At 38.4% G+C, this 115,343-nt stretch carries 115 protein-coding genes, 4 tRNA genes, 1 riboswitch and 2 other annotated features (2 of these 122 cut by a window edge); of the genes, 23 read left to right on the plus strand and 96 right to left on the minus strand.

All coding sequences use genetic code 11. The annotated features are described in order from the left end of the window. The 7 genes from prfB to OZ002_RS05940 all read right to left on the minus strand — a co-directional run. Positions 1-533 (minus strand): peptide chain release factor 2 gene (gene prfB / locus OZ002_RS05910; RefSeq protein WP_096948712.1). Its coding sequence is split into 2 segments (ribosomal slippage): positions 1-460 and positions 462-533, totalling 1,101 coding nucleotides (it extends 569 nt beyond the left edge of the window); the frame shifts between segments, so codons are not numbered across the junction. Positions 534-658: 125 nt separating this feature from the next. Further along, positions 659-3,193, minus strand: coding sequence for a preprotein translocase subunit SecA (gene secA, locus OZ002_RS05915; RefSeq protein WP_002289770.1), 2,535 nt, complete (start codon positions 3,191-3,193; stop codon positions 659-661). 222 nt (positions 3,194-3,415) lie between these two features. Further along, on the minus strand, positions 3,416-3,967 hold the full coding sequence (hpf, locus tag OZ002_RS05920; protein WP_002294985.1) for a ribosome hibernation-promoting factor, HPF/YfiA family: 552 nt from the start codon (positions 3,965-3,967) through the stop codon (positions 3,416-3,418). A gap of 127 nt (positions 3,968-4,094) precedes the next feature. Beyond that, complete coding sequence (locus tag OZ002_RS05925) at positions 4,095-4,814, minus strand: ComF family protein (protein WP_002299428.1); 720 nt, start codon at positions 4,812-4,814, stop codon at positions 4,095-4,097. Further along, positions 4,811-5,986 (minus strand): DEAD/DEAH box helicase family protein, encoded by a 1,176-nt coding sequence (locus OZ002_RS05930; protein WP_325082922.1) that lies wholly within the window; start codon positions 5,984-5,986, stop codon positions 4,811-4,813. Before OZ002_RS05930 ends, OZ002_RS05925 begins: the two co-directional genes overlap by 4 nt. Before the next feature lie 218 nt (positions 5,987-6,204). Continuing rightward, positions 6,205-6,525, minus strand: a complete 321-nt coding sequence (locus tag OZ002_RS05935; RefSeq protein ID WP_002292778.1) for a PTS sugar transporter subunit IIB — start codon at positions 6,523-6,525, stop codon at positions 6,205-6,207. A 107-nt stretch (positions 6,526-6,632) separates the two neighbouring features. Beyond that, positions 6,633-6,920, minus strand: coding sequence for a DUF7662 domain-containing protein (locus tag OZ002_RS05940; protein WP_002294988.1), 288 nt, complete (start codon positions 6,918-6,920; stop codon positions 6,633-6,635). 126 nt (positions 6,921-7,046) lie between these two features. On the opposite strand from OZ002_RS05940, the gene OZ002_RS05945 reads away from it, so the two are divergent. After that, on the plus strand, positions 7,047-7,691 hold the full coding sequence (locus OZ002_RS05945; protein ID WP_002296584.1) for a YigZ family protein: 645 nt from the start codon (positions 7,047-7,049) through the stop codon (positions 7,689-7,691). 58 nt (positions 7,692-7,749) lie between these two features. Here OZ002_RS05945 and OZ002_RS05950 read toward each other — a convergent pair whose 3' ends face one another. From OZ002_RS05950 to OZ002_RS06070, 25 genes are all read right to left on the minus strand, one after another. After that, positions 7,750-8,457 carry a GntR family transcriptional regulator gene (locus OZ002_RS05950; protein ID WP_002292782.1) on the minus strand — a complete coding sequence of 236 codons (708 nt, stop codon included), beginning with the start codon at positions 8,455-8,457 and terminating at the stop codon, positions 7,750-7,752. A gap of 219 nt (positions 8,458-8,676) precedes the next feature. Then, the gene (locus OZ002_RS05955) at positions 8,677-8,847 is read right to left on the minus strand and encodes a hypothetical protein (protein WP_002294990.1); all 171 of its coding nucleotides are present in this window, start codon (positions 8,845-8,847) and stop codon (positions 8,677-8,679) included. Positions 8,848-8,971: 124 nt separating this feature from the next. Next, a tRNA-Gln gene (locus OZ002_RS05960) sits at positions 8,972-9,043 on the minus strand. Between the two features lie 6 nt (positions 9,044-9,049). Beyond that, positions 9,050-9,130: transfer RNA gene (locus OZ002_RS05965), tRNA-Tyr, on the minus strand. Between the two features lie 87 nt (positions 9,131-9,217). Further along, the gene (locus OZ002_RS05970) at positions 9,218-9,454 is read right to left on the minus strand and encodes a DUF2969 domain-containing protein (protein WP_002316425.1); all 237 of its coding nucleotides are present in this window, start codon (positions 9,452-9,454) and stop codon (positions 9,218-9,220) included. 113 nt (positions 9,455-9,567) lie between these two features. Further along, on the minus strand, positions 9,568-10,452 hold the full coding sequence (locus OZ002_RS05975; protein WP_002299423.1) for an ROK family protein: 885 nt from the start codon (positions 10,450-10,452) through the stop codon (positions 9,568-9,570). 84 nt (positions 10,453-10,536) lie between these two features. Then, positions 10,537-11,004, minus strand: a complete 468-nt coding sequence (locus OZ002_RS05980) for a GNAT family N-acetyltransferase (protein WP_002296580.1) — start codon at positions 11,002-11,004, stop codon at positions 10,537-10,539. A 63-nt stretch (positions 11,005-11,067) separates the two neighbouring features. Further along, the gene (gene yidD, locus OZ002_RS05985; protein ID WP_002289000.1) at positions 11,068-11,364 is read right to left on the minus strand and encodes a membrane protein insertion efficiency factor YidD; all 297 of its coding nucleotides are present in this window, start codon (positions 11,362-11,364) and stop codon (positions 11,068-11,070) included. A 134-nt stretch (positions 11,365-11,498) separates the two neighbouring features. After that, entirely contained in the window at positions 11,499-11,675 is a 177-nt protein-coding gene (locus OZ002_RS05990; protein ID WP_002292789.1) for a DNA-directed RNA polymerase subunit beta, read from the minus strand. Between the two features lie 12 nt (positions 11,676-11,687). Continuing rightward, positions 11,688-12,989 carry a UDP-N-acetylglucosamine 1-carboxyvinyltransferase gene (gene murA / locus OZ002_RS05995; protein ID WP_002289003.1) on the minus strand — a complete coding sequence of 434 codons (1,302 nt, stop codon included), beginning with the start codon at positions 12,987-12,989 and terminating at the stop codon, positions 11,688-11,690. Positions 12,990-13,085: 96 nt separating this feature from the next. After that, the gene (locus tag OZ002_RS06000) at positions 13,086-13,316 is read right to left on the minus strand and encodes a DUF1146 family protein (RefSeq protein WP_002289004.1); all 231 of its coding nucleotides are present in this window, start codon (positions 13,314-13,316) and stop codon (positions 13,086-13,088) included. Positions 13,317-13,906: 590 nt separating this feature from the next. Further along, positions 13,907-14,329, minus strand: a complete 423-nt coding sequence (locus OZ002_RS06005; RefSeq protein WP_002289005.1) for a F0F1 ATP synthase subunit epsilon — start codon at positions 14,327-14,329, stop codon at positions 13,907-13,909. 13 nt (positions 14,330-14,342) lie between these two features. Further along, entirely contained in the window at positions 14,343-15,749 is a 1,407-nt protein-coding gene (gene atpD / locus OZ002_RS06010; RefSeq protein WP_002289006.1) for a F0F1 ATP synthase subunit beta, read from the minus strand. A 22-nt stretch (positions 15,750-15,771) separates the two neighbouring features. After that, positions 15,772-16,674 (minus strand): F0F1 ATP synthase subunit gamma, encoded by a 903-nt coding sequence (locus OZ002_RS06015; RefSeq protein ID WP_002292792.1) that lies wholly within the window; start codon positions 16,672-16,674, stop codon positions 15,772-15,774. A 13-nt stretch (positions 16,675-16,687) separates the two neighbouring features. Then, positions 16,688-18,244 carry a F0F1 ATP synthase subunit alpha gene (gene atpA, locus OZ002_RS06020; protein WP_002289008.1) on the minus strand — a complete coding sequence of 519 codons (1,557 nt, stop codon included), beginning with the start codon at positions 18,242-18,244 and terminating at the stop codon, positions 16,688-16,690. 22 nt (positions 18,245-18,266) lie between these two features. Further along, a complete protein-coding gene (locus tag OZ002_RS06025) occupies positions 18,267-18,809 on the minus strand; it encodes a F0F1 ATP synthase subunit delta (protein WP_002289009.1) in 543 nt (180 codons plus the stop codon). Beyond that, complete coding sequence (gene atpF / locus OZ002_RS06030) at positions 18,796-19,320, minus strand: F0F1 ATP synthase subunit B (RefSeq protein ID WP_002289010.1); 525 nt, start codon at positions 19,318-19,320, stop codon at positions 18,796-18,798. Before atpF ends, OZ002_RS06025 begins: the two co-directional genes overlap by 14 nt. 90 nt (positions 19,321-19,410) lie before the next feature. Beyond that, complete coding sequence (gene atpE, locus OZ002_RS06035) at positions 19,411-19,626, minus strand: ATP synthase F0 subunit C (protein WP_002289011.1); 216 nt, start codon at positions 19,624-19,626, stop codon at positions 19,411-19,413. A gap of 52 nt (positions 19,627-19,678) precedes the next feature. Next, entirely contained in the window at positions 19,679-20,398 is a 720-nt protein-coding gene (gene atpB, locus OZ002_RS06040; RefSeq protein WP_002289012.1) for a F0F1 ATP synthase subunit A, read from the minus strand. Positions 20,399-20,699: 301 nt separating this feature from the next. Further along, on the minus strand, positions 20,700-21,164 hold the full coding sequence (gene smpB, locus OZ002_RS06045; protein ID WP_002289013.1) for an SsrA-binding protein SmpB: 465 nt from the start codon (positions 21,162-21,164) through the stop codon (positions 20,700-20,702). Positions 21,165-21,185: 21 nt separating this feature from the next. Next, positions 21,186-23,543 carry a ribonuclease R gene (gene rnr / locus OZ002_RS06050; protein ID WP_002299412.1) on the minus strand — a complete coding sequence of 786 codons (2,358 nt, stop codon included), beginning with the start codon at positions 23,541-23,543 and terminating at the stop codon, positions 21,186-21,188. Between the two features lie 2 nt (positions 23,544-23,545). Continuing rightward, positions 23,546-24,301 (minus strand): alpha/beta hydrolase, encoded by a 756-nt coding sequence (locus OZ002_RS06055; protein ID WP_002304573.1) that lies wholly within the window; start codon positions 24,299-24,301, stop codon positions 23,546-23,548. A 102-nt stretch (positions 24,302-24,403) separates the two neighbouring features. After that, a complete protein-coding gene (secG, locus tag OZ002_RS06060; protein WP_002289017.1) occupies positions 24,404-24,640 on the minus strand; it encodes a preprotein translocase subunit SecG in 237 nt (78 codons plus the stop codon). A 117-nt stretch (positions 24,641-24,757) separates the two neighbouring features. After that, a complete protein-coding gene (locus tag OZ002_RS06065) occupies positions 24,758-25,036 on the minus strand; it encodes a GNAT family N-acetyltransferase (RefSeq protein WP_002296443.1) in 279 nt (92 codons plus the stop codon). Positions 25,037-25,148: 112 nt separating this feature from the next. After that, positions 25,149-26,117, minus strand: a complete 969-nt coding sequence (locus tag OZ002_RS06070) for an alpha/beta hydrolase (protein ID WP_002289477.1) — start codon at positions 26,115-26,117, stop codon at positions 25,149-25,151. 214 nt (positions 26,118-26,331) lie between these two features. After that, positions 26,332-26,376: riboswitch (PreQ1 riboswitch) on the plus strand. A 23-nt stretch (positions 26,377-26,399) separates the two neighbouring features. On the opposite strand from OZ002_RS06070, the gene OZ002_RS06075 reads away from it, so the two are divergent. Next, positions 26,400-27,374 carry a nucleoside hydrolase gene (locus tag OZ002_RS06075; RefSeq protein ID WP_002296444.1) on the plus strand — a complete coding sequence of 325 codons (975 nt, stop codon included), beginning with the start codon at positions 26,400-26,402 and terminating at the stop codon, positions 27,372-27,374. 4 nt (positions 27,375-27,378) lie between these two features. Then, the gene (locus OZ002_RS06080; RefSeq protein WP_002289479.1) at positions 27,379-27,954 is read left to right on the plus strand and encodes an ECF transporter S component; all 576 of its coding nucleotides are present in this window, start codon (positions 27,379-27,381) and stop codon (positions 27,952-27,954) included. A gap of 66 nt (positions 27,955-28,020) precedes the next feature. On the opposite strand, the gene OZ002_RS06085 is transcribed toward OZ002_RS06080, so the two are convergent. The 7 genes from OZ002_RS06085 to rpoN all read right to left on the minus strand — a co-directional run bounded on the left by OZ002_RS06085 (position 28,021) and on the right by rpoN (position 36,749). Next, a complete protein-coding gene (locus OZ002_RS06085) occupies positions 28,021-29,160 on the minus strand; it encodes an ArgE/DapE family deacylase (RefSeq protein ID WP_002295137.1) in 1,140 nt (379 codons plus the stop codon). 399 nt (positions 29,161-29,559) lie between these two features. Further along, entirely contained in the window at positions 29,560-30,858 is a 1,299-nt protein-coding gene (gene eno / locus OZ002_RS06090) for a phosphopyruvate hydratase (RefSeq protein WP_002292812.1), read from the minus strand. 115 nt (positions 30,859-30,973) lie between these two features. Continuing rightward, positions 30,974-31,729 carry a triose-phosphate isomerase gene (gene tpiA / locus OZ002_RS06095; RefSeq protein ID WP_002292815.1) on the minus strand — a complete coding sequence of 252 codons (756 nt, stop codon included), beginning with the start codon at positions 31,727-31,729 and terminating at the stop codon, positions 30,974-30,976. A 103-nt stretch (positions 31,730-31,832) separates the two neighbouring features. Further along, entirely contained in the window at positions 31,833-33,023 is a 1,191-nt protein-coding gene (locus OZ002_RS06100) for a phosphoglycerate kinase (protein WP_002295135.1), read from the minus strand. A gap of 109 nt (positions 33,024-33,132) precedes the next feature. Further along, complete coding sequence (gene gap, locus OZ002_RS06105) at positions 33,133-34,134, minus strand: type I glyceraldehyde-3-phosphate dehydrogenase (protein ID WP_002292818.1); 1,002 nt, start codon at positions 34,132-34,134, stop codon at positions 33,133-33,135. A gap of 40 nt (positions 34,135-34,174) precedes the next feature. Next, positions 34,175-35,266 carry a sugar-binding transcriptional regulator gene (locus tag OZ002_RS06110; protein WP_002321448.1) on the minus strand — a complete coding sequence of 364 codons (1,092 nt, stop codon included), beginning with the start codon at positions 35,264-35,266 and terminating at the stop codon, positions 34,175-34,177. 148 nt (positions 35,267-35,414) lie between these two features. After that, entirely contained in the window at positions 35,415-36,749 is a 1,335-nt protein-coding gene (gene rpoN / locus OZ002_RS06115; protein WP_002295132.1) for an RNA polymerase factor sigma-54, read from the minus strand. 59 nt (positions 36,750-36,808) lie between these two features. Between rpoN and OZ002_RS06120 the strand changes: the two genes are divergently transcribed. Further along, positions 36,809-36,880 (plus strand) — tRNA-Arg (locus OZ002_RS06120). 191 nt (positions 36,881-37,071) lie between these two features. On the opposite strand, the gene OZ002_RS06125 is transcribed toward OZ002_RS06120, so the two are convergent. The 5 genes from OZ002_RS06125 to OZ002_RS06145 form a co-directional block, all read right to left on the minus strand. Further along, positions 37,072-37,956: a polysaccharide deacetylase family protein gene (locus OZ002_RS06125; protein WP_002295129.1), complete on the minus strand. Its 885-nt coding sequence runs from the start codon at positions 37,954-37,956 to the stop codon at positions 37,072-37,074. A gap of 86 nt (positions 37,957-38,042) precedes the next feature. Beyond that, positions 38,043-38,942 (minus strand): RsiV family protein, encoded by a 900-nt coding sequence (locus OZ002_RS06130; protein ID WP_002296447.1) that lies wholly within the window; start codon positions 38,940-38,942, stop codon positions 38,043-38,045. A 16-nt stretch (positions 38,943-38,958) separates the two neighbouring features. Continuing rightward, positions 38,959-39,465: an RNA polymerase sigma factor gene (locus OZ002_RS06135; RefSeq protein ID WP_002295126.1), complete on the minus strand. Its 507-nt coding sequence runs from the start codon at positions 39,463-39,465 to the stop codon at positions 38,959-38,961. Positions 39,466-39,653: 188 nt separating this feature from the next. Continuing rightward, positions 39,654-40,274 carry a DNA-directed RNA polymerase subunit delta gene (gene rpoE, locus OZ002_RS06140; RefSeq protein WP_002292825.1) on the minus strand — a complete coding sequence of 207 codons (621 nt, stop codon included), beginning with the start codon at positions 40,272-40,274 and terminating at the stop codon, positions 39,654-39,656. A 75-nt stretch (positions 40,275-40,349) separates the two neighbouring features. After that, entirely contained in the window at positions 40,350-40,787 is a 438-nt protein-coding gene (locus OZ002_RS06145; RefSeq protein WP_002295125.1) for a DUF1934 domain-containing protein, read from the minus strand. 162 nt (positions 40,788-40,949) lie between these two features. Between OZ002_RS06145 and OZ002_RS06150 the strand changes: the two genes are divergently transcribed. Genes OZ002_RS06150 through yidA form a run of 3 tightly spaced genes read left to right on the plus strand, consistent with a single transcriptional unit; the run spans position 40,950 to position 43,959 of the window. Beyond that, positions 40,950-41,780, plus strand: a complete 831-nt coding sequence (locus tag OZ002_RS06150) for a lipoate--protein ligase family protein (RefSeq protein ID WP_002295123.1) — start codon at positions 40,950-40,952, stop codon at positions 41,778-41,780. Then, positions 41,764-43,131: an HD domain-containing protein gene (locus OZ002_RS06155; protein WP_002295121.1), complete on the plus strand. Its 1,368-nt coding sequence runs from the start codon at positions 41,764-41,766 to the stop codon at positions 43,129-43,131. The genes OZ002_RS06150 and OZ002_RS06155 overlap by 17 nt, the downstream gene beginning before the upstream one ends. An 18-nt stretch (positions 43,132-43,149) precedes the next feature. Continuing rightward, on the plus strand, positions 43,150-43,959 hold the full coding sequence (gene yidA / locus OZ002_RS06160; protein ID WP_002295119.1) for a sugar-phosphatase: 810 nt from the start codon (positions 43,150-43,152) through the stop codon (positions 43,957-43,959). Positions 43,960-44,001: 42 nt separating this feature from the next. Here the strand turns inward: yidA and OZ002_RS06165 are convergent, their stop codons facing one another. Further along, the gene (locus tag OZ002_RS06165; RefSeq protein ID WP_002295117.1) at positions 44,002-44,445 is read right to left on the minus strand and encodes an NUDIX domain-containing protein; all 444 of its coding nucleotides are present in this window, start codon (positions 44,443-44,445) and stop codon (positions 44,002-44,004) included. A gap of 133 nt (positions 44,446-44,578) precedes the next feature. Here OZ002_RS06165 and gloA point away from each other — a divergent pair, with 133 nt between their 5' ends. Further along, complete coding sequence (gene gloA, locus OZ002_RS06170) at positions 44,579-44,950, plus strand: lactoylglutathione lyase (RefSeq protein ID WP_002295115.1); 372 nt, start codon at positions 44,579-44,581, stop codon at positions 44,948-44,950. Positions 44,951-45,118: 168 nt separating this feature from the next. Here gloA and OZ002_RS06175 read toward each other — a convergent pair whose 3' ends face one another. Continuing rightward, positions 45,119-45,901 carry a PhzF family phenazine biosynthesis protein gene (locus OZ002_RS06175; protein ID WP_002295114.1) on the minus strand — a complete coding sequence of 261 codons (783 nt, stop codon included), beginning with the start codon at positions 45,899-45,901 and terminating at the stop codon, positions 45,119-45,121. Beyond that, positions 45,898-46,869 carry an ornithine cyclodeaminase family protein gene (locus OZ002_RS06180; RefSeq protein WP_002296449.1) on the minus strand — a complete coding sequence of 324 codons (972 nt, stop codon included), beginning with the start codon at positions 46,867-46,869 and terminating at the stop codon, positions 45,898-45,900. The genes OZ002_RS06175 and OZ002_RS06180 overlap by 4 nt, the downstream gene beginning before the upstream one ends. A gap of 91 nt (positions 46,870-46,960) precedes the next feature. Here OZ002_RS06180 and OZ002_RS06185 point away from each other — a divergent pair, with 91 nt between their 5' ends. Next, a complete protein-coding gene (locus OZ002_RS06185; RefSeq protein WP_002296450.1) occupies positions 46,961-48,355 on the plus strand; it encodes an aminotransferase-like domain-containing protein in 1,395 nt (464 codons plus the stop codon). Positions 48,356-48,546: 191 nt separating this feature from the next. Here OZ002_RS06185 and OZ002_RS06190 read toward each other — a convergent pair whose 3' ends face one another. From OZ002_RS06190 to OZ002_RS06235, 10 genes are read right to left on the minus strand one after another with little or no spacing between them, the layout of a single operon-like run. Continuing rightward, positions 48,547-49,902: a TrkH family potassium uptake protein gene (locus tag OZ002_RS06190; protein ID WP_002295106.1), complete on the minus strand. Its 1,356-nt coding sequence runs from the start codon at positions 49,900-49,902 to the stop codon at positions 48,547-48,549. A 29-nt stretch (positions 49,903-49,931) separates the two neighbouring features. Further along, positions 49,932-50,567 carry a V-type ATP synthase subunit D gene (locus OZ002_RS06195; RefSeq protein ID WP_002295103.1) on the minus strand — a complete coding sequence of 212 codons (636 nt, stop codon included), beginning with the start codon at positions 50,565-50,567 and terminating at the stop codon, positions 49,932-49,934. 6 nt (positions 50,568-50,573) lie between these two features. Further along, positions 50,574-51,950: a V-type ATP synthase subunit B gene (locus OZ002_RS06200; protein ID WP_002292842.1), complete on the minus strand. Its 1,377-nt coding sequence runs from the start codon at positions 51,948-51,950 to the stop codon at positions 50,574-50,576. Then, complete coding sequence (locus OZ002_RS06205) at positions 51,943-53,724, minus strand: V-type ATP synthase subunit A (RefSeq protein WP_002295101.1); 1,782 nt, start codon at positions 53,722-53,724, stop codon at positions 51,943-51,945. Before OZ002_RS06205 ends, OZ002_RS06200 begins: the two co-directional genes overlap by 8 nt. 21 nt (positions 53,725-53,745) lie before the next feature. Next, the gene (locus OZ002_RS06210; RefSeq protein ID WP_002292844.1) at positions 53,746-54,057 is read right to left on the minus strand and encodes a V-type ATP synthase subunit F; all 312 of its coding nucleotides are present in this window, start codon (positions 54,055-54,057) and stop codon (positions 53,746-53,748) included. Beyond that, a complete protein-coding gene (locus OZ002_RS06215; protein WP_002295099.1) occupies positions 54,047-55,033 on the minus strand; it encodes a V-type ATPase subunit in 987 nt (328 codons plus the stop codon). The genes OZ002_RS06210 and OZ002_RS06215 overlap by 11 nt, the downstream gene beginning before the upstream one ends. Before the next feature lie 14 nt (positions 55,034-55,047). Continuing rightward, on the minus strand, positions 55,048-55,632 hold the full coding sequence (locus OZ002_RS06220; RefSeq protein WP_002295097.1) for a V-type sodium ATP synthase subunit E: 585 nt from the start codon (positions 55,630-55,632) through the stop codon (positions 55,048-55,050). Between the two features lie 20 nt (positions 55,633-55,652). Further along, the gene (locus OZ002_RS06225) at positions 55,653-56,123 is read right to left on the minus strand and encodes a V-type ATP synthase subunit K (RefSeq protein ID WP_002292848.1); all 471 of its coding nucleotides are present in this window, start codon (positions 56,121-56,123) and stop codon (positions 55,653-55,655) included. Positions 56,124-56,141: 18 nt separating this feature from the next. Next, complete coding sequence (locus OZ002_RS06230) at positions 56,142-58,145, minus strand: V-type ATP synthase subunit I (protein WP_002295096.1); 2,004 nt, start codon at positions 58,143-58,145, stop codon at positions 56,142-56,144. Then, positions 58,132-58,464, minus strand: coding sequence for a hypothetical protein (locus tag OZ002_RS06235; protein ID WP_002349065.1), 333 nt, complete (start codon positions 58,462-58,464; stop codon positions 58,132-58,134). Before OZ002_RS06235 ends, OZ002_RS06230 begins: the two co-directional genes overlap by 14 nt. Before the next feature lie 99 nt (positions 58,465-58,563). After that, positions 58,564-58,611, minus strand: a sequence feature (sodium ion sensor (DUF1646 type); this cis-regulatory element may regulate processes involved in with the transportation of sodium ions). Positions 58,612-58,800: 189 nt separating this feature from the next. Here OZ002_RS06235 and OZ002_RS06240 point away from each other — a divergent pair. Further along, positions 58,801-59,520 (plus strand): gamma-glutamyl-gamma-aminobutyrate hydrolase family protein, encoded by a 720-nt coding sequence (locus OZ002_RS06240; RefSeq protein WP_325082929.1) that lies wholly within the window; start codon positions 58,801-58,803, stop codon positions 59,518-59,520. 329 nt (positions 59,521-59,849) lie between these two features. Here OZ002_RS06240 and OZ002_RS06245 read toward each other — a convergent pair whose 3' ends face one another. The 8 genes from OZ002_RS06245 to zapA form a co-directional block, all read right to left on the minus strand. Continuing rightward, entirely contained in the window at positions 59,850-61,748 is a 1,899-nt protein-coding gene (locus tag OZ002_RS06245; RefSeq protein WP_002295093.1) for a fructose-bisphosphatase class III, read from the minus strand. Positions 61,749-61,908: 160 nt separating this feature from the next. Further along, positions 61,909-63,171, minus strand: a complete 1,263-nt coding sequence (locus tag OZ002_RS06250; RefSeq protein ID WP_002296456.1) for an ABC transporter permease — start codon at positions 63,169-63,171, stop codon at positions 61,909-61,911. After that, positions 63,164-64,063, minus strand: coding sequence for an ABC transporter ATP-binding protein (locus OZ002_RS06255; protein WP_002295091.1), 900 nt, complete (start codon positions 64,061-64,063; stop codon positions 63,164-63,166). The genes OZ002_RS06250 and OZ002_RS06255 overlap by 8 nt, the downstream gene beginning before the upstream one ends. Positions 64,064-64,207: 144 nt before the next feature. Then, on the minus strand, positions 64,208-65,986 hold the full coding sequence (uvrC, locus tag OZ002_RS06260; RefSeq protein ID WP_002295090.1) for an excinuclease ABC subunit UvrC: 1,779 nt from the start codon (positions 65,984-65,986) through the stop codon (positions 64,208-64,210). A gap of 181 nt (positions 65,987-66,167) precedes the next feature. Then, positions 66,168-66,482, minus strand: a complete 315-nt coding sequence (gene trxA / locus OZ002_RS06265; RefSeq protein ID WP_002290803.1) for a thioredoxin — start codon at positions 66,480-66,482, stop codon at positions 66,168-66,170. An 86-nt stretch (positions 66,483-66,568) separates the two neighbouring features. Then, positions 66,569-68,929, minus strand: coding sequence for an endonuclease MutS2 (locus tag OZ002_RS06270; protein ID WP_325082930.1), 2,361 nt, complete (start codon positions 68,927-68,929; stop codon positions 66,569-66,571). Between the two features lie 114 nt (positions 68,930-69,043). Next, positions 69,044-69,592, minus strand: a complete 549-nt coding sequence (locus OZ002_RS06275; protein ID WP_002295088.1) for a CvpA family protein — start codon at positions 69,590-69,592, stop codon at positions 69,044-69,046. 58 nt (positions 69,593-69,650) lie between these two features. Next, a complete protein-coding gene (gene zapA / locus OZ002_RS06280; protein ID WP_002295087.1) occupies positions 69,651-70,088 on the minus strand; it encodes a cell division protein ZapA in 438 nt (145 codons plus the stop codon). Between the two features lie 201 nt (positions 70,089-70,289). Here zapA and rnhC point away from each other — a divergent pair, with 201 nt between their 5' ends. Then, positions 70,290-71,207 carry a ribonuclease HIII gene (gene rnhC, locus OZ002_RS06285; RefSeq protein WP_002296459.1) on the plus strand — a complete coding sequence of 306 codons (918 nt, stop codon included), beginning with the start codon at positions 70,290-70,292 and terminating at the stop codon, positions 71,205-71,207. Between the two features lie 87 nt (positions 71,208-71,294). On the opposite strand, the gene OZ002_RS06290 is transcribed toward rnhC, so the two are convergent. From OZ002_RS06290 to OZ002_RS06345, 12 genes are all read right to left on the minus strand, one after another. Next, complete coding sequence (locus OZ002_RS06290) at positions 71,295-72,206, minus strand: N-acetylmuramoyl-L-alanine amidase family protein (protein ID WP_002300433.1); 912 nt, start codon at positions 72,204-72,206, stop codon at positions 71,295-71,297. 401 nt (positions 72,207-72,607) lie between these two features. Further along, positions 72,608-73,186 (minus strand): TetR/AcrR family transcriptional regulator, encoded by a 579-nt coding sequence (locus OZ002_RS06295; protein ID WP_325082933.1) that lies wholly within the window; start codon positions 73,184-73,186, stop codon positions 72,608-72,610. A 19-nt stretch (positions 73,187-73,205) separates the two neighbouring features. After that, complete coding sequence (locus OZ002_RS06300) at positions 73,206-73,874, minus strand: ABC transporter ATP-binding protein (RefSeq protein ID WP_002295078.1); 669 nt, start codon at positions 73,872-73,874, stop codon at positions 73,206-73,208. Between the two features lie 14 nt (positions 73,875-73,888). Then, a complete protein-coding gene (locus OZ002_RS06305) occupies positions 73,889-74,959 on the minus strand; it encodes an ABC transporter permease (protein ID WP_002296464.1) in 1,071 nt (356 codons plus the stop codon). A 171-nt stretch (positions 74,960-75,130) separates the two neighbouring features. Then, a complete protein-coding gene (locus OZ002_RS06310; protein ID WP_002331581.1) occupies positions 75,131-76,495 on the minus strand; it encodes an NAD(P)/FAD-dependent oxidoreductase in 1,365 nt (454 codons plus the stop codon). Beyond that, the gene (locus OZ002_RS06315) at positions 76,492-78,051 is read right to left on the minus strand and encodes a helix-turn-helix domain-containing protein (RefSeq protein WP_325082938.1); all 1,560 of its coding nucleotides are present in this window, start codon (positions 78,049-78,051) and stop codon (positions 76,492-76,494) included. The genes OZ002_RS06310 and OZ002_RS06315 overlap by 4 nt, the downstream gene beginning before the upstream one ends. A 55-nt stretch (positions 78,052-78,106) precedes the next feature. Beyond that, the gene (locus tag OZ002_RS06320; RefSeq protein WP_325082939.1) at positions 78,107-80,587 is read right to left on the minus strand and encodes a hypothetical protein; all 2,481 of its coding nucleotides are present in this window, start codon (positions 80,585-80,587) and stop codon (positions 78,107-78,109) included. Then, positions 80,571-80,906 (minus strand): hypothetical protein, encoded by a 336-nt coding sequence (locus OZ002_RS06325; protein ID WP_002306162.1) that lies wholly within the window; start codon positions 80,904-80,906, stop codon positions 80,571-80,573. The genes OZ002_RS06320 and OZ002_RS06325 overlap by 17 nt, the downstream gene beginning before the upstream one ends. A gap of 13 nt (positions 80,907-80,919) precedes the next feature. After that, entirely contained in the window at positions 80,920-81,954 is a 1,035-nt protein-coding gene (locus OZ002_RS06330) for a DUF916 and DUF3324 domain-containing protein (protein WP_325082942.1), read from the minus strand. An 89-nt stretch (positions 81,955-82,043) separates the two neighbouring features. Continuing rightward, a complete protein-coding gene (locus OZ002_RS06335) occupies positions 82,044-82,724 on the minus strand; it encodes a WxL domain-containing protein (protein WP_086295026.1) in 681 nt (226 codons plus the stop codon). 283 nt (positions 82,725-83,007) lie between these two features. Then, the gene (locus tag OZ002_RS06340; protein WP_325082944.1) at positions 83,008-84,111 is read right to left on the minus strand and encodes an alpha-hydroxy-acid oxidizing protein; all 1,104 of its coding nucleotides are present in this window, start codon (positions 84,109-84,111) and stop codon (positions 83,008-83,010) included. A 751-nt stretch (positions 84,112-84,862) separates the two neighbouring features. Next, complete coding sequence (locus OZ002_RS06345; RefSeq protein WP_002339022.1) at positions 84,863-85,333, minus strand: DUF4809 family protein; 471 nt, start codon at positions 85,331-85,333, stop codon at positions 84,863-84,865. Between the two features lie 329 nt (positions 85,334-85,662). Here OZ002_RS06345 and OZ002_RS06350 point away from each other — a divergent pair, with 329 nt between their 5' ends. After that, complete coding sequence (locus OZ002_RS06350; protein ID WP_325082945.1) at positions 85,663-87,303, plus strand: malolactic enzyme; 1,641 nt, start codon at positions 85,663-85,665, stop codon at positions 87,301-87,303. A gap of 153 nt (positions 87,304-87,456) precedes the next feature. Further along, positions 87,457-88,779, plus strand: coding sequence for a 2-hydroxycarboxylate transporter family protein (locus tag OZ002_RS06355; protein ID WP_325082946.1), 1,323 nt, complete (start codon positions 87,457-87,459; stop codon positions 88,777-88,779). Positions 88,780-88,846: 67 nt separating this feature from the next. Here the strand turns inward: OZ002_RS06355 and OZ002_RS06360 are convergent, their stop codons facing one another. The 7 genes from OZ002_RS06360 to OZ002_RS06390 all read right to left on the minus strand — a co-directional run bounded on the left by OZ002_RS06360 (position 88,847) and on the right by OZ002_RS06390 (position 93,189). Then, positions 88,847-89,281: a GNAT family N-acetyltransferase gene (locus tag OZ002_RS06360; RefSeq protein WP_002306155.1), complete on the minus strand. Its 435-nt coding sequence runs from the start codon at positions 89,279-89,281 to the stop codon at positions 88,847-88,849. Positions 89,282-89,345: 64 nt separating this feature from the next. After that, positions 89,346-90,182: a sulfite exporter TauE/SafE family protein gene (locus OZ002_RS06365; RefSeq protein ID WP_086295030.1), complete on the minus strand. Its 837-nt coding sequence runs from the start codon at positions 90,180-90,182 to the stop codon at positions 89,346-89,348. A 573-nt stretch (positions 90,183-90,755) separates the two neighbouring features. Further along, complete coding sequence (locus tag OZ002_RS06370; protein WP_002354441.1) at positions 90,756-91,058, minus strand: DUF1292 domain-containing protein; 303 nt, start codon at positions 91,056-91,058, stop codon at positions 90,756-90,758. 24 nt (positions 91,059-91,082) lie between these two features. Then, the gene (gene ruvX, locus OZ002_RS06375) at positions 91,083-91,514 is read right to left on the minus strand and encodes a Holliday junction resolvase RuvX (protein WP_002296503.1); all 432 of its coding nucleotides are present in this window, start codon (positions 91,512-91,514) and stop codon (positions 91,083-91,085) included. Next, on the minus strand, positions 91,511-91,777 hold the full coding sequence (locus tag OZ002_RS06380; RefSeq protein WP_002290885.1) for an IreB family regulatory phosphoprotein: 267 nt from the start codon (positions 91,775-91,777) through the stop codon (positions 91,511-91,513). Before OZ002_RS06380 ends, ruvX begins: the two co-directional genes overlap by 4 nt. Positions 91,778-92,031: 254 nt before the next feature. Next, the gene (locus tag OZ002_RS06385) at positions 92,032-92,757 is read right to left on the minus strand and encodes a DNA/RNA non-specific endonuclease (RefSeq protein WP_086295032.1); all 726 of its coding nucleotides are present in this window, start codon (positions 92,755-92,757) and stop codon (positions 92,032-92,034) included. Between the two features lie 361 nt (positions 92,758-93,118). Beyond that, positions 93,119-93,189 (minus strand) — tRNA-Gly (locus OZ002_RS06390). A gap of 116 nt (positions 93,190-93,305) precedes the next feature. On the opposite strand from OZ002_RS06390, the gene OZ002_RS06395 reads away from it, so the two are divergent. Both OZ002_RS06395 and OZ002_RS06400 read left to right on the plus strand, forming a co-directional pair. Further along, positions 93,306-94,058 (plus strand): threonine/serine exporter family protein, encoded by a 753-nt coding sequence (locus tag OZ002_RS06395; protein WP_086295034.1) that lies wholly within the window; start codon positions 93,306-93,308, stop codon positions 94,056-94,058. Positions 94,059-94,073: 15 nt separating this feature from the next. After that, a complete protein-coding gene (locus OZ002_RS06400) occupies positions 94,074-94,553 on the plus strand; it encodes a threonine/serine exporter family protein (protein ID WP_002289868.1) in 480 nt (159 codons plus the stop codon). 250 nt (positions 94,554-94,803) lie between these two features. Here OZ002_RS06400 and OZ002_RS06405 read toward each other — a convergent pair whose 3' ends face one another. The 5 genes from OZ002_RS06405 to OZ002_RS06425 all read right to left on the minus strand — a co-directional run bounded on the left by OZ002_RS06405 (position 94,804) and on the right by OZ002_RS06425 (position 100,098). Continuing rightward, the gene (locus OZ002_RS06405; protein ID WP_086295036.1) at positions 94,804-96,387 is read right to left on the minus strand and encodes an ABC transporter; all 1,584 of its coding nucleotides are present in this window, start codon (positions 96,385-96,387) and stop codon (positions 94,804-94,806) included. After that, on the minus strand, positions 96,380-97,123 hold the full coding sequence (locus OZ002_RS06410; RefSeq protein WP_002287741.1) for an ABC transporter ATP-binding protein: 744 nt from the start codon (positions 97,121-97,123) through the stop codon (positions 96,380-96,382). The genes OZ002_RS06405 and OZ002_RS06410 overlap by 8 nt, the downstream gene beginning before the upstream one ends. Positions 97,124-97,297: 174 nt before the next feature. Beyond that, the gene (locus OZ002_RS06415) at positions 97,298-98,074 is read right to left on the minus strand and encodes a LytR/AlgR family response regulator transcription factor (protein WP_002287742.1); all 777 of its coding nucleotides are present in this window, start codon (positions 98,072-98,074) and stop codon (positions 97,298-97,300) included. A gap of 247 nt (positions 98,075-98,321) precedes the next feature. Continuing rightward, complete coding sequence (locus OZ002_RS06420; protein WP_002287743.1) at positions 98,322-99,158, minus strand: TIGR03943 family putative permease subunit; 837 nt, start codon at positions 99,156-99,158, stop codon at positions 98,322-98,324. 10 nt (positions 99,159-99,168) lie between these two features. Then, a complete protein-coding gene (locus OZ002_RS06425) occupies positions 99,169-100,098 on the minus strand; it encodes a permease (protein WP_325082947.1) in 930 nt (309 codons plus the stop codon). 192 nt (positions 100,099-100,290) lie between these two features. Between OZ002_RS06425 and OZ002_RS06430 the strand changes: the two genes are divergently transcribed. Beyond that, on the plus strand, positions 100,291-100,644 hold the full coding sequence (locus OZ002_RS06430) for a thioredoxin family protein (RefSeq protein ID WP_002287745.1): 354 nt from the start codon (positions 100,291-100,293) through the stop codon (positions 100,642-100,644). Between the two features lie 73 nt (positions 100,645-100,717). Here the strand turns inward: OZ002_RS06430 and OZ002_RS06435 are convergent, their stop codons facing one another. Further along, positions 100,718-101,374 (minus strand): redox-sensing transcriptional repressor Rex, encoded by a 657-nt coding sequence (locus OZ002_RS06435; protein WP_002287746.1) that lies wholly within the window; start codon positions 101,372-101,374, stop codon positions 100,718-100,720. 225 nt (positions 101,375-101,599) lie between these two features. Here OZ002_RS06435 and OZ002_RS06440 point away from each other — a divergent pair, with 225 nt between their 5' ends. Both OZ002_RS06440 and OZ002_RS06445 read left to right on the plus strand, forming a co-directional pair. Then, complete coding sequence (locus tag OZ002_RS06440) at positions 101,600-103,534, plus strand: ABC-F family ATP-binding cassette domain-containing protein (RefSeq protein WP_086295039.1); 1,935 nt, start codon at positions 101,600-101,602, stop codon at positions 103,532-103,534. 193 nt (positions 103,535-103,727) lie between these two features. Further along, positions 103,728-105,341 carry an FAD-dependent oxidoreductase gene (locus OZ002_RS06445; protein ID WP_086324606.1) on the plus strand — a complete coding sequence of 538 codons (1,614 nt, stop codon included), beginning with the start codon at positions 103,728-103,730 and terminating at the stop codon, positions 105,339-105,341. Positions 105,342-105,990: 649 nt separating this feature from the next. Here OZ002_RS06445 and OZ002_RS06450 read toward each other — a convergent pair. The 6 genes from OZ002_RS06450 to OZ002_RS06475 all read right to left on the minus strand — a co-directional run bounded on the left by OZ002_RS06450 (position 105,991) and on the right by OZ002_RS06475 (position 112,040). Next, on the minus strand, positions 105,991-107,121 hold the full coding sequence (locus OZ002_RS06450; RefSeq protein WP_325082950.1) for a 5-methyltetrahydropteroyltriglutamate--homocysteine S-methyltransferase: 1,131 nt from the start codon (positions 107,119-107,121) through the stop codon (positions 105,991-105,993). Between the two features lie 59 nt (positions 107,122-107,180). Further along, positions 107,181-107,408, minus strand: a binding site (T-box leader). A 271-nt stretch (positions 107,409-107,679) separates the two neighbouring features. Next, entirely contained in the window at positions 107,680-108,753 is a 1,074-nt protein-coding gene (locus OZ002_RS06455) for an ABC transporter substrate-binding protein (RefSeq protein ID WP_002293464.1), read from the minus strand. Then, positions 108,750-109,577, minus strand: a complete 828-nt coding sequence (locus OZ002_RS06460; RefSeq protein WP_002287036.1) for an ABC transporter permease — start codon at positions 109,575-109,577, stop codon at positions 108,750-108,752. The genes OZ002_RS06455 and OZ002_RS06460 overlap by 4 nt, the downstream gene beginning before the upstream one ends. After that, complete coding sequence (locus OZ002_RS06465; protein WP_002287038.1) at positions 109,578-110,384, minus strand: ABC transporter permease; 807 nt, start codon at positions 110,382-110,384, stop codon at positions 109,578-109,580. Positions 110,385-110,395: 11 nt separating this feature from the next. Further along, positions 110,396-111,481 (minus strand): ABC transporter ATP-binding protein, encoded by a 1,086-nt coding sequence (locus tag OZ002_RS06470; protein ID WP_002287039.1) that lies wholly within the window; start codon positions 111,479-111,481, stop codon positions 110,396-110,398. Positions 111,482-111,497: 16 nt separating this feature from the next. Beyond that, entirely contained in the window at positions 111,498-112,040 is a 543-nt protein-coding gene (locus OZ002_RS06475) for a helix-turn-helix domain-containing protein (protein WP_002287040.1), read from the minus strand. A 257-nt stretch (positions 112,041-112,297) separates the two neighbouring features. On the opposite strand from OZ002_RS06475, the gene OZ002_RS06480 reads away from it, so the two are divergent. The 5 genes from OZ002_RS06480 to OZ002_RS06500 all read left to right on the plus strand — a co-directional run. Continuing rightward, positions 112,298-113,287 (plus strand): oxidoreductase, encoded by a 990-nt coding sequence (locus tag OZ002_RS06480; protein ID WP_043952274.1) that lies wholly within the window; start codon positions 112,298-112,300, stop codon positions 113,285-113,287. Next, a complete protein-coding gene (locus OZ002_RS06485) occupies positions 113,284-114,021 on the plus strand; it encodes a phosphopantothenate--cysteine ligase (protein ID WP_002293460.1) in 738 nt (245 codons plus the stop codon). Before OZ002_RS06480 ends, OZ002_RS06485 begins: the two co-directional genes overlap by 4 nt. Then, positions 114,018-114,569 carry a phosphopantothenoylcysteine decarboxylase gene (gene coaC, locus OZ002_RS06490; protein ID WP_002287045.1) on the plus strand — a complete coding sequence of 184 codons (552 nt, stop codon included), beginning with the start codon at positions 114,018-114,020 and terminating at the stop codon, positions 114,567-114,569. The genes OZ002_RS06485 and coaC overlap by 4 nt, the downstream gene beginning before the upstream one ends. Positions 114,570-114,584: 15 nt before the next feature. After that, entirely contained in the window at positions 114,585-115,217 is a 633-nt protein-coding gene (locus OZ002_RS06495) for an ECF transporter S component (RefSeq protein ID WP_086324602.1), read from the plus strand. Between the two features lie 84 nt (positions 115,218-115,301). Further along, on the plus strand, positions 115,302-115,343 hold the 5' end (the start) of the coding sequence (locus OZ002_RS06500) for an NAD(P)-binding oxidoreductase (protein ID WP_043952289.1). The gene runs 606 nt beyond the window's last position; 42 of the gene's 648 nt are visible here — the first part of the coding sequence; the start codon lies at positions 115,302-115,304; its stop codon lies beyond the right edge, outside the window.

Here is a 115,343-nt window from a genome sequence, read left to right on the forward strand (position 1 = left end):
CACTCTTGATCCCTGCTTCATCACCTGCTTGATAATCTAGTGTTTCTACTTGATAGCCATGCTGCTCTGCCCAACGTGTATACATACGTAAAAGCATGCTGCCCCAGTCTTGGGACTCCGTTCCGCCAGCCCCTGGATGCAATTCGACGATCGCATTGTTTCGATCATAAGGTCCGTCTAACAGCATAGATAATTCATACGTCTTCATTTTTTCATCTAATGCATTGATACGTGTTTCTGCTTCTTCTTGCATTGCTGCATCAGGTTCTTCTTGCAGCATCTCCACCATCAATTCGATTTCTTCTAGTTCTTCGGCAAGAGAATGGAATTGGTCATAGGTTTCTTTATTAGCGTTATTTTCGCTGATCACTTTTTGTGCGGCTTCGCTGTCATCCCAAAAACCAGGTTCAGCCATTTTTGCTTCTGCTTCCGCGATGTCTTCTTCCAGCTGATCTAAGTCAAAGAGACCTCCTGAAACTTGTGACCTTTTCCTGCATTTCTGTCAGGAGATTTCGAATTTCGGATATTTCCATGTTTTTTCCTTCTTTCACTATACTTTTTTCATTATATCTAGTCTAACAGAATCAGCAAATAACAGAAAGAAGGTGAGACGAATTCTTAAAAAAAGAATTTGTCTCACCAATCCTGCTGTCAGAAATTAGTTTGCATTTTTTCCATGACAGTTCTTATATTTTTTCCCGCTTCCACAAGGACAAGGATCATTTCTTCCGACCTTGTTCACATGGATTGGCTGTTTTTTCGCGCTAGTATTACTATTTTCTTTGGCATCTCCGTCTTCTGAGTGAGAAGCTGTTCCTTGAGAAACCTGTTCACGCTGTACGTTTTGACGGATCTCAGCTTTCATAAAGATTCGAGTGACTTCATACTCGATGGCGCCTACCATATCTTCAAACATCTTATAGCCTTCTGTTTGATATTCGACTAATGGATTGTTCTGTCCATAAGCACGTAAGCCGATTGACTGACGTAATTGATCCATTGCATCAATATGGTCTGTCCATTTAGAGTCCACAACACGCAAGATCACGACTTTTTCAAATTCCAACAGTTGCTCTGGACCATTTAGTTGAGCCGCTTTGGTATTAAATACTTCTTGTGCTCGTTCGTTTAGATACTCTTTGATCTCCTGAGCTGTTTTTCCTTCGATATCTGCAAGAGTAATGCTATCTTCATGGACAAGAGTACTGCCGGCAAAATCGATGATACTTTCCAAATTCCAATTTTCTTTCTCTAATTGTGTATGCGCATCTACTACACGACTGATTGTCCGTTTGACCATGTTCATTAGTGGCTTGGATAAGCTTTTTTCTTCCATGATTACTTCTTGTCGCTGTTTATAGATTACTTCACGTTGTTCACGCATCACATCATCGTATTGTAAGACGTTTTTACGTGTGTCATAGTTATTTCCTTCTACACGTTTTTGTGCAGATTCTACTTGTTTCGTCAGCATCTTGCTTTGGATAACAGCATCTTCCTCACCGATCTTCATCCGATCTAAGAAAGCTTTGATTCGTTCTGAACCGAATCGTTTCATCAAATCATCTTCCAATGACAAGTAGAACTGTGACATACCTGGGTCTCCTTGACGTCCTGCACGTCCTCGAAGCTGGTTATCGATACGACGAGATTCATGTCGTTCTGTCCCGATAACTGCTAGACCACCAAGTTCTCTTACCCCAAGTCCTAACTTGATATCTGTTCCCCGACCAGCCATGTTGGTAGCAATCGTCACAGCACCTTTTTGACCAGCATTCATGATGATCTCTGCTTCTTTAAAGTGATTTTTCGCATTCAGCACTTCATGAGGAATACGTTCTTGATTCAGCATATCTGATAATAACTCAGATGTTTCAACCGCAACAGTTCCGACTAACACAGGTTGACCTTTGCGGTAGCGATCTTTGATATCTTGCACGACAGCGTGGAACTTGCTTTGTAATGTTGGGTAAAGTAAATCTGGACGATCATCACGGATAACCGGACGATTTGTCGGAATCTGGTATACTTGGATGTTATAAATTTCTCTGAATTCTTCTTCTTCTGTTTTAGCTGTACCAGTCATTCCCGCAAGTTTCTTATACATACGGAAATAGTTCTGGAAAGTGATCGTCGCCATGGTTTTCGTTTCGTCTTCGATCTCTACGCCTTCTTTAGCTTCGATTGCTTGGTGAAGTCCATCTGAATAACGGCGTCCATCCATGATCCGACCAGTGAACTGGTCAACAATCAGTACTTTTCCGTCTTGGACAACATAATCGATATCTAAAAGCATGATATAGTTGGCTCTCAATGCTTGATCCAAGTGATGGGTCAATGCAGTATTTTCAATGTCGTATAAGTTATCCAAGCCGAATGTTTCTTCTGCTTTTTCGATCCCTGCTTCGGTTAAACTGATTGTTTTTGATTGTACATCGATTTTATAATCTTCTTCTTCTTTCAAACGTTTCACGAAGTTGTCTGCTCTTGTATATAAAGCTGTGGATTTTTCTGCTTGCCCTGAAATGATCAGCGGCGTTCTCGCTTCATCAATCAAGATTGAGTCAACTTCATCGACAATGGCATAATTCAGCGGACGTTGTACCATTTGATGGCGGTAAACGACCATATTGTCTCTCAAGTAGTCAAATCCTAATTCATTATTCGTACTATAAGTGATATCACAATTATAAGCCTCGCGTTTTTCATCCGAAGATTTTGAGTTGATATTCAACCCCACTGTTAATCCTAAGAAATTATAAAGTTCGCCCATTTCCGTTGAGTCACGGGTTGCTAAATATTCATTGACGGTAACTACGTGGACCCCTTCGCCAGTCAGAGCATTTAGATATACTGGCATCGTCGCAGTCAAGGTTTTACCTTCACCAGTACGCATTTCAGGGATATTTCCATCGTGAAGCACGATTCCACCCATCAATTGTACGTGGTATGGATATAACCCCAATACACGTTTTGCTGCTTCTCGGACGACTGCAAAAGCTTCCGGAAGTAATTGATCTAATGTTTCTCCTTTTTGGTATCTGCCCTTGAATTCAGCAGTTTTTGCCTGTAATTGTTCATCAGTTAATGCTGCCATTTGGTCAGCGTATGCTTCAACTTTTTTTGCAATGCTATCTAAACGTTTTAGTTCTTTCTTATCGTTTTCGATAAGTGAACGAATCAAATTGGCCATGCGTTGTGTAATCTCCTTTTCCTTCTGTTTATTATCCAGACTATGTAGACTTTACTTTTCATTTTATCATTAGTTATAGATAATTGAAATATCTTAAGCGTATTAAAGTAAGAACTTCATAATTTATTCATATTTCATCTAAAAGAGGAGGGAAACTCAAAAAAACTTGCGGCAGCTGTCAGTAGCTGCTGCAAGTTTTCGTTGTTATTTAAGTAAGGCTGATCAGTCTGTTTCAATCAGTCCGTATTTTCCATCTTTACGGCGGTAAACGATACTTGTACCATTTGTTTCTGCATCTTCAAAAATAAAGAAGTTATGTCCCAGCATGTTCATTTGTAAGACTGCTTCTTCACTATCCATTGGTTTCAATGAAAGGCGTTTCGTACGTACGATATCTAATTCAGAATCATTTTCGTTTTCGTCCTCTTCATTGAATAAAGCAGCAGCATCTGCAGTATTCATGCCCGTTTCACGGGATTTACGATTAATTTTTGTTTTGAATTTGCGGATTTGGCGTTCCAATTTGTCAACAACCAAATCGATACTTGCGTATAAATCTGGAGAAGTTTCTTCGGCACGTAATACAAGATAAGGTAATGGGATCGTTACTTCCACTTTTGCTGTTTTTTCTGTATAAACTTTTAAGTTCACATGCGCCGTTGCATCGGGTGCGTCACTGAAATAGCGTTCTAGTTTGCCTACTTTTTTCTCAACGTAGTCGCGAATCGCTTCAGTTACTTCGATATTTTCGCCGCGTACATTATATCTAAACATAAAAATTACCCCTTTCGTCTACCACAATCAAGAAGGAGAAGGACCACTCTTTCCCTCTTCTTAATTCTATTATATCGAACTCTAGGTTATTTGCAAATTAAATCGCTATCAAATTTCCACATCTAATTCATCTCGCCAAAGAAATAGTTCGGATGATTTTCGGCTGTGCGACCTGCAAACAATCTGCTGCGTGGAAAAGAGTCTGTCCTGTTGTATAGACATCATCAATAATCAATATTTTTTTATTTTGTATCTTAGAAAAGGTGACTGCAAGTTCAAAAGGTTGAGGCATCTCCAATCTTTCCTTTCGCGTGTTTTTTGCTTGAGCCAGCAGATGCTTCTCTCTTTTGAGTAGCATCTGAAAAGGAATTCTTGCTGCTTTCAACATCTCGCTTACTTGATTGAATCCTCTTTCTGTTCGCCTTTTTTCAGATAAAGGTATTGGACAATAGATGTATGTCGGGTATTCTTTTTTTATCTGCGTCCATTTATATGCAAAGGTGCCTGCTAGTCGGATATCTCCCATAAACTTGTATTGATTGAGCCAGGCCTTCATATTTTCATCGTACACAAAAAAGGCACGGTGCTGAAAATCATAGGTCGGATATTTCTTCTTCCATTCTTGACAGTCACTGCAGTAAACGGGAATAGACTTTACTTTCTTTTTCGTACTCTCTAGATTGAAATGGATTGGTTTTTGACAGCCAGAACAGCCTCTTGTTTCCAATAAATGAAATTGTGCGCGACAAACTGAACAAGTCTGAGGTAATCTGTATTTCGAAACACCAATAATCTCGCTGAATGTTAAATTTTGGACGATATCTTTACTGCAGCAACTGCACCTCACAGCATCTTCTTCCCTTCTTCATTCATTTCTTTGATTTCCTGACAAGCTTTTCGAATAGCTGCAGTTTTTTCTTCATAGAAAAAGTATACTTGACTGTTCGTATAAGGCCCTTTACGATCGGCTCTTCCTGCGATTTGTACCAAAGAAGATTTAGTAAAAACCGGATGATCCGCTCCTAAAACGATAACGGATATTCTTTCAAATGTGACTCCACGTTCAAGGATCATCGTGGTTAACAGTATGTCATATTTTGCTTCTCGCATTTTCTGGACTTTTTCCGCCCGCTGATTGTCTCTTGAAGAAACATCTGTGATCTCATATCTCGGAAGAGCCTCTTGAAGTGTGGCTTTCAAACGATGCATCATCGTGATACTTGGACAAAATAAAAGGATATGGTTTTCTTTAATTAATTGATGAATGATCCGCACCAAAGATTTTATCTTCTTCTTGTTCTTGCATTTTTGTCGCCAATTATTCATGAAAACCAAGACGGGTTCAGGAAGTAAACGCCGATGAAAGCGTAAAGCAAGTTTGTGGATGTCAAACGTCTGCTTGATTTCCTTTAGTAACTTTTTATCAGGTGTGGCACTTAAGTAGATGAATCGTCCGTCTGGTTTAATCGCTGTTTGCACAGCATGAGCTAATCCTGCATCCCCGTTATAAGGAAACGCATCGATCTCATCGATCACTATTAAATCAAAGGACCGATAAAAACGGTATAGCTGATGAATCGTACAGATAACAAAAGAAGTAAAGGTATAAGCCGTTGCTGTATTCCCATGGAGCAACGTGATTTTTTCTTCTGGAAAAACATAACGATAGCGTAAAAACAATTCATTACAAACATCGACTCGCGGTGTACAAATCGCTACTCTTCCTCCAGCTTTTAAAGTTTCCACTAAAATAGGATAAAGCATCTCTGTTTTCCCTGCACCTGTTACAGCCCAAATAAGATGATGTCTTTTTTCTGAATGGCAAAGTATTCTCTTTGAGATTTCCGTTTGTTTTTCAGTAAGCTGTCCTGTCCAAAAAAAGACGACTTCTCGAGGTTTTGCTTCAGGCTGATCAAACAAATATAAATCTTGTTGAGTGTCGCATCGCCCTAAATATAGACAATGTGTACAAAAATAACCGTAATCTGCAAGCTGTCCATCAATGACGGACGTCCTCATTCCACAGCGATGACAAAGAATCCAGTTGCCCTAACGTTCCACTGCTGCGATCTTCTCATAATTTGGTAAATTTACCTCCTCACAGTCTATTGCTTTAATATCTCTCGTCAGAAGCCTTCTACCCCAAAAATGATTCATATTATTCGCCCTAAAAAAATATACGAAAAAACAAGCGATCTATTTTTTGGATCGCTTGTTCGATAGTTATACTGTTCTATTTATTCACCTATGAGCGTGATTGCTTGATCTAACACTTTTTCGCCATTCATCATACCATAATCAGCCATATTGATGACATCTAAAGGAATGCCTTTTGGTTCCAGACGTTTTTCAAAATCAGCTTTCATAAAGCGAACTTGAGGTCCTAATAACAGTACATCTACATCTTTATTTGCAAGATTGTTATCTGCGTCAGAAGCGGACACAGCGAAAATATCCGAGTCGATTCCTTTTGCTTCAGCAGCTTTTTGCATTTTTGTTACTAGTAAACTTGTGCTCATACCAGCCGAACATACAAGCATGATTGTTTTTTTAGCCATACTTTTCTCTCCTTTTTAAAACAAACTACGCAAACGTTTTCTTCGCGTCTGTTACTCTATTATATAAAAAGAAAGAAATTTGTCAACGTTTTCTAAACGCGGTTTATTTAATCAAATAGCCAACTAGATTTCACTAATTTATTGAACACGACATATTCTTTGTCCAAATTGATGACAACTACTTCATAGCCTGCATTTATCCAGCCATAGGCACCTTTTTCAGGGTGTTTATAATCATTTGCCCACCAATCTGTACTTTCCCTTGCTGTTTTGGGAAGTCCGTTACTGGGAAACAGCAGTTCGTCAAATTGGGTAAAGGTCAACGTTACTTGAGAGCCGCCATTGTTCTTCAAATAATGCGTAATTGCATCGTACTTTTTCATTCGTTCCTGCATCCCAAGATCCACCTACCTTTGTCTTTATTATCGCATACTACAGCGATTGCGCAACCGTTACAGTGTTGAAACAACCTAGAACTTTATTTATACTGAATAAAGAAAATGAAAAAAAGAGGTGACAAGATGATCGAGCGCTATCGTACAATAAAAGAAAATGGACAAAGTGAGATTGAGATCAAAAAATCACGCTTTATCTGTTCTCTTAGACGAATAGAATCAGAGGACCAAGCAAAAAGTTTCATTCAAGAAATAAAAAAAGAACATTGGAAAGCGAACCATAACTGCAGCGCCTTCATCATTGGAGAAAAAAATGAAATCCAGCGAAGCAGCGATGATGGAGAACCAAGTGGAACGGCGGGCGTACCGATGTTGGAAGTCCTCAAAAAAAATCAACTGATCAATGTAGCTGCAGTAGTCACTCGATATTTTGGAGGAACGAAACTCGGCACAGGCGGATTAATACGAGCATACACTCATGCTGTCTCTCAAGCATTGTCTGACATTGGAATCGTAGAAGGTACCTTGCAACAGGAGATCTCTGTGATGATCACGTATCCGCAACTAGGAAAATTACAGAATTATCTTGAACTCCAACATTTTTTTATAAAAGAAATCCAATATACTGATCAAGTTAGCGTCATCTGTGCTGTAGATGAAAAAAGTGCTGACCACTTTAAAGAATCCATCATTGAGCTGCTGAACGGACAAGTCCAATTTGAAGAGGGTCCTGTTTCTTATCACGAGCAACTGGTAACTGATCATATATAAAAACAGGTGATTCTGATTCTCTTTTATTTCTAATAAGGAATCAGGGATCACCTGTTTTTTATTTTTCCAAATAAAACTCAAAACGATTTCCTACGTATTGCGTACGCACATACTCAAACGGCGTACCGTCTTCAAAATAAGAAATCTGGCGCAAACGAAGAACTGCATCTCCTCGTTTTACCTCTAAATAGTCAGCAATTTTCTCAGAAGCCAACACAGCAGTAATCGTTTGATTCGCTGGACCGATCTTTTTCCCGCCTTTTTCTTCTAGCGTGCGATACAACGATTCAGTAATCTCTGCTTTGCTGTAGCCATCGATCAGCTTTTGTGGCACACTGGCAACTTCAAAACAAATAGGGACATCATCTGCGAAACGAATACGTTCCATTCGCAAGATCGTGTCATCTTTACTCAAGTTTAGTTTTTCCATTTCACTTGAGCTTGGCGAAGTCAAGAAATAAGAGATTGTCCGACTAGATGGTACTCGATTTTGCGATTCCATAATTTCTGTAAAACTTGTTGCACCAGACATTTTTTCTTGTACTTTTTCTCGCGCAACATATGTACCCGAACCGATCTTTCTTTCTAAGATTCCTTCATCTGCCAAGTTTTGAATTGCTTGTCTCAACGTCATACGGCTGACATTGAATTTCACTGCTAATTCTCTTTCTGAAGGAAGACGGTCTCCGACTTTCCATATACCTTGTTCGATTTCATTTTTTAATTGGTCATGAATCTGTATATATACAGGTAATTGATTCGACATAACGTACACCCGTCCTTTCGTTTCTTCTATTATAACTGGTATATACCTGATTCACAACTGAAAAAGATAAAGGTTTCTATCCATCAACAGAGGATTTAGACACACATCGTTCTTCCTACTCCTATTGTCAGAAACAATTTTTTAGATATGTCCAACCTAGAAAATAACAAAAGACCCTAAAATCGATGAAAATGCCGACTTATGGATCTTTTGTTATTATTAGCGGTTTTTAGCCATCCATTTTTTTGTATGATTCGTTGGGCGTTTTGATTTTACCTGGACCGCTTTTCCGCCTTTTTTCGGAATATTCACTTCAATATTGTATTTTTCTGATTTGACCAAATCATATAACTTTTCAGCTGCTTCGTCTACTTTTTCTTTCCATTTCATGTGGATCCCTCCAATTCTTGTAGTTAACTTAACTCTATCTTAAATCAGCAGAATCTTCAAGGAACAAGGTAGCAAAGCAAAAAAAAGAGCTCTCGAACTAACGAGAGCTTACGATTGTGGTATACTGGGGTAGCTGGATTCGAACCAACGCATGAGGGAGTCAAAGTCCCTTGCCTTACCGCTTGGCTATACCCCAATGAAATGGAGGAGAGTGGATTCGAACCACTGAACCCTAAGGAACGGATTTACAGTCCGTCGCGTTTAGCCACTTCGCTACTCCTCCGAAAGGTTTGTATCAACCTGACTTAGTTATAATACCTAATTTTCCAGATTTTTGCAACCCTTTATTGAAAGTTTTTTTGATATTTTTTTATTCGTGCAGATTCCAGTGTCGAATCACTGTTTCTATCGCATTTTCAAGACTTTTTTCTTTTCCAAAATCTTCTTCACCAAAGAAAATTTCATATTCTTTTGGTCCATAGGCTAAGATCTCACCAATCATTTTTTTCCCTATAAATAACTGAGTGACTTCATAATTCTTACCTTTGATATCTTTTTTCACTTCTTCTATACGCACTTCAATATCTTTATTTTTTTTTGACATCATTTTCACCTCTCAGATATTTTATCATACTGCAGCAAATAAAACATTCCTTAGGTAAAAATCTCCTATTCATTTCATTCACTTCTTTTATGCAAGCTGCACCTTCTCTAAAGCTCTTAATTCTCTCCTTGACGTACAGCGAGATAGTTTGCTGCTGCACCTACAAGATTAGCATCGTTTCTGTATTCACATAATAAAATCTGCGGTTCGAAATCATGCAAATCGAATTGTTCTGTCAGCTTCTTCATTCGGCTTTTGATCTCATCAATGAGCCCTTCTTTTGCAGAAACCCCGCCGCCTAATACGATCACTTCTGGATCAAACGAAAATTGAATACTGAATAATCCCTTTGTAAGATACGTATAAAAACTCTCAACTTCTTCTTTTGCTATTGCATCTCCAGTTTCTGCTAATTCAAAGACATCTTTTCCGGTATAAGCATTTTTATCGAGACCTTTTCGTTCACAATAACGCCAAGCCATCTGTACCGCTGTACCAATTTTACTGAATGTCTTATCGCCATCTAAGAACATCAACCCAAACTCTCCACCGTAAAGATGTGCCCCTTTATTGATTTGTCCTTTCGTGAACAACGCCCCGCCAATCCCAGTTCCTGCTACAACAAAAGCAACATCTTGATAATCGCGGGCAGCACCTTCATAAAATTCAGCCATTCCGGCACAGTTGGCGTCATTTTCAATCGTTACTGGAAGTTGAAACAGAGTTTCCAAATCTCGGAAAATATTAAATCCATGAATATAAGGAATCGCACTGATTCCCTCAATCACCTGTTTCTCATTATTCACTACTCCAGGAGAGCTGATTCCAATTCCTTCGACTTCAAAAGAAACGAGTATTTTTTTATAAACTTGAAATAATTGCGCTTTCATTTCTTCCCAAGATTCAGGCGTTGCAAATTGTCCCTTGCCTTTAATCTCTTTGCCATCCCAACAACCATATTTGACAGCCGATCCACCAAAATCAAAAACTAATATTCCCATAAAAATATTCTCCTTTTTGTTTGCTAAAGCTATTGTAATGTATCTATTTAGCATTTGAAAGCATTTTCTTGAATTGAAATTTTATTAGTTAAAGCTATTTTTAGGTAAGTGAATTGCTAAAATCACTTGATCCCTTAATTGATCTCCATTTTCAAAAATGGGCTCAGAGTAATGATGGATAAAATAGTCTTTGACTCGACCAATCTCCACATAGCCCATTTTTTGATAGAGATGTAACGCCGCACTGCTAGTACTGCCGGTTCGTATGATGATCTGAGTTTGACTGGAAGCGAGTTGTGAAAGCTTCTGAAAAGCTGTCTCAAGTAATTTTCCGCCAATCCCCTTTCCTTGATACGTTGGGGCTACTGCTACATTGACGATTTCGTATTCTTTTTCCCTTGCCACATAGATCAGTACACCTATTGTTTTTTCTTTTTCTTTCCATATCCAGCCACTCCCTCTGGAAACATATACTTGAACTTTTTCTTTATCAGGATCTGCATCTAATAACAAGGACCATGGTAAATCTTTCTTGTTTAGTTCTTCGATCATTTTTTGTCCCCCATATAAGTAGTTGCGGAGTTGTTACTTTGACAATAATTTTCCTCTTTTTCTTTATCGCTCAGTGCTACCCGTATTTTTCACAACCTTTTTATAATCTGGTTCTTTTTTATCTTTCTTATTTCGCGTTAATCGGAATGTCAATGGTACATAATCGATACCGCCTTTGACAAAAGGATGACAGCGTAAGATCCGTGCAGTCCCCATTACCGTCCCTTTTAGCGCACCATGGGTTTGAATTGCTTTTATCATATAATTGGAACAGGTTGGGTAATAACGGCAGCTAGGTGGAAATGCAGGCGAAATAAAGCGCTGATATCCTCTAACTAAATAAATCAATATCTTCTTCATCAATTAGATTCCTTCTTTTCTTTTACTAAAAAAAGGGATCGCGACTAACGTCAACGTTCCCTTCTGTTTTCTTTTATCATGTTCTGCTTCATGGCTCACTTCATATCGACTAGAACCACTGTGATTCTTATTTATCAATGAAAAAAGTCTCGAATATGAATCCACAAACTTGGCTGGAATACTTTAAATGGATTGCCGCCACCGATGACACCATATCCGATCATCGTTCCGGCCACAAAAAGAAGGATAAGCAATAAGATCACCACTAAAATCTTTATCAAAGTTAATAAGATATATCGTTGGTTACTCATTCAGCCACTTCCTTAAGCAATCGTTTGTGCTGTTTTTTCAGCAGAAGTTTGATCCATGTCTACACGTTCGACGTCTGCACCTAATTGCTGTAGTTTGATATGGAAATTATAATATCCACGGTCTAGATAATTCAAGTTACGCACACGTGTGATTCCATTTGCTTTCAAGCCAGCTAAAACTAATGCTGCTGCTGCCCGCAAGTCTGTTGCATATACTTCTGCACCTTGCAATTCATGGTTTCCATCCATGATTGCTACATTTCCGTCGATTTTGACATGAGCGTTCATACGGCGCATCTCTTCTAAATGTTGGAAACGATTTTCAAACACTGTTTCAGTCACCACACTTGTACCTTCTGCAACTAATTGGATAGCTGTCATTTGAGCTTGCATATCTGTAGGGAAACCAGGATGAGGCATCGTTTTTACATCTGTAGGTAAGATATGTTTTGGTCCGATGACACGGACTCCGCCTTCTTCTTCAATGATTTCTGCACCCATTTCGATCAATTTAGAAATCAATGGGCGGTTATGTTCAGAGATAGCATCTGCAATCAGCACATTGCCTTGTGTCATTGCAGCAGCAACCATAAAGGTACCTGCTTCGATACGATCTTGCACGATTGAGTGGTTGACTGCATGTAAATGATCCACGCCTTCAATACGCATTGTTTCAGTACCAGCTCCATAGACTTGAGCGCCCATTTTATTCAAAATGTTTGCTAAGTCAACGATTTCTGGTTCGCGAGCTACGTTTTCAATGATGGTTGTTCCTTTTGCTTTTACAGCAGCCATCATGATATTTTGAGTAGCACCTACACTAGGGAAATCTAAATAAATCGTGTTACCGATCAATTCATCCGCAATTGCTTCGATATAGCCGTTTTTTTGAATAATTTTTGCTCCTAAAGCTTGAAATCCTTTTAAATGCAAATCGATTGGTCGTTTACCAATCGCACATCCACCAGGCATAGCTACTTTTGCATGTCCATTTCTGGCAAGTAGCGGACCCATCACAACGATTGAAGCACGCATTTGACTAACATACTCATAAGGCGCTTCGATTTCTAATTGTCTTGAAGCGTCGATTGTTACTTGATTCTTTTGTTCATCAAAATCTACATCTACGTTTAAGTGACGAATCACTTGATTCATAGTGAAGACATCAGAAAGAATCGGAACGTTGTCTAATGTCGTAATACCTTCTTCTGCTAACAAACTAGCAGCTAAAATAGGCAAAACAGCATTTTTAGCTCCTTCAATTCTTACTGTTCCATTTAATTGATTGCCACCTCTTACGATGATCTCTTCCATGTTGTTCCCTCCAAAAAATTCCAATGAGCATACACTTACTCAAAATCTTTTCTATTATAACATCCTTGCTTTTAAAATAGTACCTTTTTTTAAAATTTACAGGCTAACGAAAAGATTTCGGCATAAAGCGATAACTTCTAAGAAAAAATTACTTGCAGTGTACCCTAAAAAAATTGAAAAAAGTACGATTGCCATTCTAATTTGCGTATTATGCATTGGTCTGAAAAAAGTTTCAATGCGTAACGAACGTAAAGACCAGAAGGCTAAGTAGATAAACGCCAAATGACTCACGATTCGAAGCACCGCATCAATTCCGTATACTTGCATAATGACGTCCTTTCTAACGATTGTTTTATAATAACTAATAAAATGATAATACCATAAAATGTATAAAAGGAAAAACAAGTATACTTAAAAATATAGGAATCCCCTTACATTTTTTAGGAAATAAATGCTAAAAATATGCAAAAAAAGGGACTGAGACAAAAGTCTTGTCGCAGTCCCTTATTCCAAATAAACGGTGTTCAATCATCTGACCCTCGGTATTAGCTCAAAAAACGGCAAAATATGAGGAACTATTTTCCATTTGTTTCTCTAATACTCAGGACAAAACGCTGATTTTACAACCTCTGATATACGGTGTTCAAAAGCTTGCATCTGCGGTAATAAGTCCAACCAAACGAAAAATATAAGGAGCTATTTTTGTTTAGCTGTTCTTATTACTTGATGCAAGGCAGCTTTTTCACAACCTCTGATATACGGTGTTCCAGAAGTAGCTTCTTCGAAAAATAAGCTGAGATTTCACAAAAATTTGAGAAGCAATTTTCGTAAATTCCTTCTTATGTCTTGAAGCTGACCACTTCTGTCATAACCTCTTTTTACTGTTCTTAAACACGGATAAACATCCGCATCTCATTTTATGAGTGCTTAGATACTTTGATACGATTGATTGCTCGGTGCAACGCAACAGTTGCCCGTTTCAATTCGTTCGTATCTTGTTTTGCTTTTGCTTCTTCGATTTGGCGTTCTGCGCGTTGTTTTGCACGTTCCGCACGAGATACATCGATATCACGTTCACGTTCCGCACTATCAGCAACGATTGAAACAACATTATCACGAACTTCCATGATTCCGCCATTAACAGCGATCCAATCGACGTGGGTATCTGAATCTGTTCGTTTTACACGAACTTCATCAATAGTCAATGGAACGATGATTGGTGCATGTTTAGGCAAAATCCCAAGCTCACCAGCTGTCGTACGTGCAACGACGATAGCTGCATGGTGATCATAGACCAAACCGGCAGGAGTTACCACATTTACTGTTAAATATTGATCCATGGGGCACCCCTTTCTAGTAGCCTAGTGTTTTCGCTTTTTCTACGACGTCTTCGATTCGGCCAACACTTCGGAAAGCTTCTTCAGGAAGATCATCGTATTTGCCTTCCAAGATTTCGCGGAATCCTTTCACTGTTTCTTCTACAGGGACATATGAACCTGGAAGACCAGTAAATTGTTCAGCCACGTTAAAGTTTTGTGACAAGAAGAATTGGACTCTGCGGGCACGAGAAACTAACACTTTTTCTTGATCGGATAATTCATCCATACCTAAGATAGCAATGATATCTTGTAATTCACGATATCGTTGCAATACGTGTTGAACTTCTGTTGCTACTTTATAATGTTCTTCTCCCACGATTTCAGGTGCTAAAGCACTTGAAGAAGAAGCCAATGGATCTACCGCTGGATAAATCCCTTGTTCTGTTAATTTACGTTCCAAGTTGGTTGTCGCATCCAAATGGGCGAATGCTGTTGCCGGCGCCGGGTCAGTGTAGTCATCGGCTGGCACATAGATTGCTTGGATCGATGTGATCGAACCTTTTTTCGTAGATGTGATACGTTCTTGCAATTGACCCATTTCTGTTGCCAATGTTGGTTGATAACCAACCGCAGAAGGCATCCGTCCTAACAAGGCTGATACTTCAGATCCAGCTTGAGTGAAACGGAAAATGTTGTCGATAAACAACAGTACATCTTGACCTTCTACATCACGGAAATATTCCGCAATCGTCAAACCAGTCAAAGCAACACGCATACGTGCACCTGGTGGTTCGTTCATTTGTCCGAACACCATGGCTGTTTTTTCGATAACTCCTGAATCTTTCATTTCATAATACAAGTCATTACCTTCACGAGTACGTTCACCTACACCGGTAAATACAGAAATACCACCATGTTCTTGGGCGATATTATGGATCAGTTCTTGGATCAGTACGGTTTTACCAACACCGGCACCACCGAATAGTCCGACTTTCCCACCTTTTAAATATGGGGCAAGCAAATCGATAACTTTGATCCCTGTTTCCAAAATTTCTGTACTTGTACTTAATTCGTCAAAGGCTGGTGCTTTTTTATGAATTTCGCTTCTTTCCGCATCTTCTGGGAAAGGTGTTTCTAAATCGATCGTATCTCCTAGTACGTTGAATACGCGACCTAATGTTTCTTTACCTACAGGAACAGAGATTGCTTTGCCTGTATCAATGACTTCCATTCCTCTTTGTAAACCATCTGTTGATTCCATCGCAATGGTCCGGATCACTCCGTCCCCTAATTCTAACGCTGCTTCAAGAACAACTTTTGATTTATTTTCGTCATTTTTATAAACAACTAATGCGTTGTTGATATCTGGTAAGGATTGGTCTAAAGAAAATTCCACGTCGACAACGGGACCGATTACTTGAACAATCTTGCCTGAACTCATCTTTTTTCCTCCAATCTCAATACTATTCTAGTGCCGAAGCTCCGGCAACAATTTCGGTAATTTCTTGGGTAATAGCCCCTTGTCTTGCACGGTTATAAGAAACCGTCAGCTCATCAATGATATTAGCAGCATTATCAGTTGCTGTTTTCATTGCTGTCATACCAGCAGCATGTTCTGCTGTTTTGGCGTCAACGATCGCACCGTAGATCAAACTTTCAGCATACTGAGGCAATAACTGAGACAAGATTTCTTCTTTTGAAGGTTCAAAAATATATTCTTGTTCGAAAGTAGTTGCTTCTTCTGGATCTAAGTCTGAGATTGGCAGCATTTTTTCTACACGAAACTGACTAGTTAGCGAATTGATATGATGGTTATAACATACGTATAATTCATCGAATACTTCGTTTTGGTACATAGTTGTTGCCATATTTACGATTTTGCGGACTTCATCAAAGCTTGGCTGATCAGATAGATTGCGCAGCTCATATGCTAGATTGATACCGCGTGCTTTAAAGAAGTCTGCACCAGTTCCGCCAATTGCGATCATCACGTAATCATCGGGTGATTGGTGGTCTTCTTCTAAAATAGACATCGTTTGTTTCAATATCGAGCTGTTATATCCACCGACTAAACCGCCATCTGCAGTGATGACGATATAACCAGTTTTCTTAACAGGACGGCTGAGCAGCATGCTGTTGTAATTGATATCCCCTCTAGGATTTTCTGAGGCAATATCATTTAACTGAGTAGCAGTCAAATGCGTAACGATTTCTCTTACTTTTGTTGCATAAACCTGAAACTTCTGTGAAGAAGCTTCAGATTTTGTCAACTTAGAAGCAGACACCATCTGCATTGCCCGCGTGATTTGGCTCGTTTTTTTCGTTGAAGCGATACGTGTCTTGATTTCATTTAATGAAGCACCCATTCATCTCACCTCACTATGCATTTTGAATGGATTTCAATTTATCTTCTGTAGAGGAATTATTTCCTTTTGTAGCTAAGAACATGTCTTTATATTCCTGAATCGCACTGTTCAACGCTTCTTCTTCTGGAAGATCTTTTGTTGTACGGATTGTTTCAAAGATATCTGAATGATTGGTATCCAGATATTCGAATAATTCATGTTCGAAGTCTAAAATACTGTCTACAGGGATACTATCTAAGAATCCATGTGTCAAAGCATACAAAATCACTACTTGTTTTTCAACAGCTAGCGGTGCATGCAATTTTTGTTTCAAGATTTCTACTGTACGGCGTCCACGATTTAGTTTTGCTTGTGTTGCTGCATCCAAGTCAGAACCGAATTGTGTAAATGCTTCTAATTCACGGTAACTTGCTAAGTCTAGACGTAAAGTCCCAGCAACTTTTTTCATTGCTTTGATTTGCGCAGAACCCCCTACACGAGATACAGATAGTCCGGCATCAACCGCTGGACGAGTCCCTGCGTAGAACAAGTCGCTTTCTAAGAAGATTTGTCCATCAGTGATCGAAATAACGTTTGTTGGGATATAAGCAGAGATATCTCCAGCTTGTGTTTCAACAAATGGTAAGGCAGTCATTGAACCGCCACCTAAATCATCACTTAATTTTGCTGCACGTTCCAATAAGCGTGAGTGTAAGTAGAAAACATCCCCTGGATAAGCTTCACGACCTGGTGGACGGCGAAGTAGCAAGGAAAGTTCACGATAAGCAACAGCTTGTTTTGAAAGATCATCAAAAATGATCAAGACATGTTTCCCGTTGTACATGAACTCTTCACCCATTGCAGTACCAGCATATGGTGCGATATAAAGCAACGGCGCTGGTTGAGACGCACCGGCATTCACAACGATTGTGTAATCCATTGCGCCATATTTTTTCAATGTTTCAACTTGTGTACGAACTGTAGAATCTTTTTGTCCGATTGCTACATAGATACAGATCATATCTTGACCTTTTTGGTTGATGATCGTATCGATCGCAATGGAAGTTTTCCCTGTTTTACGGTCACCGATAACTAATTCACGTTGGCCGCGTCCGATTGGTACAAGAGCGTCGATTGCTTTTAGACCTGTTTGCATTGGTTCGTTAACAGATTTACGTTGCATAACGCCTGGTGCCATTGCTTCTACTGGACGAGCTTTGTCAGTAACGATTTCACCTAGTCCGTCGATTGGCTGACCTAGCGGATTAACTACCCGTCCGATCAAGGCCTCTCCAACTGGAACTTCCATGATCTTTCCTGTTCGTTTTACTTTATCTCCTTCACGAATGGACTCGAAATCGCCAAGGATAATGATACCTACATCATTTGATTCTAAGTTTTGCGCCATTCCGTATGAGCCATTTGAAAATTCAAGCAACTCACCACTCATCGCGTTTTCTAAACCATGTGCACGAGCGATCCCGTCACCTACATAAGTTACGGTACCGATTTCTTCGACTGAAAGCACGTTTTGATAATTTTCAATTTGTTCTTTAATCAAGGCACTAATTTCTTCTGCTTTGATGGCCATTCGATTCACCTACCTCTTTGTACTATCTATTTAATTGATTACGCATATTTTCTAATTGCGTGCGAATGCTTCCGTCGATTACTCGATGGTTAGCTTCAACAATCGCGCCACCAATAATAGAAGAATCAACGATTTGTTTTAATTCGACTGATTGATAGTTCATTGTTTTTGCAACATTCTTTTCTAATTGTATTCGTTGTTCGTCTGAAAGTGGAACTGCTGTTGTGACACTTCCCAACAGCAAACCTTGATGTTCATCATATCGACGTTCATATTCTTCGATCATGAACAAAAGATCATCCATTCGGTTATACGCATAAACAACTTCTAAAAAGTTTTTAACGATTCCATCATAGCCACTAACAAGCTTGTCCATGATTTCTCGTTTTTCATGAGGTTCTAGACGAACATCACTTAACATATTACCTAATCCAGGTACTTGTTCATAGATTTGACGTAAGCTTACGAGATCTTGATAGATTTCTTCTGCTTGATTTGAATCGATCGCCAGTTCAAATAAAGCTTTCCCGTAACGTCTTCCTACTGTATATTTATCTAGTTTCATTTGAAGAACCTAGACCTTCGATATATTGATTGATTAATGATTCGTGCATTTCTGGAGATAATTCTTTGTTCAAGATTTTTTCCGCGATTTGAAGAGATAGTTCTGCAACATCGTCTTTTACAGAGTTCAGCGCTGAATCACGTTCTACAGTGATATCAGCTTGGGCTTTACTTTTTAGACGAGCTGCTTCTTCTTGAGCATCCTTCAAAATATTTTGGCGGCTTAATTCTCCACTTTCTTTCGCATTTTTGATGATATCAGCTGCATCAGAACGAGAGGCTAACAATTGTTGTTCGCGTTCTTGTTCCATTTTCGCTGAGTTGATGCGAGATTGTTCTGCAGAATCCAAATCATTGGCGATCTTGTCTTCACGTTTTTTCAAAATATCGCTGATTGGTCCCCAAGCAAAATGCTTCAAGAGAGCCAGTAGTATCAAAAATGAGCCGCTGACAACGATGACATTTCCTAACATCGCATTGCCAACTTCTGCAATTGCCAATTGATTCAGCATAGGCGAGCCTTCCTTTCTTTGAAGTACTTCTAGTTTTCATGTAAAAAAGCAGTAACAAACCAAATTGTTTCTGCCTTAATACTGATTCAATTAAACACCAAAAACTAGAATCAAGGCGACAACTACCCCTAAGATAGGAACAGCTTCGACTAGAGCTACCCCGATAAACATTGTTGTACGGAATTGACCAGACATTTCAGGTTGGCGAGCCATTGATTCGATTGTTTTAGAGATAACTTGACCGTTACCATAACCGGCTCCGATTGCTGCTCCCATGATTGCGATTGCTGCTGCGATATAATTCATAATTGTTTTCCTCCTAAATTAGATAAATAGTAGTTTGTTTTTAAAACGAATATTATTCTTCCACTTCAATCTTATGGCTCATATAAACCATAGATAAAGTAACGAAGACAAATGCTTGGATGCTTCCGATAAACAAGGAGAATGCGATCCAGACCATCTCTAATGGAATTGCTAACGGCAATGAGAACCAGCCTAAGCTTATTACCATTTTTGCAATCAAGGTTAGCAAAACTTCCCCCGCATAAATATTCCCATAAAGACGTAAAGCAAGTGTTAATAAGTTTGTAAATTCTTCAATCAGTTTCATCGGAAACATAAAACTATATGGTTTCAAGAACGAATTTACGAAATATCCTTTGAAGCCTAACTTTTTCACCCCAAATAAGTGAGTAAGTAAGATCATTATAAATGCCAAAGTTAAAGTAACAAACGGGTCTGCTGTCGGGCTTTTCCAAAGTGTTGTTTCGTTAGGTAAAACGATTTTTGTTACTAAACCGATGTTGTTTGCAACAAAAACAAATAAAAACAATGTAAATGCCAACAAATGGAAATTGCTCAATTCTTTTCTAGGCAGATTATCTGTTACGATTCCTCGACTAAAATCAATGACCCATTCTATCGCATTTTGTTTGCCTGTTGGTTTCAACTTAAGATTTCTTGTAAAAAAGTAAGCTAAGAAGAAAACAATCAAACAGGTCAGTAACACCATTATACAAACTGTACCATCAAACCAAATTGGTCCAATGTGGAACGTTAGCGAGCGTTCATCCAATCCATTTCACCTCTTTTCCCCGAAATTCACATAAAATCAATTCATGTGCGTATCTGGTTTTTTCCAATCGGTTTCTAACCACACGGTATCATACCACCATGAAACAGAAAATTCAAAACATTTTCATGAAAATTAGACACTTTTTTATTTCAGTCAAAAACGAAGCGAATTTTTCTTTATACACGGTGCTCCTGATCTAAGAAAAAACCTATGATAATCATGTTTTATCAGATTAAATGCTAACAAATTTTATCATTAAGTAAAAGCAAAAGCACCGAATATGCGAAAAAGGATAATGAAATTATCTAGAGAAATTTTTTAATGTTCGATCAATTTGTCGATCGATATCTTTTCGTTTCAAATCTTCCCGTTTATCATACGATTTTTTCCCTTTTGCCAGACCAATCAATACCTTGGCATAGCCGTTACGAATATAGACTTTTAAAGGAACAACAGTGATCCCAGTATTTTTCAATTCATTTTCAAGACGGATGATTTGTTTTTTGTGTAATAATAACTTTCTCGTGCGCAACGGATCATGATTAAAAATATTTCCTTGTTCATAAGGACTGATATGAACATTATGCAAGAAAGCTTCTCCGTTGCGGACGCGAATAAATCCATCTTTTAGATTGATCCGGCTGTTTCGTATCGACTTGATCTCGGTTCCTTGCAAGACCATCCCTGCTTCCATCGTGTCGATGATCGAATAATCATGGCGAGCTTTCTTGTTTTGTGCAATTAATTTTCCCTCGCCTTTTGGCATAGCTGTTTCCTCCAACTCATTTTATTTTTTCTTTTTCTTCTTTTTAACACCTTTGTAAAATGGCTTCTTCCCTTTTTTCTTACCGAACGTTTGCTTACTATCGCTATATCGTTTGTTCTTCTTGCCATTTCTTTCTGGGCGTTTTCCTGCTTGTTTTCCTTCGCGTTTTCCTGATTTTCCATTTCGTATTTTTGGCCGTTCCAACGCTGTAACCTCTTCTGCGGAAACAAGTTCAAAATCTACTGCCCGTTCATCTGGATCAGCTTTGACTACTTTTACTCGCACTTTCTGTCCGATTTTAAAAGTCAGACCAGTTCTTTCACCTACAAGAGCTAAATGATTTTCAACAAAATGGAAGTAGTCCTGTTTCAATTCATTGATATGGATCAATCCTTCTACTGTATTCGGCAGTTCGATAAACAGGCCGAATTTCACAACAGAGCTGATGATCCCATCGAATTCTTCTCCCACTTTGTCCATCATGAATTCTGCTTTCTTCATGGAATCTACTTCACGTTCTGTTTCTACTGCACGACGTTCCATCTTAGAACTATGATCTGCAATTTCAGGAAGTTCCGCAGCCCACGAACTTTGATTGCTTTCACTTTTATCTTCACTGTAAGAACGGATCAGACGATGGACGATTAGATCGGGATAGCGTCGAATAGGAGATGTAAAGTGTGTGTAGTAATCTGCCGCTAAGCCATAATGCCCAAAATTGTCTTCTGAATAGCGTGCTTGTTGCATGCTTCTTAGCAACATAGTATTGATAACTGCAGCTTCTGGTTTGTCTTCTACTCCTTCGATCACATGCTGTAAATCTTTTGGTGTGATCGTTCCTTTCGTTCCTCGGACCAGAATGCCCAAAGCTGAAGCAAAATCAAAGAAGCGCTGCATTTTTTCTTCTTTTGGCTGTTCATGGATTCGGTAAATAAACGGCAGATTTAATTTATTATAATGTTCAGCTACCGTTTCATTGGCCGCAAGCATGAAAGATTCGATCAAGCGTTCACCAATTCCTCTGCTTCTTAGCTGGATGTCATTTGGGTGTCCTTCAGCATCAACAAGGATTTTCGCTTCGCGATCCTCAAAAGAAATCGCGCCACGTTTGATTCGCATCGTTTCAAGGATTCGATGCAATTCACCCATTTCTTGGAACATAGGTACGAGCTGAGCATAGCGTTGCATCGTTTCTTCGTCTTGATCTTCTAAGATTTGATTGACAGCTGTGTAGGTCATCCGTTCTGTTGTTTGGATCACACTTGGGAAAATATCATGAGAGACTACTTGTCCATTTGGATCAATCTCCATTTCGCAACTCATGGTCAGCCTTGGAACATGGGGATTCAGTGAACAGATACCATTCGATAAACGTTGCGGGATCATCGGAATCACTCGATCAGTCAAATATACACTTGTCCCTCTTTCATATGCTTCTCTGTCCAATTGACTGCCTTGTGTCACATAGTAAGAAACATCTGCAATGTGTACTCCAAGAAAATAATTACCGTTATCTAATTTTTTAACCGTAACTGCATCATCTAGATCTTTTGCATCTTCTCCATCAATCGTAACAATGAGCTGATTTCTTAAATCTCTACGTCCAGTTATATCCTTTTCGCTGATTTGATCTGGAACTTCATCTGCTTCAGACAATACATCATCAGGAAATTTCGTAGGGATACCATTAGCCACGACAATTGAGAGGATATCCATGCCAGGGTCATTCTTATGACCAATCACTTGCTTGATTATCCCTTCTAAACTAGTCGCATACCCTTTTTCAGGGTAATGGGTCAGTTCGATCAGCACAATACTTCCGTCAACTGGACGAACTCCCTCTGCTGCTGCATATACTTTAAATTGGTTGAGCTTTCTATCTTTCGGGATAACAACGCCGTAAAGATCCGTTTCTTGTATTTCTTCTTCTGAATAAGCAACGAATTCCCCTGCTAACTGAGTAGTCGCCCGGTCTCGAATCTCGACTACTTTCCCCTCTGCTCCGCGATCCATATCTGTATTTGCTCGCTTCATGATATCGATTGCTACGGTGTCTCCATCCATTGCAAAACCAGTCGCTTCTTTTGGGATATAGATGTCATCTTCTTCGGGATCAATCGTTACAAATCCAAATCCTCGTTCATTTGCTCGAAATGTTCCTTCGATCAAGATTGGTTTTAAAGGAAGTTTCACTTTTCCTTTTTTATTGAAAACTATACTCTGTTCTCTTTCCATTTGAGCAATCGTTTGTACTAGTAATTTAAAATCATCGCTTTTTTGGAACCCTAAACCTTCAGCGATTTCTTCCATAGAAAAACTGCGTTTGCGACTGCTTTCCATGAAAAAGAGAATTTTCTCTTTTATCGTTTCTTTTGTCATATTTATTCCTCATTCCAAGGTAATTTTTCTAAAAATTCCAAGACGTCTTTTTCTAATTCGCGTCTTGCTGTACCAACTGTAATCACATGACCACTTTCAGGATACCATTGAAGTGTCACTCGCTGACGGCTCAACTTGCGTGCAGTTTCAAATACGCCATTAGGGTCGATCATTTCATCTTTCCCAGCTTGAGCTAAAAATATCGGCTGTTGGATATCTGACAACCTACTTTCTACGATTGCTGCCTGATCTTGTATATCCATTAATTGTTGTTCAGCTAACGAGCGGTAAGCAACTGCTTTTTCATTGATTTCTTTCTCTGATTTACCTGCTGTCTTCAGCACTTGACGTACGTATTTTTCAAAGTTTTCAGGCACGTTTGTTTTTACAGGAGACAAAGGCGAACAGAAAAAACCGCCGCCAATCACTGATTCTTCTTCTAGTGCTCGTACAGCAAAGATGCCGCCCATTGATAATCCTAATACGGCAATATCAGAAAACTGCTCAGACTGTAAAAAATGGATGGCTTTTTTAGTGTCTGCCCACCAGCTTTCTGCTTTTTCTTGCAAAATATCATATGGCTCCATTGTTCCGTGTCCTTTAAAAAGCGGCGCATAAACTGTATAATCTGCTTTTTCCAAAAATCGTGCGAGCATTCGAACATCGTTTGGACTTCCTGAGTAAGCGTGAAGCAGCAAAACCGCTCGCTTTCCATGTTTTGCATAAAGGGGTTTTGGTAATTGTCTCACTCGTCTCACCTCTTTCGCCTCATTTTACCATAGTTTCTTTCATAACTTCTTCTTAAGCGTTCTCTTTGCAATAAAAAAAGCCGCCCGCCGTTTTGCGAGAGGCTTATTCAACTACTTCGAAGATAAATATGCTAGGACAAATAATAAGATCATCCAGATAGCTCCCATAACTGCAGTTGATCGCTGCATGACAGCTTCAAAGCCGCGAGCTTTTTGTTTGCCGAATAGTTGATCCGCACCGCCGGTAAATGCACTCGCTGCACTATTTTGCTTGCTTGGCTGCATCATAATCGCAATGACCATAACAATCGATAAAACGATCACGATTCCCAAAATTAAATTATACATATCGCAGCCTCCTTCCCAAAAGATATCGTCTCTTTAACTTTATCATAGATAAAAGTCCGTGACAACTCTATATAAATGGAATAACAGCTGAAAGTTCAAAACTTTCAGCTGTTATTCTTATGACTGACGTAAGACGTCTTGATATTCTGGTTTCTTTTCAAACTCTTTTTTTGCATAAGGGCATAAAGGAATGATCTTTTTCCCGTCTCGTCTTGCTAATTCTACTCCAGTATACACTAGCTTTTCAGCTAACTTTTGACCACGATATGCTGGATCTACAAATGTATGGTCAATGATCATGATGTCTGGGCCCGCATCTGACCATGTCATTTCTCCGATCTCTTGTTGTTCATCATTGAATAAAGCAAGACGATTTTTTTCTTCTTTGATTTCCATATGCCGCACTCCTCAAATAACTGATATTTTTTTATTCCTACCTTATTTTAGCAGTCTCCTGATCTATAAACAATTATTTATCCTCGAATTACTTACAAAAAAGAAGAGAAAATTAATTCATCGTTATTCTTTGTTCAATAAATGAAAAAATCACTGTCCAATAGGTTTTCGGATCTTTCATCGATGCTTCCAAGTGTTCTGCTTCTGGAACAAGCAGCAGTGCTTTATCCCCTGCCGTAGCATTTTGAATCGTGTACGCTGCTTCTGTAGGGACAAAATGATCTCTTTCACCATGAATGACCAATAAAGGCAGATGGTTGCTGCCAAGCTGTCTCGTAGCTGATGCTTGCTTTAAGGAGTAACCGGCGTATTTCTGGGCATAATGATTCGCATATCTCATGACCATTTTTTTAGGAAAGACAGTGATTTTACTTAACATATATCGGAATTCTGCATAAACAGAAACATATCCGCTGTCTAAAATAAATCCTTTGACCGCTGATGGAAGTTTTTCACCACTTGCCATCATGATCGTAGAAGCTCCCATTGATCCGCCGTGTAAAATAATGGACGCATTCGGCTGTTCATCTAAGATGAGTTGGATCCAGGCAATTAAATCTAGCCGATCTAGCCATCCCATTCCGATGATTTCTCCTTCACTTTCTCCGTGCGCACGTAAATCAGGTACAAGAACGTTGAATCCTTTCTCTGCATATCTTTTACCTATATGAGACATGTCTCTTTTCCCTGTGCTTCGGTAATCATGTACGCAAATGACCCATTTATTCTGCTTATTTGGATGGATGAACATCTGACCAGCTAGTTTCAACCCGTCATAACTTTTGATTGTTTTGGGTGTTCCCTGCTCCCAAAAGCTTTCACACTCTTCTTCTAATTTTTGTCGTTTTTTTTCTACTGACGTGACTGCAGCAGGGTCCATCAAACGATGACCAGTGTCTTCATACCAGTCATATCCTCTCTGTACTCCCGCTCTTACTAATTTCTTTGCATAAAAATAAGAAAGAAAATGGTAACTGATCCCTATAATTATCAGAATAAGAATGAAATAAAAAATAACCATTGTACACCCGCCGCTTTCTGCCAAACTATAATCTAACTATTATCCAATGTACCGATCCATAGGATTCTTTATTTTCGGCACACGTAAATTCCATTTTTTTTTCATTGTATCATTTACTTAAAGTTCTCCTCAATAGATTTACTTGTAAGAGAGCATTTACATTCGCAATAAAAGCCAGTATACTAATTTCGTGCATTATAATCAAGACGCTCGTCTTGGACTGGTTCGGAAACTTCCCAGAATAAAAAACTAAGTATCTCTAAAGAAAGGAGATTGGAAATAATGCGAAAAGTAATTATTGATTGCGATCCAGGGATCGACGACACTTTAGCTTTATCATTAGCTGTCAAATCCCCTGATATCGAAGTAGTTGCTATTACCGTAGTTTGTGGGAATGTCCCTGCAGATATAGGTACGCAGAATGTGCTGAAATGCCTGGAACGCTGTGATCGTTTAGACATTCCTGTTTATCAAGGAATGGAAAAACCTTTGAAGCAACCTTTCATCAGTGCACAAGACACTCATGGTATGGATGGTTTAGGGGAAACAAATTTCCCGATGATCTTGAGAAAACAGGCAGAACCTCTCCATGCCGTTGATTTTTTGGCTGATTATTTCAAAGAAAAGACAAATACATCAGTCATTGCTTTGGGTCCTTTGACCAATATCGCTTTTGCTTTGAAAGTCAACCCAAATATTGGGAAACATATGGATCGTTTTGTCTCGATGGGTGGAACTTACAAAAGCCATGGTAACTGTTCGCCAGTTGCTGAATACAATTACTGGTGTGATCCTGAAGCAGCTTCTTATGTATTCGAGAATCTCAAACAAACGATAGAAATGGTTGGGTTAGATGTGACAAGAGAAATCGTCTTGACACCGACTATCCTCGAATACTGCTGTCAAATGAATCCTGAAGAGGGAGAGTATCTAAAAGCGATCACTCGTTTTTATTTTGACTTCCACTGGAAACAAGAAAGAATTTTAGGATGTGTCATCAATGATCCGTTAGCTGTTGCTTATTTTATCGAGGGGGCCATCTGTGAAGGTTTCAAAAGCTTCACTGCTGTGGAAACTCAAGGAATAAGTCGTGGACAAACATTGGTTGATCGTTATGAATTTTGGCAGAAACCTGCTAACAGTAAAATTATGACAAAAGTAGATACTCGTCTTTTTTTCCGAAAGTTTTTAACCGTTCTTTTAAATGCACAAGAAGAAACGATTATGAAAGATTTGGAAAGGTTAAAGATGGGCTAACAAAATGAATAAAAACAAAATGGCAACTCGCGTACTTACAGTGATGGCTTTGTGTATTGGGATCAATTATATTGGAGGAACGATTGCTTTATGGCTTCGTTTGCCAATCTATCTCGATTCTATCGGAACGATTTTTGCTGGTGCATTGCTTGGGCCTGTACCTGGAATGCTGACAGGATTGTCCAGCGGTATTTTAAGTGGAGTGACTACAGATATTTTTTCTCTGTATTATTCGCCAATCCAAATTCTCACAGGCTTGCTTGCTGGATTGATTTTGCCAAGATATCTCGGCAAAGATAAAAACAGCTTGAAACTGTTATTACTCGCTTTGATTTTGTCGGTACCTGGAACGATCGTTTCTTCGATCATTACCGTTCAGTTATTTGGCGGGATCACCTCCTCAGGATCCAGTATGATCGTTCAGCTATTACATGGGTTAGGTTTAAGTCAGACAACAAGTGTGATCTTGGTACAGGCAGGTACAGACTACCTTGATCGTTTGTTGTCTATCGTCGTTGTTTCATTAGTCATCACTATGTTGCCACAACGCTTGATATATTCAAAAAGAAAAATAGGCTGAATAAACAGAGCTGGATTAGCAAAATAATGCTAATCTGGCTCTGTTTTTTCATTTATTAAAAAAATCTTACGCTAAGTAGGATAAAATAATTCCTTGATATTTTTCAATCATATCCAAATAATTATCGATTTCAACATACTCATCTACTTGATGAGGCAAAGTAACGACACCAGGCCCAAAGACGACAAAGTCGAAGGAATGGTTAGCTTTCGTAAATTCGGCTGCATCCGTTGTTGCTGCCGCTCCAACTAAAGGTAATGGCTGGCTGAATTGTTGCTGAATGCAATGAATCAAAGGAGAATCTGGATCAGCTTTGACAGGTATTTTGTTGTAATCGATCATCAATTCCAAATGATAGTCTGTCTCTTGATTCAATTCATTGACGATTGATTGCAGCAATGCAATGATTTTATCATTTGGGTATTCTGGAATCGATCGAATGTTCCCTTGGAGCTGCGCATGGCTTGGGATGCTGTTGACTTGATTCCCGCCACTGATCAATGTAACATTATGGATTGTTTTTCCTAGGACAGGATTCTCGATTGTTTCAGCGAGGTGATTCATTTCAGCATTTGCTTTCGTAATGAATTCATTTAGGTGATTGATTGCATTATAACCTTGGTCTGGCATAGAGCTATGCGCTTCTTTTCCGTGCGAGGTGACTGTATAGTTGATTGATCCCATGTGCGTATACATCAAACTGTAATTGGTTGGCTCTCCGATGATCAAGGCATCTAAGTCATCTACATAGCCTGCTTTCGTGAGCTGTTCCCCACCTAGTTCACCCACTTCTTCTCCGACAGTGGCTAATAATTTGACTGTTCCGTTAAATGGTTTTCCTGACTCTTTCAGTTCGATCATGGCAATCACCATTGCTGCCAAGCCACTCTTCATATCTGTAGCACCACGTCCGTACAAACGGTTCCCATGGATTTCTGCTGCAAAGGGTGCATAGGTCCAAGACGATTCATCACCAGCCGCCACGACATCCATATGCCCAGATAGGCCTAACACTTTTCCTGATTGGCCCTTTTGGTAACGAGCAATCAAATTATCTCTACCATCTCTGTAAGAAACAATCTCTCCTGTTATGTCATGCTTTGCCAAAAGCTTATTCAAATAGGCTGCTACTTCACCTTCGTTTCCATTCACTGATTTAATTCGGATGATCTCTTGTAAAATCGCGATTTTTTCTTCTTTTTTCATCTAATCCTCTCCCTTGCCATTTCTTTTTATTGTATTTGAGTGTGCTCGAATTTTCAAATAGGAGCAACCAAAGTAAAAATGAAGAAAGAGAGCCACTTTATGAAAAATATGCTGCTACTTCCCTCCTATTTTATTTATACGAGAGGACTTGCTCATAGATTCCTATTCTACTGTTCTATCCTTAAAAGCTCTTATATGATGCTAGTTATTGTTAGCTTTCCTTTTTCAAGGATGATCTTTTCTTGTACCATTCTTTGTAAACATCATATACAGAAGCTAGTTGCAAAAAAAACTCTCTACCTGCTGATATTTCAGCAAGTAGAGAGTTCGATTACTTAACTAAGTGATCATACTCGACTATCTTTCAATAGTCGATCATGTATCTTCATTAGAAAAGAATTATTTGTTTTTTAAGTTGTAGAAAGATTTCAAACCTTTGTATTCTGCAACTTCACCAAGTTGGTCTTCGATACGTAGTAATTGGTTGTATTTAGCAATACGGTCAGTACGTGATAGAGAACCAGTTTTGATTTGGCCAGCGTTTGTTGCAACAGCGATATCAGAGATTGTTGAATCTTCTGTTTCACCAGAACGGTGAGATACAACTGCTGTGTAGCCAGCTTCTTTAGCCATTTCGATAGCTTCGAAAGTTTCTGTTAATGTACCGATTTGGTTCACTTTGATAAGGATTGAGTTAGCAATTCCTTTTTCGATACCTTCAGATAATTTTTGGGTGTTTGTTACGAACAAGTCGTCACCAACTAATTGAACTTTGTCGCCTAATACGTCAGTTAATTTCTTGAATCCGTCCCAGTCGTTTTCGTCTAATCCGTCTTCGATTGAGATGATTGGATATTTAGAAACTAATTCTTCGTAGAATTTGATCATTTCGTCAGTTGTTTTTTCGCCTTCGCCTGAATCAGCTAGTACGTAAACACCTTTTTCTTTGTCGTAGAATTCTGAAGAAGCAGCATCCATAGCAAGAACAACGTCTTTACCAGGTACATAGCCAGCTTTTTCGATTGCTTCGATGATTACTTCAAAACCTTCTTCGTTTGAACCAAGGTTTGGAGCAAATCCACCTTCGTCACCAACAGAAGTTGCTAATCCGCGAGCTTTCAAGATTGAAGCTAATGCGTGGAATACTTCAGCACCCATACGTAGAGCTTCTTTGAATGTTGGAGCGCCAACAGGCATGATCATGAATTCTTGGAAGTCGATTGAGTTATCAGCATGTGATCCGCCGTTGATGATGTTCATCATTGGTGTTGGCAATACTTTTGTGTTGAATCCGCCTAGGTAGTGGTATAAAGGTACTTCTAGGTAGTCAGCAGCTGCACGTGCAACAGCGATAGAAACACCTAAAATAGCGTTCGCACCTAATTTACCTTTGTTAGGAGTTCCGTCTAAAGCGATCATAGCTTTGTCGATAGCCATTTGGTCACGAACATCGTAGCCAATGATTGCTTCAGCAATGATGTTGTTTACGTTGTCGACAGCTTTAGTTACACCTTTACCGCCATAACGAGCTTTGTCTCCGTCACGTAATTCAACTGCTTCGTATTCACCAGTTGAAGCACCTGAAGGAACCATTCCGCGGCCAAAAGCTCCGCTTTCTGTGTATACTTCTACTTCGATTGTTGGGTTACCACGTGAGTCTAAGATCTCGCGAGCGTAAACATCAGTAATAATTGACATGTTTTGTCTCTCCTTTGAGTTTGTTTTTTCCTAAGGGATTTCCCTCATATACGATTTTAGTTAATTTTGCTCATTAGTGCAAACATTTCTTGCATTTTTCGCAAATTTTCAACAATTATTTTACAGCGTCTAACAATGACAAGAATGAATCTGCTTGCAAGCTTGCGCCACCGACTAAAGCACCGTCAACATTTTCTTTTGCCATGTATTCAGCAATATTTTCTGGTTTTACAGAACCGCCGTATTGGATACGAACTGCTTCTGATACTTCTTTTCCATAAAGTTTTTCAACTGTTTGACGTACAACTCCACAAATTTCGTCAGCGATTTGTGCGTCAGCTGATTTACCAGTACCGATTGCCCAGATTGGTTCATAAGCAATAACCATGTTTGACACTTGTTCAGCTGAAAGATCAGCTAAACCAGCTGTAATTTGTCCTTCGATCCATTCAGCAGTTTTGCCTGCTTCATAGGTTTCTAAAGATTCGCCACAGCATAGGATTGGTGTCATACCATTTGCAAAGATAGCTTTCGCTTTTTTATTGATGTCTTCGTCTGTTTCATGGAAATATTCACGACGTTCTGAATGTCCGATGATCACATAATGAACACCTAGATCAGCAAGAGCTGCTGGTGAAGTTTCACCAGTGAACGCACCTGAGTTTTCCCAGTAGCAGTTTTGTGCTGAGATTTTTAGTTCTGTACCTTCAGCTGATGTCATTAATTCTTGTAAGAATAATGCAGGAGATCCGATGACTGAATCAACTTTGTCATTTGAAGGGATTTTGTTTTTTACTGCTTCAGCAAATTCTTTTGCTTCTGATGCAGTTTTGTTCATTTTCCAGTTACCTGCGATAATAGGTTTACGCATTGAGGAACACACTCCTTAATTTATTGAAAAATGGCTAGGGAGTCATGAAAACTCCCTTCACCTTTTGATCGATTACTCGTCAGAATTGAGCAAACTTGGTCGTTTATTTATCGTTGATTGCTGCTAGTCCTGGTAATTCTTTACCTTCAAGCAATTCCAAGCTTGCGCCGCCACCTGTTGAGATGTGTGTGAATTTGTCAGCAAATCCTAATTGTTCTGCTGCTGCGGCTGAGTCTCCGCCACCGATGATTGTTGTTGCGCCTTCTAAGTTAGCGATTGCTTCACAAACACCGATTGTACCTTTAGCAAAGTTACTCATTTCAAATACACCCATAGGTCCGTTCCAAACAACTGTTTTTGCACCTTGTAATGTATCAGCAAATAATTTTACTGATGCTGGGCCGATGTCTAAAGCCATCAAACCATCAGGAATGTCTCCTTCGATTACTTGTGTTTCAACATCATTTGAAAATTCTGGTGCACAGACATTGTCGATTGGCAAGACAAGTTTGTCGCCTGCTTTTTCGATTAATTCTTTTGCTAGTTCCACTTTATCAGCTTCTACTAGAGAGTTACCGATCTTGATTCCTTTTGCTTCGTAGAATGTGTAAGTCATTCCGCCACCGATCAAGATTTTATCTGCTTTAGGAATCAAGTTTTCGATTACGCCGATTTTATCAGAAACTTTTGCGCCACCAAGGATTGCAATCATTGGTCGTTTTGGTTCTTCTACTGCTTCACCGATGAACTTGATTTCTTTTTCCATCAAGAATCCAGCAACTGTTGGGATACCAGTTGAAGCGATACCTACGTTAGAAGCATGTGCACGGTGAGCTGTACCGAAAGCATCGTTAACAAATACATCGCCTAATGAAGCCCAGTATTTACCTAGTTCTGTATCATTTTTGCTTTCTTTTTTACCGTCAATATCTTCAAATCGTGTATTTTCGAATACGACAACGTCGCCGTCATTCATGTTGCGGATTGCTTCTTCTAATTGTTCTCCGCGAGTTTCAGGTACGAATGTTACTTCTTTACCTAATAATTCGCCTAGACGTTTTGCAACTGGAGCTAAAGATTTTCCTTCTTTATCTTCTTCTGTTTTTACACGTCCAAGGTGAGAGAAAAGGATTGCTTTTCCGCCTTGTTCTAGAACGTAGTTGATTGTTGGCAATGCTGCTTTGATACGAGTGTCGTCAGTGATCACGCCGTCTTTCAAAGGAACGTTGAAGTCAACACGGACAAGAACTTTTTTGTCTTTTAAATCGATATCTTTCACTGTTTTCTTAGCCATTTTATTTCCTCCTGAATAAACTTATTATCAAAAAAAGCGGAAGAAGCGCGATTGCTTCCCCGCTTTTAAATGTACATGTCTATAATTTACACTTGTACGTTTGTCTATCTTATAAGTTAGCGAAGTATTCTAAAGTACGTACTAATTGTGCAGTGTATGACATTTCGTTGTCGTACCAAGCAACAGTTTTAACTAATTGTTTGTCGCCAACTGTCATTACTTTAGTTTGTGTAGCATCAAATAATGAACCGTAAGTCATACCAACGATATCTGAAGAAACGATTTCGTCTGTGTTGTATCCGTAAGATTCGTTTGAAGCTTCTTTCATTGCTGCATTGATTTCGTCAACAGTTACTTCTTTTTCAAGAACTGTTACTAATTCTGTTAATGAACCTGTTGGTACAGGAACACGTTGAGCAGCTCCGTCTAATTTACCGTTCAATTCAGGAATTACTAAACCGATAGCTTTAGCAGCACCTGTTGAGTTAGGAACGATGTTTGCAGCAGCAGCGCGTGCACGGCGGAAGTCACCTTTAGGATGAGGTCCGTCTAGAGTCATTTGGTCACCTGTGTAAGCGTGGATAGTTGTCATTAATCCTTCAACAACACCAAATTTGTCGTTCAATGTTTTAGCCATAGGAGCTAAACAGTTAGTAGTACATGAAGCACCTGAGATAACTGTTTCTTTACCAGTTAATGTTTCGTGGTTTGTGTTATAAACGATTGTTGGAACATCGTTTCCGCCAGGAGCAGAGATAACAACGCGTTTAGCACCAGCTGTTAAATGTTTTTCAGCTGCTGATTTAGAAGTGAAGAAACCAGTACATTCTAGAACGATATCTACGCCTAGTTCGCCCCATGGTAATTCTTCTGGGTTGCGGTTAGCTAATACTTTAACTTCTTTTCCGTTTACGTTGAATGAACCTTCATGAACTTCAACTGTTCCGTTGAAACGTCCTTGAGTTGTGTCGTATTTTAACAAGTGTGCCAACATTTTAGCATCTGTCAAGTCGTTGATTGCTACTACTTCGATTCCATCTACATCTTGGATACGACGGAATGCTAGACGTCCAATACGTCCAAAACCATTAATACCTACTTTAACTGTCATTTAAGATTTCCTCCTTATGAAAATCAAAAAAATATTTATTTTAAAGGGTTACCCCTTTTAAAATCTCATTTGCAGCAGCTTCATCAGTGATGAGCCACGTTTGTTTTGGTGCATTTTTCATATAAGCTCGAATTGCTTTGGCTTTTGATTTTCCGCCCGCGATTGCCATGATGATCGGGACTTTTTCCAAATCTTGCAATTCTATGCCGATTCTAGGGACCTTATAAACGACTTCACCTTTTTCATTGAAAAAGTAGCCAAAAGATTCCGCAACAGCATTTGCTTGTTTCAGCATGACTAATTCTTTTTCAGTCATCTTACGACGTGCTGCCATGTGTAATGCACGCCCAATACTATGAATAACACAATTCGCTTCACTAATCAAGTTTAAGACTTCTTGGATAGATGGCTCATTGAGTAAAGAATTGTAAGTTGCCAGACTTAATTGTTCCGGAACATAAAGTGCACGGTGGTTACCGTTTGCTTTAGCAGCCATTCTTGCACTGACAGAATTTGCCTGTACAGTTATCGCTTCACCAATCCCGCCTCTTGCAGGGACAAACAGGTTATGCCGTTTCTTATTTTCCAGATTAGACAATTGTTCGGCTACCACAGCCATAGTAGTTCCTCCCATCACAGCGATGATATTCTCGCCTTCTGGAAGTAGTCGGTCTAGGGCTTCGCTCAGCGCTTCGCCGAATGCATCAGCCACTTTGGTCTGCTCTTCGCTGTTTCCTGAAACAACGATACAGCGTTGGTTACCAAAATATTCTGCCAACTGTTGTTCGGTTTGATGCGTACCTAAAAGCTGATCCATGAAGTTTTCAAGGCTTTGATAAACTTCTTCGCCCTTAGTTGTCAGCGTCATACCGCTTTTTGAGGTGTCGATCAAATTCAGATTTTTCAAAAGATCTGTTTCTGTTCGCAATACTCGTTCTGTGATCCCCATACTTTCCGATAAACTTCGACGTCCAATCGGCTGCATCCAATAGATATTTCGTAAAATTTTATAGCGTTCTTGCAACACTTCGATAATATCTGGTGCAACAGATTCAATCATTTTTATTTCATCCAGCATAGCGATCTCCTTAGTTGGACACTTTACGTCCAATGTAGACTTAAAACGACCCATATACGATAAAAAAAGAAATTAACTATTCGAATTTCACATCAATAAAGGGAAATCTCAACCTCACGACTGTAAGTCTAACAGTTTTGCTCTCGTTTTTCAACTAAAAAGACTAGAAAAAGTGAAATACTTTTTCTAGTCTTTTGACTGATTAGTTATCATAACGTTTTCTTTTTGATGAACTCGGGATTCCTAATAAATCACGATATTTTGCTACTGTTCGTCTTGAGATCGCTATCTCATCTTTTTTCAGCAATTCAACCAATTTCTGGTCAGACAACGGCTTGTTTTTGTCTTCTTGATCGACTAATTCCTGCAGCTTTTTCTTCGCTGTATCTGCTGAAAGGTCTTCTGTCTGTTCTGTACTATTCGTAGGAATTCGTGTAGTGAAAAATTTTTTTAATTCAAATACACCGAAGTCTGTTTCCAAATATTTCCCGTTGACTGCACGACTGACCGTGGATTCATGCACATCTATCTCAGTTGCAACTTCCTTTAACGTAAGAGGCTTGATTGGACGTTCCTTGTCGATAAAGAAAGCTTTTTGCCGGGAAACAATGACTTGAGCAACCCGCAAAATTGTATCCCCACGTTGTAGGATCGTTTTCTTCAACCATTCGAATTCCTGTTTCCGTTCTTTTAAATAATTTTCAGTTTCTTTATCTGCTTGTTGTGACATTTGTTTGAAGTAACTCTCTTGAAAGCGTATATTTGGCTGATTTTTTCGGTTTGAGATAACTTGTACATTTTTATCGTCGTCCACTAATACCCGGACATCAGGAATAATGTACAATTCGCTGCTACGGTCGAAAATCCGGCCAGGGCTTGGACTCAACGTTTGTAAATAGTCGAATATCTGCTGAACAGCATGTAGATCAACAGAAAAACGTTGTGCGATTTCTTTCCATTTTCGCTCCACCAGTTCCTCAAAACATTCTTCCAACACGATATAAGCTAATTCCGGCGCATAATCATCTCGTTCTGTTTGAAGCATGAGACATTCTTGCAAACTACGTGCACCTACTCCAGCTGGTTCTAATTGCTGAATCAGAGTCAACGCATCGAGCATTTGGATAGGCGTAGCTCCAATCTCTTTTCCGGCTTCTTCTAAACTAATCGTCAAAAATCCGTTCAAATCGATGTATTCTACAAGATAAAGAACGATTTTCCTCAAAAAAGTATCTCGGTAATTCAAATGGACTTGTTCGATCAATGAATCAAATAAAGACCCTTTTGTATCAGGAATCTGATTTAGGTAATTTGTCTCTTCTCCTTCATAAGAAGATGAAGAAGCTTTTATGTAATCTGGCTGCCATTCCGGCTCAACAACTTCCACCAATGGATTTTCCATTGCTTGATTCTCAACGAATGCCAACAGCTCCTCACTGTTATATTGTAAAACTTGGATGGACTGTTGCAACTGTTGCGTCATGGCTAGTTTCTGTGTCTGCTGCTGTTTTTGTGAAAAATTTTGCTCAAATTTCATTTTTTTGTCCAATCCCCTTGTAATTTTTTATCTGTTTAGTTACAATTATCCCAGTGCTTGCGTCCTTAGTGTAGTGGATATCACGTAAGATTCCGGTTCTTGAGACGGGGGTTCGATTCCCTCAGGACGCGTTCTACTGCTATTTTAGCATAATTTACGAATAGTTGCTTCTTTATTTTTAAGTGAAAACTGTCCGCCAAAGAAAATTGGTGGACAGTTTTTTGTTGTACCTGTATAGATATTGTTAAGCCTTTGCAAGTAAGGTAGTTATGTGTTCAACTACTTATTAAAATGTGTTATTTATTAAAGATACTTGTCTCACTTACTGAACTGGCCGATGATCGTTTCTGCCATAATAGTTCTCGACAGCCGTTGGATGCCCTAATAAATCCCCAACTGTCGTGATGCGATACCCTTGCTCTTTCAGATAATCGATCACTTGAGGAACGGCACGAATCGTTTCAGGATAGATATCATGGAATAAAATAATTGCCCCATCGTATACTGTTGCTTGGATCTTCTGCAAAATCAAATCAGGATTTCTTGTCTTCCAATCTTCTGAATCAACAGACCATTCGATGATCGGTCGCTGGATGATCGTTGCTCCTACATTCGTGACAGAACCATAGGGCGGACGAACAAAAGTGGGGGTTTTGCCAGTGACTTTTTTGATCTCAGTGTCTGCTTTCGTCACTTCCTCCGTCATCGACTGGGCAGAAAGAGTGGCCAGATTCTGATGATCGTATGTGTGATTGCCAATCTCGTGCCCTGCTTCAGCTGTCTGCTTCACGATTTCAGGATGCTGCGCCGTATTTTCTCCTAAGACGAAAAAAGTGGCATGCACGTTTTTTTCTTTTAAGATTCGCAGAAGCTGCGGTGTTGTGGTCGCTCCTGGTCCATCATCAAAGCTGATTGCGACGCTTTTGACAGCCGGATCTCGGCTCGTTTTTGTACTGTCTTGTGTTGATTGTGATGACTGACTTTGTACCTTTTCCGCTGATTCTTGAATGGCTTCTTTGACGTTAGCTGTTTCAGTTGATTGGCTTTTAATGGTTGATTGTTCTGATTGTTTGAAAGATTGTGACGAATGCTCCGAAGAGTGTGTTTGTCCTTTTACTTCGGTGATCAAGGAGGCCACCGAAGTAATTTCGAAAAACAAAAGCACGGATAAAGCAATAATACTGATAACTAAATAATTTCTTTTCACTATATCTCTTCTTTCTCTTTTTCTCTTCTTATTATTTACTTGTACTTACTTGAAAATTGAAACTGCTAGTCGCAACTACTTCTCGTCTAATGATCCAAATAATCTTCCGATGCCAAAATCGTTTTTGTCACGGACTTAGGAATGACAAATTCTGGTGTACCCATATAACCAGGAGCAATTTCGTATTGAGAAAAAGTCAAAACTAATTGATGCTCTTTGTTCAAATAAAAACTTCGTGTAGGCGTAACAAGTGTTGGTTTTTCTATCGTCCCTTCTTGAATATCTTGCTCAGTCCAATAGTACTTAGATGGATCTTCCTTGACTTGTTCGGCCATCTGCCGTTTGACTTCTTTTGTCAAAACAGATAGATAGGTGTCATCTTTGAATAAAAGTGGAAGTGAGAGCTGGACACTGTTTTTCTTGTCGATTGTGTCGTATCTTTTTTCAACATGGCTATCTGCTGCTGTTTGGGTGATCTGCCTTTCAATCACGAGAAACCGGTTATCGTCTACGATTTTCTGATAATCTCCCAAAACTTGGTAATGATCCGTTTCAAAATTTCCATATTCTTTTTCAGCTTTTTCAAAATCTGCTTGTCCTTCGCGAAAGTATTTTTGATTTAATCCATGAATTGTTTTATTTTCTTTCTCATTTTGTGTATTGATCTTCGGTACCTGAATATCGATTTTTTCAGATCGATCAGTAAAGCGTTCGCCTAAGATCAATTCAATGACTGATCCTAAGATGGGTAAATCTTCTGCAAAGCTTCGAACTTGACTATTAAAAAGAAGGCTACTTGTTGTAATCATTACGATAGCCAAAGATACTCCGAACCCTTGGAGACGTCTCTTTCTCCGCTTTGCTTTTATAAATGATTGCTCTTCGATAATAAAACGCTGGCGGATCTCCTCTTTAAGCCCTTTGGGAATTGCTTGTTCTTTATAAGTTTTCTTTAGTTTTTTTAAATTTTCTTTTTGGGAATACATGGCACTCTTCTCTCCTTCATTCTAGGATTTGACGTAAAGCATTCAATGAGCGGTACATTTTCGTTTTAACTGTGTTTTCATTCATATCCAAGATAGTCGCAATTTCTTTCAAACGAAATCCTTCAAAAAAGTAGAGGATCAGAATCTCTTTTTCCGGACTGTCTATTTTATCTAAAATCATATGGAGCTCTGCAACGGAAGTTTCTAAAGGTAACTGTTGGGGGATATCTTGAATTTCAAATAAGTCCACAGGCGTCCTTTTTTGTCTGCGCCAACTATCTAATGCCGTGCGGATCAATATCCGATAAAACCATGCACTAAAATGCTCGATCTCTTTTTCTTTTTCAAAATAGTTCAGGGCTTTATGAAAACTATCTTGCATCACATCTAAGGCCTCTTCTTTATCATGTACGTAATTCATCGTGATACGGAACATTTTTTGATAATCAGTTTCGATGAGTCCATTCAGCAGGTGACGGTATTTTTCGATCTGCCGTTTTTTCTTATATCCAGTAAAAATCATTCTCCACTCCTTTCTGCCTCACTTAATATGACGTACAAGGTGCGCTAAAAGTTTCAATTTTTTTATTTTTTATGTATTTACTTGGGATTTTTATATACAAAAAAGAAGGTGTGACAAAAATCGTGTCACACCTCCTTATTCTGATAGGCTGATCGTCTCTGTCACAACCTCTCGTAAGAAAATAATGTTTATTCTTTTTCAGAGTCAGAAAATTCTTCCTCTTCATAATCTTCATCATCATCGTCTTCGTCTATGATACTTAAATCTTCTTCGATATTTCCTGGCAAGTCTTCTTCATCATCTGTCGGGTCATCTGCTCCGATTTCTTGCAAGTCAGAATTATAAGCAGCGATTTCTTCATCTTCATCATCATCGTCATCAAACAGATCATCGTCATCTTCTTCTGTCAGATCTGTATCTTCTGGGTCATCGTCATTGTAATCGATCGCGTCTTCATCATCATTGATAAAGGCGTTGACTTTCTTGCGTTTACGGCGACGTGGAGTATCTTCATCCTCTTCGTCCATTCCATGGTTTACTTCTTCATCGATCGAATCGATAGCATACCATGAACGCAAGCCCCAACGATTATCCCCTAATGAGATAAAGCTGCCGTCAATATTCAAGTCAGTATAAAATTGTGCGAGTGAATCACGAATTTCACTGTCTGATTTCCCAAGATAGTTTTGGATCTGGTTAGCTAAATCAGAAAAATCCATGACATCGCCACGTTGTTCTAAGATCGCGTGTGCTACTTCGATCATTGATAATTCGCTTTTGTTTGCACCTTCAAATACACTAATTTCCAATCAGGACACGTCCTTTCACAGTCTACTCCTTATCATACAAAATCAGACACAAAAAATCAAACTTTTCTTTTATATTTACGCTGTAAAATCCAAGGTCAAATAATATTCGCCGATTTTTTCCGGTCCCATGAACAGATCATAATCGATTCGAACCTTCCCTGCTGTGGGACGGTCTTTCAAACTAACATGCAGTTCTTTCGTAAAAGTAGCAATCTGGATCATACCGTATGGTGTTCGATAGGATGTTTCTAACCGTTCTTTATAGCCAAATTTCAAACGCATCCGCATTTCTCCTGCACGGATCAGCTGTACATGACCATCTGGAACTAATTTGATCGTTACAGGAATCTCATCGCCCGTCTCCTCCTGAATCTCTTTATAACGTATGTACAGCGTATCGCCAATTGTCACCATTTGCCCTTTCAAATCAAAATAAAAATCTTGCACTTCCCCTTGCTGTTTTACTTTTGTACGCAATTTGATTGAAATCGGTGTTCCTTGTGATAATTCCATTATTCATTCTCCTTTACTTCTCATAGCTACATTGTTCCTAGTTTCTTTTGTTTTGTCAACCAACTTGTCCATTTTTACAGAAAACCTTTTTTCCAAAACAACTCTTTGATTTTAGAGTATAATATTGTAGAAAATATGAATTTATACAAAGGAGCCGGTTGAATGAACCCTGCGATTCGACTAGATCAGCACATTTATCAAAAAAACGACTTTTCCCCTTTTGCATTAACAGATATATTAACGGAATATTCTAAAGAACACCAGCAAATCTTTTTACATTTCTGGCAATATGACTGCACAGTCATCTTAGGTATGAAGGATGTTCGAACTCCTTTTCTAAGTGACGGGATCCAAACACTGAAAGATGCAGGTTACGCTCCAGTGATCAGAAATTCAGGTGGATTAGGGATCGTATCAGATGAAGGAATTTTGAATATTTCTTTGATTTTCCCCCAAAGTGACACAAAAAAAATAACCATAGATGACGCTTACGAGCAAATGCTCCTATTGACTAAATACGCTTTTCCAAAGGCACCGATACAAGCATTCGAAATCACCCATTCTTATTGTCCTGGAACTTATGATTTAAGCATCCATGGCAAAAAATTTGCCGGTATCGCTCAGCGTCGGATCAAAAATGGGATTTCTGTTATGATGTACTTAAGTGTCAACGGTAATCAGGAAAAACGCGGGCAAGTCATGAAGCGATTTTATCAATCTGCTTTAAAAGAAGACTTTGGTACAAATGGCTATCCTGCAGTGGATCCTGCTACAATGGCAACACTTGAAGAACTGCTTGACCAACCCCTTTTTGTAAAAGAAGTCAAAGAAGCATTTGCAAAAGCTTTTGAAAAGCTGTATTCTGCAAGTGATTTACAGGATTCTACCGACTGGCTAAAAAAAGAAATCCAGCTGGAGCAATGGAACAACCAAATCCAGAGAATGGAACAACGTAATAACATAAAGGAGCTACATTATGACAACCCCTTATAAATATCAAATGCTGCCTATGGAAAAAGTTTTTCGTGATCCAGTCCATAACTATATCCATGTCCAGCATCAAGTAATCTTAGATTTGATCAATTCGAAAGAAGTCCAACGTCTACGACGCATTAAACAATTAGGCACTTCTTCTTTCACTTTTCACGGAGCAGAACATAGCCGTTTTACTCATTCATTAGGCGTTTATGAGATTTCAAGACGAATCTGCGATATCTTTTCTCGAAATTTTTCAAAAGAAAAAATAGGCAACGGAGGCTGGGATGATCAGGAACGGCTGGTGACTTTATGTGCGGCACTGTTGCATGATGTCGGTCATGGTCCTTACTCTCATACATTTGAACATATCTTCCATACGAATCATGAAGCCATCACTGTAGAGATCATCACTTCTCCAGAAACAGAAGTGTATCAGATTCTTAACCGAGTAGAAGAAGGTTTTCCTGAAAAGGTAGCTAGTGTGATCCAAAAAACTTACCCCAACCCACAAGTTGTCCAAATGATTTCTAGTCAGATCGATGCAGATCGAATGGACTATTTGCTTCGGGATGCTTATTTCACTGGAACAGAATATGGAACATTTGATCTTACCCGAATATTACGTGTGATTCGTCCTTATGAAGGCGGGATCGCTTTTTCCATGAGTGGCATGCATGCAGTGGAAGATTATATCGTTAGCCGATATCAAATGTATGTGCAAGTGTACTTCCATCCTGTTTCCCGTGGTATGGAAGTAATTTTGGAGCATCTGCTTCATCGCGCACACGAGTTGTATCAAGAAGATGCCAGCAGTTTTGAACTCCATTCTCAATTACTTCTGCCATTTCTTGACGGAAGCTTTACTTTAGAAGAATACCTCAAACTTGATGATGGGGTCTTGGGCACTTACTTTACTCAATGGTCTGAATCTGCTGATCCTATTTTAAATGATTTAGCTAAACGTTTTTTGAATCGTAAACCACTGAAATCTGCTACTTTTTCTGGCAACCGGGATTCAAAATTAGTCCAAGAACTCACTTTGTTAGTAGAAAAGGTCGGATATAATCCTGTTTATTACACTGCTGTGAATTCTAGCTACGATCTACCTTATGATTTTTATCGCCCAGAACAAGGCAGACATCGCACACAAATCGAGATTTTGCGAAATGACGGAACTTTGATAGAATTATCACAGGTTAGTCAGCTTGTTGCTGCATTAGCGGGACAAGAACAAGGAGATGAGCGATTTTTCTTTCCAAAAGAAATGGTTGATCCGTCCTTGCGTGATCATTATGATTTATTTGACGAAACTTATCAAGAATTTGCCAGCCATATCCGTAATGGCGCATTGATTGAAATAAATTAAAATATATTGGAGGAAATTATGTCTATCAAACTAGTCGCTATCGACATCGATGGTACTTTATTAAATGAGAAAAGAGAAGTAACAAAAGAAGTAAAAGAAGCGATTGCCGCTGCTGTTGCAAAAGGTGTTTCGATCGTTTTATGCACTGGCCGTCCCTTACCAGGTGTCCAGGAACAGTTAAACGAGTTGAACCTTTTTCAAGATAATGATTACGTTATTACTTATAACGGGGCACTCGTACAACAAACGAAATCAGGTAAAATCATCGCCCGTCACGGACTGACACATGAAGATTTCCTAGAGATCGAAGTGATGGCACGCCGTGTCGGCAGTCATCTCCATTCGATCGATGACAAAGCGATCTACACGCCTAATCGAGATATCAGCGCTTATACGATCCACGAAGCAAGTTTAGTCAAGATGCCGCTAAAATATCGAACACCTGAAGAAATGACACCAGACATGAACATCGTCAAAATGATGATGATCGACGAACCAGAAATTTTAGATGCAGCAATTGCGCGTTTACCGCAAACTTTCCGTGATAAATACACAACGGTCAAAAGTGCGCCCTATTACTTCGAAGTACTAAATAAAGAAGCAAGTAAAGGTGCGGCAGTTGCGAATCTCGCACAGCACCTTGGTATTGATCAAGATGAAATCATGGCTATCGGAGATAACGAGAACGACTTATCCATGATTGAATATGCTGGTCTAGGAGTAGCAATGGGAAATGCCGTTTCTCTTGTCAAAGAAGCAGCAAATGTCATCACTTCATCAAACGACGAGCACGGTGTAGCTGAAGCAATCAAAAAATATGTACTGTAATAAATAAAAAAACTGAGAGAAAGCTGATCTACTCGCTTTCTTTCAGTTTTTATTTTTTTCGATCCATCTCTCGACTGCCCATCGGTGGCTACCACGTTTCAATTTCACAAGCGCTTCTTGAGGGCTCACCCACCAAATTTTATTGGTCTTTTCAGTTGGTTCTCCTATACGCTTCCAAGAATCAGCAACAAAGAAATATCCTGGATTATAATAATAAGTTGCACGATAATTCGAGTAAAAATACTCATCAGCTTCTCCCAGATAAGAAGAAATTTCTGCCACAATTCCCATTTCTTCTATCAGCTCACGGACAATCGCTTCTTCTTTCGTCTCTTCTCCTTCAATTTCCCCGCCAGGAAGAAAAAAAGCACCATTTGGAGCCTCGATTACTGCAATCTGCTGATCTCTTTCTATGACAATATATGCTGCATAACGGGTTTGATAATCAGCAAATTGCTTTTTTTCACCAAAAATTGGTTTATCCATGAATAGTTTCCACCTTAACAGTTTTATTTTCTATCCATTTTACATGAGAAATTTCTCATGAACAAGCACAAATCAACTATTTCCTTACTTCTTTTTGTTATGATTGAGTAAAAGGAAAAGGAGAGATGAATCTATGAAAATGGCTCACACATGTGTTCGAGTGAAAGATCTTGAAGCATCAATCGAATTTTATCAAAAGGCATTTGGTTTTGAAGAAAGCCGCCGCCGTGATTTTCCAGAAAACAAATTTACACTTGTTTATTTGACACTTCCTGGGGATGACTATGAATTAGAGTTGACTTACAACTATGATCATGGTGCGTATGATCTAGGAGACGGCTATGGTCATATCGCTATAGCAGCTGATGATCTAGAAAAATTACACGAGCAACATAAAGCTGCTGGTCTTGAGATTACTGACTTAAAAGGATTACCTGGCACTGCGCCTTCTTACTACTTTGTCATTGACCCTGATGGTTATAAAATCGAAGTCATCCGAGGATAGTTAGTATGGGGCATTTTACTCTTGATTGAATAAAAAACAAACACCAATAATTAAAATGAGACGCAAACTTTTCATTAAATTGAAAAAGTTTGCGTCTTTTTTTAACAACCATTGTAGCTATAAGGTTGCCACTCTCCACCAATTTATTTTTAATTCATTTGAAAGAAATCAAATAAACGAGGTACCTTTAGAAAACAAAACTGCTTTTCCTCCTATTATCACACGATCTTCTTTTAATTCACATTCTAGATCCCCGCCCCTTGATGACATTTGATAAGCTGACAATTTTGTTTTATTCATTCTTTCTGCCCAATAAGGAATAAGATTAGAATGTGCTGATCCACATACTGGATCTTCATTGATTGTTAATTTTGGAAAGAAGGTTCTAGAAACAAAGTCTTTTTGCACACTTTCTGCTGTCACGATGACTCCTATTCCTAATTCAAAATTTTTGATAGCTGTAAAATCTGGCTGCAATTTAGCCACCGTTTTTTCATCTTCTAATACGAAAAATAAATCACGTGCTAAGTAGGCTTCTTTAATCTTAGCCCCAATCGCTTCTTCATATTCAGACAATATCGGCACTTTTTTCGGCATAATACTAGGAAAATCCATGTAATAATAATCTTTAATTCTTGTCACAAATAGATTACCGCTTTGAGTAGAAAATTTAATCGTTTCATCAGGTATTTTGTAATAGTTAAATAAAACAAATGCTGTTGCTAATGTCGCGTGACCACAAAGATCGATTTCTCGATCTGGCGTAAACCATCTAAGCTCAAATTCTTGGTTTTTCTTCACTGTAAATGCTGTTTCAGATAAATTGTTTTCAATGGCAATTTTTTGCATCGTACCTTCTGGCAGCCATTCTTCTAGCACATAAACCGCTGCTGGATTTCCTTTGAACACCTCATCTGCAAATGCATCAACTACGTAATAATCTAAGTTCATTTTAAAGCCCCTTTCTCTAATTTGTTATAAATATATTCTGCACAACAAAGATCTTCAATAGCTAGACCAACTGCGTCGAAAATCGTCGGCCTCGATTCTCCTTTATAAAATGTTTTTTTCTCAGAAACTAATTCGCCTAATGTACCAACAATACAAGATTCCTCTAAATCTCCTTCTGCCATGGCTATAAGCAGGTCCCCGCTTTCTGTTAAGGCAGCTGAGTAATCATCTACATAGATTTGAGAAGTTTCCATCAACGATGTACTTATCTCTCTTGTATCAGGAGTAAATGTGCCCACAGCATTGATATGTGCGTCTTCCCTTACCCACTCTTTTTGAAGAAATGCCTCTTTACTAGAGGTCAACGTACAAATGATTTCCGCTGGACGTACTGCATCTTCTACTGATATTGCATTTATAAACGTTATTTTAGGATACTGTTTTTTAGCTTTAGCGATAAAAGTATTTCGTCTTTCTTCTAAAATATCGTAAACAAACACTGTAGTGATGGGACGAATGGTAGAAATCGCAGTCAAATGCGACAATGCTTGTTGACCAGCTCCAATTAAAGCAAGTGTTTCTGCATGCGGATTTGCTAAGTAATCTGTTGCCAGCGCAGATACAGCAGCTGTTCGAATCCAGGTGACTGCATTTGCGTTTATCAATGCTTTGGGTAGTCCGTTTTGAGCATCAAACAAGAAAATCTCTCCTAAATGAGAAGGTAAATGATACTGATGATTATCCGGAAAAGCGGTAATGACTTTTGTGCCAAAATATCTGTTCTCCCCCAAATAAGCAGGCATCATCGCAAACATATTTTTGCCTTTTCCGTCAGGTAAAATTTCCACCAATCGAGGATTTTGGCTGATTTTACCACTTTCATAATCAAAAAAACATTTTTTCATTACTTGAATCGCTTCTTCAAAACTAAAAGAAGCTACTACTTCCTCAAAATTAATAATTTTCATAGACAATTCCCTCCTCACAAAAGATTAACTTCTAAAATCAATACAATCAATGGTAAAATTGTATGGTATACAATTTTAAGGAGTGGAGAAAATGCCTATTAATTCTTATGACAATTACCCGTTAACTTGGCGACCAGACAAACAAAAATTGAAGCGTCCTTATTATCGATCGTTGATTCAACAATTAGAACAAGATATTTTAAAGAATAAATTACAGAAAAACACTCAGTTACCCTCCCAAAGAGAGCTAGCTGATTATTTAGATTTAAATTTTACTACCGTTGGCAAGGCTTATAAATATGGAATTGAGAAAGGTTTGCTGTATACGAATATTGGAAGTGGCACATTTATTTCTCCCAATGTCTTTGAGTCCATCACCATCTCTACCAATGAAGTAACCGAACATATCATTGATTTTGGTCTGGTTAGTTCTTTTGAAGAATGTAATAAATTCGTTGTCCCGTTTATTCAATCAACTAGTAATAACCCAAATCTTGTTGGTTTGCTTAATTACCAAGATCCCAAAGGCACAAATTTTCAATTGACTACTGCAGCAAATTGGTTAAAAACTCAAGGAGTCATTCCGTCCTTAGAATCTCTATCTATTGTTTCCGGTGTTCAAAATGGATTGGCTATCACACTTTCTGCACTTTTCTCTCCAGGTGATAGAATAGCAACAGACCGATATACATACGCTAATTTCATTGAATTGGCTCAGTTATATCATTTAGAGATCGTTCCAATTGATTTTGACGAGCAAGGAATGCGACCTGATATATTGATTCAGGAATGTAGAAAAAAGAAGATTCATGGTGTCTTTCTTATGCCTTCTTGTAATAATCCTATAGGGTTTCAAATCTCTCACAAAAGACGAGAGCAATTAGCCGAAGTGATTGAAAAAGAAGGTCTATGGGTTATTGAAGATGATATCCATTCATTTTTAACAACTTACTATCAACATACGATCATTCCTCCTTTCCAAAATTTATTACCTAACCAAACAATCTACTTAGCTGGAATGACAAAATTTATTTGTTCTGGATTGCGAGTTGCTTATCTTGTAGTTCCAGTACATGTCCAAAGCAAGATAGAACAAGCAATTTTTAATATAAATGTGAAAACTTCTGGATTAGATGTGGAAGTCATCACTCAAATCCTCCATTCAAATGAAGCAAATAGGATCTTAGAAACTAAATTAAGTCTTACAAAAAGAGCCAATCAGCTTTTTGATTCTCTTTTCAAAGTAGAAAAACCAACGAATCGTGTCCCTTACTATCGAATTCTTCCAGTTGATCCTGAGATTGACCCTAAGATAATTGAGAATGACTTTCTTGCTAACGGTATCCGACTTTATCATTCCAGACGCTTTACTACACGTGCGCAACCAGATGCATTCGTTCGAATTTCCCTATCCTCTAATAACCTTGAAATTTTAGCTTCTGGACTAAGTATCGTAAAAGAAAAAATAAAAAAATATGAATTATAACCTATTGATAAATAAAGGAATCAAATCTTATTGATTCCTTTCAATAAAAAAGAGGCACTACCCGAGGTTCAACAACGGGTAGTGCCTCAAAAAATAAACGAACATTTTGCACTTAAAGTATCCAAGAAGCAAGAAAAATTATTTTATTTTCTTATTTTACTAAATCACTAGGTTTCTGTCAGAAGATGAAATTATCCAATCATGACACTTTCTTCTGGATATTTGTATTTTGATTGTGTTCTTTGTGCTTTTGTCATCAGAGAGAAGACCACAGTCAATACACCAACTCGTCCAATGTACATAAGCGCTATAATGATCAATTTCCCTATTGCAGTCAAGTCTGGCGTCAATCCCATCGTAAGACCTACTGTACCAAACGCAGAGAAGACCTCAAAAGCAATATATTCGATGCCAGAAGTTTTAGGTATCGTTTCAGTCACCGATAAAATCATGATGGCGACTACACACAACGTCAACGTAACAAAAAATAAAGTAAGTGCCCGCAACACTGCGCCTTGTCGGATGGTACGGCCAAATGCTTCCGCTCTCGTACGTCCTTTCAACATCGAACGCATCTGGATCAGCAACACACCTAACGTAGTTGTTTTCAATCCGCCGGCCGTCGACCCAGATGTTCCGCCGATGTACATCAAAAACATCGTTAAAATCAGACCTGCATGGCTCATATGGAGGTAATCAACTGAATAATATCCAGCCGTTCTAGGTGTCACACTCATAAAAAAGGTGTTTGCCAATCGTTGAAACATATTCCCTTCCACTAGCGTTGCCCCATTGCGCTCTGTGAAAAAGAACACAACGAATCCGCCTAATAAAAGGGTACCTGTAACGGTTAATGCGATTTTTGAATGAATCGTCATCTTCTTTTTCTGATGATATTCCAGTAAATCACGCCATACGATGAAGCCTAACCCACCAGAAATGATCAAAGCAGATACCACCATGATCAAATAAACATTTTGCTGGTGATTGGCTAAACTGTCTCCTAACAAATCAAACCCTGCATTACAAAAACTAGAGATTGCATGGAACAAACTGTACCAGATACCTTTCAACCAGCCAAATTCAGGCACAAATACAAAAGATAAAGCAACCGTACCAATCAATTGGATCACAAAGGCCAATTTTAGGATGTAAAGCATGAGCTTCATCACACCTGATACTTCTTCTAGATTCAGCGCTTCTTTTAATATAATACGTGTGCTGAGACTGACTTTCTTCTTTATCAATGCAAAGCATAGAATCGGAACCATCATAAAACCAAGACCGCCGATCTCAATCAAAAGCATGATCAAAAATTGACCAGCACTGTTCCAATGCTCTGCTGTATTCAATGTTGTCAATCCCGTTACACAGACAGCAGAAGTTGCAGTGAAAAGCGCATCGATAAAATTTGTCCCATGCCCACTATTACTAAAAAATGGTAGGGTAAGTAGGCCGCCGCCAACTAAAATCAGGAGAAAAAATCCTAATGCGAGAAGCTGAACAGCCGGCAAACGTTTCTTTATTTGTTTGCTTTGTTTAATCATCGTTTTCCTCTTTTAAAAAAAGATACCACTTAGTCAGTGGTACCCATATTTTTTACTTTGATCAACCTTGTTACTTCTGCGCGCTCGTTTTCTTCCAGCTTCATACGAATATAATAGATCGTTTCTTCTAATTGAGGGATCGTCATATATTCTAATGCATTGACTCGCCGACGTGTCTTTTCGATTTCACTCGCCATCAGTTGACAAGTTTTTTCGATTTCTGTCAGTTCCAAAAGTTTTGGAAGCAGGGTAGTAAACCGATCGATTGACCGATCCAGTTCGGCACTGGAATTCAAATACCCGTATTCCAAAGGTGTGTCTGTCAGCTGTTCATCATATTCAAAATTCATCACAGGTACTTTTACACTCATGATATTTTTGTCTACGATAGACAAATCAACGTTTTCCGCCGGCAAAACAAATAATTCTTCGATGAAAGGTTCCGTGATCGAAGCATTTGCCAATACAAAATCAGACATTGCTTCTGTCATAGACTCTTCCATTTCTTGACGCAGCTGGTTGTTCTTTCGAATCAACAGGATGAATTGACGCATCAGTTCATCTTGCTTATCTTTTAATAATTTATGCCCTCTTGTGGCAGTTGTCAACTGTTTTTTCAATCGAGTCAATTCCATGCGGGTCGGATTCACATTCAATCGTGCCATCAGAACTCACTTCCCTTCTGGCAGATATTTGTCCAGCATGTCGTCTTTGATTCGTTTTAATTCGGTTCTTGGCAACATCGATAGCAGTTCCCACCCTAGATCAAGTGTTTCAGTAATCGAACGGTTCGTGTAGAATCCTTGATTGACATATTCTTTTTCAAACCGCTCAGCAAACTTCGCATAGATCTTGTCTACATCAGATAAAGCAGATTCACCTAAAACTACGGCTAATTCTTTTGCCTGTTTTCCTTGTGCATAGGCTGCAAAAAGCTGATTCATCGTAGCTGCATGGTCTTCTCTTGTCTTTCCGGGTCCAGTTCCCTTATCTTTTAACCGCGAAAGAGACGGGAGTACATCAATTGGTGGCTGAATCCCACTCTTGTAAAGCTCTCTAGTCAAGATGATCTGTCCTTCTGTAATATAACCAGTCAAGTCAGGGATTGGATGAGTTTTATCGTCTTCTGGCATTGTTAGAATCGGAATTTGAGTAACCGATCCTTTTAGTCCGCGGATTCTTCCTGCTCGTTCGAATAAAGTAGCTAAGTTCGTGTAAAGATACCCAGGATATCCTCTTCTTCCTGGAACTTCTCGCCGTGCTGCAGAAATCTCTCGCAATGCCTCTGCATAGTTGGTCATGTCTGTCATGATAACCAAAACATGCATTCCCTTTTCATAAGCAAGATATTCTGCAGCAGTCAAAGCCATACGAGGAGTAGCGATACGTTCGATTGCAGGGTCGTTTGCTAAATTCATAAACATGACAGAACGGTCGATTGCGCCCGTTTGACGAAAATCTTCCATGAAAAATTCAGCTTCTTCAAAAGTGATTCCAATAGCAGCAAAGACTACGGCGAAATCATCTGATGAATCGAGTACCGTTGCTTGTCGCGCGATCTGAGCAGCTAATTCTTTATGAGGAAGACCAGAGCCAGAAAATACTGGTAATTTTTGCCCACGAACTAATGTATTCAAATGATCGATTGCAGAGATACCTGTTTGGATAAACTCATCTGGATAATCCCGAGCTACTGGATTGATTACTTCTCCGTTAATATCCAAATGCTTTTCAGGCAGGATCTCTGGTCCGTTATCTTTCGGTCGTCCCAAACCATCGAATACTCGACCGATCATGTCTTCCGATACACCTAGTTCTAAAGGATGGCCTAAAAATCGTACAGAAGAGTCACGTAAATTGATACCACTTGTTCCTTCGAATATTTGGACCATTGCTTTATCTTCTTGGACTTCCAATACTTGTCCACGACGAATCTCGCCATTTTGCATACGGACTTCGATTAATTCTTCATATTTGACACCAGCAACTTTTTCAACCGCCATCAATGGACCGACGACTTCACCGATCGTACGATATTCTTTAATCATTGCTCATGCCTCCTTCTGAAACGATCGTTTGCATCGTTTGCTTGATTTCACCAATAATTTGATCTAGTTTTTCTAATTCTGTTTCCGGGATATATTTGCTTCGTCCGATCCTTTCACGAATCGATACGGTACCGTCCATGATCTCACTTAAATAAGCACCTAACGACAACGCACGGCGTCCTTCTTCACCAAAGGTCAAGATCATCTTCAACATTTTGAATTGTTTCTCTCTTGAAGTGAATGTATCGACATCATCAAAAGCATTTTGCTGCAAATAATCTTCACGAATGGATTTTGCCACTTCTAATGTCAGACGGTCATTATCTGAAAGGGAATCAATCCCTACCAAACGCACGATTTCATTCAGCTGCTGTTCTTCCTGCAAAATACGCATGCCCTCGGTGACCATGGATGCCCAGTCAGCTTGAAGGATATGATCCATATACTTCCCTACTTCTGTTGAATAAAGAGAATAGCTTTGTATCCAATCGATCGAAGGAAAATGTCTTTTTTGGGCTAAACTGGAATCAAGACCCCAGAATACTTTTACGACCCGCAATGTATTTTGTGTGACTGGTTCCGAAATATCCCCTCCAGACGGGGATACAGCACTGATTGCGGTTATACTTCCTTCGCGACCTTCTGATCCTAATGCAATGACTCTTCCAGATCGTTCATAGTATTCCGCAAGCCGTGAACCAAGATAAGCTGGATAACCTTCATCACCAGGCATTTCTTCCAAACGTCCGCTCATCTCACGAAGTGCTTCTGCCCATCGTGAAGTGGAGTCTGCCATGATAGCAACGTCATAACCCATGTCACGGAAATATTCCGCAATTGTGATTCCCGTATAGATAGAAGCTTCTCGAGCTGCTACTGGCATGTTTGATGTATTAGCAATCAATACCGTACGTTCCATCAACGATTCTCCTGTATTAGGGTCAATCAATTCAGGGAATTCATTTAAAACATCCGTCATCTCATTTCCACGCTCGCCACATCCCACATAGACAACCATGTCCACATCGGCCCATTTTGCAATTTGATGCTGAACGACTGTTTTCCCTGCACCAAAAGGACCAGGTACAGCTGCTGCTCCTCCTTTTGTCACTGGGAAGAATGTATCAATCACTCGCTGTCCAGTGATCATGGGTGCATCCGGGTTTAATTTTTCTTTGATTGGCCGACTACGTCTTACTGGCCATTTTTGAAGCATCGTCAAATTTTTGTCACCATTTTCGGTTTCAATGACACATACTGTTTCATCAATAGTGAATGAACCTTTTTCGATTGTTTTGATCGTTCCTTTTATCCCATTTGGCACCATGATTTTATGTTTTATAACTTTTGTTTCTTCTACGATCCCGATAACATCTCCAGCACTCACCGTTTCTCCGGCTTCTACTGTTGGTTCGAACCACCATTTTTTCTCATGGTCCAATGCGGGCAATTGAACTCCGCGCCCTAAGAAATTACTTTGTGTGATTTCCATAAAGGTATCTAATGGCCGTTGGATTCCGTCAAACATTTGTGAAATGATCCCTGGTCCTAATTCAACAGATAAAGCTTCACCAGTAGAGCGAACCGGTTCGCCTGGACCAATTCCAGAAGTCTCTTCATATACTTGAATAGACGCCACATCGCCACGCATCTCGATAATTTCTCCGATAACTCCTAGATCTCCCACTAGACACATGTCTTGGATACTGGCATCAGACATGTTCTCAGCCATTACAAGAGGTCCGGAGACTTTTATGATTTTTCCAATTTGCAAAATTTCTATCTCCTTTTCATACTATAAGATATTTTGACCTACTGCTTTTTCTACGTTTTTTTGAATTTCTTCCAGCCCTATCCCTAATGATCCTTGATGATTGGGAATCAATACGATAGCAGGTATCATTTGTTCCTTGTAACGTTCGATCGTTTCTGGGCTCAATGCTGCACATTGCTCTGTGACATAAATCACGCCATACTCATTCTTTGCCATTTCTTCAATTGCCTGACGAACGGTTTGCTTGGTTGTACCATAACGAACATCAAAGCCAAACAATTTGAATGGCAAAACAGAATCTTTGTCGCCAACTACACCGATCTTATGCGTCATAGACTTGTCTCACCCGCTTTCTGATTGTTTCTGATTCGAAATGGCTTCTTTTGCCGATAACCAGTAAACGAAGGTTTTTGCTTTCTACCTCTTTTGCGTTCAAAAAGGCTAGTAGTGGCAGTGGTCCGAAAGCCTGGGTTTGTGCTTCTTGATACAATGAACTTAGATAATCATCTTTCAACTGTTCAAGCTTTACGAGATCAATATTTCCCTCACGGATGACAGGGCGCAGAAAATCAGCATAATCTGTCTCTAATAGAAAATTCGTGTAATCTTCCATATCTTTATCTACAAAGTTCAAAAATACTTCTTTTTCGATACTTCCCGAGCTGGAAAGTACCGTCGTCATGAACCCATATGTTCTTTTCTGCAATATTCCTCGAGCCATCGTTGTGATATTGGTCAAGTCAATAAAAGCAATGACTTCTGTCAGCAATTCTTGATATCCTAGCTTATCGGCAAGCCGTCGCTGCTCTGTCAAAAACTGTCGATCATAAATCACGTCAATTCCCTGAAGAATGGTAGACTCTTCAAAATAATCACGTACTTCTCGTATACTGTCCATAATGCTTTCAGGAAGTTCATTTGAAACTTGCGTATGAATGGCATCCTTCAAGGTTTCTAATGAATAAAATCCATCGTCGATATACAAATGGTCCAGATTTTGATTTGTCATCTCAGCTTTTGTCAAAACCTTCAGATTATGGAAAGTATAACGCATCGTATAGATCCAAACGATTTCAGGCTCCGGTGCTGATTCCTTTAACCAGCGAAATAGACGGCTCTGCTCCTTTAAAAGATTCTGTTCGAAGTCATATTCATATCCGTCATAAATATATGGACTGTAAATCGTGGATTTCAATATTTCACCAAGTGCTTCGACAGAATTTGTTTGAATCATCCGTTCAAATGTCTCATTGGACAAAAGTTCAAGCTCTCTTCCGCGAATCAAGGGATTTAGTTCGTGGTATTCCATACACTGATCCCTCCTTATTCGAATAATTGATTGGCAATCTCAAAACTCATCGTTCCTTGGATATCTTGTACAAGGCTGCTGAAAAGAAAATTATACTGAACTCCTTGATCGTTTATCAGAAAACCCGCTTGATCAGCAACAGTTTCATCACTTAAAACCATCATAAAGGGAAGTTCATTGTTCCATTCATCCAACAACGTCTGAGAAAGATAGGCTGCTGATTTTTCTCCAGCAATGAATGCTACTTTTCCTGTCAAAGGTAATGAATACAATGCATTTTTGATAAACTGGATTTGTTCAGATTCATCCCAATTTTCCATTTCAGTTACCGCATCTGCAAACAATCGTCTTAAAAATTCCTGCTTCGCATTCAAATTTTCTTGTCGTACTTCTACTTGCTGGCGATTCCTTAGCTGACGGTATTTTTTTTCGAGTAATTCGATTTGTTTTTCTTTTTGTTTTTGATGTTCTGTTTCAACTTGCGTACGTTTTTGTTCAAAGTTTTGATCGATCTTCATTCGCTCTTCTTGTTCTAACGCCGCTCTTTCCTGCTCTGCTGCTTCGTTCATCTGAGAGATGATTTTTTCAATGGCGTTCATCTGCTTTTCCTCCTTTATGCTTAGGCATTCAACACTAATAGGAAGGAAATAACGAAACCTAAAATCGCGTATGTTTCAACCATCGCAGCAAAAATGATTCCTTTTGTAGCATGTTCAGGTTTTTTCGCTAAAATTTGAATACCTGCCGCTGCGACTTTTCCTTGGGCAATACCTGAAAACAAGCCTGTAAAAGCAATCGGCAGAGAAGCACCTAGAAAGTTCAGTCCTTGTACAACTGACATGTCATTTCCTAAGTTGATAAAAATCAAAAAGGCAATAACGAATCCATACAAACCTTGCGTACCTGGAAGCAATTGCAGAATCAGAGCCTGCCCGAATTTTTCGGGTTGACTTGTTGTCAATGCTGCTGCTGCCTCACCTGTCATTCCAACACCTTTAGCTGAACCGATCCCTGAAAAAATCGTCGCTGTTGCCATCGCTAATACCGCAAATACCATTCCACCATTTTGACTAATTAAGTAATCCATCATTATATAAAAATCCTCCAATTATTTATTGTTTTTTTTCTTGTGATTGATGTTGACGTATTTTTCCGCCGTTTTCAGCGGATCAAAGGCACGTCCGCCTCCTGTATAAAACTTCCCAAAAAATTCGACATACTGCAATCGTGCGCCATGGACATAGGCACTTAGCAGTGTCAAAAACATATTCAGTGCGTGTAAAGCGATGATCAAAAGGATCCCTACACTGAATCGAGCAGCTGGCGGCATGAAAGCAACTAGCATATTGAATGCCGCTCCAATACTTCCGCCTGAAATACCCAATGCCATCAAACGTGTATAACTGACTAAATCACCGATATAGCCGGTCAGTCCGTAAAGATTATACGCACCTTTGGCAGCACCTTTGACTTTAGACGGCGTTTGGATAATCGGAACGATCAAGATACATAAGGCAGCAATGATCGATAGCCCAGCGCCAAGGTAAACAAATGCTGTATTTTTTATCAACATGGCACCAACCAACGCAATAACGATCCCAATTAGGATCCCTTGCCAGGCAAATCCATCACTGACAGCACTCAAGTAATCTTTTCTCCTGATATTTTCCTTTGCTGCCACAAATAATCCAACCAAAATCTGTATCAGACCGAAAATCACGGATAAAATCAAAATCGTATTGACGTCATCCGTCGTAGATAGGATTGGGAAAGGCAAGCGGATGCCAAACAGTTCTTTTGGTAATGACTGTCCGAAAAATGAACTGTAGATCAATCCCCAGATGATCGATGGTATCGAGAGAATCTCAAAGAATTTTACGAAACGTTTCATCCCGCGTGGTAGAACAAGTAGTTTTTGAGCTAGTATTGTCCCAATGAGCATCAGCAAACCATAACCAACATCTGCGACCATCATCCCGAAGAAGACAAGATAAAATGGTGTCATCCAAGGTGTTGGATCTACTTCTTCATATTTTGGCAGACTGTACATTTCAGTCAGCAATTCAAAAGGTTCGACAAGCGGATGGTTTTTCAATTTAGTAGGGACTTCCTGCTGAATCTCTTCTGAGTTTGGTGTTTCGAAACTGACGTATATATCTTCTTCTGATACGGTTTCGTTTAACACATGCAGCAAATTCTGTTTTTCTTCTGCATCTACCCAACCTTGCAAAACGATCAGATAAGTCGCATGGATAAACCGTTCTTTTATTTTTTCTCGTTCTGCAACGGCAAGTGTGACTTCTTCTACCCATTCAAATTCTTGGATATAGCCACTGCACTGACCTAACGCTGTCGTTATCTTCTTTTGCTGCTCGTGAACAATGGATAATTGCTGCTTGGTCTCTTGCAGTTTTTCTTTAGGATTTTGTTCATAAGGATACGTTTCTTTATTGAACCCGTATTTCCCAGCAATTTCTTCTATAACAGCAACTGATTTTTTTAAAGCAACATACGAAAGATAAACTTGTTTTGGCGTATAATCTATTTCTTCCATATAAACGTCATCAAGCTTACTCAGTTCTTCCTTGAAACTTTCAAAATTTGCTGCACTCACAGTCCCCATCTCAAAAATGGTCGTCTTACTTGCATACATACTTGGAGCAATATCCAGCTGTTGCCAATGAAGAAGCCATTCTTCCTCTTCTTCTAAACGATCACGTTCTTCAGTTAGTTGTTCCCACTTTTCTTTTAAATCAAGGACTTCTTTCAATTTATTTATGAAATTTTCTTCGGAATAATTGGCTTCCAAATCTTGTAAGGAAAGTTCTTGACGTTTCAAATGGAGTTTCTTTTGACGGCTATCGCCGTGGTGTTGTATGAATTGGATAGCTTCTTGGATGTCTTTCAACCGATTACCTAAAGCGCTTAATTTTGCTTCTTTATCAATAATCGTGGTATCTGGAAAATACTTCTCCACCCACTGGTTGTTTGTTCTATTTTGATACAGATCCCGGATTTCAACGTTTTGGATTCCTTGTACTGCTTGTAAAATCCTCTCCTGATTTCTTTTATCTGAAATGAGGGTCACTTTTTCCATCTTAGTGACGGCCATAAGTTTCTTTCACCCTTTCAATGATCGCACCGATCGCTTGACTCTGATGCTTTTGATATTGATCTTTCAAAGTTGCTTGCACCTTGTCTGCTTCTGCTTTCAATTTCATTTTTTCTTTTTCTAATTCTTGTATTTCAAATTGTTCTTTTTCTTCCACCAACTGTTTTAGTTGTTGTCGATAGTTTGTTTGGATCGTTTCCAATTCCTGCTCTTTTTCTGTTGCATAGATCTTCAGCTGCTGCCGCAGTGTTTGAGCACGCTTTTCATTTTCTTCTTCTGCTTTTCGGATTTGTTCCAAAGCTTCTAACACTTGCTTCACTTCCTTTCGATTTAAAAAAGAGGTACATGCTTTCTTTTTTCATTGAAAGTATGTACCTCTAAAGATAACTTAGTATAGGCAGGCCCCTTCAATAAAATGTCCTTCTCACCCCTTGAAGAACTAGATCCTTGAAGCTTACGCCCAACCTTTTTATTTCTGCTTACTTTTTATTATAACAAATTAAGCAATATTTTCAACTATCGTCATGAATTTCACACGAAATTTCTCTTTACAGATAGTAACACAGCAAGAACAGATAAGTATAGGGGCAAGTCTTACATAGTTTAATTTTTTTTAAATCCTTGTTACAATAAGTCTACTTTAGGGGGAATACAAATGAAACCAATCATCGGCATTGCCGGAAATCAACTGATTCGAGCAATAGATACTTTCCAAGGAAATCAAGTGAGCTATACACCGCAAGGATTCGTGGATGCAGTTTTAGATGCTCAAGGATTGCCTCTTATTCTGCCAGTCATGTCTCCAGATTCAGCTCCTCAACTGATTGGACAAATCGACAAACTTATTCTTGCAGGTGGTCAAGATGTCAGTCCACAACTTTACATGGAAGATCCTCATCCAAAGCTAACGGAAACAAATATTCAACGAGACCAATTTGAACAGGCACTGATCTTGGAAGCATTGAAACAAAGAAAACCAATTTTTGCAGTCTGCCGGGGACTCCAACTATTGAATGTCGTTTTGGAAGGTACACTTTATCAAGATCTTTCATTATATCCAAAGTGGTCAGTAAAACATGAACAACAGCCCACTGCCCCGCAATTTACGACTCACGAAGTCAAGATTGTTTCAGACAGTTTGTTAAGCAACCTTCTCCCCGATCCATATTTTGTGAATTCTTACCATCATCAGGCAGTCAAAGATCTTTCACCTTTATTAAAAGCCATCGCTTTTTCTAACGATGGACTCGTTGAAGCGGTTCAAAGCAAAGATGATATGCATAAAATCCTCGGTGTTCAATGGCATCCGGAACTTACCCACCGTGTACATCCATCTGAACAGCGCTTATTCGATTTCTTTGTGAATGAATTTTAATAGACTTTCTGAGGGGGTTGTGAAAAAGCTGTTTAGTTTCGAGTATTAAGAAAAATTTTGTGAAAATGGCTTTTCACATTTTTGCATAAATTTGGCTTAATACCGAGAAACTGGCTTTTGAACACCGTTTATACCAAGAGGTCGTGAGCCTGCCGTTCAACTCTGAGTCACAAGGAGCAATTTCAAAAAACAGCTTTTCATGTTTGTTGAATAGTGTGACTTGTGACCGAGGAGTTGGCAGAAGAACACCGTTTATCCGGAAAAAGAGACTGCGACACGACTTTTGTCTCAGTCTCCAGTCTATGGAACAATGTTCACTGGAATTCTTCTCAATCGTCCTTTCGATAGTCCAACAGCCTTTTGAGCTGGGTAATCTGCTGCTGCAGTTCCATACCTTTTGTTGTATCACGATTGAGTTTGCGTGGTAGTTGCTGTTCGATTACTTTTTTCACATTTGTTTGGTCGGATTTTTTTGCAAATTGTTGTTCAATAGGCAAAAACGGATAATGTGTCACGATTTGGAAACCATAAGAATTGCATAATAGTGAATAACCGGCAATTCCTGTCGTTTTTTGATAAGCTTTGGATAAACCTCCGTCAATGACAAATACTTTTCCATTTGCTTTGATCGGTGACTCCCCTTTTTTTACTTTTACTGGCGTGTGCCCATTAATGATTGCTGACCCTTCTTCTTTTGTGTCGAATTCTGCTAAAATTTTTTCACTGAACCACTCTTCATCTCGCAAGTGATAATAAGGATTGCTTTTCTCGACGTGCGTATGAGGCTCTGTGAGAAAATAACGTTCAAAAGTCGCCATTTTACTCTTGCCGAATAAAGGCGAAAATGGCCCACTCCACGCATACCAAATCAAATCGGTTGCTAAATCTTCTTTTGCAGTCAGATCTTTTGCGCTTTCAGTTATCTGTTTTTCAAAAAAGCCCAGCAGTTCTTTTCCGCGATAAGATTGGTCTAATTCAAATGCTAAGAGCTGTCCCTTCTCGTCTACAGGTATACAGCCATGAAACAGCACATGCTGATTGTTCGTGAGATACATTCCCCCTTTTTCGATCAAAAACGTCATATGTTTTTGCATTCTCAAAGAGTGCTGGAATGAATACATCAAACTATCAATCACTTTTTGTTCCTCTTCCAAGAATTTTTTTGGATCATCTGGCTGGATCGTTTGAAAACAAGTTCCTTTCAACTCATAGAGCTGACCTTCTAAATCAATCGTTGATGCTTCATAGTCGATTTTTTCCAGCAATTTACGATCGTCCATTTTAAATTCAGGTCGACGATCCAATAACTGATGTTCTGATTTGAATTGAAGGATAGAAAGTGCCTGATGGATTTTTTCTAATTCTTCTTGCTCTCTTTCGGATAGATTTTTACTGTTTTTAGGCGCAAATACTGGATTCTTCTGATAAGTTTGATGAGCAAAAGAAAACAATGGACGTAAATTCAACCCATATTCTTTCTCTAATTCAAATAAATAATTATAGCGTGCTGCAATCCGTAAAAGTGTCAGTAAACATGCCTCAGAGCCGCAATACGCACCAATCCACAAAATATCATGATTTCCCCATTGGATATCTACAGAAGAAAAATCCATGATTCGATCCATCACTTTGGCTGCTTGAGTTCCTCGGTCAAAAATATCTCCAACGATATGCAAATGATCGATGACAGATTTTTGGATCGTCTGTGCAAGTTTCGTTAAAAATTTTTCTTCTTCCTTCATCAAAACAAGTTGTTCAATGATTTTTTTTACATAGTCTTTTTTTCCATTGATACGGTCATCGATATACAAGAGTTCCTCAATGATATAGCTATATTCTTTCGGCAATCCTTTTCGAACTTTTGACCGGGTATATTTGACTGTCGTAAACCGTAAAAGATCGATCAAATGATGGATCAGCTGCGATTTATCTTGTTCTTTGTACCAATCAGTCGTTAATGCATATTCTGGATAAGCCGTAAAAATAGTGAATTGGCTGATATCCGTTTCCGTCATTTGTTCAGAAAAAAGGTCTTTGATCTTTTCTTTAAGATTTCCTGAACCGATACGCAGAATATGATCAAAAGCAGGAAATTCGCCATGTATATCACTCAAAAATAACTCTGTTCCTTTTGGAAGCTGCAAAATTGCTTCGAGATTGATGATTTCCGTGATGACATCCTCCGTTGAGGGGAATTTTTCTGAAAGTAAATCTAAATAACGGTCCATTAAAACGCCTCCAAAAATTGGTATACTCAATATTATAAAGTTGTTATACACTATTTTCAATGAATATATATCCAATATAGTAAAATAAATAAAATAGGTCTATACAAAAAGAAGCTGGGAACAATAGATGTCCAGCTTCCTTCTGTATTTTAGGATTGTTTTATGCTTTTTTTCGTTCATTCCTCATAATTGAAATCGATTGTTTCAATGAACTCCATAATCCGCCTTCGCTATAAACGAGTACATTCGATTTGTACATGTTTGCAGACAAGATCATCAATAAGAATGTTACGGCTACAAGTACCAACAAGGAAATCAATGCTCCACCCATACCGACTGTCTCATTTGCTAAGCGAACCGGCATAATATATGAAGATAAGAATGGAATATACGAAGTGATCCGAATAACGATATTGTTTGGATCTGAAGCTCCTAGTATCAATCCAAGCATGTATCCGCCTAGAGATAGATAAGTCACTGGCAAAATTGCTTTTGCTGTATCTTCTGCTTTGTTGACCAAAGAGCCACATAAAGCTGCTAAAACAGAAAAAATCAAAATGCCAAAGATCATGAATAGAAGAGAATACCACAAGAATGGTCCAATCAAGTTATCCAATGAGATACCGTCTAATATATTTTTGACCATTTCCATATCTTTGAATTGACTGTATCCTATACCAAAAATAATACCGTATAATGCCATTTGCGTTAATGCAACAAGTAAAACACCTGTTAATTTTCCGTAAAAATGCTTTTGTGCAGTCGTACTGGACAGGATCACTTCCATGATCCGCGTGCCTTTTTCAGAAGCGATCTCTTGTGCAATGATCTGCGCATACGTCAAAATAATAATGAACAAGACAATCGTTGCTACATAACTTACGACGTATTGGACTGTCGAGTTATCTTCTCCGACTGTCATTTTTCCTTTTGAATCAAAATTGACTTTTTGTCGAGTCAAACTTGCTTGTTGGCTCAAGCTAGCTACTTCTTCTGGTGAAATGCCTAATTGACTCGCTCGAAGCATCGATTGCAAGCCAGTCAGTTGTTGTTGTATCAGTAGTTGTGTACTTTGTCCTAATGAATTTTCGCTATAAAGCATCCCATTTATCTTATCATTCTCAGTTGAGACTACTAAATACGCATCGATTTTTTCTTCCGAAAGCTCTTTTTGTGCTTTTTCTTCAGAATCAACTGCTTTGAACTCAAAATCATCTGTTTTGACTTGGCTCATTTGCTGACTGATTTGCTCATTATCAGCCAATACGCCGATTTTATTGACATCACTATTTTGTTGAGCAAAGTTTCCTGCTACATAAATGATACCCAGCATGATAAAAGGGACTAATATCATGATCAAGAAAGAAATCGACTTAACATTTTTTAAATAGACATCTTTGGTAATAATCCAAAACTTACGCATCGATTTCACCTGCTTTCAATTTGAAAATCTCTTCCAAAGTTGGCGGTTGCTGGTTAAACATAGGAATGTAGCCGAACTGAGTCGCACGAGTAAAGATTTCTTTCCCAGCTTCAGGATCTTCTAAGGTAATCTCTAACGTATTGTCTTCATGAAGGATCACTTTTTTCACGCCTTCGATTTCTTCTACTTCCTGTTGGCTTAAACCAGATTCCAAGAATAACTTCGTACGGCCAAATGATTCACGAATCTCATGTACTTTTCCATTCAAAACCATTTTTCCGTTTCGCAACATGATCAAATGATCGCAGATTTTTTCTACATTATCCATATTGTGGCTAGAAAAAATGACACATGAACCATGTTTTTTCAATTCCAATATTCCATCTTTTAGCAATTCAGCATTTACCGGATCTAACCCGCTGAATGGCTCATCCAAAATGATCAATTTAGGTTCATGGATTAACGTGGCGATCAGCTGGACTTTTTGCTGATTTCCTTTAGACAAAGATTTTACTTTATCCGTCTTTTTCCCTTTTACCTGAAATTTTTCCATCCAAAAGTCGATTTTTGGTTCAATCTCTTTTCTTGATTTCCCTCTAAGTTCTGCAAAATAAAGCAGTTGGTCTTGAATCGTTACTTTCGGATAAAGTCCCCGTTCCTCCGGAAGATAACCGATGACATCATAATCTTTCTCCCCAAGATGATGGCCATTCCATAACACTTCTCCTTGGTCTTGTGTCAAAAAATCCAAGATCAAACGAAAAGTCGTTGTCTTCCCAGCCCCGTTTTGGCCAATTAGCCCCATGATTTTTCCATCGGGGATTTGGAAAGAGACATGATCGACAGCTGTGTAGTTCCCAAAAGTTTTAACAAGATCCTTGACTTCTAACATTTCTTCACTCCTTCTTCAAGAAATCACATATATCCTTAGACACCAGACGTAAGCGATTTATTATTTACCAACAAAACGTAAACGCTCTTTTTGTTGTACATAAAATGATAGGACACTTTACTTTCTTTGTAAAGTGCCCTTTCCTCATTCCTGATGTAATTTATCAAATACGTTTTGTGCGACATTTTTCGGCAGTCCGATTTCTTGTAATTCTTCTGTCGTGGCTGCTGTGATATTTTTCAACGATTTGAACTCTTTAAGCAGCATTTTTTTTCGTTTTGGTCCTAACCCTTCAATTTCATCTAATCGGGAAGCAAAACTGTTTTTACTGCGTAGCTGCCGATGGAAAGTGATTGCGAATCGATGGACTTCATCTTGGATTCGCTGGAGTAAGAAAAACTCTGGTGAATTTCGCTCAAGCGGTACTACAGCCAAATCTGTACCGAATAGCAACTCATTTGTTTTATGTTTATCGTTTTTTGCCATGCCAGCAATAGGAATATCGATTCCTAATTGATTTTCTAAGACATCTTTTGCCACATCTACTTGTCCTTTTCCTCCATCGATCAAGATCAAATCAGGTAAAGGCAACCCTTCGCGAATCACTCGCGAATATCTGCGATAGATGACTTCTCTCATTGATGCATAATCATCCGGTCCGTTGACTGTTTTTATTTTATATTTCCGATATTCTTTTCTTGCCGGTTTTCCATCAATGAATACGACCATCGCAGCCACAGGATTCGTCCCCATGATATTAGAGTTATCAAAAGACTCGATACGTATTGGGGTCGGGATATTCATCGCGTTTCCTAAACGTTCAACTGCTCCGATCGTCCGTTCCTGTTTTCTGGCAATCAGATCAAACCGTTCATTCAAAGCAACTGAGGCATTCTTACTCGCCAATTCAACTAATTTTTTCTTTTCTCCTCGTTTTGGTTGCAGCACTTTCGTAGCTAACAAAGCTTCTACACTGGGCTTGTCGATCGTATCAGGAATCAAGACTTCTTTAGGAATGAAATGCTCATTTTCCTGATAAAACTGACCGAGGTAAGTCAAGAAATCTTCTTCTGCTTCGTTATAGAAAGGAAACATTGAAACATCTCGTTCAATTAGCTTTCCTTGTCTTACGAAAAACACTTGGACACACATCCATCCTTTATCAATCGCATAACCAAATACATCTCGATCCAGTAAATCAGTATTTGTCATTTTTTGGCGAGTCATGATTGTCTCAATGGCACGGATCTGGTCTCGGTATTCTGCAGCTTTTTCAAACTCCATGTTTTCAGCAGCTTTTTCCATTTTCTGATGGATCTCTGACTCGATTTTTTCGTGTCCTCCGTTTAAAAAGTTTTTCACTTCATCAACGATTTTCGTATAGACTTTCGGATCTACGTCGAAATAATAAGGACACAGACATTGTCCCAAATGATAGTAAAGACAAGGCTCCTTCGTCTGACTAGGTTTGCATTTTCTCAGAGGAAATAATCGATCGAGGATCTTCTTTGTCTCATTCGCCGCACCGACATCGGGATATGGTCCAAAATACAGTGCTTTGTCTTTTAGTACCTTACGAGTAATCACCAAACGGGGATATTTTTCATTCGTTATCTTAAGGAAAGGATAGGTTTTATCATCCTTTAACATAATGTTGTATTTAGGATCATTTTTCTTTATCAGATTGATCTCTAAGAGCAATGCTTCGATATTCGATTCTGTAACGATGTATTCAAAGTCTTCGATTTCACTAACAAGCCGTTCCGTTTTCGTATTATGGCTACCAGTAAAATATGAGCGGACACGATTTTTTAATATTTTGGCTTTGCCGACATAAATGATCGTTCCATTTTTATCTTTCATCAAGTAACAGCCGGGCTGATCAGGAAGTAAAGCTAATTTGTTTTTGATTCGTTCGTTCATCTGGTACTCCCCTTCATATTCAATTAAAGTTATTATAGCATGTCTGTCAAAAAAGCAATCCAGCCTGACAACGTAATTATACTCAAAAAATATTAATTTGAATAACCTTAACTCAACCGCAAAAAAACCGAGGACGGAACTGGATTCAGTCCCACCCTCAGCTTATTTTTGCTGTAAGTTTTTATAAATATTGATCGATCATTTGACGTAGTTGTTCTTTTGAATGAACACCAACAGCTTTTTCTACTACTTGACCATCTTTTTTCAACATTAATGTTGGAATGCTCATGATACCGAATTGTTGAGGAGTTTCTGGATTTTCATCCACATCCATTTTAGCAATTCTGAATTCTTCTTCATCATATTCTTGTTCCAACTGATCCAAAATCGGTGCTTGCATACGACATGGACCACACCAAGTTGCCCAAAAATCAATCAATACAAGTCCTTTATCTGTTTCTTCATTAAATGTCTTATCTGTAATTACTTGTGACATATCAAAGACCTCCATTTTTAAAATCTATGACTAGTATAGCATTTCTATACTTGGATAGCGAACCATCTGCTTACCTTTAGTAAGCTTTACTTAAATTTAACAATTGTCGCACCATTTCCGCCTTGGTTTGCCGGTGCAAACTCAAAGCTTTTGACGCTCCGATGGTTTTTAAGATAATCAGTAATTCCCTTGCGAAGTGCGCCTGTTCCTTTTCCGTGGACAATAGTCACTTGAGGATAACCAGCTAGAATGGCAGAATCCAAATATTGATCTACCTCACTTAGCGCTTCTTCGTATCGTTTTCCTCGAAGGTCCAATTGATTCGGCACGTGACTACTAGATTCAGATCGTACAGCATGGATAACTCGTTGTGTCGGCTCTTTTTGAGGAGCAACAGGCGTCAGCTCGTCTTCGGACACATTCATTTTTAATATACCGATTTCTACTTGCCACTGATTCCCGTTTTTACGTAAAAGCGTCCCTCTTTGGCCGTAAGTCGTAACCAACACTTCGTCTCCCGGTTTCAACGTTTTTTGTTCTTTCGCCTTCTTCAATACTTTATTTTTCTTCAAAGTTTCTTCTTGATGTAGATTTGCTAATTGGGTCTTTGCATCGATCAACTGATGCTCTTTCACATTTCCTTGCCCAATCTGCTGTTGCATTTTACGAATATCAGCAATGATTTTTTCTGCTTTTTCTTCCGCCTCTGACACGACTTCATTTGCTTTTTTCTTTGCTTTTTCCATTTCTTTTTCACGTTCTTCAAAGAAATAGCTGTAAGCTTCTTTCAAATCATCGTGAAGTTCTTGTGCCTCAGAAACAAAATGACGCATTTCCAGATATTCGGTCTCTGCCATTTTCCGGCGATTCTCTAAATCTGTGATCATTTCGTTTAAATCTTGGCTCTCATCATTCATCAACTGCTTCGCTTCATCAATAACTTCTGTATCAAGACCTAATCGGCTAGAGATTTCAAACGCATTGCTTCGTCCAGGAACGCCAATCAGCAAACGATACGTTGGACTTAATGTATCCACATCAAACTCCATGCTGGCATTAATCGTATTTGCCCGATTATATCCATAAACTTTCAATTCAGGATAATGCGTTGTTGCCATCACATAAGCAGACTTTTTACCAAGATCATCTAAGATTGCGATTGCTAGAGCAGCACCTTCTTGCGGATCTGTTCCTGCACCGAGCTCGTCAAATAATACCAGACTTTTTTCATTGACTTTTGATAAAATATCTACAGTGTTCGTCATATGAGAAGAAAAGGTCGATAGACTTTGCTCAATCGACTGTTCGTCTCCTATATCCGCAAATACTTCCTCAAAAATACCGATTTGACTTTCTTCACCTGCAGGAATCGGTAATCCTGCTTGCCCCATCAGTTGTAACAGACCTAAAGTCTTCAACGTGATCGTTTTCCCACCTGTGTTAGGTCCTGTAATGACGATGGCTTGATAGTCTTTTCCGATTGTGATGTCATTAGAAACTACTTTTTCCTGATCGATCAGTGGATGTCTTGCTTGTTTCAAGACGACATGATTGTTTTCACTGATTCCCGGCACGATAGCTTTTACTTCTTTACCAAATCGTGCTTTTGCATTCATCAGATCCATTTTACCAATCACATAAGCATTGTGGATGATTTCTTGACGATGGGGAACAAGTTCAGCAGAAAGTTCACTTAAAATACGTTGAATCTCATTTCGTTCAGCGATTTGGTATTGACGCAAACGATTATTCAAATCCACCACTTGTTTTGGTTCAATAAATAAAGTCTGTCCTGAAGCACTTTGATCGTGGACTACACCGCCAAATACACCGCGGTATTCTTGTTTGACTGGGATAACGTAGCGGTCATTTCGCATGGTGATGATCGCATCACTTAAATACTTTGCATTTTTCCCACGGACGATCCCATCTAACTGTTCACGAACAGCTTGTTCACTTCGCCGAATGTTCTGTCTTATGCTCTTTAACTCAGGAGAAGCGTCATCAGTCACGCGTCCGTCTTCATCGATTGCTTCCTTTAAACGGCGGCTCAAAACAGGGATCGTGACTAACTGATCTGCCCACATATACAAACGTGCAAATTCGATTTCACTGTCATAAAGATCATCAATGAAACGATTCAATTCGCTTGTCGTAGACAATACTCTGGAAACTTGTGCAAGCTCCACTCCATTCAAGTCTGCTCCGATCTCAATCCGTTTCATATGGGGACGGATATTTTCAAGTTTAGGTATAGGGATCCCGCCTCGCAGACGTTGCACTTTCAATCCATCCTCAGTTTCTTGAAGCCAGTTTGTGATCGTTTGTTCCTCGCTCACTGGTACCAATTCTGCCAGTTCTTCTTTTCCTTGTGCAGTCACTACAAATTGTCTGACCATCTGTTTGACTTTTTCAAATTCCAATGTTTCAAGGATTCGGTTATTCATTTTATCACCTTATCTTTCACTATGAAAAAAGAGCTGTGCCGGACATACGCTACGCAGCCTTCTTAAATAATCTACTCTGTACAAAAAACGAAATATTTTCCAGCACTATTTTCCTTAATTCAAAATATTCGTTACCCAAAGCTCATACATCTTGTTGGTAAGAAATGGCGTTCTCTCAACGATAAAGCGAGCGAAACTATGCTCGCCGAATTGATTTTGGACCACATCTAATGGAACAAAGGCAAGTAACTGCAAAATCAAAAATATAGTAACGTAAGCCATGATTAGTGACAGGATGCCTCCTGCAATCCAGTCTACCTGTCTCAAGATCGGCACATACGTCAATCCATGGACAAAAACCCCCACAAATCGGGTAAGCAGCCAGCCAATTAGCAAAATAATCAGAAAAGCAGTTCCTGCATAAAAAGCTTCATCTAGGTGAAAGGCAAATACCTGATCAAAAAATGCTAACTTTGATGTTGGCGTGACAGCTGGGTATGGAATGTATAATTCCAAATGACTTGCTAATGGTTTGTAAAAATGCTGGGCAGCAATAAATGACAATACATATCCAATCGCGAATATGATTTGCAAAGCAAACCCGCGACGTGCTCCAGAAAAAAACGCAATTAGCAATAAAAATAAAATCAGCAAACTCAGCATGCTACGTTCCTTTCTCTTCTAACTTTTTTTAAATTTTTCTTATTTTGATAAAAGGATCTTAATTAGAAGATTTTTGTTTAATTTGTCCTTTTCGTTTCTCGTTTAAAATCTGTTGTGCTTCCACATGATTTTTAATGGTATGATCTGCTTGACCATTTTCTTTCAATACTTCCCGAGCTTCGTTCTCGATTGCTTCAATGCGTTTCACACGATTTTCAAGCTCTGTAAATTTGATCATTTTTTTCTTTAATTCTGCTGTTTCTTCTTCCAGCTCCAAGATTCTTTCTTGTTTCTTCAATTGATCCGAAAGCGCATTGACAGCCATCAAGATTGCTGCTTGTTCATTATCCATTTGTGGTGATAATTGTTTCAATTCTGCTAACTGTTCATTGATCAGCTTCGTTACGATATCCATATGATGCTTGGTTTCCCGTCCGATAATAGTATATGTTTGGTTGGCAATCACCGCTTTGTAGCGTGTTTTTTCGTGCGCCATACGAATCATTTCCTCCTATTTGATGAAAGTTTTATTTAGTGTACCATGAAGTTGGTTCTTTCACCGTTCTCCACAAATATTTTTCACATACTTAACTATTATATGATAAACTTTAAAAAAATGCTATGTCTCGCAATCTCTTAGAAAACGAAAAGTCGTGAGTTGCGGTATAGTTTTATGTATAAAAACGAGGAGAATTTTATGAGCAACGTCATTATCAAAGCAACAAACGACCAACTTAGTCAAATGAAAGCATACTATCGCTCTTATTTGTTAAATAAACAGATTCCTTATACTAGCTTTGCTGCAAAAAAAGACGGGACGACCATTACCGCTTATACATCCGGAAAAGTGATGTTTCAAGGTACGAATGCAGCAATAGAAGCTGATAAATGGGGGGAGGCACAGGATAAACAAGCCAAGCCAGCAAAAACAGCCTCTTCTTTGCCAAAAAATATCAGTCAATTATCCGTTTTAGGTAGTGATGAGGTCGGAAATGGCAGCTATTTCGGTCCGCTAACAGTATGTGCTGCTTATGTGAAACGTGATCAGCTTGCAGAATTACGTAAACTTGGTGTTAGAGATTCAAAAGAGTTAAAAGATAGCCAAATCATCCAGCTTGCTGACATCTTAAAAAAAACCATCCCCTATAAACTGCTTGTCTTATCTCCAGAAAAATACAATGAGATCCAACCAAAATACAATGCCGTTCGGATGAAAGTCGCTTTGCACAATCAAGCGATCCATTTGCTGCTAAAAAAAATCGAGCCAGAAAAACCAGAAGCGATTTTGATCGATCAGTTTACGCCGGAAGCAAATTTTAAAAAATATGCGCGTTTAGAAAAAAATCAATTACAAGAAAAACTGTACTTCGTTACTAAAGGAGAACAATATCATTTAGCTGTTGCTGCTGCTTCTATCATCAGTCGTGCCAGCTTTTTGGAAGAGTTACACAAAGCATCAGCTGAAGCTGGAATCACCCTTCCATCAGGAGCTGGAACGAAATCTGACCAAGTAGCGGCAAAACTATTGGAGAAAGGCGGCATGCCTATGCTTGAAAAATATGCCAAACTTCACTTTGCAAATACAGAAAAAGCTTTGAAGCTACTAAAAAAATAAACGGTGTTCAAAAGCTTGCATCTGCGATAATAAGCCCGGCCAAACGAAAAATATGAGGAGCTATTTTTGTTTGGCTGGGCTTATTTATTACTGAAAATAAGTGGTCAATGCTTGTGTCAAACTTGCAGCAATCTGCTGCTGATAACTGTCTGTTACTAATTCCTTTAAATCACTATCATTATTCATATAACCCATCTCGATTAAAATAGAAGGTTGAAGATTTTCTCGAAGAACTTGATAGTTCCCAGTGGAGATTCCTCTTGAATCCAGAGGCAGATCAGTGAAGGAGTCAGCAATTGTCTGTGCTAATGTTTCCTCTTGTCCATAGTAATAATATGTCGTGATTCCAGTTGCTTCATTCGCATATTCCGTAGAGTCTGCGTGTAAACTGATAAAGACATCTGCCTTTTTTTCTTCACTGTAGTCGCATATATCTCCAAGCTGTACTAATTCATCTGTAGTATGGGTCAAATAAACCGTTGCTCCAGCATCCTCTAGCACCTTTTTTACTTTTATGGCTGTACTTAATGTTATATCTTTTTCTTCTGTTTGTTCATCATTGCTTAATGCCCCAGTATCATTTCCTCCATGCCCAGGATCTAATACAATCACTGCATCAGATAGCTCTTCCGGTTTTGTTTGTATATTCTTTGTGACTTTGGTTCCATCTTCGAGGGCTAAATATCCAGTATAGCCATCATTTGTCTTGATTTGATAAGCATTTTTTGTTTCAGAAAGAAACTCCGTCAGCTCTCCGCCGTTTATAGTTGCAAGTGGGGTAGTTAGCGAGTCATCTGTATATAGTGTACGGTCATTTTTTCCGATTTTGACTAATGTCTCTTGTTCTGTGTCATCAGATGATTCCTTTGCCTTTGTAACCGTACTGTTCGTGCTGCTGACCGTTTGTCCAACTATCTTTTTTTGACCAAAAACATCTATTTGAAAACAGATAATAATGATAATGATTGCAAATACAAAAGCTCCAATTATTTTTTTCATTCTTGACTCTCACCTCGTAGATCCAGACTAAGGGCCAAAACTTAAAATCAGCTTAAGTACGCAAAAAAGGGGCTGTAAAAGATATAACCGTAGAAAATAACATTACTGCTAAAATGATTTTTTTCATTTTTGGCATATCCTGAAATCTCCTTTTGACTATTCGTGGTGATTCATCTACCCAATAAATAGTTTCCTTCATTCTACAAACAATTAATTTCTTCGTTATTAAATTAAAACACTTCCTGGAACACCGACATAATAAATAAAAATATACCCTGATAATCATGAGAGAATAACAAATTTGTATTTATGAAAAACTACCTATATAAAAAAGCAAGATATAACGATCTTCGTCATATCTTGCTTCTTCACCTAACTATTTTTCTCCCTATATAACAGCTTTACGCTTCTCCTAATACACCATTCAAATATAAATCGATCAATTGCGCCACATTTAGCGGTTCTTCCACAGGTCTTTTCGACCGGGTGATGTAAGGTGCTAACACTAAGAAAAAATGCCTTGCTGCGATTTCTTTTGAAATCCCATTTCTTAGCACAGATTGGTTTGCTGAAAAGATTTCTTCAAAAGGTTCACGATAATTTTTCTTCCATAGAAAGAAAAAATGATCTCTTGTTTCCTTTGAAAGATTGCTTTCAAGATCGTGAAGCATCAGAAACAAATCGATCAGATGTGTCTCAATCAAAAACTGCGCCATTTTTGTCAAGGTCACTTGAAATCCCGTTTCGCTTGTTTGAACGATTTCTCTCAAAGCTTTTCCAACATCTTTTAAGTGGTTTTCTAAAACTGCCGTATATAGTTTTTCTTTATCACCGAAATAATGATAGAGATTGGGCTGGGTGATCCCAACTTTTTGTGCGATCTCTCTTGTTGAAGTGCCGAGATATCCCTTGGACATAAACAAGTCAGTCGCTTCTTTCAAAATTTTTTGCTGTGTATCTTTGTTGTATCGATGGATCATTTTTCCACCTGCTTTTTGGTTATTCTTTTTCTTTCAATACACCATCTTCCATCATAAATATTCTATCGCATTTGTCAATCAGCCGTGTATCGTGAGTAACCATGATTGTTGCTTTATTTTTGTCTTTTGATTCTTTTGCCAAGATATCGACTACTTCTCGTGCCTTTTCTGAATCCAAACTAGCAGTTGGTTCATCTGCTAGAATAATGGACGGATCATTGTACAATGCACGAGCGATTGCGACCCTTTGCCGTTCTCCACCAGATAGTTCTTCTGGATACTTGTTGATCAACTTATCCACGCCAAGCTGCTCAAATAATTCGTTTGCTTCTTTTTGACGATGTTCATGTTTGATCTTATCTACTAATAATAACTGCTTTTTTACTGTCAGAAAAGGAACCAGATTGGAAGCTTGCAAAATAAAGCCAATTTCTTTAAAACGTAGTTTAACGCGTTCACTTTCTTTTTGATTACTGAATTCTTGATCATTGATAAATACAGAGCCACTGCTAGGCGTCTGCAATCCGCCTGCCAAAGTCAAAAAAGTACTTTTACCTGAACCAGAAGGACCGATGATTGCAACAAATTCCCCTTTATCGATACTCATGGTTGTTTCTTTCAATGCTTTAACTACTTGGTCGCCATCTTGGAAACTTTTTTCTACTTCTTTAAATTCTATTGCTTTCATGTTCTTCCTCCTTCTTATCCAATTGCCTTCAACGGATCGATTTTTACGATTGTCCGAACAGAAAATAGTGCGCCTAACACAGCTACTACCAGCATCAACAAGCTAATGACGCCAAAAAACAGCCAATTGCTTTGGAATGGAACCGCATCAGGTAGAACAAGGGATGTTCCCACTGTTCCTAATAGACCAAGAAGAATACCAACAAATGATAAAATAAATGTTTGTGCCACTACAGAACGCGCAATAAATCCTCCTGTGATCCCTTGTGCTTTCATTACACCAAAGATATTAATCTTTTGCATCGTCAGTACATAAATGAAAATCCCGATCACAATAGCCGCAATAACGATCAAAAATCCGATCATAAATCCAAAAGTCAATACTTGCGCATTATATCCAGGTAATTCATTGATGAATTTAGAAATTTTGATCTGTTCTAAATCTTCAGGTAAATTACTGATTTTACCTCTGACAACTATTGCGTTAATCCGTGCATTTTCACTTGTATCTTCTTTTTCGAAGCGGATCTCTTGGTAAGCATTGATGGTTGTATAGAGAACTGGTGAGACATTGAATTTGGCATGATCCGTAAAGCCAGTTAGTTTAAACGTCTTGTCACTACCAGATAACTTAACTGTATCTCCTACGGCTAGACCATATTCTTCTTTCAAACTAATATCGCCTACTGCCTCATCATCGTTATCAAAAGCTTTTCCTTCAACAAGATTGGGCATGATGAATTGATTTTTATCGATACCGAAGAAGCTAACATTGATTTTTCCTTCTTCTGTACTGTCTTTACTAGTCACGACTCCAGGTGTTTGGGCAAGATACGCCACTTTCCCACCTTCGACTTCTTCTGCTATCTTCTTAGTAATCATGGACATCCCTAGATTTGAATTTGCATCTTTCGAAAGCACAATCGAATCTGCCTCCCACTTGTCGACTGCTGTTCGATTATCTTGAGCTAAGCCATAAGCTAACCCAGTCAAAAAAAATACCAGGTAGGCAATCAAAAACATCACCCCTGCAACTAACGCATAACGTAACTTTGAATGCATAATTTCATTTAATGCTAAAAACATTTAACTCCTCCTCCTGAAATAATCATTTTATACAACAATTTTATCACTTGATAAATTTTTGGCGAATATTAAGCTCAAAAAATTCTTCCGCTATTTCATTATATGAATTTTTTTATTCTCGATTGATTAATATTTATTATATCCCCACACAATAAAAGACCGTGATATTTCTCACAGTCTTTTATCTACTCTATTGCTATTTGCTCTTTTAGCTAGTACTTTAAAAGCTAACTCATTAAGGTAGTGAAAACGAGGGGTATATTCAGACAGAAATCCAAAATCCTCAACTGCTAGCTGTGGAATCGTAGTTTTGTGTTTCACGATATCCGCAAGCAGGTTCAAATCTGATAATAAGAATTCTTGGCTTATCAGCTGTCCGCCAATTATTTCTAATGTATCCGGATGGTAGATCAGCTTTGCATTTACTGTTTTATTTTCTTCATCGTATTGTGGAAATAGATCAAATTCTCCTGAACACGAACCGGTATTTTGTTCCAAGAATGGCGCTTCATCTTCTGTCAGCCCTACAGTTCCTAAAAAGTAGTCTATAATGACTGCTGCTGTTATCTTTTGTCTGAGGTCGTAAGCGGTTGGCTGACCACTCAAAGTTAGCGCTACTGCTCTTGCCATATGTACAGCTCGAGTAACTAAAGGTAAAAAGAGATGCCGTTTATTTTTGTCAAAACTGACTGGGACGATATCTCCAATCGCATAGATGTCCGGATCACTTGTCTGCAGATATTCATTGACTATCACAGTCTCATCCTCATACAAAGCCACTTTTTCTTTTAACAATGTCGTATTAGGACGAGTTTGGGCAGAAAAAATGACCATATCTGCCTTTATTGTTTGAGACAGAAGTTGTACGGATACTACTTTCTCTTCTGATTTTTTCCAATCGATCAAGAATTCATTTGGATAAAAATTTATTTGCTTAGTTTGCAGCTGATTTTGAAAACTGTTGATCATATCCTTATCGAAATATCTTGATAAAACATTCGGCATATAATCAACTAGATGAATAATGTATCCTTTATTTCTCAAAGCATCTGCTAATTCCAATCCAATGTAACCAGCACCGAAGATCACTACTTCTTTTGCTTCTTTTAAAGCGGCAAGTACTTGCTTAGATTGCACTAGATTTTTATAGGTGTAGACATTTTCAGCTTCAATTTGTTTATACAAGGTGACAGGAGAGGAACCTGTCGCTACGATTAATTTATCATAGGTTATGGTCTCGTTTTTTCCTTCTTTGGATGCGAGGATGAGCTGATGTTTGTCTGGATCAAGTTCAGTTACTCTCCATTCGGTGATCAGTTTTGCCCCACTTTCTTGAAGAGTCCGCATGTTATGGGCAACTTCAGCTAAACTACGTATCTTTCCTTTTAAATAAAGGTTGATTCCATTTGAAACATAGCCTAGTCCATCTTTATGATCTTCATCGATCAGTAAAACTTCTGCTTTCGGTTGAAGTTTTCTTAGATTTAGGGCAGCTGTGATGCCTGCATGGGAAGCACCAATGATCACGATTTTCATGTTTTATTCATCCTTAAATTCAATTTTTCTAAATAACATTCTTTTAAAAATTGGTTCAAATAGGGGAAATCATAATTATATTCGTTGCTAGTGAATACAAAAACTTTAGCGGACTTCTGTGACGGGTACTCTTTCAATTGGCTAGTCAAAATGATATCATACTGCTTTTCTTTCTCGTATTCGACTAAATCATATTTGATCGTATTCAGCAATTGTTCCTGGATGATTTCTTTCACGATATCCGCCATTAGCCTTTCATAAGGAAGATCATAAGCAATTTGCAGACGTAATTCTAACTGCTTGATCAGCGTCCGTAAAATAGATGCATAGCGAGCAAATAATTCAAAGCGGGCATTTTCCTCGTCTACTTCAGTAAAATCAACAATAGCAAATGTTTGTCTGACCAATCTTTCACATAAAAACAGGAATTGTTTATCTTCTACTTCAGTTAACCGCTGTTTTAATCCTTCTTGGCCAAAAATATTCATCCATCCCCTAAAATAGGCAAAATGAGCGTGGTTTTGCATCACTGTCAACGCAATCTTTTGCGAAATCTCTTCTGGAAAAACATAAAAAGAGAAATATTCTTCTATCGATTGTTTAAACGTTCGATTCAATTGAGCTACTACGTCGTCTTTGTATTTTTCGCTTATCAAAAACTCCTGGACATGCGAGTTATGTGTATCTAATGTAAAGTTACTGATCATGAAAAGATAAAAAACCAACGTTTCATTTTGATTCCAAGGAAAGGCATATTGAAAGAAGTAACGGGTCAAAAATGTATGGAGGTCCAATAAAAATTGTGTCGTTTGAAACAATCCAACAGGAAGATTGCTATAATCTGGTTTGGATTTTTTCGTACAGCGCATTCGCTTCTTCATAATGGAAAGCCATATTTCAAATTTCAATCGTCCTTCTTCTGTAATAGCAAAACTAAACTCTTTTTGCAGCAGATCTAAAAAAGTGTTTCCTGATAAATCACTGTATTCTTTTTTGTTTTCAAGATAGGGACGTCCAAACCAAAATAATTGGAAATAAAAATAACGAATTTGACTTTCTGGACCGGTCAGCCGCCCGCTTTTTATTTTCAGATGAAACTCATTTAAAGAATCATTTAATTCCTTCACTCTGCAAGACAAAGTAGCCGAACTGATATTAAGTTCCATGACAAGTTTCTGCCGATCAAATGAGCCATTTTCCAACAGATAAAGAAGTATCTGATATTTTGTAGAATAGCGCAAGTAACAATGATAATAAACATCGACTGCTGCTATATTTCCATGTCTGATTAATAAAATATTCCCTTCTTGGATAACAATTTCCAATTGTTTGATATTTTCCAAGTTAGCTTGTAAATAAAACAGATCTTCTTTCAAGGTAGCCCGATCAACTGATAAGCGGGTAAGTACGTTATTAACGGAAACCTCTCCTTTTTCCTCTAATAAAAGTTGGAAAAGTTTGATTTGCCGTTGTTCATTTTTTTCAAGCAAACTGAAAAGTTCCAAGTCCACTCCTCCAAGCATTTCTGATTTTAACAGCAGAAGTTTCCTTCTCATCCTTGAAAAAGAGGATCTGTGACAGTTATCACAGATCCATACAAATTCTAATCACTTAGCTGGTTGGCCCAGCTGTCAGTTCCCATGTGACCATGCCTTGATACGTTGCGCCAGGTTGAGCATTCGTACTGCTATTTACCTCTAAGAGTAAACCATCGGTATCGGGAAAGTCAACGAGAACCTCTCCTTTAGCTGTTCCATCACTCTCATAAATCAACGTGTTTTGACCTTGCTGAATCAATTGCTTTGATCCAGAATGATTGAAGTATAATTTTGTTCCGCTTAATTCTTGACCTTGATCATTCTTAAATAAAGAAGTCGATGTACCTGTCAGTTGCCAAGGAGACGTGCTTGGAAGCCGAGTATCCCGCACATCAAAAGAAAAATCGCCTTTTGCTTCATAATAACTTGTCTTCAACGGTTTGGGGAGATCGTTACCAAATGTAAAATCATCTGGTACATTAACTAATGTTAATTCTTGTTTGGGGACAAGAATTGTTTTAGCAGATGTTTGGACAACTGGGTTAGGAAGCTTAGCACCATCTGCTAATGTAATATTGCTGGAAAGTACAGCTGCCTTTGTCAGTATGCTGACGGATTGTACAGAAGTATCTACAGTATTTAATTGATAGTTGTAAGTAAGATGAATGGTATCTCCTATTTTGCTCAATAGATCTGCTGGGACAGAAACTCCTTGTTGAATGCCGGTATCTGCGATAGTTGTACCATTTAATTTTAAGGAACCATTGATATAAGTAGTATTTTCAGGAAGTGAGATCGTGATTTTTTTGTCGGTTATCGCATCCCCAGATTTTGTTAACGTGAATGTCACATTTTCTTGAATCGTATCTCCTGATAGAGCAGACAGGGGATCTCCTGTCTCAGGTTGTCTGCTAAGGTTTTTTAGCTGACTATCTGCACTCACAGATGGAAAATTAGCCACTGTTATTTGAGGAAGAGTGGTGATTCCAGCTTGTTCAGACTGCCATTTGTACGCAAAAGACGGATACATGTTAGTAAGTACATCGTCCACCAAGCGATAATCAAAATAATATTGCCCTGAAGCCAATGCAGGTAGTGTAGAAGTAGCTGTATTTACACCCCCGTTATTTGATTGGATCGTTTGGAAAAGTTGATCTGTCCATCCTGTCGCTAATTTTTGGGTTCCTTTCGAATAAAGCCTGTAATGGATCGAACCCTTTTTTAGTTCAGTTGCTGACCAATTGGCCGTGACTTGGTACGATGCAGAAGAAAGGAGCTTTCCCCACTGACTATCGGCTGTTAAGTTTGTTAGTAAAACCGTTCCGTCTAGCTTGTACTGCTCCAATACCTTTAAAGCAACAGGAGAAAGCAATCCGCCTTGCGCATCTTTCCCACTGTACACGATATTGGCTGTCTGATTCAATCCACTTGTGCTTGCTGGAGTATGAGTCAGTATTGCTCCTTGTGTAACGTTTTTTCCTGTAAAATAGTTGACTACGCGATCAAAGCGACTAAATGGCAACTGATCAAAACGTCCTTCAGTCAGCCCCATCGTCAATGTCCGACTATTGGTAGAGCCTGGAAGGTTCTGGTTATTTCCATCCACGTATTCTGTGGTATCAGCAAATGTATTATATTTTCCTGTTGAATCACTTGGTGAGATGTAACTATTCCACGTATTTATCTCTGCACTTGCAGAAAATGCATATGCTCCTGGATTCAAGTTTCCGCCAGTTAATTTAGGATAAAATCTACCTGCAGCTGGAGCTAAAATCGAATTGAACATACGATCTTGGATAATATTATTCGAATCATAAAAATCAACAGAAAAAACGGCCTTTTTCGAAATAGAAGGCTGTAATCTGCCTTTTGTCAAAACTTTGTTTGGGCTCGTATCATATTTATCTCCGTTTTCTGTCATCTTCGCTACATTAGCTGTAATATCAAATTGAAGCGGGATATCGTCCACGTTGAATTCGCCTCGCGTAATAATAGCAATAATATCTGCCAATAGAGTATTTGTATCCCACGACCCCATCCCAAAACGCAAGGTATGGCTTCCTGCTGATAATAAACTTCCGCTAGTAACCTTGATGGGGGCACCGGCAATATACAAGTAGGCGTTGTTCCAGTCAATTGCTTTTAATACATCACTGCTTGATACATGTTCCGGCAAATTGATGATCGCCACAAATGCAAATCCTTGTGCAGTGATATTCACCAAATCAAGTACATTTGTTATTTTCACATGGCTTTCCCAATGAAAACGGACCGTGCCACCTTTCCAAGGATCATTTGAACCATCGTTCAAATAAGTAGCAGTCAATTTAGGCAATTGATTAGCCCCAGTTAGTTGGACAAGCTTCCCGCCATTGACTGCACTACGTCCACCATTTGGAGGTACGATATTTTCATACGTGTATGGATCATAAGAAATGGCAGGAGGCGTTGCTCCAACAGCTTCTGCCGAAGGTGAAAAGGTAAATATACTTAAAACAAAAAACGAAGTAAAAAAGAAGGAGCAAAAAAATGAAAATTTATTTTGTAGCAACATGTTCATCCTCCTTTTCCTTTCTTCTCCATAACAACAACCACGCAAGAAGCCATAATTCTATACCAATGATCAAATAAAGAAAACGGATCTTTTGTTCATTCGTCTCCGGGAATACGCCATGTTGATTAGATTCTTTATAAATCGGTAGCTGTGTCTGCTGTTTTGATGCGCCATTGACTGAACCACTTGGATGCGGAACTGGACTTAGATCATAAAATGTAATCGTACCTGAACTTTTGGTATCTGCTTGGACTGGCTCTTGCCAGCTGAAGAACAGCAAACTTGCAATAATCCCTCCCAATAAGATCGATGTTTTCAACGAAATCACCTCATCATGTTGTTTCTCCTTTTTTCTTTTTCTTGTGGACCCACAAAAACAGCAAAATCAACCATAACACTAGAACTGCAGCAACCAATCCTGCATAAAGCCATGGGAAAGATTGTTCTTGTACTGCAAAAACGGAATTTTCATTTACTTTTTGTGCTTTTTCTTTTTTGATCGTAAAGTTTTGTGTAAATCGCCATTCATTACTGTCGCCTGATTTTGCTATGATTTCTGCGCGGTAATCGCCGGCTTTTGCTTTATCACCAGCTAAATCAAGATTCAAGTGAAAATTCGAATTTGGTGCAACTAAAAATGCATTAGACGTATTTTCAATATAAAGCTGATTTTCATAAAAGATCTTGCTCGTAAATATCAAATTGCTGATAATCCTAGGCTGAGGATTTTGGAAACGAAGCTGAACAGTTGGCTTTGCGTTGACCTCGTCCAAATCTCCTGATAAAAGTTTCAGATCCGGTTCTATCGTCTCTTGACTTTCTTGTAAAACGACTGCGAGATTATAAGCAATACGATTTTTGATTTGTGCTCCTTCTGTAGCATTTTCTGTTTCAGCTTCTTCTTTAGGTGAAACATGAATACCCGCTAATACACGTCCCTTAAAGCTTTTTGCTGGGATTTTCACTTCTATAGGTACAGTTGTTTCTGCATGTGCTGATACATTGATTTCCTTTTTCGCAATGAGCAAAACGTCACGGACATCAAACGGCAATGTCTCATCTAACGTTGGTTTTTTTTGACTATAATCGATCATTCCACCATCACTCGTTACCGCCGGATTGACAGAGACCTCAAATGTTCGTTCTTCATCTGAAGAATTGCTGATAATTACTTCTAGTGTCTGATTTTGTTCCGGTGCCACTAATAAATCAAAATAACCGATTGCTTTATCTATTTGGTTCTCTGGAAATACCGGTTTGATTCCAAAGTCTCCTGCTGAATGCTTTGCTTGACTGATTGACGGAAAAATGAAAAATAGACTTAAAATAGAAAAAAACGAAACAAACAGTCGTTTACTTTGATTCATTGTCCACCACATCCTTTCAACAACAACTGCGGTAAAAGATCCTTCACCTATAGTATTTTCACCGCAGTTTGTTGAATTTATTTCATACTCTATGCTACTGGGCCAGCCACGAGGTTCCAAGTCAAATCAGCCGTGAATGTTCCAGCTGCTGCTTTCGGCACTTTCAGTGTGATATTTGCTGGATCATAAACAGAAAGCCATGTTCCCAGACCTTGATCTTTTGCTGCTGTAAATATTGGTGTCGCTGCACTTGCTTTACTCAACCCAGTTACAGTTTGACTAGTTGGTCCAGTGGATTCGTTATCTGACGTACTTTTAACAGTGGATGTTCCAAAATCTAATTCAGCGCCTTGCAAAACTTGTGAACCATTTACAAAATCTGAAACCGAAACTGTCACGTTCCACCCTTGTGCTTGGCCATCTGCACCTACACCTCGACGATCTGATACTTGGAGATAAGGTGTATCGTTTTTTGAATCGTCTACTTGATACGTTTTTGTTCCGCTTTCAATCTCGTGTGTACCAAATGGCAATTCGGGAACTACATCCAGTGTTAAAGGACCTGTCTGGCCAGTTGCTGGATTTTCCGGATCTGCTGGCTCTACTGGTTTTGAAGGATCAGTAGGGTTAAGAGGCTCCACGGTATTTGTTGGTTCAGTAAAGGTAATATCTCCTTTTGAAGTCGCTTGACCCTCAGCAAAAGCTGGTGTTGCCAGGCCGCCTAGAAGAAGTGTTGAAAGTAATAATGTCCCAATCATGTTCTTTTTCATAATAAATCACTCCTTTTTCTTAGTGACCTAAGTATAGTAGAGACAGTATGCAAAAAATCCTCATGAATTCATCCGCTTACTTGAAATTATGACCCTTTTTGTATAAAAGAGAAAAAAACAATAAAATCGTTTACATGAATATTCTTCCTTTTTTATTAAGTATGAAAAAATATTTCAATTTTATTTTTTCGTTTCAAATTATTCTATTAGTGACATCCTTGAACTATAAAAATAGGAGTACGGCATCATCTGCCGCACTCCTATTTTTTTCGTCATTTATTTCTTAAATAAAACGATTCTCACGCAATTTTATTTTTTTGATATCTTCTACTGTTTGTGTTCCAGCTAATTGCATGACCATTTCCAATTCTGTTTTAAAGAAATCAAACACTTGATGGACTCCTGTACTTCCTCCTAAAGACAATCCATAAATAACGGGTCTGCCAATAGCAACAAGATCGGCACCTGATGCGATTGCTTTGAAAACATGTTGTCCGCGTCGTACACCGCTGTCAAACACGATTGGTACACGTTTATCTACTGCTTCTGCCACATATTGCAACGAATCAAACGCAGCAGGCCCCCCATCTAATTGACGGCCACCATGGTTAGATACCCAAATTCCACCAGCACCAGATTCTAATGATCGATAGACATCTTCTTCTGATTGAACACCTTTCACGTAGACTGGCAAATCAGAATGAGCAGAGATAAATTCTACATCTTTTGGACTAAGTTTTTGTTTGGAAGATTTATATACAGCATCCATCGTTTGGCCTACTCCTGATTGATAAGCCTGAACGATCGGCATTGGCAGCGGGAAGGTAAACCCATTTCTGCGGTCTGTTTCACGGTTTCCGCCAACTGTTGCATCCGCTGTCAATACGATTGCTTTTGCTCCATTACGCTTGGCCACTTCAAGAATATCCAAATTGATTCCATTATCTTTGCTCATATAAAATTGAAACCATTGCGGTGCTTTCTCCCCGCCTGCTTCTCTTATCTCTTCTAAAGTACAAGAAGCGTAAGAACTTGCTGTATAGATCGTCCCAAAATCTGCTACACCTTTTGCAGAAGCTTTCTCCGCCTTCACATGAGCTAAGCCATGAGCAGCAACTGGTGCCATGATGATTGGTGCAGTCAGCATTTCTTCGTCAAAATGTGTAGTTGTATCGGGTAATTCTACATCTCTTAATACATGAGGAATAATCAAACGATGGTTGAATGCCCGTTCATTTTCTTGATAAGTAAATAAGTCGCCAGCACCACTGCTGATGTAACCATAACCACCAGCTGGAATCACTTGTGAAGCCGCGATTTCTAAATCTTCCATATTGATAAAATCGACTATTCCTTCATTTGTACCTGCTTGATATGTTTTTTCCATCTCAATGCCTTCTCTCTATAAAAATTGAATGACGAACAATATGATAGCGTTTACACTTTTTATATTACTCTTCGACATTGATACAGGCAAATAATCTGTTTACATTTCAGCCATTCCAGATGTCACTACTCTGGAAGAAATGATTGTAATAAAAATAGATAAAAAACCGATGGGACTTTGACAAAATTCGTGTCAAAGTCCCTTTTTTTGAATAAACGGTGTTCAAAAGCCATTTTCTCGGTATTAAGTCAAATTTATGCAAAAATGTGGAAAGCCATTTTCACAAAATTTTTCTTACTACTCGAAACTAAGCGACTTTTTCACGACCTCTCGATAAAACGGTGTTCAATCAGCTGACCCTCGGTATTAGCTCAAAAAATGGCAAAATATGAGGAACTATTTTGCCATTTGTCTCTCTAATACTCAGGTCAGAAAGTTGACTTCACAGTCTCTTCCTTAAACGGTGTTCTCCTGCCAACTCCTCGGTCACAAGTCACAATATTCAACAAACATGAGAAGCTGTTTTTTGAAATTGTTCCTTGTGACTCGGAGCTGAACGGCAGGCTCACGACCTCTTTCTTAAACGGTGTTCAAAAGCTTGCATCTGCGGTAATAAGCCCAACCAAACGAAAAATAGGAGGAGCTATTTTTGTTTGGCTGTTCTTATTACTTGATGCAGGGCAGCTTTTTCACGACCTCTGATTCACGGTGTTTCTTTTTCATCAACATTTTTACGAAATACTGTGGAAGACTATTGAAATAAGTGTGGATTGTTTCTTTGTGTTTCAATCGTTTCTTGCCATTCTTCATTTAATTTTGGATTACCGTTTTCTTCCTTGAACTCATAAGGTCCTAATTCAAAAAGCCCAGACAGTATTTGATTCACGATTTCATATAGTTCAGTGTGATCAGACACATGATTCTTGAAGATCATCTCATTATCACCACGTTTGAACCTCACATTCGGGCTCTCATGATGAACCTCTATGCATTTTTCTCCTTTTTTTAACTGACGGACTTCTGAAAACATCTCATAAATATCTTCTCCAGTAAAACCTTCAGCAAGCGCCAGACTGTCCACAAGACCGCCTACTGTCAGTTCAGAGATTATTGCTTGATTGGAATCTAATTTTAATGTATAGCTTGTCGCTTCTACTACGCCACATGCATTGCAACCGCCTTCTGATAGTTCGCTTTTTCTGATCAATTGAACTTCTTGCATTTTCTGTTCCTCCTCTTAATTTTCTACTTATGTATTTTTATCACCTGACATAGGTGACTCCTATCAACGCTATCATGTGCTTTTTTCCTCAGAAATCCTATTTATCCATTCCATCTATCCCTTATTCTTCTACTTTTCTTTCTCTAGCATATAAGAGATACGCATAGTATTCAAGCAAGGATTGTCGATATAAAAAGAACAAATACTGCTATTTTGATTTCTTTTGGCTATATTACATATAAATAAAATTTATCATACCTGCTCTTTTTGACTATATCATCATCTGACTTCTATACTTCGTTTGTATTAAAACTTAGGAGGAATCATTCATGCTTACAGGGTTAAACTTATTAAATAATCCTTTTCTAAATAAAGGAACAGCTTTTACAAAAGAAGAACGGGCAAAATATGGAATCACTGGTATGCTTCCAAGTACTATCCAAACACTGGAACAACAATCTGTTCAAGCTTATGGTCAATACTTAAGCAAACAAACAGATTTGGAAAAACGTATCTTCTTAATGAATCTATTCAATACGAATCGGACATTGTTTTATAAATTGATGGGCGAACATTTAGTTGAATTCATGCCTGTCGTTTATGATCCTGTCGTTGCGGATTCAATCGAACAATACAACGAAATTTTCTTGAAACCGCAAGATGCTGCATTTCTTTCAATCGACGAACCAGAAAACATCAAAGCAAGTTTGAAGAACGCGGCAGATGGACGAGACATTCGTTTGATTGTTGTGACTGATGCAGAAGGAATCTTAGGTATGGGCGACTGGGGTGTGAACGGTGTTGACATCGCTATCGGCAAATTGATGGTCTATACTGCTGCTGCTGGTATTAATCCAGCACAAGTTTTGCCTGTATCGATCGACGCTGGTACTAATAATGAAGAATTATTGAATAATCCCTTATACTTAGGCAATCGTCATGCTCGTGTAGAAGGCGAAACTTACTATGAATTCATCGATCAATTCGTTCAATCAGCTACCGAATTATTCCCAGAATTGTTATTGCATTGGGAAGATTTTGGACGAGGAAATGCTGCAGCGATCTTAGAAAAATACGAAGATCAAATCACTACTTTCAACGACGATATCCAAGGTACAGGAATTGTTGTCCTAGCAGGTGTATTAGGCGGATTGAATATATCCGGTGAACAATTGAAAGATCAAATAATTTTGACATTTGGTGCTGGTACTGCTGGTGTGGGTATCGCAAACATCCTTTTAGATGAGATGATCCGTCAAGGTGTACCTGAAGAAGAAGCACGCCAACATTTCTATCAAGTAGATAAACAAGGTTTATTGTTTGAAGATACAGAAGGATTGACTCCTGGTCAAATCCCATTCGCTCGCAAACGCTCAGAATTCACTAATGCTGATGAATTGACAAACTTAGAAGCAGTTGTAAAAGCGATCCATCCGACAATCATGATTGGTACTTCTACCCAACCTGGAGCATTCACTGAAGAAATCGTGAAAGAAATGGCTGCTCATACACCACGTCCGATCATCATGCCTTTGTCTAATCCAACAAAATTGGCAGAAGCAAAAGCAAAAGATTTAATAGAATGGACGGACGGAAAAGCATTAGTTGGAACAGGTATCCCTGCTGCTGATGTTGAATATAATGGTGTAACTTACCAAATCGGTCAAGCAAATAATGCTTTGATGTACCCAGGTTTAGGACTTGGTTTAATTGCTTCAACAGCTACACGAGTAAATGCTGAAATCATTTCTCAAGCTAGTCGAGCATTAGGCGGAATCGTTGATGTAACAAAACCAGGAGCAGCTATCTTGCCTCCAGTAGCAAAAATCACTGAATTTTCTCAAACGATTGCTGAAACTGTCGCAAAATCAGTTGTCGCACAAAACTTGAATCGTGAAGAAATCACGGATATCAAAGAAGCAGTTGAATCTGCTAAATGGGTTCCTGAATATAAATCTTTAGAAGATTAAGATCGTTATAGTAAAAGAACATACAGAAACTTTGTATGACGTCTAAAAAGAAAAAAGCGACTGCGGCAAAACAGCGGCCAGCCAACTCCTGCTCTTTTGCCGCTTTTCTTTGGCTTTTTTCATATGATACAGAATAAGAAAGGATCTGTAAAAATGGCACAAAAAACAACAACTGCAACTGCAGTTGAGGAAAAGAAAAAAGAAGGTTTTTGGTCCACAAAAATCACCGGCGTAAGTTTACCACTTTATTTGATCATGGTCCTTGTCCTGATCATTGCAATGGCTTTAGGGAAATTACCGACGAATATGATTGGACCAATCGCAGTTTTGGTTATTTTCGGTAATTTATTTCATTTTATCGGGACAAAAATCCCTATCGTCAAAAGTTATTTGGGTGGTGGTTCCGTTTTTGCGATCTTCGCTTCTGCTGCGATTGCTACATTTGGGATCTTACCTGAATATGTAGTGAAATCCACAGAAAACTTTGTCAGCAATATGGGCTTTTTGGACTTTTATATTGCTGCCTTGATTACTGGTAGCATCCTTGGTATGAACCGTAATCTATTGATGAAAGCTTCTGTTCGTTTTATTCCCGTTGCACTTATTTCAATGGTCGTCTCCTTTTTTGCCGTAGGACTCGTGGGCATGCTTATCGGAAATGGTTTTGCAAATTCCGTTTTATACATCTCATTACCTGCGATGGCTGGTGGTGTTGGAGCCGGAGCCGTTCCTTTATCAACGATTTATGCAAATGTTTTAGGTACGGATGCTTCTTCTATCATTTCCCGCCTGATTCCTGCTACAGCAATGACAAATGTCTTAGCTATCATCGGTGCAGCATTAGTTGCTCGTGCTGGACAATCAATGCCAAAATTCAACGGCAATGGTAAATTAATGGAAAAAGGCGATCTTGGCGATGGAAAACCTCGAACTGTGAAACCTTCCATTCCACAGTTAGGTGTTGGTTTGATGGTATCATTGACTTTCTTCATCTTAGGACAAATTGGTAACTATTTTGTTCCTAAAGTCCATGCATACGCATTTATGATCATTATCGTTGTCATCTGTAAAATCGCCAACCTATTACCAGAATATTATGAAGATGCAGCTATCATGTTCAATAACTTGATTGTCAAAAACTTGACAGCAGCTGTTCTTGCCGGTATCGGTATTGCGTTGCTGAATCTGAATGTATTAGCTTCTGCTTTGACATGGCAATTTGTTGTCTTATGTCTGACAAGTGTTATCGCGATTTCAGTTGTTTCAGGATTTGTCGGTCGTTTGTTTGGTTTATATCCAATTGAATCAACTATTACTGCTGGCTTATGCAACAACTCGATGGGCGGAACAGGAAATGTAGCCGTCTTATCTGCAGCTAATCGGATGGAACTTATTGCTTTTTCTCAAATGGGCAATCGACTTGGTGGTGCCATCGTTTTGATCATCTCTGGTTTCTTGATGCAATTACTTTCTTAGTCAAAAAAACAAAAATACCTGATCATCAAGTATCGGCTTGATGATCGGGTATTTTTTTGATAAAGATTTACAGGATTTTCAAAAATCTTTTTTGCATTTTATCGGAATGATAACCGATGTGTTCATAAAATTGGTGTGCTTCTACTCTGTATTCTGCAGAATTAAGCCTTATTGCCGTTATACCTCGTTTTTTCGCTTCTTCTTCTACGCCAGTCATCAAAGCCTTTCCGATTCCTCTTTTTTCAGCATATTTAGACACAGCAAGTGCCATAATATTGAACATTGGATCGCTGAAAATCGATTCATAGGACTCCGCTTGTACATAGCCAGCTGCTTTTTTAGAAGTAGGATCTTCATAAACCAAGAAAAAATTTTTCTCTGGCTCCTTCAGCAGTTTCTTCATTTGTCTCACCGTAACGGTTAATGGTATATCATACCCTAATTGATCCGCATTGATTTCACGTAGTGCTTCTGCATCTTCTAAACGCATTTCCCGTAACATCCAAATCACCAGCCAATTTCTGATTTTTTAAAATGAATTTTTTTATCATAGTATACTCTTTTTTTCATTTAAAACAATATGTTTCAGTGATTTTGACTTGCGTTAGTCTAGATTCTCCTAATGTTTGTAAGATGACAAAGGCATTGTAACAATTGACCAAAAGAACCACGAGGACAATTACTTGAAAAATAAAGGTCACTTTTTTTGGAGACAAAATCCTGCTAAATTTTGCTCCCCACAAACCTCCAATAACAGCAGCGGGGATAATATAAAACAACATAGATAAATCAAAGCGCATAAAGCCACTTGTTAAAGCAATCGTTACTAATTTAGCCAGTTGAGAAAAGAAAATCGTAGATAGAGAATACAGCGTTGCTTCTTTTATTGGCAAGGCAAACATCAGCATCAGTAATGAAACATTGATGGGTCCACCACCGATACCTAAAAAGCTAGCTAAAAAGCCCAAGATCCCCCCACATATAAGATACCAAATCCATGACGTTAGATGAAATTTTGGCTGATGATGCTTGGTGTAGAAGAACGCAAAAACCAAGGTCAATACCGTCAAGAAAATTTGGATCAGCTGCACATGCTTTTCATTTTCAAACAACCGTAAAAAAACTTCGAATACAATGTTACCGGCTATTCCTCCAACTACAGCTCCACCAGATACCCAACCGACAATCTGCCAATTCAGCGATTTCCCACTTGATACTTGTCGCACTGTCGAAACAATAGACATCGTGAATACCGCAACCGTTGAGTAAAAAGAAATACCTGCAATAGAATGGGCACCGATAAGATCAAGAATCGGTTTGATCAACACGCCTCCGCCCATGCCGGAAATAGCGCCAACTGTATTTGCCAGAACGATCACCACAAAATAAATCAGACCAATCATATCATCTTGTATATCCTTTCTCTTATTTATATCTTTTAGCGATTTTTACTCTTTGCTTATATTATACAGTAAAAGAAACAAACGAGGCTTCGAAAGCTTTTCTACTTTTTAAGGAAATGTAGTACTAAACGAAAAGAGGTTGTGAAAAAGCTGTCCTGCATCAAGTAATAAGAACAGCCAAACAAAAATAGCTCCTCATATTTTTCGTTTGGTTGAACTTATTACCGCAGATGCAAGCTTTTGAACACCGTTTAAGGAAGAGGTCGTGAGCCTGCCGTTCAGCTCCGAGTCACAAGGAACAATTTCAAAAAACAGCTTCTCATGTTTGTTGAATATTGTGACTTGTGACCGAGGAGTTGGCAGGAGAACACCGTTTAAGGAAGAGACTGTGAAGTCAACGTTTTGACCTGATTATTAGAGAAACAAATGGCAAAATAGTTCTTCATATTTCGCCGTTTTTCGAGCGAATGCCGAGGGGCAGCTGATTGAACATCGTTTATTTGGAAAAAGGGATTGTGACAAGACGTTTGTCACAATCCCTTTTTTTATATCTTATTAATTCATTCTTTTGTTCTATTCTTCTTCCGCCATGAATGTATTGAATACTTCTTCAATCATGTCCCATTCTGCGTCTGTTTCGATTTGTTCTAACTCGCCTTCTGTTCCATCTTCGTTTTCGATGTATGCATAAGCTTGTAATTCTACATCTTCATCTTCTGAAACACCAGCAGGATATAAAAGAACATAGTTACGTCCAAATTCTTCTTGTCCGTCAACTGTTAGTAGGATTTCATATAATGTTTCATTTCCTTGGTCATCCACCAATGTGATGTGTTCGTGTCCTTCATGGTCGTGGGAATGGTTATGTTCTGTCATAAGATTACCTCTTTTCTTTTATTATTAAAATAATTGCTTACCTGAGCCGTCTAAATAATTTTGTAAGATCATCACAGCTGCTAATTTATCGATGACTTTTTTTCGTTTGGCTCTTGAAGTATTTGCCTGCTCTACTAGCATACGTTCTGCCTGAACAGTGGTTAATCGTTCATCTTGATAATCAACTGGCAAGGAGAATAGTTCTTTGATCTTTTCTCCGTATGACATGGAAGCTTCTGCCCTTGGTCCGATGGAATTGTTCATATTTTTAGGTAATCCAACTACAAACCGGTCTACTTCATATTGTGCTACTAATTCCTTCAACCGATCAAAGCCAAACTCTTCTTCTGCTTCATTGATCCGAATAATCTCTACTCCTTGAGCTGTCCAGCCAAAGGGGTCACTGATAGCAACACCTACTGTCTTAGAACCGACATCCAAGCCCATTACTCTCATAAATTCACTCCATGATTTGAGAGGTAGTCCTTGACAATTACTTCCATGATCTCATCGCGTTCGTGACGGCGAATCAAATTTCGAGCATCACGATAACGAGGAATGTAGGCCGGGTCTCCAGAAAGCAAGTAGCCGACAATCTGATTGATTGGATTGTAGCCTTTTTCTTCCAAAGCCCGATAAACAATCGCTAATGTTTCGCTCACTTCTTTTTTGCGACTATCGTCAAAACCAAAACGTACGGTTTCATCTGTAAAACCCATGATTCTACACCTCTTTCCCGCAAGGTAATTCCAGCTTACCTTCTACAACCTTATTTTACTCGAAGAAAGGGAAAACTACAAACAAATATTCCAAACTTCCGAATAAATTAAGAAACACTATTTGTATGTTTTTTTCCTTTTTTCTGTAGCTTTATCAAAAGTACTCTTTTCATAAAGTATACGCTATATTTCTTTGAATGTATGTTTTTACACAATTTTTTCATAATATTCATAAAAAATTCGAATAGCTGCTACTAATTTTTTGTTTTTGTTGCTTGTCCTGTCTCATAATTGATCGTGTAGCCATCTTGAACATTGTAGATAAAGACATTGAATTCAATTTTTTTGTCTTCAATGCTTTCTGCTTCCAATTGCACTCCCCTGGCTACCAGTTCATCCCCCTCAAAATGAGGAGTGACACGGTAGCGTACATGATGATTTGTTTCTTTGATATATGCCGCAATATCATTTTCATGGACAAGCATGTATGGAGCATTCAACGAACGTGTCCCTGTCATCAAGTTTTTAATGTTGTTATTTTGACCAGTCAGCTGGAAACCAATTAAATGGCTGCGATTATATAACCATTGCCCGTCACTTAATTTCTTTTGTTTCCAACCTGTCGGGTCAATATACAAAGGCTCTCTCTTTTCAGTAGGGAACAAATCTTTTCCAAGCATAGCATTGGCTTGTCCTACTCTGTTCAATTTATCAATATTTGAATAGCTTTCCCATGTTCCTTTGGAAAGGCTAAGATCCTCTTTTGTAAATTCCGGCTGATTTCCATTGATTTCTATTTCTTGATGTTTTCCATCATATTCTGGCACATCCGCTACTTGAGAAGCTTGTGGTATGGAATCAAAAATAGTTGTAATCTGCTGAAAGATATCTGAATCTTTTTGTGTGGTGGAAACACCGAATGCCCCTGCAATCACAGCAGCGACGATCCCCACGATCGCCTTGGTTGTTTTTTTGCTCATTTCTTTACTCCTTTACTAACAGCTCCCTAAATCTTAACATATGTTCCCCTATAAATAAATACTGGAAAGAAATAGAAACAGCAAAAAAATAAAACCAATTTTAAGATGGTTTAAAAATACAAAAAAGAGACGGATTCCTCGTCTCTAATCAGTCACAACTCTATCTGTAAGGTATTTATTATTATTCAAAAATTTTCTTCATACTCAAGACAATACACTGATTTCAAAACCGCTTGGTAAACGGTGCACAAAAGCTTGCATCTGCGGTAATAAGTCCATCCAAGTTAAAAACATAAGAAGTTGTTTTTGCTTGGCTGTTCTTATTACTTATTGCAGAGCAGCTTTTTCACAACCTATTTTAAGCGGGTGGCGGGAATCGAACCCGCGACATCAGCTTGGGAAGCTGGGATTTTACCACTAAACTACACCCGCAATACAAAAACAGTATACGCCTCTTTTATTCCTTCCTCAAGTTTTTTTATTCTTTACGCTTCTGGTATGTTTTGTAGTAAAATAAAACTAATCAATCAATTATTGGAGAAGATGCTATGACGGGAAAAGAATTAGATCTGTTGCTGGACACTTGTTTACTCGCTGGGAAAATCATGATGGAAAGCAATGCGGAGATGTATCGGGTAGAAGATACGATGAGTCGAATTGCTTTAGCTTCTGGAAATTTCCGTTTGGTCAGCTATGTCACTCAAACCGGTCTCTTTATTGGTCTTGATCGTACCTCGACCATCCGAATGGAACAAATTACCAACCGTTCGATTAATTTAGAAAAAGTAGTAAAAGTAAATGATCTTTCACGTAAATATGTTGCTTCAGAGCTAACATTAGAAGAACTTTACTGCGAACTGCAAGCAATCGACCGAGACCGTTCTTTCTTTCCTGTCTGGTTGCAAATCGTTAGCGCGGCAGTGATCAGTGGAACAATTATGGTGATATTTGGCGGAAAGATGACCGATTTACCTGTGACTTTAGTCATTGGAGGATTGGGATACGCAGCTTATCTATATAGTTTGAAATTTTTTAGAATCAAATTTTTATCGGAATTTTTATCTTCTTTATTGATTGGCATAGCCGCTATCTACAGCGTACGTTTTGGCTTAGGAAGCAATCAGGATCTAATCATTATCGGATGTGTGATGCCTTTAGTTCCTGGAGTTCAAATTACGAACGCTATCCGTGATTTGCTAGCTGGACATTATGTCTCAGGAGTTTCTCGCGGAACAGAAGCGATGATGACCGCTACGATGATCGGTTTTGCGATTGCTTTTATTTTCCAGCTTTTTTATTAGGAAAGGAACACAAGTATGGGGACGATATTTATTCAGTTTTCTTTTAGTTTTTTAGCGACTGCGGCATTTGCCGTTATTACAAATGTACCTAGGCGTTCATTGATTTGTTGTGGTCTTTCTGGTGCTTTTGGCTGGATGATCTACTGGATCTGTGTTCAAATAGGCGGATCTGCTGCTTTTGGTTCATTGCTTGGTTCTTTAGGAGTAGCATTCATCAGCGATCTTTTCTCTAAACGTTTGAAAATGCCCGTAACGATTTTCAATATTCCCGGGATGGTTCCTCTAGTCCCTGGTGGTTTAGCTTATCAAGCGGTTCGGAATCTCGTTACTGAATCCTATCGAGAAGCGGCTCATTATGCGGTCCAAGCAATTATGATTGCTGGAGCAATCGCTTTAGGTCTTGTATTATCAGAAGTCTTTAACCATAACATCCGTAATTTCAAAGTAAAGCGTGACGCAATCATGATGAAACGAAAAAAACGGCTTTTTAAATAAACGAAGTGTAACAAAGAAAAGGTTGTGAAAGAGACGTTCAGCCTTGAGCGATGACAAAATATCTCACAAACATTGCGACAAGTAACCGCAGGAGCAATAAGAAGTAATTATGAGTATTAAAAAAAGTTTTGTAAAAATAGCTTCTCACATTTTTACATAAAATTGACTTAATACTGAGAAACTGACTTTTGAACACCCTCTATCTGTAAAAAAGGGGCTGCGACATGATTTTTGTCACGGCCCCTCTTCTTTATTCAAATTTTTTCCAAAACGTTCGTTGATAATAAACGATCCATAGAGCGGAAAGTATTAGAACTAAACCGATCACAGGAATATTCACTAACCAAAATGGATAAAACAAAGCCAACATTCCGTATAAGACGATAAGAATAATACTGATGATCAATGAACCCATCATAGTTGCGACTAAACCCAAACTTCCTGAACCTCTGTTAAATAATTGGTTAATATTGGTCCAGTTCAGCAGCAGCAACCGATAATCTCTAGCGAAATAACGTAGTGACAATAAGTAGCAGCCGAATAAAGAACCAAATAGCAAGCTAGGGATAAAAAACAAAGGCAGCCGAAAAGACAGTCCGCTTAATAATGCGATCCCACCAGTTAAAAAACTCTGCAATATCCATCCGAATCTGAACTTTTCTTTTAAATATTGGTTCATAGAGATTGGCAAAGAACGGATAAACAGAAAATTTTCTTGATCCAAAGAAATAAGATTACTGATAAAAGAAGTCTGATTAACTGTTAAGAAAGCCAATGCGATCCCTACCAGGAAAACAATACCGATTAACTTATTATCTAAATCAGTTAATTTTATTTCGCCTCCTAGGGCAAAAGCAAGAATAAAAATGATTGGAGTTAACAAGGAAGAAGAAAGAACTTGCATAATCAAATTAGGTTCTTTTACTAATTGAGCATTGTAACTAAATAAAAGCTGATGCACATTTTGGTTCTTTTTATGGGTTCTTTTTATTTTGAACTCACTGTTTGAATCAGTCAGTTGCTCTGTAAGCTTTGGTACTATCAGCTGTTTTACAGCAAGGAAAAATCCCAGAGCCATGATAGCTAGTATTCCCCAACCCAATAAACCTTGTTGAGAAAGTGGCTGACTGGCAGCATCATAGAATGGCAATAATATCGAAATCGGATGCCGATCTGTTAACTCATTTTCAATAATAGTCCCCGTTTGATGATTCATCCACATGATTCCAGCAAATGCGATCAGCATCGAGCTGCCAAGCAAGATACTAGAAACTGTTTTTCTATGTTTTTTAAACACTGCTGTTCGAGCCAAACCAAAAACAATCAAACTAGCCAGACAAAAAAGAATAATCAAAAATAGAGAAAACAAAAGGATTGAGATAATGATAGTAAGCAAAATCCCTAGATCAGCTCGCCATCCGGTTAAAATAAACATGACTAGAAGCGGAAAAACAAAAGGGATGATGGTCAAAGCAACTACCAAAATCTTTGCTGAAAAAACCTGTCCTTGTCCAAAAGGCAGAGGCAAAAATACTTGCAGGTCATTTCCTTCAAAAAAGATATTATAAATGACTGATATACTTTGAGTTAAACCTAACATACCAAAAAGTGCCACGTAATAAGTAAAGAAACCTGGCAATTTAACAAAGTTCATAGCAAACATAGCAAATCCGTAAATCAGTAAAAAAATCAGCCCTGAAAAAAGATTTTGAGACAAAAGATAGATAGTTAATCGCTTTCCCTTTTTTCCTTTCTCTCTTGCTTTATTCGTGAGCTGTGGATTAACATATAAAAGATTAACTCGAATTAATTCTAATAATTGTCGCTTATACATACGGTCCATCTCCTGTCGCTTGCCTTCCAGCCATTTTCAAATAAATCTTTTCTAGCGTTTCATCAGGTGAGCCATTCAATAATTCACTAACTGCCCCCTGATAAATCAATTCACCTTTCTTCAAAATAGCCAGTTTATCGCATAACTGTTGTGCGGTATCCAATACATGTGTAGAAAAAATGACTGTTTTTCCTTTTGCGGCATGAGCCTTCATCATTTCTTTCAAATCAAATGCTGCTTGAGGATCAAGTCCTTGCAAAGGTTCATCCAATACCCAAATATCTGGATCTGGCAGCAACGTGCCGATCAAAATCGTTTTTTGACGCATTCCATGTGAAAAACTTGCGATTGTTTCATTTTGATGACTATACATATCAAAAAGCGCTGTCAATTCTGCTAAACGCTTTTCTTTTTTTTGTGTGTCTAATTCATAGGCAGCTGAAATCAAGTCCCAATATTCTCCAGCCGTCAATTGTAAAAAAATATCTGGGGAATCAGGCACATAACCGATTTTTTGTTTGATACTCAAGCGATTTTCCGTCAATTTCATTCCATCTACTAAAATCGTTCCCGATGATGGTTCAATAATACTAACTAAACTTTTAATCGTAGTTGATTTTCCGGCACCATTATGTCCTAAAAATCCAAAAATTTCCCCTTGTCTTATCGAGAGAGACAAGTCTTTTAATGCTTGTTTTTTCCCGTAACTTTTACTTACATTGATGAATTCAATCATTTCTGTACTCCTTTTGTTTGTTATTACTTTTTATTGTACCCTTCGTTATTGGTGGAGTAAATGTCAAAAAGAGTGCATAACAAAAAAGGATAGAAACGACTAGGCTGCTACTTGGGTTGTCTCTTCTACAGGAAAACACTCTTCTAACAGGTAAGATATGAGTCTTTGTTTTCTTTAAAATGATTCATTTTCTATCTTTTCTTGCATAAAATTCTTTAGTTTATCAATACTTCTCTTTCCCATCTCTAGTTGTTCTCCATTTGCAAATGTTACTATTTCGTTTACTCTGCTAATAGATGTGATGTTTTCAGTATTAATGATATAAGCTTTTAAATCTTTACATAAATACTCATATTCGAGTGATTTTTTATATTTTTTAATTGTGCCGTTTACGAGAATCTCTTCATCTTTCAATACTAGGCCTATTTTATTTTTATAACCTGGCATGCTCATTAGATAAAGGATTTCATCGTAATGGATATAGTGATCGCTATTACCATAACGGACAGTTGTCCACCTTTTTTTCGTAGCATGTTGAACAGGATAGTTTTCTTTTTCTTTCAATAAGTAACTTTGGATGCTTTTTTTATTTTTTTCATAAGTGAATTCTTTTATCAAATAACCACTAGGCGTAATCTTTCGATTAATAACAGTTATTGCTTTATTCGGATGAGACGTTAGATAAACAATTTTACACTTTTCATTCTTTTCTCTAAGCATTTCGCCTAGTTCGATACCGCTATAATAGGCGTTCAAATCGATGTCTAGGAAAAAAATATCTGAGGAATAGATTTCATTATTTTTAATGAATTCAACAAATTGTATAACGTTCAATCCCTGAACGATCTCAAATTTCCAAGGACTTAATAAAATTCTGGATTCTTCCAAAATTTCTACTAGCATTTTTTCAAAAACCAAACTATCATCCAAAATAAATATACGCGTTACCATAAAAAGTACCTCCACTCGATATTTTACTATCAAAATCATTTCATACAACTTTTCAACATACATGTTAGGAATAAATTGTAATTCTCTTCACAATCTTTTCCAACACCTTTGAAACCGATATCAAATACTTTCAGGATGCTGCTTCTAAAATAAATATCAAACAAATGAATACATCATGCAAAAAAAACCAGACAACCGACGTCCTTGCGTGTCAGCTGTCTGAGCTATGTTTATTTATTTTGTTCTTTTAAAAAGAACGATACACATACTGATTTTTCGGAGCAGAGACTTTCTCAGCGTTTGTAACAACTACAGATGGGATTTCACGCTTGAATGGTTGATAATAGTCTGATTGGATGGTTCCTTCTATTTTATACCATTCATCATTTTTAACCGTTACTCCTTCCGGCATATGCGTCAACAAACCAAAGACTCCTGAATCTGCCACACAATGGATAATGCCGAATCGGAACAAGAAGATATCTGTATTGCTATCGTTCGGTGTTTGGTAAACAAATCCTTCATAGCTGATTTTTTTGCCAATGAATTCGCTAGGGTAATTATAAATTAGCTCCATAACTTCTAAATAGTTTTCATCTGTGATCTTGATAGTTTGCTTATCCCCATACTTTTCTTTCAACTCATTCATTTGGTCTAAGTAGTCTGATTTGTTGAAATAAATACTGGTATCCGGCTTTAAGTATTGTGTCTGCATCTCCGGATCCCCTACTGATTCTTTACTTACTGGGAAATTAAATCCTTTGGCTTCTACGATCGTAGTGTCGAGACTAACTGTTGGAAACAACGTCCCCACGATTACTGGCAAAGCTAGCAGTACATAAGCGATTCCACGTTGATAAGGTTTTGACAACCCATGGTCATGATCATGCTCGTGTGCCTTTTCCTCTGCTTTTCCGTTTTTGACCCACAAATACAGCTGAACTAAAGCCAAAAGAGCAGATAAAATCATTGAAAGAATAGCTAAGTAGCGATAATGGACATTGATATATTGATCGAGTTTGCCAGAAACTTGCAAGTACATCATCAATTCGAAATACCCAGATAAAATCAAAAACCGCAGCATATTTTCCCTCCTAAATAAATAATGTGAATCCAATAACGCTAAGGGCAATCAGTCCGATCAGCGATAAAATAAAGCGTCCTGTAAAATATCGTTTCATCATCAGTAGATTTTTGATATCGACCATTGGGCCAAAGACCAAAAAGGCAGCTACAGGTGCTGTGCCGAACAGACTTAACAAAGAAGATCCTATAAACGCATCTGCTTCTGAGCAAAGAGACATCGTAAAGGCCAATAACAGCATGATGATAATGGCTAAAATCTTTGTTGAGTCGAGCGTTAGCATAATTCTAGTTGGTAAATAAGTCTGCATCGCAGCTGCGATTAATCCGCCAATGATCAAATAACGACCTGTATCAAAAAATTCGTCGATTGAATGTGTCAACACATGCCCAGTTTGATGGATCAGCTGATTTTTTGGTTCATTCTTCTCACTTTGTTCTTCTTCATGGACATGATGATGGTGATTTTCTGCTACTTTAGACGTGATTTTTTCTTTCAATACAGCGTCTTTTTGAAAATAGGCAAGCCAGACACCAATCACAAGGGCAACAAAAAAGCTGCCTATCACCCGCCAGCTTGCCATCTGCCAAGAATTGCCAAATGCGATAAAAGTGGAAAAAATCACGATTGGATTGATGATCGGAGCAGTCAGCATAAAAACAAACGCTGTGTGAACTGGTACGCCTTTTTTAACAAATTGATGAACGATCGGTACGATGCCGCATTCACATGAAGGAAAGAAAAATCCTAAGATCGAACCAGTAAAAATAGAGAAGATACGATTTTCAGGAAGCCATCTCTTCACACGTTCTGGGGTCAAAAATACTTGTAAGGCGCCTGAGATAAGACAGCCTAATAATACGAAAGGTAATGCTTCAATAACGATTGATAAGAAAATCGTACTCATCTGCAAAACCGAATTTGGAATAAAAGAAAACATGAGTTTCCTCCTTTTTATTTCTAGTTCATTCGCTTTGCAAATATACGCTTTTATTCAAAAAAAAACAAGTTGCTCTGTAAATTTTTACACAACTCTTATTTTTTACCAAAGCACTTCAATTGACTTTTTCTGTTATTCCCATTAAATTAAGGTCTCATACATATCACTTCTATCATAAAAGGGAGAATAAAAATGAAACAAACCACTAACTTGACTGAAGTTCAAGACATACTGCAACAGTCATCCGTTGCCGTCATTTATCTTTCGATGCCTAATTGCAGTGTTTGTCACGCTGTTCGTCCACGACTAGAGGAACTTCTCACACATTATGATATTCCGGCACTTCATTTGGATGCATTTGAAACACCAGAAGTAGCTAGTAAATTTGAAGTGCTGACTGCGCCAGTTGTCCTGATTTTTCATCAAGGAAAAGAAGTCTTTCGGCAAGCACGGTTCATCGACTTTAAAAAAATCCGTTATCTACTAGATGAACTGACAGCAGAAGATGATTCCCTTTCTTATGAAGAAATCTTCCGAACAAAATAATCGTTGTCCAAACAGAAAAAAGCGATTGAACAAGTGAAAGTTTTGCCTTCATTTGTTCAATCGCTTTTTATTTTTATTCTGCTGTATTTTCGGAATGCGCATTTGCGTCAGAATGCAAGAAATAGATCAAGGTTTGCAATTCATTCGTCAAATCAACATTTTGGATCAATACATCTGACGGAGCATTCAATCGAGCAGCGGTAAAGTTCAAGATTCCTTTGATTCCTGCTTCCGTTAACTGATTGACTACTTCTTGTGCTCTTTCAGCGGGTATCGTTAAAATTGCTACTTCGATTTGTTGGATCTTGATTTGTTCTGACATATCTTCCATTGGATAAACGGGGATACCGTCTACGATGCGCCCAACGATTTCCTCATTCACATCAAAAGCACAACTGATACGTATGCTATTACTTTGATGGAATTTGTATTTTAGTAAAGCACTTCCCAAGTTCCCTACACCGATCAGCGCAACATTTGTCAATTGATCGTCGTTTAATGTCTTTGCAAAAAAGTGCATAAGATCTTCTACATCATAACCATACCCACGTTTTCCTAATTCGCCAAAATAAGAAAAATCTCGACGGATCGTTGCACTATCTACTTGAACGGCTTCACTTAATTCAGTTGAAGACACTTTTTTCTTTCCAGCATTATTTAAAATCCTTAAATAGCGATAATACAAAGGCAGTCTTTTAGCTGTCGCCTTTGGAATAATATGATCTTTCACGAAATGACCTCCACGTATTGTCTAATTACATCTTTGATTTCTCCATCATAGCAGTATTTATAGGAAAAAATCAATTCCATTGCTCAGATATTGTGAAATTTTATTCTTTATTCATTTATTTATCATTTCTGCAAATCTCGCAGTATAATGGAATTTATGGTAGACTACTAATTGAAAAATAGTTTTTTATTTGAGGAGAATTCACAAAGTAGAAAAGAGGATTCCATGATATTATTACAAGCCAATCAGATTGCTCGCCATTTTGGTGCAGAAGTCTTATTTGAAAACATACATTTAGAAATCAGTACAGGCGCTCGTGTCGCTTTAGTTGGCAGAAATGGCGCTGGAAAATCGACTTTATTAAAGATCATTGCTGGAATTGAAGCACCTGATGAAGGAAAGATCGCTAAAAATAAAACAGCGACTCTCGGATACCTCGCTCAGGACACAGGACTTGATTCCAATGAAACAGTTTGGAACGAGATGCTGAAAGCTTTTGAACAAGTTAGACAAATGGAAGAGCGGATGCGCGAGCTAGAGATTTTCATTAGCGAAGGTACGCCAGACACACCTGCTTATAGTTCTTATTTAAAAGAATACGACCGGCTGCAACACGATTTTTCAGATCGAAACGGCTATGGTTATGAAAATGAAATTCGTTCCGTATTGCATGGGTTTAAATTCGATTCTTCATTTTATGATCAGAAAATCGATACTTTATCAGGCGGACAGCGCACACGTTTAGCTTTAGCTCGCATGCTTTTGCAACACCCTGACATTTTGATTCTAGATGAACCAACGAACCATTTAGATATCGAGACGCTTTCCTGGCTTGAGAATTATCTGCAAAGCTATACTGGTGCATTATTGATTGTTTCCCATGACCGTTATTTTTTAGATAAAGTAGTCAATGAAGTCTATGAATTAAGCAGAAGAAAAATGCGCCATTACAAAGGTAACTATTCGAAATATCTAGATTTGAAAGCAGAACAGCTAGCAAGTGAATGGAAGGCTTATGAAAAGCAGCAAACAGAAATCCATAAATTAGAAGACTTCGTTGCTCGGAACCTTGTTCGCGCCTCTACCACAAAACGAGCGCAAAGCCGCAGAAAGACATTAGAAAAAATGGTCCGGCTGGATCGTCCTCAAGGGGATGAAAAACAAGCAAACTTTCTATTCAGTATAGAAAAGCCTTCTGGAAATGTAGTCTTGCAAATCGAAGATGCCGCTATCGGATATGATAGTGTCACCTTATCTGAACCAATCAATCTAGATATCCGTCGTCAAGAAGCGATTGCTCTAGTAGGTCCGAATGGTATCGGAAAATCGACGTTGCTGAAATCAATCATTCACCAGATCCCTTTTATCCGTGGAAAAGAAACGCTAGGGACAAATGTCACCATCGGCTATTACGATCAAGGTCAAGCTGATCTGCATACAAACAAGACGATCCTAGCAGAATTGTGGGATGAGCATCCTACCACTCCAGAAAAAGAGATTCGAAGTGCTTTAGGTGCTTTCTTATTTTCTGGCGAAGATGTAGAAAAACCAATTCCTCTGCTAAGTGGCGGTGAAAAAGCACGGGTTGCTTTAGCCAAGTTAGCGATGAACAAAGAAAATTTTTTGATTTTGGATGAGCCAACAAACCATTTAGATATTGACAACAAAGAAGTATTAGAAAATGCATTGATCGATTATGACGGCACACTGCTTTTTGTTTCCCATGACCGATATTTCATCAATCGGATCGCGACAAAAGTCGTCGAACTCTCTGAAAATGGCAGCAAAGTCTATCTAGGAGACTATGATTATTATTTAGAGAAAAAGCAGGAAGAAGAAGAAATCGCCGAATTGTTGGCACAAGATGAGCCAGAATCTGCTCCTGCTCCCACGAACAAATCTGACTATTACCAAAGCAAAGAACAGCAAAAGCTTATCCGTAGCCTTCAACGAAAAATTACTCAGGTTGAAGAAGAAATGGCGCGGATCGATGAATGGATCGATCAGTTGGAACAAGAAATGGTCGCGCCAGAAAACCTGGAAGATCACGTAAAACTCAATGAGCTGAACCAAGATTTAGAAGCTGCTAGACAAGATCAAGAAACAAAATTGACAGAATGGGAAGAACTAAGCTTGGAATTAGAAGAATACGAGAATTAAAAGCCAATGGAAAGAGGTTGTGACAGCACTGTTGTCATAGCCCCTTTCTTTTTTATGCAGAAACATAGCGAAACCGTTCTCTTTTTCTTACTATTTTTCTCTATTGACAAAATAAACAATAATTTTCCGGCACAATTATTTGCTGTTTTTTACCATAACATAGTACGATCAACGTAGAAAAGGAGATGTTTTTATGAAAGTTGTTGTCATTGGCGGTGTAGCTGGCGGTCCTTCATTTGCCACTCGTTTCCGTCGATTGAATGAAGCGCACGAAATCATTATCTATGAACGCGGAGAAAATATTTCTTATGCAAGTTGTGCTTTGCCTTATTATTTAGGAGGTGTGATCACTGACCGTGACTCGCTGATCGAACGTACACCAGAAATATTGAAAACAAAAAACAACATCGATGTCTTTACTAAACACGAAGTAACAGCAATCGATCCTTCTACTAAGCAATTAACAGTTAAAGACCTATCCACAAATGAAGAAACAAAAACAGATTACGATAAGTTGATCATCTCTTCTGGTGCTAGACCAGATTATCCGGATATTCCCGGAGTTTTTGAAGCAGAAAACGGCTTTGTCCTTCGTAGTGTGACGGATGCGGATCGAATCAAATCGTTCCTTGAAGAAAAAAATCCACAACATGTCGTCATTCTTGGTGCAGGTGTCATGGGTCTGGAATTAGCTGAGAATTTCAAGCATCGCGGCTTAGACGTGACTTTAATCGATCAATTGCCACAAGTCGCTTTCCCTTATGATCCAGAAATTGCTGATTTAGTTTATGACAAATTGCTGAAAGAAGGATTAGCCGTTCATTTAGAAACAAGAGTTACTGAGATCCGTGATAAAGGTCGAGAAATAGTATTATCAGATGGCTCCGTCCTTTCTGCTGATATGCTAATTTTTGCTGTTGGTGTTTCTCCGAATAATGAAGTGGTGAAAGCAGCCGGCATAAAATTATCTGATACAGGACAGATCATTGTCGATGACCAGTTACAAACCAATCTGCCGGACATCTATGCGATTGGCGATATTATCGAAACGACTAGTGTAGTGACTGGTCAGCCGATCCAAAGTATGCTTTCCAGTGCGGCCAATCGTCAAGGACATATGTTGGCAGATATTTTAAATGGTACACCTATGCGCTATCGCGGATATATTGGTGCAGGTGTCGCAAAAATCTTTGATCATACAGCAAGTTATGCTGGAATGACAGAACATGCATTAAAAGCATCAGGCATAACAAATTATAAAACTGTTTTTATTACTCCTTTTGACCATGCCTATTTCTATCCAGGAGCTACAAGATTAAATCTAAAGCTGATTTTTGATGCAGATAGCGGTCGTATTTTAGGTGGACAAGCATTTGGAGAAAAAGGTGTCGATAAACGGATGGGAGAACTTTCTGTAGCGATCACCGGAAACTTGACAGTCTTTGATTTGCCTGATTTGGAGTTGCCTTACTCTCCACCGTATTCTACTACCCGTGACCCGTTGAATATAGCTGGTTATGTCGCAATCAATCAAATGACGAATATCGTAGAAACGATCAAAGCAAGTGATATACCCGAAAACGATTTGAAAGAAGCGTTCTTTTTAGATATACGTGAACCTAATAAAGCACCTTCTGGCAGTATCTCGGCAACAAAAAATATTCCAATGAATGAGTTACGAGATCGAATCAATGAAATCCCAAAAGATAAAAAAGTTTACATTACTTTCAGAAGAGGATTGAATACTTATACTTCTGCCCGAATCTTGGCAGGTTTGGGTATCAAAGCGATTTTGATTGAAGAATAAAAAAACGACCGCGGTGGGTAGCCGCGGTCTAGGAGTTATTTTTACTTGAGGAGTAAAAATGAAAAAGTATATAGGGTTGTTGGTTGGTATGTATATAGAATAGAAGATAAATGTGAAGAAATTGTGCATTATTTCTTCACATTTATTAGGTTATAGTTTAAGAAAGTTTAAACATTGTGTAATTTAATTATTTTAGCTGTTTCTTTTCATAAAAAAACATGTTGTGACTCTGAGACAAATCATAGTCCATAGTGATGTCTCTAGAGTAACTACGCCTAATATTACGAGGCATAATATTAATTCATCAGCACTAGTACCTAAACTAGCATCCCTTTCGAATATTTTTTCTTATATAATAAAGTTTGCTTTCACTCCTCTAATCTCACCAAATCGACTGGCTTGCGTTGTGTGATACTAGGAACTGATTTGTTTAGAACTACTTTTCTATTGTAATCATATTTTTCGCCATCCTCGTTGTCTTCTAATCCTTCAATGAATGGTCCCTAATGTGTGTATTAAGTAATTTAATTTTTTTGTTCCTATTTATTTAACAAATAAATAATATAAAAGGTAAATAAAAAAGAGTGGATTTCTCCACTCCATGAAAAGCCGACTTTTTGGGAGGCTTTTTTTGCCAAGCCTCACATTTTTATAGCCAAACTTCTTTTGCGACTTGCTGCAATAATTGGATTTTCTTCCATTGTTCTTCTTCTGTTAAATGGTTTCCTTCTTCTGTTGAAGCAAACCCACATTGAGGACTGATACTTAGATTTTCCAATGGTACAAATTGTTGTGCTTCTTTTATTCGTTCTTTTATTTTCTCCGTATCTTCCAAATCTGGAAACTTAGAAGTAACTAATCCTAAAACGACTTTACTTTCTTTGTTACTCCAATGTCTTAAAGGAGTAAAATCTCCTGCTCGGTCAGAATCGTATTCCAAAAAGAAACCATCATAATTTGTTGAAAACAACTCTTCTGCAATGGGTTCATATCCACCGGAAAACAGCCAAGAAGAAGCGTGATTCCCGCGGCAGATATGTGTTGTGATCGTCAAATCTTCTGGTTTGTCTTCCAGTGCGTCATTGATAATCTCTGTACAAATATGGGCCATTTCTTTCGGATCAATTCCTTTTTGAAGAAGTGCTTCTCTTTTAGTTTGATCAGCTAGAAACGCCCAATTTGTATCATCGAATTGCAGGTAACGGCAACCTTTTTCATAAAAAGCATGAATCGCTGCTTTGTAAGTAGAGGACAAGTCCTCATAAAAATCAGATAGATCAGGATAAATCTCCTTGATTTTTGAAGAACCATCATTAGATAGAATCTCTTGTCGTAAAATCATCGTGGGACTAGGGATCGTTGCTTTTGCAACAAAAGTATCATCTGTTTTCACTACTTCTTTCAGAAAAGCAAAATCTTTTAAAAATGGGTGATTTGGATTGAAAGATAATTTATCTACTACCCGAATATTATAAGCTGGAGCTGCTTTTCCGTGGAATGTTTGATTATATCCAGTTTCTGGAACATAGCCTTCGATACCATTTAGTTCTTCTAAAAAATCAAGATGCCAAAATCCACGCCGAAATTCGCCATCCGTAATTCCTTTGATGCCCACTGCTTTTTGCTCTTCTACTAATCTCTTTATCTCCTGATCTTCGATTGTACGAAGTTCTTCTTTTGAAAGTAAGCCTTCTTGAACTTTTTTTCTTGCTTCTTTGATCGATTGCGGGCGTAAGAAACTTCCGACATGATCTACTGTAAATGGTTTGTTTTTGCTCATTTCACTCACTCTTTTCTTTGTTTTTTGTAAAAAAAAATCCTTTTACTAGCAAATACTAGTAAAAGGACGATTATACTCGTGGTACCACCTTTTTTCAGAAAAAACATTCTTTCTCTCAGCCTGACAACAAAATCAGCGGTCTTGGTAACGAAAGACTGTTCGTTTTTGCCTACCTTTCGACAAAAAATCCTCTAAGGCCATTTTCGACAGTCAACTTCTAGCTTTTTACACCAACCAAAGCCTCTCTTGAACCATTTTCTGTCTACTTTCCTTCTCATCGGATACTATTAGAATAAAATTAGAATAGCATGTTTGAAAGAAAAGTCAATAGGGAATAAGAACAAACAAAAACTAATTTGTTATTCTTAGTAATTTGTTTGTGGAATACAATAAAGCTTTTCAAATATGATAATTATTCAGTCGTCCTTTCATCTTAGATCACTTCCTTAAAATGATCATACCCGTTTCAACCACATAAAAAAGGACTTAATTTTGAAAAATTTCCCATCAAAACTAAGTCCTTTTTATTATAGTTATGCAAATTTGCTTATTTTCTCGCTATTTCCGATACATCTTGAATTCTAAGAATAGGTCATTATAGATGCCTAGGTATTTCGATCCTAGATCTTCGTAGACTTCAAGATGGGAGATCGTGTCATCAGATGGATAGAATTGTTCATCCGACGAAATGTCTTTTGGCAATAACGCTTTTGCTTTTTCATTTGGTGTAGAATAACCAATATACTCTGCATTTTGTGCCGCATTTTCCGGTTCTAGCATAAAGTTGATGAAATCATAGGCACCTTCTTTATTTTTCACGGTTTTTGGCATAACGATATTATCAAACCAAAGATTGGAACCTTCTGGTGGGATTACGTAATGTAAATGTTCATTTTCCCACATCATATCGGCAGCTTCGCCAGAAAATGTCACTGCCACGGAGGCTTCTTCATTGATCATATACATTTTGATCTCATCTGCCACGATTGCTTTGACATTTGGCGTTAAATGATTCAATTTATTTGCTGCTTCTGTCAGCTGTGCCATATTCTTACTATTCAAAGAATAGCCTAAACTATTCAAAGAAAGCCCCATAACTTCTCGTGCACCGTCAATCAGCATCAAACTGTCTTTTAATTCCGGCTTCCACAAATCATCCCAATGCTTAATTTGATCTGCATCAAAGAATTTATCGTTATATACGATCCCTAAAGTTCCCCAAAAATATGGAATCGAATACTGATTATCTGGATCAAAATCCAAGTCTAAAAATCGTGGATCAATATTATTTAATCCTTTGATCTTCGAATGATCTAATGGAAGTACTAGTTTTTCTTTGATCATTTTTTGGATCATATATTCACTTGGTATAGCGATGTCGTAGTTTGTCCCACCTTGCTGGATTTTTGTGAACATCGCTTCATTAGAATCAAATGTTTCATAATTCACTTTGTATCCATATTCTTTTTCAAATTTCGTGATCAAACTAGGATCGATATAATCTCCCCAGTTATAGATGGTAAGTACCTTTGCTCCACTCATGCCACTTGTTTTTTCAAGTTGACGAACACCAAGCAGCAGCACCGCAATAATGATGAGAATACCTAAAAACAGAGATTGTAATTTTTTCATCGCAGCCGTGCCACCCCCTCGCGTACTCTTCTGTTTTTCTTCAGCCGTTTTGGACGGTTTTCTTTACTAATGAAGTAGTATCCAATGACCAATATCATGGAGAACAAGAAAACTAACGCACTTAGCGCATTGATTTCTAAACTGATTCCTTGTCTTGCACGAGAATAAATCTCTACTGAGAGCGTCGTAAAGCCATTTCCTGTGACGAAAAACGTAACCGCAAAATCATCAAGAGAATAGGTAAATGCCATAAAATATCCAGCTATGATTCCTGGAGAAAGATAAGGCAAAATGATATTTTTGACTACTTGGAAATTATTAGCACCAAGATCTCTAGCCGCATCAACCATTGAATCGTTCATTTCCTGCAATTTTGGCAAGACCATCAAGACGACGATTGGAATGCTGAAAGCAATATGGGAAAGCAATACACTCTGAAAACCTAATCCGAATCCTAGTAGTGTAAAGAAAATCAAGAAACTAGCACCGATAATAACATCAGGAGAGACTAATAAGATGTTATTCATGCTCAACAACGCTGTCCGTGCACGTCGTTTCTTCGTGTAATAGATCCCCATAGCCCCAAATGTCCCGATGATCGTGGCGATCAATGCAGATAAGAAAGCCAGCATGAACGTATTCAATACGATAATGATCAAACGTGTATCTTCAAAAACAGCTTCATAATTTTCCCAAGTAAATCCTGTAAAGCTGTTCATCGTTCCTCCTTCATTGAAGGAATAAAAAATCAGATAGAAGATCGGTGCATATAAGAATAAAAAAACAATCCCTAAATAAAGATACGACCATTTAAATTTTTTCATTTATGAGCGACCTCCTTTTTTCTTCTCGCCTGTCAGGAGCATCACGATGAACATAGCAATGATTAAAATCACACCGATTGTAGAACCCATCCCCCAGTTTTGTGTAACCAAGAAATGCTGTTCGATAGCCGTTCCTAAAGTGATCACCCGATTTCCGCCAATCAGACGAGTCAGCATGAATAAAGAAAGAGAAGGAATAAATACTGCTTGGACACCACTTTTCACACCATTTAATGATAACGGAAAAATCACTCGTCGGAAGGTCTCAAAGCTATTCGCGCCTAAATCTCTACTAGCACTGATCAAAGAAGGATTCATCTCTTCCAATGCATTGAAAATTGGCATAATCATAAATGGAATCTCGATATACGTTGCCACGAACAGAAAACTGAAGTCTGTGAATAATATCTGTTTCGGCCCGATCCCGATAAAATCAAAGAAATGATTCACGCTGCCGTGCACACTGAAAATCCCAATAAATGCGTAAGCTTTAAGCAGCAGATTCACCCATGTAGGCAAAATAATCAGCATCAGCCATAATTGCTTGTGCTTCAGTTTTGTTAAAAAATAAGCAGTCGGGTAACTGATGATCAGCGTGAAAAACGTGATCAAAAATGCATACCATACAGAATTGATCGTCATAGAAAGCGATGTCCCCGACGTAAAATAAGATAGATAATTATTCAGCGTGAATTGCCCATTCATATCAAAAAAAGATTGATAAATGATCATTAATACAGGCGCGATCACGAATAAACCGAGCCACAAAATATAAGGGACGGAATAGATCCTGCGCATTGTTTTCATTCTTGTCCCCCCTATTCTTCGTAGCTGTCAAGACGTGCATCGAATTCTTCTTCAGACTCGTTGAAACGCATGACATGGATATCTTCTGGCTCAAAGGCCAATCCTACTTTGCTTCCTTCTTTAGCTTTTTTCGTTGAATGGACCATCCATTCATTTTGCTGTTCATCATAACAGATGATTTCATAATGGACACCACGAAACAGCTGAGTATCGACCGTTACGACTAGTTTTCCTTTATCTGGTGTCGTGATCGTCAAATCCTCTGGGCGTAAAACAACTTCAACTGGTTCATTTAGACGCATCCCGCCATCGACACATTCAAATTGCTTACCAACAAACTCAACTAGATTATCTTCGATCATTACACCGTCCACGATATTGCTCTCCCCAACAAAATCAGCAACGAAATGATTGATTGGCTCATCATAAATATCTACGGGTGTACCACTTTGGACGATTTTCCCTTTATTCATGACAAAAATCTCATCACTCATTGCCAACGCTTCTTCTTGGTCATGAGTAACAAAAATAAACGTGATTCCTAATCGTTGTTGCAGATCCCGCAGTTCATACTGCATATCTGTACGTAGTTTCAAATCAAGCGCCGATAACGGTTCATCTAGTAGCAATACTTTCGGTTCATTTACAATTGCTCGTGCAATCGCTACACGCTGTCTTTGACCACCAGACATTTCACTGATCTCCCGTTTTTCGTATCCAGGAAGCTGGACCATACGCAAAGCATCTTTTACCTTCTTTTCGATATCTGATTTGGACATTTTCTTGATCTTCAATCCAAAAGCAACGTTATCAAAAACATTCATATGAGGAAAAAGTGCATAGTCTTGGAAGACTGTATTTACTTGTCGCTTATTAGCTGGCAAATCATTCAACCGTTTCCCTTCAAAATAGATGTCCCCTTCTGTAGCTTCGGTGAATCCAGCTATAATACGTAGGATCGTTGTTTTGCCACAGCCGGAAGGACCAAGCAGTGTATAAAATTTTCCTTGTTCGATCTCAAAACTTACTTTTTTTAATACTGTTTCATCATCATAGCGTTTCACTACTTGATCAAATGAAATGATTGGTTTCCCCACGTTTTTACCCCCTATATTACAAATATGATTGCGTTGCAACAATCAATACTTTTGTTCGTTTTTTGAGATGATTCCTTAATTGATGTTGTTTTGTCGCTTGATAATAGATCGACTGTCCTGCTTTTGCCACATAGACCGTCTCTCCTAAGCTTAACTCTAATTCCCCTTCTAATACAAAAATAAACGTTTCAGATAATGAAGGTTCAAACGTCTTATATTCTCCTGCACCTTCAAAAGTCAGCAAGACAGGCTCCATTTCTTTTTCATTCGAATCAGCCACGAGCCATTCCAATTCATACCCGTTTTCTTCATCGAAATAAACCGTATGATCTTCTTTTGAATAAACCACTTGCAGATTCGCTGCTTCTTGATGAAAAAATTCTTCTGGAGTCACACCTAAGACTTCAAGAATAGAAAAGAATGTTTCCATTGATGGTGAACTTAAATCTCGTTCCAACTGGGAAATATACCCTTTTGACAAATCTGTGCGTTCGCCTAGTTCTTCTTGTGTCAAATTCTTTTGGATGCGCAAATTTCTTAACTTCTCACCAATTTCCATAATTTCCTCCGAATCGAAGTTTTCTAATAGTAAACTTCCTGTTTACTACCACTCGTATTAGTATACGAAATTTATTTAAAAAGGCAACCCTTTGTAAAATTTTTTTTGCTGAATATTTCTTTATCTTTTGGAATAAATTCTAGTTGTTTGATTTTTTATTTTTCACCTAATTTTTGTCTAAATTTACGGAAGAACAACAATAAAAGAGTAGGCTTTATGGTATGATAAAAGAAAATTTTAAAAGGAGTGTCTCACGAATGAACGCTTTTCGATCTTTTCAGGTAATAAAGGAACCTATTTTCCATACAGCAATCAGTGATCTGCCATTTACTGAATTGGCTGAAAATGAAGTCTTGGTAAAAATTGCCTATTCTGATGTCAATTATAAAGATGCATTGGCAATGAGCGAATCTGGTCAGGTGATACGAACCTATCCGATGACTCCAGGGATTGATTTATCCGGAATTGTCGTCCAAAGTAACAATCCACGTTTTTCAAAAGAAGATCTTGTACTTGCTACTGGTTTTGGGCTTGGTGTCACCTATCCAGGCGGTTACAGCCAATACCAAAAAGTACCAGGAGACTGGTTAGTCCCTCTACCGAAAAATATGACACTGCGTCAAGCGATGATTTTTGGTACAGCAGGGTTTACTGCTATGTTGTGTGTGAACGCTTTAATCCGTCAAGGTATGACCTCCGATAAAAAAGTTGTCGTTACTGGTGCTTCTGGCGGTGTAGGCAGTACAGCGATAGCCCTGTTACATAAACTAGGATTCCAGTCAATCATTGCCTTTTCCAGAAAAGAAGAGTCTGTCACATGGCTAAAAAGTCTAGGTGCTTCTCAAGTCGTACGACCTGATGAATTTCTGCCAGAGACAACAAAAGCTTTAGGAAAACAGCAAATCGACTATGTCATCGACACAGTAGGTGGCGAGCAGCTAAGCAGTATTCTTCCATTGATCTCTTATAACGGTGCAGTAGCTTTATGTGGCAATGCTGGGGGAATCAAACTAAACGCGACTGTCTTGCCTTTTATTCTGCGAAACATCCAGTTGATTGGAATTGATTCTGTCAATGTACCAATAGATCAACGTCTTTCTTTATGGCAACAGATGGCGGATTTGCAGATTGCAGATGAACTGGTCGTCCAAGAGATTACTCTGGATCAATTGCCTGAAACAGCATCTAAACTACTTGCTGGAACACACCAAGGAAGAACACTAGTAAATGTAGGTGACCATAAATGAAGATTCTAATCACAGCTGGAGGAACGACTGAAAAAATCGATCAAGTACGTGCTATTACAAATCATTCGACAGGACGATTAGGGCAAGCATTAGCTGATTATTTAGCTGCCAATCCGGATACCACAATCGATTACGTGACTACGAAACAAGCACTGAAACCGAAAAGACACTCCAATATAACGATTTATACGATCGAATCTGCACTGGACTTATTTTTACAATTAGAAGCACTAACGAAAAAAGAACACTACGATGCGATTATCCACAGTATGGCAGTCAGTGATTTTACTCCTGCTTTTAGTTTTTCAGAAGAACAGCTGGCAAAAAACCTACCCACTTCTTCAACGCAAGAAGAACTGGACAATTGGTTTGCGGAAAATGAACAGACAGATACCACTGTTTCAAAGATCTCTTCTGACACCGAGCATCTTGTGCTCGTTTTGAAGAAAACACCAAAAATCATTTCTTATCTACGTGAATGGCAGCCAAAAGCAAAAATCATTGGTTTCAAACTATTAGTAGATGTACCAAAGGAATCTCTTCTGGCAGTCGCAAAAAATAGTCTGATAAATAACAAAACTGATTTTATTTTCGCAAATGATTTGACGGAAATCCATGGCGAGACACACCACGGCTATCTCTTATCTAAAGATGGAACAGTGGAAGAAGCTCAAAGTAAATCTGAGATTGCTGCATTGATTACTGAGAAAATTAGACTGGAGGAATCAAAATGAAAAAGATCTTACTAGGCGTTACTGGAAGTATTTCTGCTTACAAAAGCGCTGATCTTACAAGTCAATTCGTCAAATTAGGTGCCCAAGTAGATGTGATTATGTCTAAAAGCAGCACACATTTTATCACGCCATTAACCTTGCAATCTCTGTCGAAGCGCGCAGTCCATACAGACGTCATGCAAGAATCAAATCCGCAGGTAATCAATCATATCGAACTAGCAAAACAAGCTGACTTGTTTCTCATCGCGCCTGCTACAGCAAACATTATCGGCAAGCTAGCAAATGGCATTGCAGACGATCTTCTTTCAACAGTCGCAATGGCGCTTCCAGTGGGAACACCAAAATTGATTGCCCCTGCCATGAACACGAATATGTATCAAAACCCGATCACTCAGCGTAATCTGGAAACATTGAGATCTGTCGGCTATCAGGAAATTGAACCAAGAGAATCTCTTTTAGCTTGTGGAGATTTTGGAAAAGGTGCCTTAGCTGATATTCAGACGATCATCGAACAGGTCATGCTGACTCTTAATGAAAGAAATGCATAGAAAAAAGGAGTACTTATGAAAAATACAAAAAACTTTACATTAACTGCGATGTTTTTAGCTATTTTGATTTTATTAGCTGTTACGCCTTTAGGTTTTATCCCTATCGGTCCGATCCATGCAACAACCATGCATATTCCTGTAATCATTGCTTCGATCGTTTTAGGACCAAGACTAGGTGCTTTTCTTGGCGGTACATTTGGACTGATCAGCATGATCCGTAGCACAGTTATCCAAACACCTTTGTCTTTTGTCTTTTCTCCGTTTATCCCAGTCATCGGAACAGAACATGGAAGCTGGAAAGCCTTGCTGATCGCGTTTATTCCTCGTATCTTGATTGGGGTGGTTCCTTATTTCGTTTATAAAGGTCTGCGCAAACTAATGAAACAAAAAGCAGATTCCGTTTCTTTATTCTTAGCTGGACTTTCCGGTTCATTGACCAATACGATTTTAGTAATGAATATGATCTACTTTTTATTCCAGCAAGATTATGCCAAAGTCATCGGAACAAATTTAAATGCTGTTTATTCAGCTATTCTAGCGGTTATTCTTACAAGTGGTATACCTGAAGGAATCGTCGCAGGTCTTGCGACTGCAGCAGTATGCAATGTCTTGTTAAGATACTTCAAGCACCCTTCTCTTACTAACTGATAGTCATCGTAGCCGATCTCTGATTTTTTTCTCTTTTGGTGTTACTATTGAATGGAAAGATTTGACGTCGAAAGGATGATCCAAATGAAAATTTTTGTTGTAGGTGCAAACGGACAAATTGGCCGA

Source organism: Enterococcus sp. E4-150, assembly GCF_035726465.1.
Taxonomy (GTDB): Bacteria; Bacillota; Bacilli; order Lactobacillales; family Enterococcaceae; genus Enterococcus_B; species Enterococcus_B faecium.

Bases quoted from the DNA above. Each gene is read 5' to 3' on its own strand.
- secA (WP_002289770.1), bottom strand. From the start codon at position 3,193: ATGGCCAATTTGATTCGTTCACTTATCGAAAACGATAAGAAAGAACTA.
- hpf (WP_002294985.1), bottom strand. From the start codon at position 3,967: ATGTTTAGATATAATGTACGCGGCGAAAATATCGAAGTAACTGAAGCG.
- OZ002_RS05930 (WP_325082922.1), bottom strand. From the start codon at position 5,986: ATGAGGACGTCCGTCATTGATGGACAGCTTGCAGATTACGGTTATTTT.
- OZ002_RS05935 (WP_002292778.1), bottom strand. From the start codon at position 6,525: ATGGCTAAAAAAACAATCATGCTTGTATGTTCGGCTGGTATGAGCACA.
- OZ002_RS05940 (WP_002294988.1), bottom strand. From the start codon at position 6,920: ATGCAGGAACGAATGAAAAAGTACGATGCAATTACGCATTATTTGAAG.
- OZ002_RS05945 (WP_002296584.1), top strand. From the start codon at position 7,047: ATGATCGAGCGCTATCGTACAATAAAAGAAAATGGACAAAGTGAGATT.
- OZ002_RS05950 (WP_002292782.1), bottom strand. From the start codon at position 8,457: ATGTCGAATCAATTACCTGTATATATACAGATTCATGACCAATTAAAA.
- OZ002_RS05955 (WP_002294990.1), bottom strand. From the start codon at position 8,847: ATGAAATGGAAAGAAAAAGTAGACGAAGCAGCTGAAAAGTTATATGAT.
- OZ002_RS05970 (WP_002316425.1), bottom strand. From the start codon at position 9,454: ATGATGTCAAAAAAAAATAAAGATATTGAAGTGCGTATAGAAGAAGTG.
- OZ002_RS05975 (WP_002299423.1), bottom strand. From the start codon at position 10,452: ATGGGAATATTAGTTTTTGATTTTGGTGGATCGGCTGTCAAATATGGT.
- OZ002_RS05980 (WP_002296580.1), bottom strand. From the start codon at position 11,004: ATGATCGAAGAACTAAACAAGAAAGATTTACCATGGTCCTTGTTATTA.
- yidD (WP_002289000.1), bottom strand. From the start codon at position 11,364: ATGAAGAAGATATTGATTTATTTAGTTAGAGGATATCAGCGCTTTATT.
- OZ002_RS05990 (WP_002292789.1), bottom strand. From the start codon at position 11,675: ATGAGTAACCAACGATATATCTTATTAACTTTGATAAAGATTTTAGTG.
- murA (WP_002289003.1), bottom strand. From the start codon at position 12,989: ATGGAAGAGATCATCGTAAGAGGTGGCAATCAATTAAATGGAACAGTA.
- OZ002_RS06000 (WP_002289004.1), bottom strand. From the start codon at position 13,316: ATGCAAGTATACGGAATTGATGCGGTGCTTCGAATCGTGAGTCATTTG.
- OZ002_RS06005 (WP_002289005.1), bottom strand. From the start codon at position 14,329: ATGGATCAATATTTAACAGTAAATGTGGTAACTCCTGCCGGTTTGGTC.
- atpD (WP_002289006.1), bottom strand. From the start codon at position 15,749: ATGAGTTCAGGCAAGATTGTTCAAGTAATCGGTCCCGTTGTCGACGTG.
- OZ002_RS06015 (WP_002292792.1), bottom strand. From the start codon at position 16,674: ATGGGTGCTTCATTAAATGAAATCAAGACACGTATCGCTTCAACGAAA.
- atpA (WP_002289008.1), bottom strand. From the start codon at position 18,244: ATGGCCATCAAAGCAGAAGAAATTAGTGCCTTGATTAAAGAACAAATT.
- OZ002_RS06025 (WP_002289009.1), bottom strand. From the start codon at position 18,809: ATGAAACTAGATAAATATACAGTAGGAAGACGTTACGGGAAAGCTTTA.
- atpF (WP_002289010.1), bottom strand. From the start codon at position 19,320: ATGCTGAATCAATTGGCAATTGCAGAAGTTGGCAATGCGATGTTAGGA.
- atpE (WP_002289011.1), bottom strand. From the start codon at position 19,626: ATGAATTATATCGCAGCAGCAATCGCAATCATGGGAGCAGCAATCGGA.
- smpB (WP_002289013.1), bottom strand. From the start codon at position 21,164: ATGCCAAAAGGCGAGGGAAAATTAATTGCACAAAACAAGAAAGCTCGC.
- rnr (WP_002299412.1), bottom strand. From the start codon at position 23,543: ATGACAAAAGAAACGATAAAAGAGAAAATTCTCTTTTTCATGGAAAGC.
- secG (WP_002289017.1), bottom strand. From the start codon at position 24,640: ATGTATAATTTAATTTTGGGAATCGTGATCGTTTTATCGATTGTTATG.
- OZ002_RS06065 (WP_002296443.1), bottom strand. From the start codon at position 25,036: ATGGAAATCAAAGAAGAAAAAAATCGTCTTGCTTTATTCAATGATGAA.
- OZ002_RS06070 (WP_002289477.1), bottom strand. From the start codon at position 26,117: ATGGTTATTTTTTATTTCATTCTTATTCTGATAATTATAGGGATCAGT.
- OZ002_RS06075 (WP_002296444.1), top strand. From the start codon at position 26,400: ATGCGAAAAGTAATTATTGATTGCGATCCAGGGATCGACGACACTTTA.
- OZ002_RS06080 (WP_002289479.1), top strand. From the start codon at position 27,379: ATGAATAAAAACAAAATGGCAACTCGCGTACTTACAGTGATGGCTTTG.
- OZ002_RS06085 (WP_002295137.1), bottom strand. From the start codon at position 29,160: ATGAAAAAAGAAGAAAAAATCGCGATTTTACAAGAGATCATCCGAATT.
- eno (WP_002292812.1), bottom strand. From the start codon at position 30,858: ATGTCAATTATTACTGATGTTTACGCTCGCGAGATCTTAGACTCACGT.
- tpiA (WP_002292815.1), bottom strand. From the start codon at position 31,729: ATGCGTAAACCTATTATCGCAGGTAACTGGAAAATGAACAAAACTGCA.
- OZ002_RS06100 (WP_002295135.1), bottom strand. From the start codon at position 33,023: ATGGCTAAGAAAACAGTGAAAGATATCGATTTAAAAGACAAAAAAGTT.
- gap (WP_002292818.1), bottom strand. From the start codon at position 34,134: ATGACAGTTAAAGTAGGTATTAATGGTTTTGGACGTATTGGACGTCTA.
- OZ002_RS06110 (WP_002321448.1), bottom strand. From the start codon at position 35,266: ATGGGTCGTTTTAAGTCTACATTGGACGTAAAGTGTCCAACTAAGGAG.
- rpoN (WP_002295132.1), bottom strand. From the start codon at position 36,749: ATGAAATTTGAGCAAAATTTTTCACAAAAACAGCAGCAGACACAGAAA.
- OZ002_RS06130 (WP_002296447.1), bottom strand. From the start codon at position 38,942: ATGTATTCCCAAAAAGAAAATTTAAAAAAACTAAAGAAAACTTATAAA.
- OZ002_RS06135 (WP_002295126.1), bottom strand. From the start codon at position 39,465: ATGATTTTTACTGGATATAAGAAAAAACGGCAGATCGAAAAATACCGT.
- OZ002_RS06145 (WP_002295125.1), bottom strand. From the start codon at position 40,787: ATGGAATTATCACAAGGAACACCGATTTCAATCAAATTGCGTACAAAA.
- OZ002_RS06150 (WP_002295123.1), top strand. From the start codon at position 40,950: ATGAACCCTGCGATTCGACTAGATCAGCACATTTATCAAAAAAACGAC.
- OZ002_RS06155 (WP_002295121.1), top strand. From the start codon at position 41,764: ATGACAACCCCTTATAAATATCAAATGCTGCCTATGGAAAAAGTTTTT.
- yidA (WP_002295119.1), top strand. From the start codon at position 43,150: ATGTCTATCAAACTAGTCGCTATCGACATCGATGGTACTTTATTAAAT.
- OZ002_RS06165 (WP_002295117.1), bottom strand. From the start codon at position 44,445: ATGGATAAACCAATTTTTGGTGAAAAAAAGCAATTTGCTGATTATCAA.
- gloA (WP_002295115.1), top strand. From the start codon at position 44,579: ATGAAAATGGCTCACACATGTGTTCGAGTGAAAGATCTTGAAGCATCA.
- OZ002_RS06175 (WP_002295114.1), bottom strand. From the start codon at position 45,901: ATGAACTTAGATTATTACGTAGTTGATGCATTTGCAGATGAGGTGTTC.
- OZ002_RS06180 (WP_002296449.1), bottom strand. From the start codon at position 46,869: ATGAAAATTATTAATTTTGAGGAAGTAGTAGCTTCTTTTAGTTTTGAA.
- OZ002_RS06185 (WP_002296450.1), top strand. From the start codon at position 46,961: ATGCCTATTAATTCTTATGACAATTACCCGTTAACTTGGCGACCAGAC.
- OZ002_RS06190 (WP_002295106.1), bottom strand. From the start codon at position 49,902: ATGATTAAACAAAGCAAACAAATAAAGAAACGTTTGCCGGCTGTTCAG.
- OZ002_RS06195 (WP_002295103.1), bottom strand. From the start codon at position 50,567: ATGGCACGATTGAATGTGAATCCGACCCGCATGGAATTGACTCGATTG.
- OZ002_RS06200 (WP_002292842.1), bottom strand. From the start codon at position 51,950: ATGATTAAAGAATATCGTACGATCGGTGAAGTCGTCGGTCCATTGATG.
- OZ002_RS06210 (WP_002292844.1), bottom strand. From the start codon at position 54,057: ATGACGCATAAGATCGGTGTAGTTGGCGACAAAGATTCTGTTTTGCCA.
- OZ002_RS06215 (WP_002295099.1), bottom strand. From the start codon at position 55,033: ATGGAATACCACGAACTAAATCCCTTGATTCGCGGAAGAGAGCTTGAA.
- OZ002_RS06220 (WP_002295097.1), bottom strand. From the start codon at position 55,632: ATGAACGCCATTGAAAAAATCATCTCTCAGATGAACGAAGCAGCAGAG.
- OZ002_RS06225 (WP_002292848.1), bottom strand. From the start codon at position 56,123: ATGATGGATTACTTAATTAGTCAAAATGGTGGAATGGTATTTGCGGTA.
- OZ002_RS06230 (WP_002295096.1), bottom strand. From the start codon at position 58,145: ATGGCCGTCACTAAGATGGAAAAAGTGACCCTCATTTCAGATAAAAGA.
- OZ002_RS06240 (WP_325082929.1), top strand. From the start codon at position 58,801: ATGAAACCAATCATCGGCATTGCCGGAAATCAACTGATTCGAGCAATA.
- OZ002_RS06245 (WP_002295093.1), bottom strand. From the start codon at position 61,748: ATGGACCGTTATTTAGATTTACTTTCAGAAAAATTCCCCTCAACGGAG.
- OZ002_RS06250 (WP_002296456.1), bottom strand. From the start codon at position 63,171: ATGCGTAAGTTTTGGATTATTACCAAAGATGTCTATTTAAAAAATGTT.
- OZ002_RS06255 (WP_002295091.1), bottom strand. From the start codon at position 64,063: ATGTTAGAAGTCAAGGATCTTGTTAAAACTTTTGGGAACTACACAGCT.
- uvrC (WP_002295090.1), bottom strand. From the start codon at position 65,986: ATGAACGAACGAATCAAAAACAAATTAGCTTTACTTCCTGATCAGCCC.
- trxA (WP_002290803.1), bottom strand. From the start codon at position 66,482: ATGTCACAAGTAATTACAGATAAGACATTTAATGAAGAAACAGATAAA.
- OZ002_RS06270 (WP_325082930.1), bottom strand. From the start codon at position 68,929: ATGAATAACCGAATCCTTGAAACATTGGAATTTGAAAAAGTCAAACAG.
- OZ002_RS06275 (WP_002295088.1), bottom strand. From the start codon at position 69,592: ATGCTGAGTTTGCTGATTTTATTTTTATTGCTAATTGCGTTTTTTTCT.
- zapA (WP_002295087.1), bottom strand. From the start codon at position 70,088: ATGGCGCACGAAAAAACACGCTACAAAGCGGTGATTGCCAACCAAACA.
- rnhC (WP_002296459.1), top strand. From the start codon at position 70,290: ATGAGCAACGTCATTATCAAAGCAACAAACGACCAACTTAGTCAAATG.
- OZ002_RS06290 (WP_002300433.1), bottom strand. From the start codon at position 72,206: ATGAAAAAAATAATTGGAGCTTTTGTATTTGCAATCATTATCATTATT.
- OZ002_RS06295 (WP_325082933.1), bottom strand. From the start codon at position 73,186: ATGATCCATCGATACAACAAAGATACACAGCAAAAAATTTTGAAAGAA.
- OZ002_RS06300 (WP_002295078.1), bottom strand. From the start codon at position 73,874: ATGAAAGCAATAGAATTTAAAGAAGTAGAAAAAAGTTTCCAAGATGGC.
- OZ002_RS06305 (WP_002296464.1), bottom strand. From the start codon at position 74,959: ATGTTTTTAGCATTAAATGAAATTATGCATTCAAAGTTACGTTATGCG.
- OZ002_RS06310 (WP_002331581.1), bottom strand. From the start codon at position 76,495: ATGAAAATCGTGATCATTGGTGCTTCCCATGCAGGCATCACAGCTGCC.
- OZ002_RS06315 (WP_325082938.1), bottom strand. From the start codon at position 78,051: ATGAGAAGGAAACTTCTGCTGTTAAAATCAGAAATGCTTGGAGGAGTG.
- OZ002_RS06320 (WP_325082939.1), bottom strand. From the start codon at position 80,587: ATGTTGCTACAAAATAAATTTTCATTTTTTTGCTCCTTCTTTTTTACT.
- OZ002_RS06330 (WP_325082942.1), bottom strand. From the start codon at position 81,954: ATGAATCAAAGTAAACGACTGTTTGTTTCGTTTTTTTCTATTTTAAGT.
- OZ002_RS06335 (WP_086295026.1), bottom strand. From the start codon at position 82,724: ATGAAAAAGAACATGATTGGGACATTATTACTTTCAACACTTCTTCTA.
- OZ002_RS06340 (WP_325082944.1), bottom strand. From the start codon at position 84,111: ATGGAAAAAACATATCAAGCAGGTACAAATGAAGGAATAGTCGATTTT.
- OZ002_RS06345 (WP_002339022.1), bottom strand. From the start codon at position 85,333: ATGCAAGAAGTTCAATTGATCAGAAAAAGCGAACTATCAGAAGGCGGT.
- OZ002_RS06350 (WP_325082945.1), top strand. From the start codon at position 85,663: ATGCTTACAGGGTTAAACTTATTAAATAATCCTTTTCTAAATAAAGGA.
- OZ002_RS06355 (WP_325082946.1), top strand. From the start codon at position 87,457: ATGGCACAAAAAACAACAACTGCAACTGCAGTTGAGGAAAAGAAAAAA.
- OZ002_RS06360 (WP_002306155.1), bottom strand. From the start codon at position 89,281: ATGTTACGGGAAATGCGTTTAGAAGATGCAGAAGCACTACGTGAAATC.
- OZ002_RS06365 (WP_086295030.1), bottom strand. From the start codon at position 90,182: ATGATTGGTCTGATTTATTTTGTGGTGATCGTTCTGGCAAATACAGTT.
- OZ002_RS06370 (WP_002354441.1), bottom strand. From the start codon at position 91,058: ATGACAGAACATAACCATTCCCACGACCATGAAGGACACGAACACATC.
- ruvX (WP_002296503.1), bottom strand. From the start codon at position 91,514: ATGAGAGTAATGGGCTTGGATGTCGGTTCTAAGACAGTAGGTGTTGCT.
- OZ002_RS06380 (WP_002290885.1), bottom strand. From the start codon at position 91,777: ATGGGTTTTACAGATGAAACCGTACGTTTTGGTTTTGACGATAGTCGC.
- OZ002_RS06385 (WP_086295032.1), bottom strand. From the start codon at position 92,757: ATGAGCAAAAAAACAACCAAGGCGATCGTGGGGATCGTCGCTGCTGTG.
- OZ002_RS06395 (WP_086295034.1), top strand. From the start codon at position 93,306: ATGACGGGAAAAGAATTAGATCTGTTGCTGGACACTTGTTTACTCGCT.
- OZ002_RS06400 (WP_002289868.1), top strand. From the start codon at position 94,074: ATGGGGACGATATTTATTCAGTTTTCTTTTAGTTTTTTAGCGACTGCG.
- OZ002_RS06405 (WP_086295036.1), bottom strand. From the start codon at position 96,387: ATGTATAAGCGACAATTATTAGAATTAATTCGAGTTAATCTTTTATAT.
- OZ002_RS06410 (WP_002287741.1), bottom strand. From the start codon at position 97,123: ATGATTGAATTCATCAATGTAAGTAAAAGTTACGGGAAAAAACAAGCA.
- OZ002_RS06415 (WP_002287742.1), bottom strand. From the start codon at position 98,074: ATGGTAACGCGTATATTTATTTTGGATGATAGTTTGGTTTTTGAAAAA.
- OZ002_RS06420 (WP_002287743.1), bottom strand. From the start codon at position 99,158: ATGCTGCGGTTTTTGATTTTATCTGGGTATTTCGAATTGATGATGTAC.
- OZ002_RS06425 (WP_325082947.1), bottom strand. From the start codon at position 100,098: ATGTTTTCTTTTATTCCAAATTCGGTTTTGCAGATGAGTACGATTTTC.
- OZ002_RS06430 (WP_002287745.1), top strand. From the start codon at position 100,291: ATGAAACAAACCACTAACTTGACTGAAGTTCAAGACATACTGCAACAG.
- OZ002_RS06440 (WP_086295039.1), top strand. From the start codon at position 101,600: ATGATATTATTACAAGCCAATCAGATTGCTCGCCATTTTGGTGCAGAA.
- OZ002_RS06445 (WP_086324606.1), top strand. From the start codon at position 103,728: ATGAAAGTTGTTGTCATTGGCGGTGTAGCTGGCGGTCCTTCATTTGCC.
- OZ002_RS06450 (WP_325082950.1), bottom strand. From the start codon at position 107,121: ATGAGCAAAAACAAACCATTTACAGTAGATCATGTCGGAAGTTTCTTA.
- OZ002_RS06455 (WP_002293464.1), bottom strand. From the start codon at position 108,753: ATGAAAAAATTACAATCTCTGTTTTTAGGTATTCTCATCATTATTGCG.
- OZ002_RS06460 (WP_002287036.1), bottom strand. From the start codon at position 109,577: ATGAAAAAATTTAAATGGTCGTATCTTTATTTAGGGATTGTTTTTTTA.
- OZ002_RS06465 (WP_002287038.1), bottom strand. From the start codon at position 110,384: ATGAAAACAATGCGCAGGATCTATTCCGTCCCTTATATTTTGTGGCTC.
- OZ002_RS06475 (WP_002287040.1), bottom strand. From the start codon at position 112,040: ATGGAAATTGGTGAGAAGTTAAGAAATTTGCGCATCCAAAAGAATTTG.
- OZ002_RS06480 (WP_043952274.1), top strand. From the start codon at position 112,298: ATGAACGCTTTTCGATCTTTTCAGGTAATAAAGGAACCTATTTTCCAT.
- OZ002_RS06485 (WP_002293460.1), top strand. From the start codon at position 113,284: ATGAAGATTCTAATCACAGCTGGAGGAACGACTGAAAAAATCGATCAA.
- coaC (WP_002287045.1), top strand. From the start codon at position 114,018: ATGAAAAAGATCTTACTAGGCGTTACTGGAAGTATTTCTGCTTACAAA.
- OZ002_RS06495 (WP_086324602.1), top strand. From the start codon at position 114,585: ATGAAAAATACAAAAAACTTTACATTAACTGCGATGTTTTTAGCTATT.